General features: G+C 71.5%; 112 protein-coding genes, 2 tRNA genes and 2 pseudogenes (1 of these 116 cut by a window edge). 49 read left to right on the forward strand and 67 right to left on the reverse strand.

All coding sequences use genetic code 11. The annotated features are described in order from the left end of the window. The 8 genes and pseudogenes from AC156L_RS31575 to AC156L_RS31610 all read right to left on the reverse strand — a co-directional run. Positions 1-295 (reverse strand): annotated as a pseudogene (locus AC156L_RS31575) (hypothetical protein); the annotation flags it as partial. A gap of 115 nt (positions 296-410) precedes the next feature. Beyond that, entirely contained in the window at positions 411-1589 is a 1179-nt protein-coding gene (locus tag AC156L_RS31580) for an acyl-CoA dehydrogenase (protein WP_484407549.1), read from the reverse strand. A 100-nt stretch (positions 1590-1689) separates the two neighbouring features. Next, on the reverse strand, positions 1690-2178 hold the full coding sequence (purE, locus tag AC156L_RS31585; protein WP_330879216.1) for a 5-(carboxyamino)imidazole ribonucleotide mutase: 489 nt from the start codon (positions 2176-2178) through the stop codon (positions 1690-1692). Then, on the reverse strand, positions 2175-3374 hold the full coding sequence (locus AC156L_RS31590; RefSeq protein ID WP_330879215.1) for a 5-(carboxyamino)imidazole ribonucleotide synthase: 1200 nt from the start codon (positions 3372-3374) through the stop codon (positions 2175-2177). Before AC156L_RS31590 ends, purE begins: the two co-directional genes overlap by 4 nt. 44 nt (positions 3375-3418) lie before the next feature. Further along, the gene (locus AC156L_RS31595) at positions 3419-4369 is read right to left on the reverse strand and encodes a hypothetical protein (protein WP_330879214.1); all 951 of its coding nucleotides are present in this window, start codon (positions 4367-4369) and stop codon (positions 3419-3421) included. Then, complete coding sequence (locus AC156L_RS31600; RefSeq protein WP_484407551.1) at positions 4366-5223, reverse strand: ABC transporter ATP-binding protein; 858 nt, start codon at positions 5221-5223, stop codon at positions 4366-4368. Before AC156L_RS31600 ends, AC156L_RS31595 begins: the two co-directional genes overlap by 4 nt. Next, positions 5220-5612: a GntR family transcriptional regulator gene (locus AC156L_RS31605; protein ID WP_330879212.1), complete on the reverse strand. Its 393-nt coding sequence runs from the start codon at positions 5610-5612 to the stop codon at positions 5220-5222. The genes AC156L_RS31600 and AC156L_RS31605 overlap by 4 nt, the downstream gene beginning before the upstream one ends. A 184-nt stretch (positions 5613-5796) precedes the next feature. Continuing rightward, the gene (locus AC156L_RS31610; protein ID WP_330879211.1) at positions 5797-6564 is read right to left on the reverse strand and encodes a nucleotidyl cyclase domain-containing protein; all 768 of its coding nucleotides are present in this window, start codon (positions 6562-6564) and stop codon (positions 5797-5799) included. Positions 6565-6712: 148 nt separating this feature from the next. Here AC156L_RS31610 and AC156L_RS31615 point away from each other — a divergent pair, with 148 nt between their 5' ends. The 3 genes from AC156L_RS31615 to AC156L_RS31625 are packed head-to-tail and all read left to right on the forward strand — an operon-like array spanning position 6713 to position 10165. Continuing rightward, positions 6713-8983: a sigma-70 family RNA polymerase sigma factor gene (locus AC156L_RS31615; protein WP_330879210.1), complete on the forward strand. Its 2271-nt coding sequence runs from the start codon at positions 6713-6715 to the stop codon at positions 8981-8983. A gap of 34 nt (positions 8984-9017) precedes the next feature. Then, positions 9018-9575, forward strand: a complete 558-nt coding sequence (locus AC156L_RS31620) for a GtrA family protein (protein WP_330879255.1) — start codon at positions 9018-9020, stop codon at positions 9573-9575. A gap of 35 nt (positions 9576-9610) precedes the next feature. Further along, positions 9611-10165 (forward strand): GtrA family protein, encoded by a 555-nt coding sequence (locus AC156L_RS31625; protein WP_330879209.1) that lies wholly within the window; start codon positions 9611-9613, stop codon positions 10163-10165. Positions 10166-10242: 77 nt separating this feature from the next. On the opposite strand, the gene AC156L_RS31630 is transcribed toward AC156L_RS31625, so the two are convergent. Both AC156L_RS31630 and AC156L_RS31635 read right to left on the reverse strand, forming a co-directional pair. Next, a complete protein-coding gene (locus tag AC156L_RS31630; RefSeq protein ID WP_330879208.1) occupies positions 10243-11517 on the reverse strand; it encodes an ATP-binding protein in 1275 nt (424 codons plus the stop codon). Continuing rightward, on the reverse strand, positions 11517-12191 hold the full coding sequence (locus AC156L_RS31635; protein WP_330879206.1) for a response regulator transcription factor: 675 nt from the start codon (positions 12189-12191) through the stop codon (positions 11517-11519). Before AC156L_RS31635 ends, AC156L_RS31630 begins: the two co-directional genes overlap by 1 nt. A 33-nt stretch (positions 12192-12224) precedes the next feature. On the opposite strand from AC156L_RS31635, the gene hisN reads away from it, so the two are divergent. Continuing rightward, positions 12225-13004 (forward strand): histidinol-phosphatase, encoded by a 780-nt coding sequence (gene hisN, locus AC156L_RS31640; protein WP_414720041.1) that lies wholly within the window; start codon positions 12225-12227, stop codon positions 13002-13004. Here hisN and AC156L_RS31645 read toward each other — a convergent pair. From AC156L_RS31645 to AC156L_RS31660, 4 genes are read right to left on the reverse strand one after another with little or no spacing between them, the layout of a single operon-like run. After that, the gene (locus AC156L_RS31645) at positions 12985-13248 is read right to left on the reverse strand and encodes a hypothetical protein (protein WP_330879204.1); all 264 of its coding nucleotides are present in this window, start codon (positions 13246-13248) and stop codon (positions 12985-12987) included. The genes hisN and AC156L_RS31645 overlap by 20 nt on opposite strands. Further along, positions 13245-15413, reverse strand: coding sequence for a TNT domain-containing protein (locus AC156L_RS31650; RefSeq protein WP_484407552.1), 2169 nt, complete (start codon positions 15411-15413; stop codon positions 13245-13247). The genes AC156L_RS31645 and AC156L_RS31650 overlap by 4 nt, the downstream gene beginning before the upstream one ends. An 11-nt stretch (positions 15414-15424) precedes the next feature. Next, positions 15425-15739: a WXG100 family type VII secretion target gene (locus AC156L_RS31655; protein WP_330879202.1), complete on the reverse strand. Its 315-nt coding sequence runs from the start codon at positions 15737-15739 to the stop codon at positions 15425-15427. Continuing rightward, positions 15736-16191: a YbaB/EbfC family nucleoid-associated protein gene (locus tag AC156L_RS31660; protein WP_330879201.1), complete on the reverse strand. Its 456-nt coding sequence runs from the start codon at positions 16189-16191 to the stop codon at positions 15736-15738. The genes AC156L_RS31655 and AC156L_RS31660 overlap by 4 nt, the downstream gene beginning before the upstream one ends. Before the next feature lie 69 nt (positions 16192-16260). Here AC156L_RS31660 and AC156L_RS31665 point away from each other — a divergent pair, with 69 nt between their 5' ends. Beyond that, positions 16261-16713, forward strand: a complete 453-nt coding sequence (locus AC156L_RS31665) for a MaoC family dehydratase (RefSeq protein ID WP_330879200.1) — start codon at positions 16261-16263, stop codon at positions 16711-16713. Here AC156L_RS31665 and AC156L_RS31670 read toward each other — a convergent pair. The 3 genes from AC156L_RS31670 to AC156L_RS31680 form a co-directional block, all read right to left on the reverse strand. Beyond that, on the reverse strand, positions 16702-17631 hold the full coding sequence (locus tag AC156L_RS31670) for a hydroxymethylglutaryl-CoA lyase (protein ID WP_330879199.1): 930 nt from the start codon (positions 17629-17631) through the stop codon (positions 16702-16704). The two genes, AC156L_RS31665 and AC156L_RS31670, sit on opposite strands and share 12 nt — an antisense overlap. Beyond that, a complete protein-coding gene (locus AC156L_RS31675) occupies positions 17618-18148 on the reverse strand; it encodes a PH domain-containing protein (RefSeq protein ID WP_330879198.1) in 531 nt (176 codons plus the stop codon). Before AC156L_RS31675 ends, AC156L_RS31670 begins: the two co-directional genes overlap by 14 nt. An 85-nt stretch (positions 18149-18233) precedes the next feature. Continuing rightward, entirely contained in the window at positions 18234-19046 is an 813-nt protein-coding gene (locus AC156L_RS31680; RefSeq protein WP_330879197.1) for a biotin--[acetyl-CoA-carboxylase] ligase, read from the reverse strand. A gap of 160 nt (positions 19047-19206) precedes the next feature. On the opposite strand from AC156L_RS31680, the gene AC156L_RS31685 reads away from it, so the two are divergent. Both AC156L_RS31685 and AC156L_RS31690 read left to right on the forward strand, forming a co-directional pair. Beyond that, positions 19207-20838: an acyl-CoA carboxylase subunit beta gene (locus AC156L_RS31685; protein WP_330879196.1), complete on the forward strand. Its 1632-nt coding sequence runs from the start codon at positions 19207-19209 to the stop codon at positions 20836-20838. Between the two features lie 23 nt (positions 20839-20861). Continuing rightward, positions 20862-21050, forward strand: a complete 189-nt coding sequence (locus AC156L_RS31690; protein WP_484407568.1) for an acyl-CoA carboxylase subunit epsilon — start codon at positions 20862-20864, stop codon at positions 21048-21050. Positions 21051-21259: 209 nt separating this feature from the next. Here the strand turns inward: AC156L_RS31690 and AC156L_RS31695 are convergent, their stop codons facing one another. Next, entirely contained in the window at positions 21260-21706 is a 447-nt protein-coding gene (locus AC156L_RS31695) for a hypothetical protein (RefSeq protein WP_330879194.1), read from the reverse strand. A 76-nt stretch (positions 21707-21782) separates the two neighbouring features. On the opposite strand from AC156L_RS31695, the gene AC156L_RS31700 reads away from it, so the two are divergent. The 4 genes from AC156L_RS31700 (at position 21783) to AC156L_RS31715 (ending at position 25984) form a co-directional block, all read left to right on the forward strand. Further along, positions 21783-22385, forward strand: a complete 603-nt coding sequence (locus AC156L_RS31700; RefSeq protein WP_330879193.1) for a helix-turn-helix transcriptional regulator — start codon at positions 21783-21785, stop codon at positions 22383-22385. Then, the gene (locus tag AC156L_RS31705; RefSeq protein WP_330879192.1) at positions 22382-23827 is read left to right on the forward strand and encodes a DHA2 family efflux MFS transporter permease subunit; all 1446 of its coding nucleotides are present in this window, start codon (positions 22382-22384) and stop codon (positions 23825-23827) included. The genes AC156L_RS31700 and AC156L_RS31705 overlap by 4 nt, the downstream gene beginning before the upstream one ends. Positions 23828-23855: 28 nt before the next feature. After that, complete coding sequence (locus tag AC156L_RS31710; protein ID WP_330879191.1) at positions 23856-24473, forward strand: Maf family protein; 618 nt, start codon at positions 23856-23858, stop codon at positions 24471-24473. A 179-nt stretch (positions 24474-24652) separates the two neighbouring features. Then, positions 24653-25984: a dicarboxylate/amino acid:cation symporter gene (locus AC156L_RS31715; RefSeq protein ID WP_330879190.1), complete on the forward strand. Its 1332-nt coding sequence runs from the start codon at positions 24653-24655 to the stop codon at positions 25982-25984. 7 nt (positions 25985-25991) lie between these two features. On the opposite strand, the gene AC156L_RS31720 is transcribed toward AC156L_RS31715, so the two are convergent. Beyond that, positions 25992-26669 (reverse strand): hypothetical protein, encoded by a 678-nt coding sequence (locus tag AC156L_RS31720; RefSeq protein WP_330879189.1) that lies wholly within the window; start codon positions 26667-26669, stop codon positions 25992-25994. 135 nt (positions 26670-26804) lie between these two features. On the opposite strand from AC156L_RS31720, the gene AC156L_RS31725 reads away from it, so the two are divergent. From AC156L_RS31725 to AC156L_RS31760, 8 genes are read left to right on the forward strand one after another with little or no spacing between them, the layout of a single operon-like run. Beyond that, the gene (locus AC156L_RS31725) at positions 26805-28574 is read left to right on the forward strand and encodes an acetyl/propionyl/methylcrotonyl-CoA carboxylase subunit alpha (RefSeq protein ID WP_330879188.1); all 1770 of its coding nucleotides are present in this window, start codon (positions 26805-26807) and stop codon (positions 28572-28574) included. A 10-nt stretch (positions 28575-28584) separates the two neighbouring features. After that, positions 28585-29010 (forward strand): DUF1707 SHOCT-like domain-containing protein, encoded by a 426-nt coding sequence (locus AC156L_RS31730; RefSeq protein WP_330879187.1) that lies wholly within the window; start codon positions 28585-28587, stop codon positions 29008-29010. A 35-nt stretch (positions 29011-29045) separates the two neighbouring features. Continuing rightward, complete coding sequence (locus tag AC156L_RS31735) at positions 29046-29876, forward strand: HAD family hydrolase (protein ID WP_330879186.1); 831 nt, start codon at positions 29046-29048, stop codon at positions 29874-29876. Between the two features lie 9 nt (positions 29877-29885). Then, positions 29886-30431, forward strand: a complete 546-nt coding sequence (locus AC156L_RS31740) for a GNAT family N-acetyltransferase (protein ID WP_330879185.1) — start codon at positions 29886-29888, stop codon at positions 30429-30431. A 50-nt stretch (positions 30432-30481) separates the two neighbouring features. Beyond that, on the forward strand, positions 30482-31081 hold the full coding sequence (locus AC156L_RS31745) for a DUF3558 domain-containing protein (protein ID WP_330879184.1): 600 nt from the start codon (positions 30482-30484) through the stop codon (positions 31079-31081). A gap of 48 nt (positions 31082-31129) precedes the next feature. Further along, complete coding sequence (locus AC156L_RS31750) at positions 31130-31540, forward strand: transcriptional regulator (RefSeq protein ID WP_484407555.1); 411 nt, start codon at positions 31130-31132, stop codon at positions 31538-31540. 43 nt (positions 31541-31583) lie between these two features. Further along, the gene (locus tag AC156L_RS31755; protein WP_330879182.1) at positions 31584-32834 is read left to right on the forward strand and encodes a PPE domain-containing protein; all 1251 of its coding nucleotides are present in this window, start codon (positions 31584-31586) and stop codon (positions 32832-32834) included. Continuing rightward, a complete protein-coding gene (locus AC156L_RS31760) occupies positions 32834-33652 on the forward strand; it encodes an ESX secretion-associated protein EspG (protein WP_330879181.1) in 819 nt (272 codons plus the stop codon). Before AC156L_RS31755 ends, AC156L_RS31760 begins: the two co-directional genes overlap by 1 nt. Positions 33653-34174: 522 nt before the next feature. Here AC156L_RS31760 and AC156L_RS31765 read toward each other — a convergent pair. Next, the gene (locus AC156L_RS31765; RefSeq protein WP_259629769.1) at positions 34175-34624 is read right to left on the reverse strand and encodes a gamma-glutamylcyclotransferase family protein; all 450 of its coding nucleotides are present in this window, start codon (positions 34622-34624) and stop codon (positions 34175-34177) included. Between the two features lie 119 nt (positions 34625-34743). On the opposite strand from AC156L_RS31765, the gene AC156L_RS31770 reads away from it, so the two are divergent. Continuing rightward, on the forward strand, positions 34744-36144 hold the full coding sequence (locus AC156L_RS31770) for an NAD(P)H-quinone dehydrogenase (RefSeq protein ID WP_330879180.1): 1401 nt from the start codon (positions 34744-34746) through the stop codon (positions 36142-36144). Between the two features lie 51 nt (positions 36145-36195). On the opposite strand, the gene glpK is transcribed toward AC156L_RS31770, so the two are convergent. Together glpK and AC156L_RS31780 are read right to left on the reverse strand one after the other, a co-directional pair. Beyond that, complete coding sequence (glpK, locus tag AC156L_RS31775) at positions 36196-37710, reverse strand: glycerol kinase GlpK (RefSeq protein ID WP_330879179.1); 1515 nt, start codon at positions 37708-37710, stop codon at positions 36196-36198. Positions 37711-37729: 19 nt separating this feature from the next. Beyond that, positions 37730-38473 (reverse strand): MIP/aquaporin family protein, encoded by a 744-nt coding sequence (locus AC156L_RS31780; protein WP_330879178.1) that lies wholly within the window; start codon positions 38471-38473, stop codon positions 37730-37732. 360 nt (positions 38474-38833) lie between these two features. Between AC156L_RS31780 and AC156L_RS31785 the strand changes: the two genes are divergently transcribed. Then, a complete protein-coding gene (locus AC156L_RS31785) occupies positions 38834-40531 on the forward strand; it encodes a glycerol-3-phosphate dehydrogenase/oxidase (RefSeq protein WP_330879254.1) in 1698 nt (565 codons plus the stop codon). 7 nt (positions 40532-40538) lie between these two features. After that, the gene (locus AC156L_RS31790) at positions 40539-41399 is read left to right on the forward strand and encodes an alkaline phosphatase D family protein (protein WP_330879177.1); all 861 of its coding nucleotides are present in this window, start codon (positions 40539-40541) and stop codon (positions 41397-41399) included. Between the two features lie 516 nt (positions 41400-41915). Here the strand turns inward: AC156L_RS31790 and AC156L_RS31795 are convergent. The 6 genes from AC156L_RS31795 to AC156L_RS31820 form a co-directional block, all read right to left on the reverse strand. Then, positions 41916-43184 (reverse strand): amidohydrolase, encoded by a 1269-nt coding sequence (locus tag AC156L_RS31795; protein ID WP_330879176.1) that lies wholly within the window; start codon positions 43182-43184, stop codon positions 41916-41918. Beyond that, complete coding sequence (locus tag AC156L_RS31800; RefSeq protein ID WP_330879175.1) at positions 43181-44377, reverse strand: M20 family metallopeptidase; 1197 nt, start codon at positions 44375-44377, stop codon at positions 43181-43183. Before AC156L_RS31800 ends, AC156L_RS31795 begins: the two co-directional genes overlap by 4 nt. A gap of 183 nt (positions 44378-44560) precedes the next feature. Then, the gene (locus AC156L_RS31805; RefSeq protein ID WP_330879174.1) at positions 44561-44845 is read right to left on the reverse strand and encodes a hypothetical protein; all 285 of its coding nucleotides are present in this window, start codon (positions 44843-44845) and stop codon (positions 44561-44563) included. A gap of 401 nt (positions 44846-45246) precedes the next feature. Then, positions 45247-46233 (reverse strand): methylmalonyl Co-A mutase-associated GTPase MeaB, encoded by a 987-nt coding sequence (gene meaB / locus AC156L_RS31810; protein WP_330879173.1) that lies wholly within the window; start codon positions 46231-46233, stop codon positions 45247-45249. After that, positions 46226-48400: a methylmalonyl-CoA mutase gene (gene scpA, locus AC156L_RS31815; protein ID WP_330879172.1), complete on the reverse strand. Its 2175-nt coding sequence runs from the start codon at positions 48398-48400 to the stop codon at positions 46226-46228. The genes meaB and scpA overlap by 8 nt, the downstream gene beginning before the upstream one ends. Further along, entirely contained in the window at positions 48397-50214 is a 1818-nt protein-coding gene (locus tag AC156L_RS31820; RefSeq protein WP_330879253.1) for a methylmalonyl-CoA mutase family protein, read from the reverse strand. The genes scpA and AC156L_RS31820 overlap by 4 nt, the downstream gene beginning before the upstream one ends. A gap of 145 nt (positions 50215-50359) precedes the next feature. Here AC156L_RS31820 and AC156L_RS31825 point away from each other — a divergent pair, with 145 nt between their 5' ends. From AC156L_RS31825 to AC156L_RS31835, 3 genes are read left to right on the forward strand one after another with little or no spacing between them, the layout of a single operon-like run. After that, positions 50360-52066, forward strand: coding sequence for a serine/threonine-protein kinase (locus AC156L_RS31825; RefSeq protein WP_330879171.1), 1707 nt, complete (start codon positions 50360-50362; stop codon positions 52064-52066). 55 nt (positions 52067-52121) lie between these two features. After that, on the forward strand, positions 52122-52901 hold the full coding sequence (locus AC156L_RS31830) for a purine-nucleoside phosphorylase (protein ID WP_330879252.1): 780 nt from the start codon (positions 52122-52124) through the stop codon (positions 52899-52901). Then, complete coding sequence (locus tag AC156L_RS31835; protein ID WP_330879170.1) at positions 52898-54523, forward strand: phospho-sugar mutase; 1626 nt, start codon at positions 52898-52900, stop codon at positions 54521-54523. The genes AC156L_RS31830 and AC156L_RS31835 overlap by 4 nt, the downstream gene beginning before the upstream one ends. Here the strand turns inward: AC156L_RS31835 and AC156L_RS31840 are convergent. After that, positions 54513-54845: a hypothetical protein gene (locus AC156L_RS31840; protein ID WP_330879169.1), complete on the reverse strand. Its 333-nt coding sequence runs from the start codon at positions 54843-54845 to the stop codon at positions 54513-54515. The two genes, AC156L_RS31835 and AC156L_RS31840, sit on opposite strands and share 11 nt — an antisense overlap. 158 nt (positions 54846-55003) lie before the next feature. On the opposite strand from AC156L_RS31840, the gene AC156L_RS31845 reads away from it, so the two are divergent. Further along, entirely contained in the window at positions 55004-55378 is a 375-nt protein-coding gene (locus tag AC156L_RS31845) for a hypothetical protein (RefSeq protein ID WP_330879168.1), read from the forward strand. Positions 55379-55437: 59 nt separating this feature from the next. Continuing rightward, the gene (locus AC156L_RS31850) at positions 55438-55839 is read left to right on the forward strand and encodes a flavodoxin family protein (protein WP_330879251.1); all 402 of its coding nucleotides are present in this window, start codon (positions 55438-55440) and stop codon (positions 55837-55839) included. Between the two features lie 1068 nt (positions 55840-56907). Here the strand turns inward: AC156L_RS31850 and AC156L_RS31855 are convergent. The 7 genes from AC156L_RS31855 to AC156L_RS31885 all read right to left on the reverse strand — a co-directional run bounded on the left by AC156L_RS31855 (position 56908) and on the right by AC156L_RS31885 (position 62415). After that, positions 56908-57567 (reverse strand): pentapeptide repeat-containing protein, encoded by a 660-nt coding sequence (locus AC156L_RS31855; protein ID WP_330879167.1) that lies wholly within the window; start codon positions 57565-57567, stop codon positions 56908-56910. Between the two features lie 616 nt (positions 57568-58183). Beyond that, the gene (locus tag AC156L_RS31860) at positions 58184-59362 is read right to left on the reverse strand and encodes an SGNH/GDSL hydrolase family protein (protein WP_330879166.1); all 1179 of its coding nucleotides are present in this window, start codon (positions 59360-59362) and stop codon (positions 58184-58186) included. Beyond that, positions 59359-60345: an aldo/keto reductase gene (locus tag AC156L_RS31865; protein ID WP_330879165.1), complete on the reverse strand. Its 987-nt coding sequence runs from the start codon at positions 60343-60345 to the stop codon at positions 59359-59361. The genes AC156L_RS31860 and AC156L_RS31865 overlap by 4 nt, the downstream gene beginning before the upstream one ends. A gap of 14 nt (positions 60346-60359) precedes the next feature. Next, positions 60360-61322: an aldo/keto reductase gene (locus AC156L_RS31870; RefSeq protein WP_330879164.1), complete on the reverse strand. Its 963-nt coding sequence runs from the start codon at positions 61320-61322 to the stop codon at positions 60360-60362. A 25-nt stretch (positions 61323-61347) separates the two neighbouring features. Next, a complete protein-coding gene (locus tag AC156L_RS31875; protein ID WP_330879163.1) occupies positions 61348-61737 on the reverse strand; it encodes a MerR family transcriptional regulator in 390 nt (129 codons plus the stop codon). A gap of 47 nt (positions 61738-61784) precedes the next feature. Next, positions 61785-62168, reverse strand: a complete 384-nt coding sequence (locus AC156L_RS31880; RefSeq protein ID WP_330879162.1) for a type II toxin-antitoxin system death-on-curing family toxin — start codon at positions 62166-62168, stop codon at positions 61785-61787. Positions 62169-62208: 40 nt separating this feature from the next. Continuing rightward, entirely contained in the window at positions 62209-62415 is a 207-nt protein-coding gene (locus AC156L_RS31885; RefSeq protein ID WP_259629752.1) for a ribbon-helix-helix domain-containing protein, read from the reverse strand. A gap of 74 nt (positions 62416-62489) precedes the next feature. Here AC156L_RS31885 and AC156L_RS31890 point away from each other — a divergent pair, with 74 nt between their 5' ends. Next, positions 62490-63086, forward strand: a complete 597-nt coding sequence (locus AC156L_RS31890) for a TetR/AcrR family transcriptional regulator (protein WP_330879161.1) — start codon at positions 62490-62492, stop codon at positions 63084-63086. A gap of 67 nt (positions 63087-63153) precedes the next feature. Here the strand turns inward: AC156L_RS31890 and AC156L_RS31895 are convergent, their stop codons facing one another. Together AC156L_RS31895 and upp are read right to left on the reverse strand one after the other, a co-directional pair. Beyond that, positions 63154-64452 (reverse strand): glycoside hydrolase family 18 protein, encoded by a 1299-nt coding sequence (locus tag AC156L_RS31895; RefSeq protein ID WP_330879160.1) that lies wholly within the window; start codon positions 64450-64452, stop codon positions 63154-63156. 117 nt (positions 64453-64569) lie between these two features. Beyond that, a complete protein-coding gene (gene upp / locus AC156L_RS31900) occupies positions 64570-65193 on the reverse strand; it encodes a uracil phosphoribosyltransferase (RefSeq protein ID WP_259629749.1) in 624 nt (207 codons plus the stop codon). A gap of 74 nt (positions 65194-65267) precedes the next feature. Here upp and AC156L_RS31905 point away from each other — a divergent pair, with 74 nt between their 5' ends. The 5 genes from AC156L_RS31905 (at position 65268) to AC156L_RS31925 (ending at position 70423) form a co-directional block, all read left to right on the forward strand. Next, positions 65268-66260: a Gfo/Idh/MocA family protein gene (locus AC156L_RS31905; protein ID WP_330879159.1), complete on the forward strand. Its 993-nt coding sequence runs from the start codon at positions 65268-65270 to the stop codon at positions 66258-66260. A gap of 40 nt (positions 66261-66300) precedes the next feature. Further along, the gene (locus AC156L_RS31910) at positions 66301-66945 is read left to right on the forward strand and encodes a DUF1707 SHOCT-like domain-containing protein (RefSeq protein WP_330879158.1); all 645 of its coding nucleotides are present in this window, start codon (positions 66301-66303) and stop codon (positions 66943-66945) included. A gap of 202 nt (positions 66946-67147) precedes the next feature. Next, positions 67148-68122 (forward strand): deoxyribose-phosphate aldolase, encoded by a 975-nt coding sequence (deoC, locus tag AC156L_RS31915; protein ID WP_330879157.1) that lies wholly within the window; start codon positions 67148-67150, stop codon positions 68120-68122. Between the two features lie 5 nt (positions 68123-68127). Then, a complete protein-coding gene (locus AC156L_RS31920) occupies positions 68128-69564 on the forward strand; it encodes an aldehyde dehydrogenase family protein (RefSeq protein WP_330879155.1) in 1437 nt (478 codons plus the stop codon). Continuing rightward, entirely contained in the window at positions 69557-70423 is an 867-nt protein-coding gene (locus tag AC156L_RS31925; protein ID WP_330879154.1) for an aldehyde dehydrogenase family protein, read from the forward strand. The genes AC156L_RS31920 and AC156L_RS31925 overlap by 8 nt, the downstream gene beginning before the upstream one ends. A 30-nt stretch (positions 70424-70453) precedes the next feature. On the opposite strand, the pseudogene AC156L_RS31930 reads toward AC156L_RS31925, so the two are convergent. The 4 genes and pseudogenes from AC156L_RS31930 to AC156L_RS31945 form a co-directional block, all read right to left on the reverse strand. After that, a pseudogene (locus AC156L_RS31930) lies at positions 70454-70930 on the reverse strand (VanZ family protein); the annotation flags it as partial. 107 nt (positions 70931-71037) lie between these two features. After that, on the reverse strand, positions 71038-71625 hold the full coding sequence (locus tag AC156L_RS31935) for a Fic/DOC family protein (RefSeq protein WP_330879153.1): 588 nt from the start codon (positions 71623-71625) through the stop codon (positions 71038-71040). After that, entirely contained in the window at positions 71622-72212 is a 591-nt protein-coding gene (locus AC156L_RS31940; RefSeq protein WP_330879152.1) for a type II toxin-antitoxin system antitoxin SocA domain-containing protein, read from the reverse strand. The genes AC156L_RS31935 and AC156L_RS31940 overlap by 4 nt, the downstream gene beginning before the upstream one ends. 65 nt (positions 72213-72277) lie before the next feature. Then, positions 72278-72934: an SMI1/KNR4 family protein gene (locus tag AC156L_RS31945; RefSeq protein ID WP_484407558.1), complete on the reverse strand. Its 657-nt coding sequence runs from the start codon at positions 72932-72934 to the stop codon at positions 72278-72280. 90 nt (positions 72935-73024) lie between these two features. On the opposite strand from AC156L_RS31945, the gene AC156L_RS31950 reads away from it, so the two are divergent. Further along, positions 73025-73351 (forward strand): hypothetical protein, encoded by a 327-nt coding sequence (locus tag AC156L_RS31950; RefSeq protein ID WP_330879151.1) that lies wholly within the window; start codon positions 73025-73027, stop codon positions 73349-73351. A 17-nt stretch (positions 73352-73368) separates the two neighbouring features. After that, a complete protein-coding gene (locus tag AC156L_RS31955) occupies positions 73369-74562 on the forward strand; it encodes a C40 family peptidase (protein WP_330879150.1) in 1194 nt (397 codons plus the stop codon). Here AC156L_RS31955 and AC156L_RS31960 read toward each other — a convergent pair whose 3' ends face one another. Beyond that, complete coding sequence (locus AC156L_RS31960; RefSeq protein WP_330879149.1) at positions 74563-74892, reverse strand: YnfA family protein; 330 nt, start codon at positions 74890-74892, stop codon at positions 74563-74565. A gap of 55 nt (positions 74893-74947) precedes the next feature. On the opposite strand from AC156L_RS31960, the gene AC156L_RS31965 reads away from it, so the two are divergent. Genes AC156L_RS31965 through AC156L_RS31975 form a run of 3 tightly spaced genes read left to right on the forward strand, consistent with a single transcriptional unit; the run spans position 74948 to position 77231 of the window. Then, a complete protein-coding gene (locus AC156L_RS31965) occupies positions 74948-75334 on the forward strand; it encodes a hypothetical protein (RefSeq protein WP_330879148.1) in 387 nt (128 codons plus the stop codon). Further along, on the forward strand, positions 75331-75963 hold the full coding sequence (locus tag AC156L_RS31970) for a hypothetical protein (protein WP_330879147.1): 633 nt from the start codon (positions 75331-75333) through the stop codon (positions 75961-75963). Before AC156L_RS31965 ends, AC156L_RS31970 begins: the two co-directional genes overlap by 4 nt. A 56-nt stretch (positions 75964-76019) precedes the next feature. Next, entirely contained in the window at positions 76020-77231 is a 1212-nt protein-coding gene (locus AC156L_RS31975; protein ID WP_330879146.1) for a primosomal protein, read from the forward strand. 47 nt (positions 77232-77278) lie between these two features. Here AC156L_RS31975 and AC156L_RS31980 read toward each other — a convergent pair whose 3' ends face one another. Next, on the reverse strand, positions 77279-78364 hold the full coding sequence (locus AC156L_RS31980; protein WP_330879145.1) for an adenosine deaminase: 1086 nt from the start codon (positions 78362-78364) through the stop codon (positions 77279-77281). A gap of 414 nt (positions 78365-78778) precedes the next feature. Between AC156L_RS31980 and AC156L_RS31985 the strand changes: the two genes are divergently transcribed. Then, a complete protein-coding gene (locus tag AC156L_RS31985) occupies positions 78779-79972 on the forward strand; it encodes a hypothetical protein (protein WP_414720043.1) in 1194 nt (397 codons plus the stop codon). Positions 79973-80507: 535 nt separating this feature from the next. Here the strand turns inward: AC156L_RS31985 and AC156L_RS31990 are convergent. The 7 genes from AC156L_RS31990 to AC156L_RS32020 all read right to left on the reverse strand — a co-directional run bounded on the left by AC156L_RS31990 (position 80508) and on the right by AC156L_RS32020 (position 89110). Continuing rightward, a complete protein-coding gene (locus tag AC156L_RS31990; RefSeq protein WP_330879143.1) occupies positions 80508-82274 on the reverse strand; it encodes a tetratricopeptide repeat protein in 1767 nt (588 codons plus the stop codon). Between the two features lie 2 nt (positions 82275-82276). Then, positions 82277-83551: a thymidine phosphorylase gene (locus AC156L_RS31995; protein ID WP_330879142.1), complete on the reverse strand. Its 1275-nt coding sequence runs from the start codon at positions 83549-83551 to the stop codon at positions 82277-82279. Further along, complete coding sequence (locus tag AC156L_RS32000; RefSeq protein WP_330879141.1) at positions 83548-83937, reverse strand: cytidine deaminase; 390 nt, start codon at positions 83935-83937, stop codon at positions 83548-83550. Before AC156L_RS32000 ends, AC156L_RS31995 begins: the two co-directional genes overlap by 4 nt. Then, complete coding sequence (locus AC156L_RS32005; RefSeq protein WP_330879140.1) at positions 83930-85183, reverse strand: ABC transporter permease; 1254 nt, start codon at positions 85181-85183, stop codon at positions 83930-83932. The genes AC156L_RS32000 and AC156L_RS32005 overlap by 8 nt, the downstream gene beginning before the upstream one ends. Further along, positions 85180-86262: an ABC transporter permease gene (locus tag AC156L_RS32010; RefSeq protein WP_330879139.1), complete on the reverse strand. Its 1083-nt coding sequence runs from the start codon at positions 86260-86262 to the stop codon at positions 85180-85182. Before AC156L_RS32010 ends, AC156L_RS32005 begins: the two co-directional genes overlap by 4 nt. Next, the gene (locus AC156L_RS32015; protein WP_330879138.1) at positions 86262-87887 is read right to left on the reverse strand and encodes an ABC transporter ATP-binding protein; all 1626 of its coding nucleotides are present in this window, start codon (positions 87885-87887) and stop codon (positions 86262-86264) included. Before AC156L_RS32015 ends, AC156L_RS32010 begins: the two co-directional genes overlap by 1 nt. A 77-nt stretch (positions 87888-87964) precedes the next feature. Further along, on the reverse strand, positions 87965-89110 hold the full coding sequence (locus tag AC156L_RS32020) for a BMP family lipoprotein (protein WP_330879249.1): 1146 nt from the start codon (positions 89108-89110) through the stop codon (positions 87965-87967). Between the two features lie 561 nt (positions 89111-89671). On the opposite strand from AC156L_RS32020, the gene sdhC reads away from it, so the two are divergent. The 4 genes from sdhC to AC156L_RS32040 are packed head-to-tail and all read left to right on the forward strand — an operon-like array spanning position 89672 to position 93071. After that, positions 89672-90094: a succinate dehydrogenase, cytochrome b556 subunit gene (gene sdhC / locus AC156L_RS32025; protein ID WP_330879137.1), complete on the forward strand. Its 423-nt coding sequence runs from the start codon at positions 89672-89674 to the stop codon at positions 90092-90094. Then, on the forward strand, positions 90094-90507 hold the full coding sequence (locus AC156L_RS32030) for a succinate dehydrogenase hydrophobic membrane anchor subunit (protein ID WP_330879136.1): 414 nt from the start codon (positions 90094-90096) through the stop codon (positions 90505-90507). Before sdhC ends, AC156L_RS32030 begins: the two co-directional genes overlap by 1 nt. A gap of 21 nt (positions 90508-90528) precedes the next feature. After that, positions 90529-92280: a succinate dehydrogenase flavoprotein subunit gene (gene sdhA, locus AC156L_RS32035; RefSeq protein ID WP_484407561.1), complete on the forward strand. Its 1752-nt coding sequence runs from the start codon at positions 90529-90531 to the stop codon at positions 92278-92280. Then, complete coding sequence (locus AC156L_RS32040; RefSeq protein WP_330879782.1) at positions 92280-93071, forward strand: succinate dehydrogenase iron-sulfur subunit; 792 nt, start codon at positions 92280-92282, stop codon at positions 93069-93071. The genes sdhA and AC156L_RS32040 overlap by 1 nt, the downstream gene beginning before the upstream one ends. Before the next feature lie 167 nt (positions 93072-93238). Here AC156L_RS32040 and AC156L_RS32045 read toward each other — a convergent pair whose 3' ends face one another. Then, the gene (locus tag AC156L_RS32045) at positions 93239-94294 is read right to left on the reverse strand and encodes a response regulator transcription factor (protein ID WP_330879783.1); all 1056 of its coding nucleotides are present in this window, start codon (positions 94292-94294) and stop codon (positions 93239-93241) included. A gap of 128 nt (positions 94295-94422) precedes the next feature. Here AC156L_RS32045 and AC156L_RS32050 point away from each other — a divergent pair, with 128 nt between their 5' ends. Continuing rightward, the gene (locus AC156L_RS32050; RefSeq protein WP_330879784.1) at positions 94423-96015 is read left to right on the forward strand and encodes a discoidin domain-containing protein; all 1593 of its coding nucleotides are present in this window, start codon (positions 94423-94425) and stop codon (positions 96013-96015) included. 81 nt (positions 96016-96096) lie between these two features. On the opposite strand, the gene AC156L_RS32055 is transcribed toward AC156L_RS32050, so the two are convergent. Then, complete coding sequence (locus tag AC156L_RS32055) at positions 96097-97434, reverse strand: D-alanyl-D-alanine carboxypeptidase family protein (protein WP_330879785.1); 1338 nt, start codon at positions 97432-97434, stop codon at positions 96097-96099. A gap of 60 nt (positions 97435-97494) precedes the next feature. Between AC156L_RS32055 and AC156L_RS32060 the strand changes: the two genes are divergently transcribed. Beyond that, the gene (locus tag AC156L_RS32060) at positions 97495-97728 is read left to right on the forward strand and encodes an SCO4848 family membrane protein (protein WP_330879786.1); all 234 of its coding nucleotides are present in this window, start codon (positions 97495-97497) and stop codon (positions 97726-97728) included. Positions 97729-97754: 26 nt separating this feature from the next. Further along, positions 97755-98102 carry a hypothetical protein gene (locus tag AC156L_RS32065; protein ID WP_330879787.1) on the forward strand — a complete coding sequence of 116 codons (348 nt, stop codon included), beginning with the start codon at positions 97755-97757 and terminating at the stop codon, positions 98100-98102. Here the strand turns inward: AC156L_RS32065 and yhjD are convergent. The 10 genes from yhjD to AC156L_RS32115 all read right to left on the reverse strand — a co-directional run bounded on the left by yhjD (position 98071) and on the right by AC156L_RS32115 (position 109267). Continuing rightward, complete coding sequence (gene yhjD, locus AC156L_RS32070; protein WP_330879788.1) at positions 98071-99090, reverse strand: inner membrane protein YhjD; 1020 nt, start codon at positions 99088-99090, stop codon at positions 98071-98073. The genes AC156L_RS32065 and yhjD overlap by 32 nt on opposite strands. A 216-nt stretch (positions 99091-99306) precedes the next feature. Continuing rightward, entirely contained in the window at positions 99307-100329 is a 1023-nt protein-coding gene (gene trpS / locus AC156L_RS32075) for a tryptophan--tRNA ligase (RefSeq protein WP_330879789.1), read from the reverse strand. 21 nt (positions 100330-100350) lie between these two features. Then, positions 100351-100599, reverse strand: a complete 249-nt coding sequence (locus AC156L_RS32080; RefSeq protein ID WP_330879790.1) for a hypothetical protein — start codon at positions 100597-100599, stop codon at positions 100351-100353. Between the two features lie 159 nt (positions 100600-100758). After that, positions 100759-103314, reverse strand: a complete 2556-nt coding sequence (locus AC156L_RS32085) for a bifunctional FO biosynthesis protein CofGH (RefSeq protein ID WP_330879791.1) — start codon at positions 103312-103314, stop codon at positions 100759-100761. A gap of 65 nt (positions 103315-103379) precedes the next feature. Further along, positions 103380-105077, reverse strand: coding sequence for a TIGR03767 family metallophosphoesterase (locus AC156L_RS32090; protein WP_330879792.1), 1698 nt, complete (start codon positions 105075-105077; stop codon positions 103380-103382). Between the two features lie 194 nt (positions 105078-105271). Further along, positions 105272-106066, reverse strand: coding sequence for an exodeoxyribonuclease III (locus AC156L_RS32095; RefSeq protein WP_330879793.1), 795 nt, complete (start codon positions 106064-106066; stop codon positions 105272-105274). Between the two features lie 9 nt (positions 106067-106075). Beyond that, positions 106076-106294, reverse strand: a complete 219-nt coding sequence (locus AC156L_RS32100; RefSeq protein WP_330879794.1) for a hypothetical protein — start codon at positions 106292-106294, stop codon at positions 106076-106078. A 15-nt stretch (positions 106295-106309) separates the two neighbouring features. Next, a complete protein-coding gene (locus tag AC156L_RS32105) occupies positions 106310-106627 on the reverse strand; it encodes an SH3 domain-containing protein (protein ID WP_330879795.1) in 318 nt (105 codons plus the stop codon). A 172-nt stretch (positions 106628-106799) separates the two neighbouring features. Next, the gene (locus AC156L_RS32110) at positions 106800-107876 is read right to left on the reverse strand and encodes an SdrD B-like domain-containing protein (protein ID WP_330879796.1); all 1077 of its coding nucleotides are present in this window, start codon (positions 107874-107876) and stop codon (positions 106800-106802) included. A 167-nt stretch (positions 107877-108043) separates the two neighbouring features. After that, a complete protein-coding gene (locus AC156L_RS32115) occupies positions 108044-109267 on the reverse strand; it encodes an NADP-dependent isocitrate dehydrogenase (RefSeq protein WP_259629317.1) in 1224 nt (407 codons plus the stop codon). A gap of 192 nt (positions 109268-109459) precedes the next feature. Between AC156L_RS32115 and AC156L_RS32120 the strand changes: the two genes are divergently transcribed. Both AC156L_RS32120 and AC156L_RS32125 read left to right on the forward strand, forming a co-directional pair. Beyond that, the gene (locus AC156L_RS32120) at positions 109460-110287 is read left to right on the forward strand and encodes a metal-dependent hydrolase (protein ID WP_330879797.1); all 828 of its coding nucleotides are present in this window, start codon (positions 109460-109462) and stop codon (positions 110285-110287) included. Between the two features lie 98 nt (positions 110288-110385). After that, positions 110386-110892 carry a hypothetical protein gene (locus AC156L_RS32125; protein WP_330879798.1) on the forward strand — a complete coding sequence of 169 codons (507 nt, stop codon included), beginning with the start codon at positions 110386-110388 and terminating at the stop codon, positions 110890-110892. On the opposite strand, the gene AC156L_RS32130 is transcribed toward AC156L_RS32125, so the two are convergent. The 3 genes from AC156L_RS32130 to AC156L_RS32140 form a co-directional block, all read right to left on the reverse strand. Beyond that, positions 110889-111149, reverse strand: a complete 261-nt coding sequence (locus AC156L_RS32130) for a Prokaryotic metallothionein (protein ID WP_330879799.1) — start codon at positions 111147-111149, stop codon at positions 110889-110891. The genes AC156L_RS32125 and AC156L_RS32130 overlap by 4 nt on opposite strands. A gap of 466 nt (positions 111150-111615) precedes the next feature. After that, positions 111616-111690 (reverse strand) — tRNA-OTHER (locus AC156L_RS32135). 5 nt (positions 111691-111695) lie between these two features. Next, positions 111696-111769, reverse strand: a tRNA-Ser gene (locus AC156L_RS32140). A gap of 167 nt (positions 111770-111936) precedes the next feature. Here AC156L_RS32140 and AC156L_RS32145 point away from each other — a divergent pair. Beyond that, on the forward strand, positions 111937-113052 hold the full coding sequence (locus tag AC156L_RS32145; RefSeq protein WP_330879800.1) for a DnaJ domain-containing protein: 1116 nt from the start codon (positions 111937-111939) through the stop codon (positions 113050-113052). Here the strand turns inward: AC156L_RS32145 and AC156L_RS32150 are convergent. Further along, positions 113028-113533, reverse strand: partial view of a DUF2625 family protein gene (locus AC156L_RS32150; RefSeq protein ID WP_330879801.1) — the 3' portion only. It continues 181 nt past the right edge of the window; the window shows 506 of its 687 coding nt (coding positions 182-687); its start codon lies off the right edge, out of view; it ends in the stop codon at positions 113028-113030. The two genes, AC156L_RS32145 and AC156L_RS32150, sit on opposite strands and share 25 nt — an antisense overlap.

Below are 113533 nucleotides of genomic sequence, written 5' to 3' on the forward strand. Positions count from 1 at the left end.
GCATGTCGTCGGGGACGGCATAGGCCTTGAGGCTCTTGAACATCAGGCCGTAGCGGCCCTCGGTCGAGCGCCCGAGCTTCACCGCGATGTCCAGCCCCCGCTGGAACGCGGCGTGGCCAGCGGCGCGGCCCGGCGTGCTCAACGCCACGGTTGCGGCGTTGGCCGGCGCGGCGCCCGTGAACGGGCAGACGCCGCCCATCGCGGCGGCCGCGCCGACTCCGGTGAACCCCCGGAGCACACCTCGACGAGAGACGCGGGCGGACTGCGGGGACGTGGGTTGGCTGTCGACCGTCATGGGAAGCTCCGGGGACCGAGGGGCGGAGGTGCCCGCGCAGCGCTGCACGAGGCGTGACCTGCAGCGACACCCTCGGTGGACCAGGTTGGAAAAACCTTGGACCTGCGGTCGGCCGTCAGAGCTGGGACTGCACGCCGGCGAGGAGCTGACGTGCCATCACGATCCGCTGGACCTGGTTGGTGCCCTCGTAGATCTGGGTGATCTTCGCGTCGCGCATCATCCGCTCGACCGGGAAGTCGCGGGTGTAGCCCGCTCCGCCGAACAGCTGCACGGCGTCGGTCGTGACCTCCATCGCCACGTCCGAGGCGTAGCACTTGGCGGCGGCGGTGATGAAGCCGATGTTGGGTTCGCCCCGCTCGGCCTTGGCTGCGGCGACGTAGACCATGTGGCGCGCGGCCTCGATCTTCATCGCCATGTCGGCCAGCATGAACTGGACGCCCTGGAACTCGGCCACGGCCTTGCCGAACTGCTTGCGGTCCTTGACGTACGCGATGGCGGCTTCGAGCGCGCCCTGCGCGATGCCGACGGCCTGCGCGCCGATGGTCGGGCGGGTGTGGTCGAGGGTGCGGAGGGCGGTCTTCAGGCCGGTGCCGGGTTCGCCGATGATCCGGTCCGCCGGGATGGTGCAGTTCTCGAAGTGGATCTCGCGGGTGGGTGAGCCCTTGATGCCGAGCTTGCGCTCCTTGGAACCGACGACGAAGCCGGGGTCGTCCTTGTGGACGACGAACGCGGAGATGCCGTTGGACTTCTTCTCCGCCTTGGGGTCGGTGACCGCCATGACGGTGTACCAGGTGGACTCGCCCGCGTTGGTGATCCAGCACTTGGTGCCGTTGAGCACCCAGTGGTCGCCGTCCAGGAGGGCGCGGGTGCGCATGGAGGCGGTGTCCGAACCGGCCTCGCGCTCGCTCAGCGCGTAGGACGCCATGGCCTCGCCGGAGGCGATGGTCGGCATGACGAGCTGCTTCAGCTCCTCGGACGCGGACAGCAGGATCGGCATGGTGCCGAGCTTGTTGACCGCCGGGATCAGCGAGGACGACGCGCAGACGCGCGCGACCTCCTCGATGACGATGCAGGTGGCGACGGAGTCGGCGCCCTGGCCCTCGTACGCCTCGGGCACGTGCACGGCGGCGAAACCGGACTTGACCAGCGCGTTGAGCGCCTCGACCGGGAAGCGCTCGTTCTCGTCGACGTCGGCCGCGTGGGGCGCGATCTCCTTGTCGGCGAGCGAGCGGACGGCTTCGCGCAGCGCGTCGTGCTCCTCGGCGAGCTGGTACGTGCCGAAGCTCGGGTCCACTTGTTACCTCCCAGTAGGGCCTACTGGGACGATGTTAGCGCGCGTTCACATCCCCGCGCACGGGTGCCTTTCGACACGCCGGAAGGCACCCGTCCGCCGATCAGAGCGCTTTTTGCAGCGCCGCGTCCTTGTCGAGCACCATCCGCTCCAGGTCCGCCTGGAACGCGGCCACGCGCTCCTGGAGCGCCGGATCGGACGCGGCGAGGATGCGCACGGCCAGCAGACCCGCGTTGCGGGCGCCGCCGACGGCCATCGTGGCGACCGGGATGCCCGCGGGCATCTGCACGATCGACAGCAGCGAGTCCATGCCGTCCAGGTACTTCAGCGGCACGGGCACGCCGATGACCGGCAGCACCGTGGTCGAGGCCACCATGCCGGGCAGGTGGGCCGCGCCGCCCGCTCCCGCGATGATCGCCCTGAGGCCACGGCCTGCGGCCGAGCGCGCGTAGTCGATCATCCGCTGCGGGGTCCGGTGCGCCGACACCACGCTGACCTCGTACGGCACGTCGAACTCGGCGAGCGCCTCGGCGGCGGCCTTCATCACCGGCCAGTCCGAGTCGCTTCCCATGATCACGCCGACCTGCGTCACTGCTGCTGCCCTCCGTGGATGTCGTACCCGTCCAGCCACACGCCGTCGGACAGCCAGTGCGCGGCGAGCTTCGCCCGTTCGCGCACGGCGTCCATGCTGTCCCCGAGCAGCGTCACGTGGCCGATCTTGCGGCCCGGCCGCTCCGCCTTGCCGTACAGGTGCACGTGCGCGTCGGGGAACCGGGCGAACAGGTGGTGCAGCCGCTCGTCGGGGCCCATCTTCGGGGCGTCGGCCGCGCCGAGGACGTTGGCCATCACGACGGCGGGGGCAGCCAGGTCGGTCACGCCGAGGGGGTAGTCCAGGACGGCCCGCAGGTGCTGCTCGAACTGCGAGGTGCGCGACCCCTCGATGGTCCAGTGGCCGGAGTTGTGCGGGCGCATGGCCAGCTCGTTCACCACGACGCCGTCCGCGGTCTCGAACAGCTCCACGGCCAGCAGCCCGACGACGCCCAGCTCGTCGGCCACGCGCAGCGCCAGCTCCTGCGCGGCCTCGGCGACACCGGGGTCGACGGACGGCGCGGGCGCCAGGACCTCGACGCAGATGCCGTCGGACTGCACGGTCTCCACCAGCGGCCACGCGGCGCCCTGGCCGAACGGCGAGCGCGCCACCAGCGCGGCCAGCTCGCGGCGCATCGGCACGCACTGCTCGACCATCAGCGGCGTGCCCGCGGCCAGCAGCTCCTCGACCACGGTCTGCGCGCTGTGCGGCGTGTTCAACATCCACACGCCCTTGCCGTCGTAGCCGCCGCGCACGGCCTTCAGCACGCACGGCCAGCCGTGCTCGGCGCCGAACGCGAGCGCGTCCGCAGGGGCGTCCACCTCGGCGAACGGCGGGACGGGCAGCCCGAGTCCGGAGAGCTTGCGGCGCATCACCAGCTTGTCCTGCGCGTGGATCAGCGCGTCGGGACCGGGGTGCACCTTCACCCCCTCGGCGACCAGCGTCCGCAGGTGCTCGCCGGGCACGTGCTCGTGGTCGAAGGTGACCACCTCGCAGCCCTTGGCGAACGCGCGCAGCGCGTCCAGGTCGGTGTGCGTGCCGAGCACGACGTCTCGTGCGACGAGGGCGGCGGGATCGGAGTCGGAGACGGCGAGCACGCGCAACGACTGGCCGAGCGGGATGGCCGCCTGGTGGGTCATGCGGGCGAGCTGGCCGCCGCCGATCATTCCGACAACGGGAAGGCCGGTACGGGAGTCCACGGGACGGTCACTCTACCTGCACAAACGTGGACTCCCGACACCGGCTACACCCGACGGGCCCGCCCGACCCAGTACCAGGCCAGCGCCAGCAGCCCGGCCGCGAGGACGAGGAAGACCCCCGCCTCGATCCACCGGAACAGGTCGAGCCGGTCCACGGGCTGGAAGTCGGCGTAGTGGCCCGCCACCCCGTTGGCCTTGAGGCAGTCGAGCTGCCCCGCCGATCCCACCCGGTCGCCGCAGCCCCAGGCGTCCTGGTAGTCGATCGGGACGCCGTTCGCGTCGGCGTACCCGCTGTCGACGTACAGCGCGTGGTCGGTCACCTGCGACCTGTGGTCGTCGCTCCACGGCTCGAACGTGCGCACCGGTGGCAGGAAGTGCTCGCGCCCCCACTCCATCACCGCGAGCCGCGCGCCGCCGAACACGACCAGCGCGACCGCCATCGACGGCAGGGTCCGCCGGAGCAGGGTGCCCGTCGCCGCACCGAGGGCGAACCCGAAGAGCGCGTAGGAGACCAGCAGTTGCGGAGCGACCTCGAACCAGGTCGTGAACGGCTGGTAGAGCCGGTCGTCGCTCAGCTCGCGGATCTTGTCGACGAGCTGCACCTCGGCCAGCCAGAGCACCGCGGCGAGGCAGGACGCGACGGCTCCGAGCAGCGCCACCTGACCGGTCAGCCAGCGACCGGGCGGGACGTCCTGCCCCCACGCCACGAGTGCCGTCCTGGCCTCGTGCTCGCGCGCCACCAGCGGTGCCCCCCAGAACACCGCGACGGCCGCCCCGAACAGCAGGTTGACGTCCCTGGGCTCCCAGAGCACCCGGAGGACGAAGCCGGGGAGCGACCCCAGCACCGCGTCCGTCCTCGCCCCCGCGAACGCGATCGTCACCGCGGCGGCGACCACCAGGACCGTCGAGACCAGGACCAGCGCCCGGTGCCTCTGCCACGCCACCCGGAGCAGGTCGCCCGTGGTCACCCTCGGCCTCGTCAGCGTCGTCGTCATGCCGATCCCCCCTTGCGCGTGACCGACAGCTGCGCCAGCACGTAGTCCTCCAACGTCACCGGCCGCACCACCCACGGCGCGGACACCGCGGGCGTGGACGGCGTCTTCACCAGGAACAGCGACTGGCCGTCCAAGTGCCTGTCCCACACCACCTCCCCCTCCACCGGGGGTGCGGCGGCCCTCGGTCCCACCAGCATCACGTGCGACGCGAGCAGCTCGTCCAGGTCGCCGCCGACGAGCAGCTTCCCGTGCGCCAGCAGCAGCAGGTGGTCGGCGACACCGGCCAGCTCGGTGACGATGTGCGTCGACAGGACCACCGTCGTGCCCGACTCGGCGACCTCGCCCAGCAGTTCGCGCATCACCTCGGTGCGCGCCAACGGGTCCAGGTCCGCGAGCGGCTCGTCGAGCAGCAGCAGCGTCGGCCGCGACCCGATCGCCACGGCCAGCGCGACCTGCGTGCGCTGCCCACCGGAGAGCTTCCCGCAGCGGCGGTCCAGCGGAACGCCGAACCGCGTGAGCCACGCCTCCGCCCGCGCCTGGTCCCAGACCAGGTTCAGCCGCGCACCCAGCCGGAGCATCTCCACGGGCGTGAGGTGCTTGTACACCGGCTTCTCCTGCGACACGAACGCCACCCGCTCGTCCGGCCGCAGCGACACCCGCCCCGCGTCCGCCCTCAACAGTCCGGAGAGGACGGTCAGCAGCGTCGTCTTGCCCGCGCCGTTCGCACCCACCAGCGCGGCGACCCTGCCCGCGGGCAGGTCGAAGGTGCAGTCCTCCAGCGCCACCGACCTCCCGTACCTCTTGCCCAGCCCCCGCACGGCGATGCCTGCGGTTCCCACCACGGCGGTCGTCATGGCACCTCGATCCTCTCCCCCTCGGCGAGCACCGACCCGACCAGCGCGTCGATGTCCTCGTTCTCCAGTCCGGCCGCGCGCGCCTCGTCGACCCAGCCGACCAGCCCGGTGCGCAGCCGCTCCATCACCTCGGGACCGACCGATCCCAGGGTGGCCCTCACGAACGTCCCCGAGCCCTGCCTCGCCTCCACCAGGCCCGCTCTCTCCAACTCGCGGTAGGCCTTCAGCACGGTGTTCGCGTTCACCCCGCTGCTCGCGACGACGTCGCGAACCGTCGGAAGCCGGTTCCCCGGCTCCAGCCAGCCGAGCCGCAACGCCTCCCGGACCTGCCGGACGAGCTGGAGGTACGCCGGGAGCCCGCTCGCCTTGTCGATGCGGAACTCGACCACGCCACCCTCCTCGAACAATTGTGTTACTCGACTAAGACACTAGCTAACTGGATCACTTGATCACGTGTCAAGGCCGGCAACGGCGAACGCCCGCCGCTCCGAGGAGCGACGGGCGTCCGGGCGGGGTGGGAGGTGCTGGACAGGGGGTGCAGCACCCGGTGGGTCATCGCCCCCGCGAGCGGTGTCAGCGGGCCAGTGCGGTGATGAGCGCGCACGCGTCCTGGTGGGTCGCGGGGAGGTGTTCCGACCAGACCTTGGCGGGACCGGTGGGTCTCACGTGCGGGTCGACGGCCAGGCGGTCGGCGGCCAGCACGCGCAGGGTGGAGATCCGCTGCGCCAGCGACGCGTCGCGGCGGGTGAGCACGACCGCGACGGACGGGCCGATCGTCGCCAGGGTCTCGCCGCCGTCGAAGACCACCCGCAGCACGTCCGAGAGCAGGGTCATCGCGACCACGCGCGACCAGCCGGTGGCGCGGGTCAGGTCGAGCGCGACCAGCACGAGCGCGTAGCCCTCGTCGGGGGCCACCGGTTCGCGGTACAGCTCACCCAGCCGGGTGCGCAGGTAGCCGCGGGTGGCGAGCCCGGTCAGCGGGTCCTCCGCGCCGCGGTCGACCGCCTCCTCGGTGAGGACGTCGGCCCAGCCCGACGCGGTCAGCCGCAGCATCCGGGCGGGCAGGGCGTCGACGTCCGGGGCGACCATGCCGCCACCGCCGTCGAGGACCGCGTGCAGCGCGGCCAGGTCGAGCAGGGTCTCCCCGAGACCCGCACCGGCCTCGGCGCGGGCCCGCCCGAGCCTGATCAGGGCGTCGTCGGGGTCGATCGTGTCGACCATCGCGGCGCAGACCTCGTCGACCTCCCGCAGCTGCCAGTCGCCGGGGAAGGCCCAGCCCGCCGCGAGGCTGGCCGTGCGCCACCTGGACTTCAAGACGCGTTCCGCCTGTGCGACAGCCACGTGGGTCGTCTCCCCTCCCGGTCGGTTCACTACGACGGGACGCGGCGGGCGGTGCTCCGTGACGGGATTTCACCCAACCAGTCGAGGGCCTTGAGGTGACGCAGCGCTACGTCGTGAGTCACACTGGCCGCTGCGAGGGAGGAAATACGTGGCGACCGTTCCTGCTGACGTCCAGGGACCGAGCGACGCGGAGCTGATCGGCTCCGTGCGCGGCGGGAAGATCGACGCCTACGGCGAGCTGTACGAACGCCACGTTTCGGCGGCCTACAACCTGGCCCGCCAGCTCGCCCGTTCCACGGCCGAGGCGGACGATCTGGTGTCCGAGGCGTTCGCCAAGGTGTTGGACACTCTCCGTGGTGGCCGGGGTCCGGACTCGGCCTTCCGCGCCTACCTCCTGACCGCTCTGCGGCACACCGCCTACGACAAGACCCGCCGCGACAAGAAGGTGGAGCTGTCCGACGACGTCTCCGCCGTGTCCGGGGTGTCGACCGAGGCGGTGAGCGTGCCGTTCAGCGACACCGCCGTGGCGGGCCTGGAGCGGTCGATGGCCGCGCAGGCGTTCGCCAGGCTGCCCGAGCGCTGGCAGACGGTGCTGTGGCACACCGAGATCGAGGGCCAGTCGCCCGCCGACGTCGCCCCGCTCCTCGGGCTGACCGCCAACGGCGTGTCCGCGCTCGCCTACCGCGCCCGCGAGGGCCTGCGCCAGGCCTACCTCCAGGTGCACCTGACCGAGTCCACGTCCGACCGCTGCCGCGCCACCGTGGACAAGCTGGGCGCGTGGACCCGCGGCGGCCTGTCCAAGCGCGAGACCACCCAGGTCGAAGCCCACCTAGACGAGTGCGACCGCTGCCGCGCGCTGGCCGCTGAGCTGGTCGACGTCAACGGCTCGCTGCGCGCGGTCGTCGCGCCGCTGGTCCTCGGCATCGGGTTCACCGGCTACCTGGCCGCGGCCGGAGCGGGCAAGGCCGTCGCCGTGACGGCGGCGGCGGGCGCCGCCGGAGCGGGCGGCGCGGCGGGCGCGCTGGGCTCGCTGCCCCGGCAGCTGTTCGGCGTGGCCGCCTCGGGCGCAGCGCTCGCGGTCGCCGTCGCGATCGGCCTGACGGCCGGTGGCGGCCAGGAACTCCCGGCCGTCGCCGAACCGCCCCCCGTCGTGACCAGCCAGCCCGCGGTGCCGCCCCCGCCCGCGCAGCCGGTCGTGCCACCACCCCCCGCCGTCCCACCACCCGCCCCCGCGCCGCGGCCGGACCCGCCGTCACCGGCTCCGCCCGCCCCCGCCCCCGCCCCGGCTCCCACGCCACCGGCCGAGCCCCCCGCCGAACCGCCGCGGCCGACACCAGCGACCCTCGTGCCGACGGTGCCCAGCGGGTTCACGCTCGTCCCCGGCGAGGCCCCCAAGGCGCTGCCGATCACCATCCGCAACACCGGCGAGTCCGCGTCGGAACCGGCAGGCACCGCGCTGACCCTGCCGCCCGGCGTGCGCTCGGTCGGCCCCGTCGGCTCGTTCGGCGGCGCCCGCCTGCTGGCCCTCGACGGCGTGCCCGAGCAGTCGGTCACCTGCCCCGCGGGCACCGGCGTCGTCGCCTGCGCGACCACGCGGGGCATCGCCCCCGGCGGCACGGCCACGTTCGTCTTCAACCTCCAGGCCGACGGCTCGGGCACCGGTGGCGTGATCACCGGCACGGTCACCGCGGGCGCGACGCTGTCCGTCCAGGTGACGGTCACCGTCGAGGTCCAGCCGGTGCGCGACGACCTCACCCTGACCGTCGGCAAGTGGCACGAGCTGTTCTGGGACCCGCGCCTGGACGTGACGGTGCGCAACACCGGCACGAACGCGGGCCTGATGACGCTCACCCTCACGACCGACGACGACATCGTGCTCGTCGCGCCGCACACGGGCTGCTCGGTCCGGCCGCACCGCGTCGAGTGCCGCGCCGAGCTCCAGCGCGACGGCACCTACCGGATGTCCGCGTGGGCGTTCGGCCTGCCGTTCCGCGGCGGCACCGTGCGCGTCACCGCCACCCTCGGCACGGCGACCAGGACCGTCGACGTGCCGGTCTCGCTGCTCCCCGGCGGCCACCCACCCGTGCACCCACCGCTGGACCCGCCGACCACGCCCCCCACCACCACGACGACGGTCCCACCCACGACCACCACCAGCACCGAGCCCGAGGCCACCACTCCGCCCGCCACCACGGACCCGTCGACGACCCGGCCCGCCGAACCGACGGTCCCGGAGGAGCCCGTCACCACGACGACCCCGCCGCCGGTCACGACCACCGAGCCCCCGCCGACCACGACGCAGCCGCCCACCAGCACACCCCCGCCCACCCCGACGACACCGCCGTGCCACCCCAGGCCCCCGTGGTGGCCGCCTGCGCTGGGCGACCTGCTGCCGGGCTACTGCCAGACCCCTCCGTAGTCAGTCGATCACGCATCCGTAAACTGCCCCGGTGCTGCCAGCCGTACGCCGGGCCTTGGGCCGTCTGCCGGAACCCCTCCGCTTCCTGCTGAACAAGCACCGCGAGCTGATCAGGTTCGCGGTCGTGGGCGGAACAACGTTCCTCGTGGACAACGGCGTCTGGTACGCCCTGAAGCTCACCGTGCTCCAGGAGAAGGTCGTCACGGCCAAGGCCATCGGCATCCTGGTGGCGGTCATCGCGTCGTACGTGCTGAGCCGCGAGTGGTCGTTCCACACCCGCGGGGGTCGCGAACGTCACCACGAGGCAGCCCTGTTCTTCCTCGTGAGCGGCGCCTCGGTGGGGCTGAACCTGCTGCCGCTCTGGATCTCACGCCACCTCCTCGGCCTCCAGCACCCCGCGGTTTCGCTGGTCACCGAGGAGATCGCCGACTTCGCCAGCGGCTCGATCATCGGCATGCTCGTCGCGACCGCGTTCAAGTTCTGGGCCATGAGGAAGTGGGTCTTCCCCCAGGCCGACGCCCGCCCGGATGTCGTCCGAGCGACCAGGCGGCTGCGGGTGGTGACCGGAACCGAGGACCGCGAGGTGGCCTGACCTGCGTCTTAGGCCGATCTCCGTACACTGCTTGGGTGTCCGTAGTCGAAAATGTGGTCCTCCGGTTCCCGGAACCGTTCCGCTCGCTGGCCCTGAAGCACCGCGAACTCCTGAAGTTCGCCGTGGTCGGAGGCACCTGCTTCATCATCGACACGGCCATCTTCATCGGCTTGAAGTCGACCGTCCTCACGGACAAACCGGTCACCGCGAAGATCATCGCCACCCTGGTGGCCACCATCGTGTCGTACGTGCTCAACCGCGAGTGGTCGTTCCGCACCAGGGGTGGCCGCGAACGCCACCACGAGGCCCTGCTGTTCTTCTTGATCAACGGCGTGGGCATCGCCCTGAACTCGCTACCGCTCTACGTCTCGCGCTACCTCTTCGACCTGCAAGAGCCCCACGTGAGCCGCTTGGTGGAAGAAGTCGCCGACTTCGCCAGCGCCCAGATCATCGGCACGCTGATCGCGATGGCCTTCCGCTGGTACGGCTACAAGAAGTGGGTCTTCCCAGAAGCAGACGCCCGCCCCCGCAAGGGCCAGGGAACGCCGGCGGAGATCGCGGAGGACGTGGAGGGCCTGGGCCACAGCTAGGGCTGGGGGTGGGGCTGGGACCGACCGAGCAGGCACGCGCACCCGACCCGCACCCACCGGCGCGAGACCACGACAACTCACCGGGGCGAGTGGTCCGTGCGCCAGGCCACCCCCACCACGTCCTGAGCCTTGGGCACGGGCAGGAACACCGAGAACGTGGCAGGCCGAGCCGTGGACAGCTCCAGCCGCCCGCCGTCCGCGTCCACCAGGGCCCTGGCCAACGACAACCCCACCCCCGTGGACCCGCCCCCGGACACCCCGCGCTCGAAGATGTGCCCGGCCAGCTCGTCCGGCACCCCGGCACCCCCGTCGCTCACCTCCACCACGATCGCCGACTCGTCACTGCGAGCCGACAGCACCACGGACCCCTCCCCGTGCCGCAGGGCGTTGTCCAGCAGCACCCCGATCGCCTCCCGCAGCCGCCCCGGTGTGGCGCGGGCCAGCATCCCCTCCGGCACGCGCACCTTGAGCGCCCGCCCCTCACCCTTCAGCGGCTCCCGCCACTCCTCGGCGATGGCGGTCAGCTCGGCCCGCAGGTCCAACGGCTCCGCGTCCACCGACCGAGCGGCCCGCGCGGCGGCGAGCAGTTCGTCCAGCACCTCGGCCAGCCGTTCGGCCTGCTCCAGCGCCGCCCCGGCCTCGGCGGCCGTCTCCGGCTCGTCGTGGTCGGCCAACGCCTCCAACCGCAGCTGCAACGCCGTCAACCGGCTCCGGAGCTGGTGGGACACGTCGCCGACCAGCTCCCGCTCCCGCTGCACCAGCAGCGCCAACGCCGCCGCGGACGTGTCCAGCGCCTCGGACACCAGGTCCAGCTCGGCGACGCCGTGCCGCCGGTCGTCGTTGCGGAAGTCCCCCGCCCCCAGCCTGGCGGCGCGCGCCGCGACGTGCCCCAGCGGCTGCGACAGCTTCCGCGCGGTGACCGTGGCGACGACGGTCCCGGTCGCGACGGACAGCACGAGCAGCAGCAGCACCGACACCGCGACCTGCGCCTGCTGGGTGCGCATCGGACCGGACGGCATCTCCAGCCGCACGATCCCGCCCTGCGCGATCGGCACCTCCTCCGACAGCACGTCCGAGCCCAGGTCCGGGCCCAGCTCCTGCTCGCCGGAGTTCGAGCGGACGTACAGGTGGGCGCCCTGCGGGATCGCGACCTGCACCGTCTCCAACGAGACGGGCGAGCCCGCGGCGATCTGGTCGTCGAGCGCGGCGGCTATCCGCCGGGCGCTCGCGGCCAGGTCGGAGTGGGCGCCGTCGTCGACGAGCTGCAAGGCCGACCACCCCAACGGGATGCCCAGCACGAACCCGGTGACGGCGACCGCGAGCATGATCGCCCGCATGATCCGGGTGCGCACTAGTCCGCGTTGAACCGGAAGCCGACACCGCGAACGGTCGCGATCCGCTTCTCGACCGACTTCAACGTCCCGTCGCCGAGCTTCCGGCGCAACCACGACATGTGCATGTCCAGCGTCTTGCTGCCCTTCAGCTCAGGGTCGTTCCAGACCTCGGACAGGATCTCGTCGCGGTTCACCACCTGCCCGGACCGCTGCATCAGCACCCGCAGCAGCTCGAACTCCTTGTTGGCCAACTGCACCTCCCGCCCGTCCACGGTCACCCGCCGCGCGGCCAGGTCCATCCGCACGCCGTTGACCTCCAGCGTTCCCGGAGCCCGCCGCCGCAGCAGGGCCCGGATGCGGGCCATCAGCTCGGCCAGCCGGAACGGCTTGGCGACGTAGTCGTCCGCCCCCGCGTCCAGCCCGACGACGAAGTCGACCTCGTCCGACCGGGCCGTCAGCATCAGCACGGGCACGCCGCGCCCGCCGGACCGGAGTCTTCGGCACACCTCCAGACCGTCCATCCCCGGCAGTCCGAGGTCGAGCACCAGCAGGTCGATGCCCCCGGCGACGGCCAGTTCCAGCGCGCTCGGCCCGTCGTTCACGACGTGCACGGCGTAGCCCTCGCGCTGAAGCGCGCGGGACAGTGGATCGGCGATCGCCGGGTCATCCTCGGCCAACAAGACCACGCTCACGAAACCCACCCTAGGCCTGGCACGATGCGGCGTGTGGAGAGCTACGAGAGTGATCTTGATCTTGCCAGGCTGCTGGCCGACGCGGCCGACGTGATCACGACGTCCCGATTCCGCGCGCTGGACCTCGTCGTGGACCGCAAACCGGACCGCACGCCGGTCACGGACGCCGACACGGCCGTCGAGGACGCGGTGCGGGTCCTGCTGGCCGAGCACCGCCCGGACGACGCCGTCGCGGGCGAGGAACGCGGCGGCGAGGTCGGCGCGGGCCGCACCTGGGTGCTCGACCCGATCGACGGCACGAAGAACTTCCTCCGGGGCGTCCCGGCCTGGGCGACCCTGATCGCGCTGGTGGAGGACGGCACGCCCGTCGTCGGCATGATCAGCGCCCCCGCGCTCGGCCGCCGCTGGTGGGCCGCGTCGGGGACGGGCGCGTACTCGTCGGACACGTTCGGCGTGCGGCGCCTCGCGGTGTCCCGCGTGGCCAACCTGGAGGACGCGTACCTGACCACGACGCACTTCGGTTCGTGGGCGGAGCACCACTCGCAGGACGCCTACCTGGCGCTGATGGACGCCACCTGGGAGAACCGGGCGTTCGGCGACTTCTGGTCGCACTGCCTGGTCGCCGAGGGCGCGATGGACATCGCCGCCGAGGCGATCGTGAACCCGTGGGACGTCGCCGCCGCGCAGGTCCTCATCACCGAGGCCGGTGGCCGGTTCAGCGACCTCAAGGGCGTCGAGCGCTACGACCGGGGCAGCGCGCTCTCCACGAACGGGCTGCTGCACGACGAGGCGCTCAGGGTGCTTGGGGGCTGAGCACGCCGACCGCGCCGCGCGCGACCTGCGCCCACACGAGCCTGCCGAACAGGTAGTGGCAGGCCACGTCCTCGCTGCTGAACCGGGCCCAGTCGTACCGGTTGCCCTGCTCCCGCCAGAACACCTCCCAGCCGTCACCCCCGCGGGTGAGGCACCAGGTGTTGTCGGCCTCGGACCCGATCGACACGACCTCGTCGGGCACGCCGACGGAACGCAGCCAGCCTGCCAGCGCCTCGGTGTTCATGTCAGCTCCATGAGGTAGCCCAGCGCGACCAGGTCGGCCACGGGGTAGGTCGTGCGGTAGCGGGTGCCGCCGCCGGGTTGGCCGAACCAGCCGACGGAGATCGTGCGCCACACCGGGACCGGGCGGCTGACGACGTAGCGGCGGTAACCGGCGGCGAGGTCGGTGGGCGGCAGCGACCGGCAGGCGAACCTCGTGCCCGCGGCGGCCAGCACCCGGCCCTCGGGGGTGCCGAAGCGGTCGACCTCGGTGCCGGCGGGCAGCACGTCGGGCCTGCCGGCCTCGTAGCCGCCCTCGGGGAACACCGCGGCGGGTGGCCAGGTGTGCTCCAGCGGGTCGGCGCGGCGGACGAACCGGGCGTCCCACTCCCGTTCGTGCAGGCCTGCCTGGGGGTCGTAGCCGTCGGTCAGGTTCCGCACCAGCGGGTGGTCCGGTGCCAGCGCGCGCGGCACGGGGCGCGGCTGGGAGGCGGAGGCGTCGACCAGGTCGGCGTGCGGGTGGTCCCGCGGCGCGAACCGCAGGCCGTCCACGTGGTCGACCTCGGGTGCGGACGGCTCGACCTGCCTGCTCGGGCGGACGCTGGGCCGCGCGTCCGCACCGCTGGGGAACGCGCGGAAGTAGAAGAACCCGACCAGCGCGCCCACCGGGTCCTCCGGCTTCCTCAGCTCCTTGCCCGTCGCGGCGGGGGAGGACGTCTGCTGCGGCTGAGCGGCGGTCGACTTCTGCTCGGCGACCTTCTGCTCGGCCCGCTGCTGGCTGGTCTGCTCCCCGGCCCGCTGTTCTCCTGACCGGTGCTCCCCGGCCCGGTGCTCCCCGGCCCGCTGCTCCCCTGACCGCTGCTGGCCGGGGTCGGCCGAACGCTGCCCGGTCGCCGGGTCCCCGAGCCGCTGGGACACCGGCGGATCGGTGCGCTGCACGGCACCCACCACCGCCGCTCCCGCCGCCGGGGCGGCGGGAGCGCCCGGAGCCGCGGGCGTGAAACCGGGGGCCTGGGCCGGAGCCTGCGCTGCGGGCGCGGGCGCCTGCTGCGCCGGGGCCTGCGGCTGGGCACCGAGGTCGGCGGGCAGCAGCGGCCGGTCGACCAGGGTCGCCGCGGACTGCGCCACCGTGCTGTCGGTGGCGCTCACCAGCGGCTGGACCGGCGGCACGGCACCGAGGTCGACGGCTGGGGCGGGGGCCACGACGGGAGCACCCGGCGCGGCGACGACGGGAGCGACCCCGGCCACCACGGGCGCGGCGACGGCCGGGACCACCTGTTCCACCGGCGCGACAACCGGCTCGACCACGGCGGGCACGACTCCGGACACGACGCCCGCCACGGGCTCGGTCACACCGGACACCACGTCCGCCACGGGCCCGGTCACGCCGGACACGGGCCCGGTCACGCCGGACACCACGCCCGCCACGGGCTCGGTCACACCCGACACCACACCGGTCACCGGCCCGGTCACGGCGGGCACGACGTCCGCCACCACCGGCAGCGCACCGGTCACCGGCGCCAGCGCACCGGGCACGGCACCCGTCACGGCGGGCACGACACCCGCGACCGGCGCGGCCACGGCCCCGACGGTCCGGTCGACCACGCCGCCGACGGTGTCGAGCAGCCCACCGCCGTGCCCGTGCGAGCCGGGGTTGGCGTTGACCGGCGGGGTGGTCGCGCCGACGTCGACACCGCTGTCCAGCCGCACCGACGCGGCCAGGGTGTTCGCCAGGTTCGCGACGTTCGCCGTCGCACCGGCCAGCGCGGTCTCCAGACCGAGCAGCGCGGTCGGGTGCCCCGCCGCGGCGGCCGACTGGGCGGCGTCGTTGTTCTTGGCCAGGTTGACCAGTTCGCGGACCAGCTCCACCTTGGCGGCGCCGATCTGCTCGGCCCCGTGCTCCAGCCGGTCGGCGGCGGCGTGGCAGCCCTTGGCCGCGGTGTTCAGGTCGCCGTCCGGCGCGACCACGCCGTTCCAGTGCGCGCGGGCCGCGTCGCCGGTCGCTCCGCTGATCCCGGAGAGCGCCTTGGTCGCGGAACCGTCGGATTCGCCCGCCAGGCCGGTGATGCGGTTGCCCGCGTCCCGCCAGGCCGCGGCCGACGCGCGCATCGCGTCCTCGTCGGCCTCCGGCCAGGTGACGCCCGCCTTCGCGGCGACCTCGACGAGTTCCGGTGGAAGTTGGATGCCCATCGTCGCGCCCCTCAGCTCCGGACGTCGCGCAGCGAACCCGCGGCGCCGCCGTCGACCCGGCCGTACGTCTGCGCGGTGGCGGCGAAGCGCTCGCCGACCCCGCCGAACCGGGCGGACAGCCCGGTGACCCCGGCCAGCGCCTCGTCGGCCTTGACCACGTGGCCGCTCGCGAAGCTCCGGCCGATCGCGTCGGACCCCCAGCAGGCGCCGAGCGGGTCGAGCACGCCGGACAGGTCCGAGAGGATCCCGCCCGCGCGCTCGGCGAACCCGGTGAACTCGCCCGCGCCCTCGGTCAGCCGGGCCAGGTCGGCCTCGAAGCCGCTCATCGCGTCCTCCCCAAGTCGTCCATCCAGGTGTCGCGCAGCGCGAAGTCGTCCTCCTCGGGCGCTCGGCGCTTCGGCGGAGGAGGCGGCGGGGCGATCTCCTCGGGGGTGAGGTCCGCGGTGCCGCGCACGAGTGCCGCCGGGTCGGTGTCCGCGGGCAGCACGGGCGCCAGGGTGCGGTAGGTCCGCTCGGCCGCCACCGCCGCGGCGGCCTCGGTGGTGCGGAGGATCAGCTCGGCGAGCTGAGCGGGCCGGTGCGCGCGGTAGGCGTTGTCGGCCAGCACCAGCTCCGTCAGCGTGCCGCCCGTGCCGACGGTCGCGGTGACCGTGCCGTCCGGACTGGTCGCCGACGCCGTGATGCCCGCCAGGTCGCGCTGCACGGACGCCAACTGGTCGCGGCTGCGCCGGTAGTCGGCGAGCAGCTCCTCGACCTGGCCCCGGTGATCTGACGTCACGGCCACCTCCGGTTCACGCGCGTTGGACGTTCGACCACACCGGACGGTTCCCAGTGGTTGTATCTCCCCATGAGCACCACGGCTTTCGAAGACCTGACCCCTGGGAGGACCATCCCGCTCGGCGAGGTCACCGTCGACCGCGATGAGATGCTCGCGTTCGCCGCGCGCTTCGACCCCCAACCGTTCCACCTGGACGAGGAGGCGGGGAAGAGGTCCGTCCTCGGCGGGCTCGCCGCGTCCGGCTGGTTCACCGCGTCGCTGTGGATGCGCCAGTACGTCGACCACCTGCTGGCGGACTCGACGTCGCAGGGCTCGCCCGGTGGGCGCGACCTGCGGTGGCTCGCGCCCGTGTTCGCGGGTGACGTGCTGCGCTGCGAGATGGTGGTCCTCGGCGCGCGCGTGTCCAGGAGCCGCCCCGAGATGGGGTTGGTGGAGATCACCGGCGCGGCCTACCGCGGCGACGACAAGGTCTACGAGCTGACGTTCACCGGCATCTTCGCCACGCGCGCGTCAGCCCCGTAGCGCCCGGACGACCGCGGACGGGCTGGGGCGGCCGAGCTTCCCGGACATCCACTTGCTGGTGTCGGCCAGCTTGTCGAGGTCGACGCCGTGCTGGACGCCGAGACCGTCGAGCATCCAGACGAGGTCCTCGGTGGCCAGGTTGCCGGTCGCGGACTCCGCGTACGGGCAGCCGCCGAGGCCGCCCGCGGACGCGTCGACCGTCGTGACGCCGCACTCCAGGGCCGCGTAGGTGTTGGCGAGCGCCTGGCCGTAGGTGTCGTGGAAGTGCACGGCCAGCGGCTCGACCGAGTCGAACACCGCCAGCAGCGCCTTCACCTGGCCCGGCGTGGCGACGCCGATCGTGTCGCCGAGCGAGAGCTGCGAGCAGCCCATGTCCAGCAGCCGCTTGCCGACGCCCGCGACCTGCTCGCGCGCCACCGGGCCCTCCCACGGGTCGCCGAAGCACATCGACACGTACCCGCGCACGTCGAGGCCCTCGGCGCGGGCACGGGCCACGACCGGCTCGAACATCGTGAACTGCTCGTCCAGCGTGCGGTTGAGGTTGCGGTTGGCGAACGTCTCGGTGGCGCTGGCGAAGATCGCGATGTCCCGCACGCCCGCCGCGAGCGCCCGGTCCAGCCCGCGCTCGTTCGGCACGAGCACCGGGTAGCGGACACCGGGCCGCTGGTCCAGTCCGGCCAGCAGTTCCTCGGCGTCGGCGAGCTGCGGCACCCACTTCGGGTGCACGAAGCTGGTCGCCTCCAGCACCGTCGACCCGGCGTCGGCCATGCGGTCCAGGAATTCGAGCTTCACGTCGACCGGTACGACCGCCGACTCGTTCTGGAGCCCGTCCCGCGCGCCGACCTCCCAGATCGTGATCCTCTCGGGGAGCCCGGCACCCGGCACCACATCGGGCAGGTTCACGTCACGCGCGCCCATCGTCCACCACGCTCCCAGGTCGGTAGTCGTCGTCCGGGTTGTCGTTGATCTCCCGGTACAGCAGGGAGTGCACCCGCTCCACCTTCGGGATGTCGTCGAACTCCAGCGGTTCGTCCGACGCCGACTCGATGATCAGCGTGCCGCAGCCGAGCACCCGGTCCAGCAGGCTGTGCTGGAACCGCACGCTGTTGATCCGCGACAGCGGGATGTCCAGCCCGGTCCGCTTGAGCACGCCCTCGCGGGCCATCACCCGGTCGCTCGTGACGATGAAGTGCGTGGTCCGCCAGCGGACCAGCGGCGCCAACGTCAGCCAGGACACCAGGACCACCCCGACAACCACCAGTGCGATCTGCGCGACCGCCGACCACGACTGGCCCGAGACCAGCGACGCGGTGAAGGCGAAGACCGCCACCACCGCGAGGAGGGAGAACACCGGGAGCAGGAGCATCTTCCAGTGCGGGTGATTGTGGATCACGACGTGCTCAGTGGGGCTGAGCAGGTCGTCGGGGTACGCCACGGCGGTCCTCCGGATGAGCGGCGCTGAACGGTCGAGCCACGGTACCGCCGGGCACCGGGCCCGTTCGGGACCTTCGGCGTGTTCGTCAGACCACGCGGAGGTGAACGACGTCGCCCGCGGAGACCGAGTGGTCGACGCCGTCGTCGGAGCGCACCACGAGCGTGCCGTCCACGGCGACGTCCTGACCGGTCCCGACCAGTTCGGCGCCGCCGCTCAGCTCGACCCGCACCCGCTGCCCGAGCGTCGAGCAGTGCTCGCGGTACCGGTCCAGCAGGCCGGTCGACCTCGGGTCGCCACCCGAGAGGCGCCAGTCGAACTCCAGCTCCGACAGTGCGAGCAGCAGCCGCTCGGCGATGACCGTCCGGTCCAGCTCCGACGCGCCCTCGTCGGCCAGCGACGTCGGCGCGAGCCCGCCGGGACCGGGCACGACGTCGGCGGGCAGCGGAGCCACGTTCAGCCCCACGCCCACGACGACCGCGCCGCCGCTCGCCTCGGCCAGCACCCCGGCGCCCTTGCCGCGCTCGGGCCCGAGCAGCAGGTCGTTGGGCCACTTCAGCGTCGCCGCGACCCCGACGGAGTCCGCGACCCGCACGAGCGCCAGGCCCGCGATCAGCGTCAGCCACGGCAACCGGGCCGGGTCGACCCCGGCGGGCCGGAACAGCGCGCTCACGTACAGCCCGCTGCCGGGCGGCGAGACCCACGACCGGCCGCGCCGACCCTGGCCCGCGGTCTGCTCGTCGGCGATCAGCACCGTGCGGTCGGGCGCGCCCTCGGCGGCGGCCCGCACCAGGTCGGCGTTCGTGGACGGGGTGCTGGGGGTGAAGTCGACCGAGGCGTACGGCCCGACCAGGCGGGACCGCAGCGCGTCGACGTCCAGAGGCGTGCTCACCCGCGTCATCCTAGGAAGACGTCCGCCCCGCCGCCGGTCGGAGCGGGACGTGCGGCGGGGTGGACCGGTCAAGGCTGCAACCTCGACCGCGCTGGAGGTCAAGCTCGTCCCCGTGACGTGAGCTACTGATCAGTACGCGGTCACTCACCTGTGGTTAGGCTGCCTAGCCATGAGCAGCGCCACGGAACCGGTCGGCGACGAGGCCGACGTCCACACCACGGCCGGGAAGCTGGCCGACCTCCGCCGCCGCACCGAGGCGGCGGTGCACGCGGGCTCGGAGCGTGCGGTCGAGAAGCAGCACGCGAAGGGCAAGAAGACCGCCCGCGAGCGCATCGACGCGCTGCTCGACCCCGGCTCGTTCATCGAGCTGGACGAGCTGGCCCGCCACCGCTCGACCAACTTCGGCCTGGAGAAGAACCGCCCGTACGGCGACGGCGTCGTGACCGGCTACGGCACGGTCGACGGCCGCCCGGTGTGCGTGTTCAGCCAGGACGTCACGATCTTCGGCGGCTCGCTCGGCGAGGTCTACGGCGAGAAGATCGTCAAGGTCATGGACCTGGCGCTCAAGACCGGCAGGCCGCTGGTCGGCATCAACGAGGGCGGCGGGGCCCGCATCCAGGAGGGCGTCGTCTCCCTCGGGCTCTACGGCGAGATCTTCCGCCGCAACGTGCAGGCCTCCGGCGTCATCCCGCAGATCTCGCTGATCATGGGCGCGAACGCGGGCGGCCACGTGTACTCCCCCGCCCTGACCGACTTCGTCGTCATGGTCGACCGGACGTCGCACATGTTCATCACCGGTCCGGACGTGATCAAGACCGTCACCGGCGAGGACGTCGGGTTCGAGGAGCTGGGCGGGGGCCGGACGCACAACACCAAGTCCGGCAACGCCCACTACCTGGGCAGCGACGAGGACGACGCCATCGCCTACGTCAAGGAACTGCTGTCCTACCTGCCGTCGAACAACCTCGCGGAGGCGCCGGTCCTCGACGCCCCGCAGGACCTCCTGCACGGCAGCCTGGAGGACTCGGTCACCGACGAGGACCGCGAGCTGGACACCCTCATCCCGGACTCGGCGAACCAGCCGTACGACATGCACGAGGTGCTCACCCGCGTCCTGGACGACGGCGAGTTCCTGGAGGTCCAGCCGCTGTTCGCCCCGAACATCCTGGTCGGGTTCGGGCGGGTGGACGGCCACCCGGTCGGCGTCGTGGCGAACCAGCCGACGCAGTACGCGGGCTGCCTGGACATCGACGCGTCGGAGAAGGCGGCCCGGTTCGTCCGGACGTGCGACGCGTTCAACGTGCCGGTGCTGACGTTCGTGGACGTGCCGGGGTTCCTGCCCGGAACGGACCAGGAGTGGAACGGGATCATCCGGCGCGGGGCGAAGCTGATCTACGCCTACGCGGAGGCGACGGTCCCGCTGGTCACGGTGATCACGCGCAAGGCCTACGGCGGGGCGTACGACGTGATGGGGTCGAAGCACCTCGGCGCGGACGTCAACCTGGCCTGGCCGACGGCGCAGATCGCGGTGATGGGGGCTTCCGGGGCGGCGAACATCGTGCACCGGAAGACGTTGGCGAACGCGGTCAGCTCCGGCGAGGACGTGGACGCGCTGCGGGCGCGGTTGCAGACGGAGTACGAGGACGCGCTGTGCAACCCGTACGTGGCGGCGGAGCGGGGGTACGTGGACTCGGTGATCCCGCCCTCGTACACGCGGGGGTACGTGGCTCGGGCGTTGAACGTGCTGAGGGACAAGAGGGAGAGCATGCCGCCCAAGAAGCACGGGAACATCCCGCTGTGAGCGCCGACCGGGTGGTGCTTCGGGTGGTCCGCGGGGAGCCCGATGCCGAGGAGCTGGCGGCGCTGGTCGCGGTGGTGGCCGGGATGGCCGGGGGTGGGGCTGTGCCGGGGCCGGTCGCCGCTCGGTCCGAGTGGGGGAATCCGGCTCGGTCGGTTCGGGGGGCGTTGAGGCCGGGGGTCGGGGGGTGGCGGGCTTCCGGGTTGCCTCGGTAGGTGCTGACGCCGTGGTGGCTGCCGGTCCCGTCGGATCTGGTGGCTGCCGGTCCCAGCGGGACGGCCAACGTGACTCGGGGCCCCCTCGACTCGACCCTTGATCGGGCTGGAGGGGCGGTCCCGGAAGCCAGCCCGATCACAAGTCCCAAGGGTCGAACCCCTGGGCAGAACCGGCCACCGCTTCAGGGAAAGCGGTGGCTCCCCGTTCGTCAGCAGGTGACGTGGCGGCTGTTCACCTCTACCGGTGTCGCGCCCGAGACCACTACCTCCCTGCACCTGGTTCCCACCGCCGGCACTTCCAGGCGCAGCAGCAGCCACACGGCCAGGCCGTCGTGCCGCGCACGGGTGCGCAGCACTTCCACGTCGGTTGCGGTTACCGATTCCGGGATCTTCTTCAGGTTCCCCTCGTTCGCCGCGCTCGTCCTCGCCGCGCTCGCCACCGAGGTCATCACTCTGCTCTCCGCCTGTTCCGCGGTGTCGGCGAACGGCCAGACCGGGACGCCGTAGGCGATCGGGTCCGCCGAGAGGACCCTGCCCACCACCGCGATGCCCGCCAGCACCGACAGGACCACCACGAGTGTCGCGTGGCGTGAGCCGGTGGGTTGTGGGCGTGCGCTCACCAGTGACCAGTGCTTCACCACGCCCAGCGTGCCCAAGGCCACAGGTCGTGCGCATCGGTAGTTCTACGCGACGTCATATACTCCAGATCGAATAATCAGAACGGAGCACGTGGTGGCCGCCATCCGTCCCCTCGCCATGGTGGTGCTGGAACTCCTCCACGAGGCGCCCATGCACCCCTACGAGATCCAGCAGAAGATCCGCGAACGTCGGCTCGACCGGTTGACCAAGGTCACCGTCGGGTCGCTCTACCACGCCGTGGAGAAGCTCGAACGGGACGGGCTGATCGCCGTGGTGGAGACGAGTCGTGCCGGGAAGCGGCCCGAGCGGACCACGTACCGGTTGACCGACCTCGGACTGGACGCCTTTCGGTCCGAGGTGGTGACGAGCATCTCCGCGGTCGCGGTCGAGCACCCGCGGTTCGCGATGGCCGCCCAGCACCTGCACACGGTGCGTCCCGAAGAGGCGCTCGCGGGGCTGCGGGCGCGGGTGCTGGCGTTGGGCGGGGAGATCGCCGCCGTCGACGCCGCCATCTCGGAGCTGGGGGCGCGGGAGGTCGATCCGCTGTTCTGGATCGACCTGCGGTACAGCCGGGCGATGCGGCAGGCCGAGCTGGACTGGGTGGAACGGCTGATCGAGCAGCTCTCGTCCGACGAGCTGCCATGGCCCGAAGCGGCGCACCGTCGCATCGAAGAGCTTGAGGAGGACCGGCGATGAGCCGGCAAGTGAACCCGTGGGCGGCGCTGTCCGCGCTGTGCCTCGGATTCTTCATGATCCTGCTGGACACGACGATCGTGAACGTGGCGATCCCGTCCATGATCGAGGACCTGGACGCGGGGCTGAACGAGATCATCTGGGTCAACAGCGTCTACCTGCTGACCTACGCCGTCCCGCTGCTGCTGACCGGCAGGCTGGGCGACCGGTTCGGGCCGAAGCGGCTGTTCCTGGTGGGCCTGGTGGTGTTCATCGGGTCTTCGCTGTGGTGCGGGCTGTCCGGGTCGGTCGAGGCGCTGATCGTGGCGCGCGGTGTGCAGGGGCTGGGCGCGGCGATGATGACGCCGCAGACGATGGCGTTCATCACGCACCTGTTCCCGCCCGCCAAGCGCGGTGGGGCGATGGGGCTGTGGGGTGCGGTCGCGGGTGTCGCGACGGTCACCGGGCCGCTGCTGGGCGGTGTGCTGGTCGACCACCTCGGGTGGGAGTGGATCTTCTTCGTGAACGTGCCCGTCGGTGTGGTCGCGCTGGTGCTCACGGCCGTGCTGGTGCCCGACTGGCAGCCCGGCACGAGCCACAGCTTCGACCCGCTGGGCATCCTGCTGTGCTGCGTCGGCCTGACGCTGGTGGTGTTCGGCGTGCAGGAGGGCCAGCAGTACGCGTGGGGCGAGGTGTGGGGGCCGGTCACGATCCCCGAGATCATCTCCGCAGGCGTGGTGCTGCTGATCGGGTTCGTGGTGTGGCAGGCGGTCAACAAGAAGGAGCCGCTGCTGCCGCTGCGGATCTTCGCGAACCGGAACTTCTCGCTGGGCAACGCCGCCAACGTCGTCATCGGCTTCGGCGTCACGGGCCTGTTCCTGCCGCTGATCATCTACATCCAGTCGGTGCTGGGGCTGTCCGCGGTGGAGTCCGGGTTGCTGACGGCGCCGATGTCGCTGCTGTCCGGCACGTTCAGCGCGATCTCCGGCAAGCTGTCGGACCGCCCGTGGGCGCGGTTCCTGCCCGCCACCGGCTTCGCGCTGCTGGCGCTCGGCATCGCGCTGCTGTCGTGGCGGCTGGAGCCGGGCATCGCGAGCTGGGAGCTGATCCCCGAGCTGCTGGTCTGCGGCGCGGGCCTGGGCTTGGTGTTCTCGCCGCTGGCGAACATCTCCACCCGCGGCGTCGACCGGAAGCTGATGGGCGCGGGCTCCGGCATCTTCAACACGTCCCGCCAGATCGGCTCGGTGCTGGGCAGCGCGGCGGTCGGCGTGCTGCTCCAGGCCCGGTTGGACACGCACCTGGCCAGCACGCGCGGCGACTACCCGGCGGCGTTCACCGACGCGGCGGGCGACACGATGTGGATGCTGGTGGCCGTGCTGCTCGTCGGCACCGCCTGCACGCTGGCGATGCGCAGGCCCGCCCCCGTGCAGGCGGCCGAGCCGGTGCTGGTCGAGCGGGCGGGGTGAGCCGGGGAGCCGGCACTAGGCTGATCACGTGCGCCTAGTGCTGGCTTCGGCCTCCCCCGCCCGTCTGTCCGTCCTCCGCGCGGCCGGGGTCGAGCCCGTCGTCCGGGTGTCCGGTGTGGACGAGGACGCGGTGGCCGCCGCGCTGGTCGACCCGAAGCCCGCCGAGGTGGTGACGGCGCTGGCCGTCGCGAAGGCGGAGGCGGTGCTGCCGCTGGTCGCGGCGGAGTTCCCGGACGCCGTGGTGATCGGTTGCGACTCGATGCTGCTGACCGCCGACGGGTCGCTGGAGGGCAAGCCGGGCACGGTCGAGGCGGCCCGCGACCGGTGGCGGCGGATGGCGGGCACGTCCGGCACGCTGCTGACCGGCCACGCCGTGCTGAGGCTGCGGGACGGCGAGGTCGCGGCGCGGGGCGCGGACAGCGAGCCGACGACCGTCCGGTTCGGCCGTCCGGACGAGGCCGACCTGGAGGCGTACCTGGCGACCGGCGAGCCGTTGCAGGTCGCGGGCGCGTTCACGTTGGACGGACTGGGCGGCTGGTTCGTCGACGGCATCGACGGCGACCCGTCGAGCGTGATCGGGATCAGCCTGCCGCTGACCCGCCGCCTGCTCGCCGAGATCGGCGTTCGGGTGTCCGACATGTGGTAGCCCTGGTCACAACCAGCGGTTTTCGGGAAGCTCGACCCACGCTCACGACGTTGGGGGAGCTGAGATGAACGAGTTCTTGACGCGCCGACGGCACATCGACCTTGGTCGCAGGAAGAGCACGGGCTGACCGGGGGGAACGGCCCCGTCACCCCCTTCCCCGCGCACACCTCGGAGCAGTTGTGTCGTTCATCCGCGCGTACACCAGGCCGAAGGTCTTCGGCCTCACCGTCCTCGCCGGGCTCGTGCTCGGCGCCCTCACCGGGTTCCTGGCCAAGCAGACCGGCCAGACGTGGCTCGTGGCCACGTTGACCAAGATCGGCGGGGTCTTCACCGACCTGCTCCAGCTCACGGTCATCCCGCTCGTCTTCACCGCGATCGTCGTCGGCATCACCAGCCTGCGCAGGCTCGGCGGTTCCCGCACCGCGGCCCGCCTCGGCGGCAAGACGCTGCTGTGGTTCGCGATCACGTCCCTCGTCGCGGTGCTCATCGGCCTCGCCATCGGCATCGTCTTCAAGCCCGGCAGCGGTGTGCAGGTCACGCCGTCCGAGTCGGCGCTGAACAAGCTCGCCACCCGCGACACCGGCTCGTGGAGCGCGTTCTTCGACAGCCTGGTGCCGTCGAACCTGTTCAGCGCGTTCACCGAGGGCCGCGTGCTCCAGGTGGTGTTCATCTCGCTGCTGATCGGCTTCGCCGCGTACGCGATCGGCGAGCGCGCCGCCCCGTTCGTCGCGCTGACCCGCTCGGCGTTCGACCTGGTCCAGAAGGTCGTCGGCTGGATCATCCTGCTGGCCCCGCTCGGCGTGTTCGGCCTGATCGGCTCGGCGTTCGCGACCTACGGCAACAGCTTCGTGAAGCCGCTGTTCTCGCTGATCGCCGCGGTCTACGCGGGCGCGCTGCTGGTGCTGTTCGTGGTGTACCCGCTGCTGCTGAAGTTCGTCGGCGGGGTCAGCCCGGTGACGTTCTTCGCCAAGGCGTGGACGGCGATCCAGTTCGCGTTCGTGTCCCGCTCGTCGGGCGCCACGCTGCCGCTGAGCAGGCAGACCGCCGCGAACCTCGGCGTCGACGCCGACTACGCGAGCTTCGCCGTGCCGCTGGGCACGACGACCAAGATGGACGGGTGCGCCGCGGTGTACCCGGCCGTCGCGACGATCTTCATCGCCAACCTGTTCGGCATCCAGCTCGGCGTCGGCCAGTACCTGCTGATCATCGCCGTCGCCGTGTTCGGCGCCATCGCCACGGCGGGCACGACCGGCTGGTTCACCATGCTCACGCTGACCCTCGGCGCGGTGAACCTGCCGCCGGAGGTCATCGCGACCGGTGTCGCCGTGGTCTACGCGATCGACCCGATCCTGGACATGGTCCGCACCGCGACGAACGTGGCCGGGCAGATCACCGTCCCGGTGCTGGTCGCGCGCGGCGAGGGCCTGATCGACGACGAGGTGCTCAACGCCCCGAGCGCCCCGCCGCTGCTCGACGGCCCCGAGCCCGCTCGCGAGCCCGTCCCGGCCTGACCACGGGTCAGGCCACGCACGACCGGAGGTCGGCGGCCGCTGGTGCGACCGTCGGCCATCCGGGCAGGTCTTCGAGGGCGTTCACGGCGGCGGTGCAGCCGAGGAGCGGCTTGCCCGCGGTGAACGAGAACACCTGCGCGTAGGACTTCCCGCAGCCCGTCGGGTCGCACGGGCGCTGCACGGCGACGACGTCGGCGACCCGGTCGCCGTCGGCGTCGTGCAGCGCCAGGTAGCCGCCGGTCGCCAGGTAGCGCGCCTGGGCCCTGGTCCACCCGCCCGCGCGGCCGACCAGCACCTCGCCCAGCAGCTCCTCACCGGCCTTCCCGCGCACGAGGCACACGCTGACCTGGGCGGACACGCACTCCAGCGACTGCGCGTCGATCTGGCCGCCGGACTCCACGACGGTCGACTCGAAGACGGTCGTGCCCGCCGGACCGGTCACCTTGACCCGGCCGCCGCCCTCGCCGACCAGCACCTCCACCACGTCCTCGCCGACGGTCGACGCGTCCACCGGGCGGCACGGGGTCGTGCCGCAGCGCAGGCCCGCGTCGGCCGAGGAGGACTCGTCGGCACGCGGTTCCGGCGCCGACGGGGGCCTCAGCGCGTAGGCCGTCACCAGGCAGCCGACGATGACCAGCACCGCCGCACCGGCCGCGAACAGCACCGTCTTGGGCGCCTCGGTCACGTGTCCCTCCGCGGAGCGTCCGAATGGAGGAGGATTCCCCTGGAAAGTGAGCATGCTCTCGGTCACGAGGTTACTGGTGGGTCACTAAGCTGCTGGTTGTTCCCCGAGTCGTCGTCGCCTGGGAGGTAGGACGTGGTGGCACTGCGCAAGGTCCTCGTCGCGAACCGCGGTGAGATCGCCGTCCGGGTCATCCGCGCGTGCCGAGACGCCGGCCTCTCCAGCGTGGCGGTCTACGCCGACCCGGACCGGGACGCGCCGTTCGCGCGCCTGGCGGACGAGGCGTTCGCCCTCAACGGCGGCACGTCCGGTGAGACGTACCTGTCGGTCGACAAGCTCCTGGACGTCGCCAAGCGGGCCGAGGCCGACGCCGTGCACCCCGGCTACGGGTTCCTCTCGGAGAACGCGGACTTCGCCCAGGCCGTCATCGACGCCGGGCTGACCTGGATCGGGCCGAGCCCGCAGGCCATCCGCGACCTCGGCGACAAGGTGACCGCCCGGCACATCGCGACCCGCGCCGGCGCGCCGCTCGTGCCCGGCACGAACGACCCGGTCGGCGGGCCGGACGAGATCATCGCCTTCGCCGAGCAGCACGGCCTGCCGGTGGCCATCAAGGCCGCGTTCGGCGGCGGCGGGCGCGGCCTGAAGGTCGCCCGCACGATGGAGGAGATCCCCGAGCTGTTCGACAGCGCGGTGCGCGAGGCCGTCTCGGCGTTCGGCCGCGGCGAGTGCTTCGTGGAGCGCTACCTGGACAAGCCTCGCCACGTCGAGGCGCAGGTGCTCGCCGACCAGCACGGCAACGTGGTCGTCGTCGGCACCCGCGACTGCTCGTTGCAGAGGCGGCACCAGAAGCTGGTCGAGGAGGCCCCGGCGCCGTTCCTGACCGACGAGCAGCGCGCGGCGATCCACAGCTCGGCGCGGGCCATCTGCGAGGAAGCGGGCTACTACGGCGCGGGCACGGTCGAGTACCTGGTGGCGCTGGACGGCACGATCTCGTTCCTGGAGGTCAACACGCGCCTCCAGGTCGAGCACCCGGTCAGCGAGGAGACCTCCGGGCTCGACCTCGTGCGCGAGCAGTTCCGGATCGCCGCGGGCGAGGAGCTGCGCTTCACCGAGGACCCGGCGCCGCGCGGGCACTCCATCGAGTTCCGGATCAACGGCGAGGACGCCGGTCGCGGCTTCCTGCCCGCCCCCGGCACGGTGACCCTGTTCAGCGCCCCGTCCGGCCCCGGTGTGCGGGTGGACGCGGGTGTGGAGAGCGGCAGCGTCATCGGCGGGCAGTTCGACTCGCTGCTGGCCAAGCTGATCGTCACGGGCGAGACCCGCGAGCAGGCGATCGAGCGGGCGCGGCGGGCGCTGGACGAGATGGTCGTGGACGGCATGGCGACCGTGCTGCCGTTCCACCGGGTCATCGTGCGCGACCCGGCGTTCACGGCCGAGGACGGCTTCACCGTCCACACGCGCTGGATCGAGACGGAGTTCGACAACCGGATCGAGCCGTTCGCGAACCCCGCCGAGGCGGGCGAGGACGAGCCGCGGCAGACCGTGGTCGTGGAGGTCGGCGGCAGGCGGCTGGAGGTCTCGCTGCCCGGCGACCTCGCGCTCGGCGGGGGCGGCGGCGCGGGCGGTGGCCGGTCGGCCGCGAAGGCCAAGCCCCGCAAGCGCTCCGGCGGTTCGGGCGCGGCGGCGTCCGGTGACGCGGTGGCCGCCCCGATGCAGGGCACGATCGTCAAGGTGGCCGTCGAGGAGGGCCAGGTCGTCGAGGCGGGCGAGCTGATCGTCGTCCTGGAGGCCATGAAGATGGAGAACCCGGTGACGGCCCACAAGGCGGGCACGGTGACCGGTCTCTCGGCCGCGCCCGGCTCCCCCGTCACGCAGGGGACCGTGCTCTGCGAACTGAAGGACTAGGTTCGACGGTGTGAGCGAGTCCGACATCCGCATCGGTGACGCCGAGCGCGAAGAAGCACTCAGGGCGCTCGGCGAGCACATGAGCGCCGGTCGGCTCGAACTGGACGAGTACGGCGACCGCTCCGCGCTCGTCACGACCGCCAAGACCCGCGGTGACCTGCTCGCGCTGTTCGCCGACCTGCCCCTGCCGCACCCGGGGTTCGGGCAGGTCCCGCTCTCGGAGCCGGTGTCGGGGCCGGTGCTCCCCCGGTCGACGGGGTCACCCCTGGGCCACCGGCTGCTGCGCGTCGCCGTGCCGCTGGCGGGGCTGCTCGCCGTCGCCCTGTTCTTCATCGTCCGGAACCCGTTCGTCTTCCTGGTGATCCCCGTGATCGCGGTCCTCGTGGGCAGCGCGCTCGGCGACGACGGCAGGCGCGACCGCGGGCGGCGGCGCTGACCACCCCGACCCTGCTGCTGCTCGACCTCGACGGCGTGCTGCGGCGCTTCCCGCCCGACGCCCCCGTCGAGGACGCCCACGGCCTGCCGCGCGGCGCGCTGGCCCGTGCGGGCTTCGCCCCGGACCTGATCACCCCCGCGCTGGTCGGCGCCGTGCCGGACGAGGTGTGGCGGGCGTCCGTCGTGGACCGCCTCGCCGCACCCGGCGCCGCCGCGGCCGTGGCCGCGTGGTCGCGGCCGGGCGAGGTCGTCACCGAGGCGCTCGCCCTGGTGCGCCGGGCGCGGACGCGCTGCCGCGTGGCGCTGCTGACCAACGCCACCAGCAGGCTGCCGGACGACCTGCGGCTGCTCGGCCTCGACCGCGAGGTGGACGCCGTCGTGTCGTCGGCGCGGATCGGCGTGGCGAAGCCGTCGCCCGAGGCGTTCCGGCGCGCGCTGCGGGTGCTCCAGCACTCGCCGGGCGGCACGGTGTTCTGCGACGACAAGGAGGAGAACGCCGCGGGTGCCCGGTCCATCGGCATCGACGGCGTGCACACCCCCACGACGGCCGCGCTGCGCGAGGCCCTGGTCGCGCGGGGTCTGCTGGACGGCTCGCCCGAGGTCGAACCGAGGGCGGTGGCCGACGAGGTGCTGCTGGTGCTGCCCGAGCGCGAGGCCGCGGAACGGCTCGCCGGGGAGCTGGCCGGGGCGGGCTGGGCGCCCGCCGCCGTGCACCGGGAACTGCTGGCGGGCGAGGACGACGCCGAAGCGGCCGACTGGGTCGTGGAACTCCTGACCGCGCCGGACGGCCGTCCCGCGGGGTCGCGGCGCGACTGGCTCGACGCGCTCGCCGAGGAGCACGACGGCTTCACCAGCGACAACGGTTAGAGTGCCCCCGTGGAGCCGGTCGAGATCAACGCGGGCGAGTACTACCTGCGGCAGCTGCGCGCGGACGACCGGATCGACGACGGCGCGGCGCTGGTGGCGGCGTTCGCCGACCCGGAGATCCGCCGCTGGCAGGGCGGCCTGCTCGTGGCGGACGCGGCGGGCGCGCGGAAGTACGTGGAGTTCCGCGCCTGGCAGTGGGAGAGCGACCAGCGCTACTCGTGGGCGGTGTGCGACCAGCTCCTGGGCCACCCGGTCGGCGAGGTCGCGCTGAAGGACGTCGACCCGCACAACGGGTCGGCCGAGCTGGTCTGCTGGACCGCCGCCGAGCACCGGGGGCGCGGGATCGCCGTGCACGCGGCCACGGCCGTGACCGGGTTCGGCTTCGGCTTCGTCGACCTGCACCGGATCAGCTACCGCCAGGCCGTGGGAAACACTTCATCACAACGGGTGGCCGAGAAGGCGGGTTTCACCCTGGAGGGTCGGCTGCGCGGCGCGCAACTGGTCGACGGGGAGCACCACGACCTCCAGATCTGGTCGAAGCTCGCCACCGACTAGTCACCCCGCAGCAGCGGAACTGTCGTGCCCCGGTACTACGGTAAACGCCCATGCGGCGTCTCCTGCTGATCGCGCTCGCCCTACCTGCACTGATACTCGCCGGCTGCTCGGCGCAGCCCCACCCGACCGCGGACCACGGGTCCTCCTCCGCCACCCCGACCGAACCCGCGACGACGACCACCACCACCGTCTCGCAGCTGCCGAGGCCGAGGGAGGTCAAGCTCGACGGGCTCGACCCGTGCACCGTCCTCAGCGAGGAGCAGCGGGCCCAGCTCAGCCTCGACCACGCGCCCAACGCCTACGTCGACTCCACCTTCGGGGAGTCGAAGGTGTGTTCCTTCCGGAGTGGCATCAGTGGGAACGTGATGCGCCTCGCGCTCGTCACAGTCGAGGGCGTCGGGGTGTGGCTCTCCGAGAACGCGCAGGTGGAGCCGGAGTTCACGACCATCGGCGGGTTCCCGGCGATGATCATCCGAACGCCGGGGATCGAGGACGTGTGCAACGTGGAGGTGGACGTGGCCGAGGGGCAGTTCCTGGACGTGATGTTCCGGGACGGCGGCAACGAGGAGAAGGCCACCCAGGACACGCTCTGCGCGGGCGCCCAGCGCGCCGCGGAGGCCGCGTTGAGCGGTTTGCTCGAACAGCGCTGACCCACTCGGGGGGATGTCGGTTCAGCCCCTCCCTGGTGGTCCACCCGCATGGCTAGAGTGTCGACCGAGAACGACGTTACGCAGGAGGCCGGGATGCCGTCCGAGGTTAGTGGTGCCGACGTCGAGGCGTTCCTGACTACCCACACGCTCACCGTGGAGCCAGGAGCGATCCCCAGTCTCCGCAGCGCCTTCGCGAACGCGCTGACGAAACTGGACCAGCAGATCGAGCTCGCGGTCACCGAGGTCAGGGTCCGCCCCTGGGCAGGCGACGGCGTGAGCGTGGAAGCCGCGGAGAAGTTCAACGAGCGCGCCTTCGAGTCAGGGGACTCGGCGCTGGGCGCGCTGACGAGCTACCAGCGGCAGCTCAAGTCCGCGATGGACGCCCTGGACCTGGTCGAACAGCAGTACCTGGCGATGGACGACGACGCAACCGGCTTGATGAAGCAGAGCGGCTGCTGAGACCGCACGAGAACGGCCGGTCGCGAAGCGAGGGGAAATCTTCATGCCCGACGGACACCGCTGGAACGGTTACAGCCACGAGGAGCTCTACAAGCAGATCAACTCGGGGCCGGGACCGAAGGCGTCGCACGCGTCGATGGAACGCTGGCAGGGCGTTTCGGCAGCCCTCGTGGAGATCAACGACGAGCTGCTCCGAGGCGTCGCGAACTCCGGCGCGACCTGGGAGGGCAAGGCCGCCGACAAGGCGCGCTCAGGCCTGAACCCGCTCGCCGCCTGGGCCGACGACGCCCGCACCGGCGCCGACGTGATGCGCGTCTCCGCCGAGATGCAGGCCGACTTCATCAGCAAGGCCCGCTCCGACATGCCCGCGCCCGTGCCGGTCACGGCCGAGGACCCCGGCAAGCTCCTCAGCGCGCTCACCCACCTCGTCGGAGGTCAGACCGACTACGAGGTGCAGGAGAAGGCGCACAGCGCCGCCGAGCAGCGCGCGCGTGAGGTCATGGCGACCTACGCGTCCAGCACGACCACGAACACCAGCACGCTCGGCCAGTTCCACCAGCCGCCGCAGCTCGTGATCAACGCCTCGCAGTCCTCGCTGGGTGCCACGCACGGCATCAGCGGCACGGGCGGCGAGTACGGCGTGGTCACCGGCCGCGGCGGCGGCGGTTCGCGCGGAGGCCGCGGCCGGGGCGGCGGCCGTCCGGTCCACTCCACCACGGGTCCGGCGGGCAGCGGCACCCGCACGTCGGGCGCGACCACCACGCCCTCGGCCCCCACCACCGGCACCACCCGCACCCCCACCGGCGTCGTCTCGACCGGCGTGGTCGGCGGCCCCGGCCCCGGCGGCGGTGGCGTGATCGGCGGCCGGATCAGCTCCAAGCCGCGCAAGGAGGAGACCAGGTCGGCCTCCGCAGAGGACGCGAACGCGGACCGCGCGGCAGGCCAGGCGGGTGGCGCGGGCAAGCAGTCGGGCGTGACCGTGATCAGCGGCTCCGAGTTCGCACCCGTCGCCACCCCGACCGCCCAGCACGGCGTGGCGGGCGGCGCGGGCGGGGCCGCGGGCGGCGCGGCGGGCTCGACGGCGCCGGACAACGACACCGTGCACCGCAGGTCGACGCCGATGGTGCCCGCGCAGAGCTCGTTCGACCCGTTCGGCAACGTCGGCGCCGCACGAGCCGACGACGAGGAGGACGGCGAGCACAACGCCGCCGACTACCTGCGCGAGACCGACGACATCTACGGGATCGGCGGGATGATCTCGCCACCGGTGATCGGGGAGAACCAGAGCAGTTGATGACGACGTTCGGAGTGGACCTCGGCACGAACGACCTGCGGGAACCGGTCACCATCTCGGCGCTGGAGTTCGACGTGCTCTGGGAGCACCTCCGCCTGGAGATGATGCCGCTCGTGCTGAAGGTGCCGTCACCGGGCAAGACCCACGCCGAACGCGCCGAGCTGGAACGCACGGTGTGGGCGGGCCTGGAGCGCCGGGGCCTCGGCAAACCGGTCTCCCTGGACCCCGCGCTGGAGGACCTGCTGCACCTGCTCAACCGCCCGCAGACCGAAGTGGACGGCCGCCTCTGGCTGGGCCGCAGCGTCCGCGTGCTGGCAGCCGCCAAGGGCCAGGCGGGCGTGCTGGCGGTGCTGGACGGCGACAACCTCACCCTGCGCGCGGCCTCGGGCGAAAGCCTGCCGCGAGAAGCCCTGTCGGTACTGCCACCGGCCCCAGCAGGCCCTGGCCACTCGATCACCCTGCCCAGCGCCGACCTGGACGCGGCAGCGGCGGCGGCGAGCACCCCGGAACAACTGGAAAACGCCCTGAACGCCCGAGGCGTGCGCAGGGACGACGCCCACACGCTCGCCGAGATGATGCGCGAAGCCGGGAACCGAGGCCAGTTCGGCGCGGCGACCAGGGACAAGTGGGGCAAACGCCGAAGGCCGGAACGGGTGGTCGCGTTCTACGACACGCCGGAGGGCAGGTACGTGCAGATGCGCCGAGCCGCCCCCGGCCAGCAACCGTGGAGCACGGTCTCACCGGTAGACCACCGCAGACTGGACCACCACCTGTCAGAACTACAGGCAGAGAGCCGCAACGACCGCGACAGGGGCTGAGGCACGGTTGGCCCTGGGCTTCGCGGGCGGGCCGCCGAGTAGCCGGCGGTGGCAGCGTTGCAGCTCGGACCGGACGAGCCAGTAAGCAGGCCAGCCGGGGCTGGCGGGGCTGGCGGGGCTGGCGGACTAGCCAGGACCAGCGGGACTCACGGGACCGACGGACGAGCCGGGACCTGCGGACCAGCGGGACTCACGGGACTCACGAACTGACTCACGGGACCAGCGGACCAGCGAGCACGTTCCCACCACCACCGACGAACAAGCGGCGGCTCGCCCAGCCCCGTGACCAACAGCAGCTCACCGGCCCCCGGCCCAATCCCACCCCGTGACCGACCGCACCCCACCGGGCCCCCCGGCCCCAACTCCACACCCACCCAAGCTCACAGCCCTTCAAACCCTTCCCCCACCCCAGCCGCCCCGATCTCCCCCACAGTCATGGCTCGTTCCGGTTGTCAAGGCATCTTTCCCGCCTTGACAACCGGAACGAGCCATCGACACGATCGGGAATCGGGGGGGTCGAGCTCAGGACCCGATCCCCCGACAGGGCTTCGTCCGCAGGTCCGACACGTAGTCGTCAGGCGCCCCAGCGGCCTCAGCCGCGTCAGCCACCACCCCGAGGTAGCGCGCCGAGGGCAGCCCCCCTTCGTACGCGTCCAACACGTACAGCCAGGCGACGACCGACCCCTCCAACGTCTGCACCCGCAGCCGGATCTTCTTGTACAGACCCAGCGCCCCCTCCCACCGGTCCAACCGCGACTCGTCCCGCGGTGACACGTCGTAGAGGACGGCGAAGGTCTGGGAGTCGGGGTCCTCGACGATGGTGGCGAGCGCGCCCTCCCAGCCGAGGTCCTCGCCACCGAACGACAGACGCCAACCAGCGAGCCAGCCAGTCCCCGCCATCGGGGAGTAGGGGGCTCGCTCCATCATCTGGTTCGGATCCATGTTCGACCCGTACGCGGCATAGAGCGGCACGACCGACAGCCTAGCGACACGGCGATCACCTTGAGGAACACAAGACCGGACGACACGGACAACGACCCGACCGCGTACGGTTGTGCGCGGCCGTTGCCGCTGTCTGAGGAGGATCTCGCGTGACCCGCATCGTCATCATGGGCGGCGGCCCCGCAGGCTATGAAGCCGCTCTTGTCGCAGCTCAGCACGGGGCCGAAGTCACGGTCGTGGAGAGCGACGGCGTCGGTGGCGCCTGCGTGCTCTACGACTGCGTTCCCTCCAAGACGTTCATCGCCTCCGCGGGCGGTCGCAGCGCCTTCCGCAACGCCGGTGAGCTGGGCATTCACACCGACGACAACGCCGCGGAGGTCGATCTCCCGGTTGTACACGGTCGGGTGAAGGGCCTTGCGCTCGCGCAGTCCGCCGACATCCGGGCGCGGCTCCAGCGCGAGGGTGTCCGGATCGTCAACGGCACGGCGAAGTTCTGCGACGACACGCGCGGGCTGGCGCAGCACCGGGTCGTGGTCGACTCGAACGGCGAGACCGAGACGCTGTCGGCCGACGTGGTGTTGATCGCCACAGGTGCGACCCCGCGCGTGTTGCCCGGCGCCGAGCCGGACGGCAAGCGCGTCCTGGACTGGCGGCAGATCTACGACCTCCCCGAACTCCCCGAGCACCTGGCCGTCATCGGCTCCGGTGTCACGGGTGTCGAGTTCGCCTCCGCCTACACCGAGCTGGGTGTCAAGGTCACGATGGTGTCCAGCCGCGACCGCGTGCTCCCGCACGAGGACGCGGACGCCGCCGCGGTGCTGGAGGACGTGTTCGCCGAGCGCGGCACGACCGTGGTGAAGCACGCGCGGGCGGACAGGGTGGAGAACGTCGGCGACGGCGTCAAGATCCACCTGGAGGACGGCCGCGTGATCGAGGCCAGCCACGCCCTGATGGCGGTCGGCTCGATCCCGAACACCACCGACATCGGCCTGGACAAGATCGGCATCGAGCTGGGTCGCGGCGGCTACATCCCGGTCGACCGGGTGTCGCGCACGAACGTGTCCGGCGTCTACGCGGCGGGCGACTGCACCGGCCTGATGCTGCTCGCGTCGGTCGCGGCCATGCAGGGCCGCATCGCGATGTGGCACGCGCTGGGCGAGGGCGTCAGCCCGATCAAGCTCAAGACGGTCGCGGCGAACGTGTTCACCAACCCGGAGATCGCGAACGTCGGCATCAGCCAGCACGCGATCGACTCCGGCAAGGTCCCGGCCCGCACGATCATGCTCCCCCTGGCGACGAACCCGCGCGCCAAGATGGAGGGCCTGCGCCGCGGCTTCGTGAAGCTGTTCTGCCGCCCGGCGACCGGTGTGGTGATCGGCGGCGTCGTCGTGGCCCCGAACGCGAGCGAGCTGATCCTGCCGATCGCCCTCTCCGTGCAGAACCAGCTCACCGTCGAGGACCTGGCCACCACGTTCTCGGTGTACCCGTCGCTCTCGGGCTCCATCACGGAATCCGGCCGCCAGCTGATGCGGCACGACGACCTGGACTAGGAACGACGAAGAGGGCCCGTCCTCGCTTCGAGGACGGGCCCTCTTCACACATCACTCGTCCTTGTCGACCCAGTCCAGCGTCCGGCTCACGGCCTTCTTCCAGTTCTTGTACTCACTGGCCCGCTGCGACTCGTCCATCGACGGGTCCCACTGCTTGTCCTGCGCCCAGTTCTCGCGGATGTCGTCCTCGCCCTTCCAGAACCCGACCGCGAGCCCGGCCGCGTACGCCGCACCCAGCGCCGTGGTCTCCGCGACGACCGGCCGGATCACCGGCACGCCGAGGATGTCGGCCTGGAACTGCATCAGCAGCTCGTTGACGACCATGCCGCCGTCGACCTTCAACGACGTCAGCTCCACGCCCGAGTCGGCGTTCATGGCGTCGATGACCTCGCGGGACTGGAACGCCGTGGCCTCCAGGACCGCGCGGGCCAGGTGGCCCTTGTTGACGTACCGGGTGAGGCCGACGATCGCGCCGCGCGCGTCGGACCGCCAGTACGGCGCGAACAGGCCCGAGAACGCGGGCACGAAGTACGCGCCGCCGTTGTCCTCGACGGTCCGCGCGTGCTCCTCGATCTCGGCGGCCGAGCCGATCATGCCGAGGTTGTCGCGCAGCCACTGCACCAGCGAGCCGGTGACCGCGATGGAGCCCTCCAGGGCGTACACCGTGGCGTTGTCGCCGATCTTGTAGCAGACCGTGGTCAGCAGGCCGTTGTTGCTGAGCACCTTCTCCGTGCCCGTGTTGAGCAGCACGAAGTTGCCGGTGCCGTAGGTGTTCTTCGCCTCACCGGGCGACAGGCAGGCCTGGCCGAACGTCGCGGCCTGCTGGTCGCCGAGGATGCCCGCGATCGGCAGCCCGGCCAGGGCACCGCGCTCGCGGACCTGCCCGTAGACCTCGGACGACGACTTGATCTCCGGCAGCATCGACACCGGGATCTTCATGTCGGCCGCGATGGACTCGTCCCAGGTCAACGTGTCCAGGTCCATCAGCAGCGTGCGGGAGGCGTTCGTCGGGTCGGTGACGTGCACCCCGCCGTCGGCACCGCCGGTCATGTTCCACAGCACCCACGTGTCCATGTTGCCGAACAGCAGGTCACCGGCTTCGGCCTTGGCGCGGGCGCCGTCGACGTTGTCCAGGATCCAGCGGACCTTCGGGCCGGAGAAGTAGGTCGCCAGCGGCAGACCGGTCTTCTCGCGGTACCGCTCCTGCCCACCGCCCAGGGCCTCCAGCTCCTGGCAGATCTTGTCCGTGCGCGTGTCCTGCCAGACGATCGCGTTGTAGACGGGCTTGCCGGTGGTCCTGTCCCACACCACCGCGGTCTCGCGCTGGTTGGTGATGCCGACCGCGACGATGTCCGCGGTGGTCAGGTCGGCCTTGGCGAGCGCTCCCGCGGCGACCTGGCGGGTGTTCGTCCAGATCTCCTCCGGGTCGTGCTCGACCCAGCCCGCCTTCGGGAAGATCTGCTCGTGCTCCTTCTGGTCGACCGAGACGACCCGACCGGAGTGGTCGAAGATCATGCACCTGGTCGAGGTGGTGCCCTGGTCGATCGCGGCCACGTACTGGGTCATGCGAGGTGTCCTCTCATCTTCAGACCGGGAGTACCAGGTAGAGCAGGGCCGCCAGCGCGCCGCCGACGAGCGGGCCGACGACCGGGATCCAGGAGTAGCCCCAGTCCGGGTCGGCCTTGCCCCTGATGGGCATCAGGAACGCGTAGGCGATGCGGGGCCCCAGGTCGCGGGCCGGGTTGATGGCGTACCCGGTCGGACCGCCGAGCGAGGTGCCGATCACCAGGACGACGAACGCGACACCGGCGTAGCCGAGCGCGGAGTTGCCCAGCTGGGGCAGCCCGCCCTCGGCCATCTTCGCGCCGGGGCTGAGCAGGATCCACGCGACCAGGACGAACGTGCCGATGATCTCCGTCACGAGGTTCCACGGCGTGTTCCGGATCTGCGGCGCGGTGGAGAAGATCCCCAGCGTGCCGCCCGGTTCGTCGTGCGCGTCGAACTGGAGCTTGTAGGTGGCCCAGGTGAGCATGGCGCCGATGACGGCGCCGACCATCTGGCCCGCGAAGTAGAAGGGGACGTCACCCCAGTCGGTCTTGTCGCTGATCGCCAGACCGAGGGTGACCGCCGGGTTGAGGTGCGCGCCGCTCTGGGCGGCGACGCTCGCACCCGTGAAGACGGCGAACGCCCAACCGACGTTGATGAACAGGGTGCCCGCGCCGTTGCCGTTGGTGTTGCGGAGCACGTGGTTTGCGACGACAGCGGTACCGAGCAAGATCAATATCGCGGTGCCGAGGGTTTCCCAGACGAAGATCGAACCTGCACTCACTCGCCAGCCTCCTCGCCGTGTGGCGGACAGGGCGGGGAGGCGCGTCCGAGCTCGGGTTCGGCCGCGCTGCCACCCCGTGGTGCGACCAGACGCTAACCGCAGAACTGAGCGGTTGTCTATGGCCCGGTCGTCAGTTCAGACCGTTCCGTGGCCGTTCTCTCCTGGTCAGCACATCACAAACCGTTAGAGCGCGCCAACGCGAAGCCCACGATCCCCGAATGTCCGTACCTACGGGTAACGTGCGAGTTGTCAACAGCAGGTCAGCGCAGGGAGGCGTCTGTCGTGGCCACGCGCAAGCCCCGAACAGCAGCGGTGCACGAGCAAACCGAGACCGAGGTCGAGGCGGCCGTCACCGGTCGCATGGGGCCTCTGGAACGCGAGGAGTCCTGGCGACGGCTGGAGACCGAGACCTTCGACGTCGTCATCGTCGGCGGCGGTGTGGTCGGGGTCGGCGCGGCGCTGGACGCGGCGACGCGCGGCCTGCGGGTGGCCCTCGTCGAGGCCCGCGACCTGGCCTCCGGCACGTCGAGCCGGTCGAGCAAGCTGTTCCACGGCGGTCTCCGCTACCTCGAACAGCTGGAGTTCGGCCTCGTCCGCGAAGCCCTTCGGGAACGCGAACTGATGCTGAACCGGATCGCCCCCCACCTGGTGAAGCCGGTCTCGTTCCTCTACCCGCTGACCAAGCGGGTCTGGGAGCGGCCGTACACGGCGGCGGGCCTGTTCCTCTACGACTCCATGGGCGGCGGGCGGTCCGTCCCCGGCCAGAAGCACCTGACCAAGGCGGGCGCACTGCGCATGGTGCCCGCGCTGAAGCGGGACGCGCTGATCGGCGGCATCCGCTACTTCGACGCGCAGGCCGACGACGCCCGCCACACCATGATGGTCGGCCGCACCGCCGCGCACTACGGTGCCGTCGTGCGGACGTCCACGCAGGTCGTCGACTTCCTCCGCGAGGCGGACCGGGTGTCGGGCGTGCGGGTCCGCGACGTCGAGGACGGCCGCGAGACCGACGTCCGGGCGCACGCCGTGATCAACGCCACGGGCGTGTGGACCGACGAGCTCCAGCGGCTCTCGGGCAGCAGGGGCCGGTTCCGCGTGCGCGCCAGCAAGGGCGTGCACATCGTGGTCGCGCGCGACCGGATCGTGTCGGAGTCCGGCATGATCCTGCGCACCGAGAAGTCCGTCCTGTTCGTCATCCCGTGGCGCAACCACTGGATCGTCGGCACCACCGACACGGACTGGAACCTCGACCTCGCGCACCCCGCCGCCACCCGCGCGGACATCGACTACATCCTCGAACACGTGAACTCGGTCCTCGCGACCCCGCTGACGCACGACGACATCGAAGGCGTCTACGCCGGTCTCCGGCCGCTGCTCGCGGGTGAGAACGAGTCCACGTCGAAGCTGTCCCGCGAACACGCCGTGGCCCGCGTCTCCCCCGGCCTCGTCGCCATCGCGGGCGGCAAGTACACGACGTACCGGGTGATGGGCGCCGACGCGATCGACGCCGCGTCGGTGGACGTGCCCGGCCGCATCCAACCGTCCATCACGGACAAGGTGCCGCTGGTCGGCGCGGACGGCTACCACGCGCTGGTCAACCAGGCCGACCAGCTGGCCACCCGCTACGGCCTGCACCCGTACCGCGTGCGGCACCTGCTCGACCGCTACGGCTCGCTGGTGCACGAGGTGCTCGGCCTGTCCCGCGACCACCCCGAGCTGCTCAAGCCGATCCCCGGTTCGCCGGACTACCTCCAGGTCGAGGCGTACTACGCCGTGAGCCACGAGGGCGCCCTGCACCTGGAGGACGTGCTCACCCGGCGCACCCGGATCTCGATCGAGTACCCGCACCGCGGTGTGGAGAGCGCCGAGCCGGTCGCCCGGCTCATCGCCGAGGTGCTCGGCTGGGACGAGGAGCGGATCAAGCGGGAGGTCGAGGTCTACAACTCGCGGGTCGAGGCGGAGCGCGAGTCGCAGACCCAGGCCAACGACGAGTCGGCGGACGGCGTCCGCGCGGCGGCTCCGGAAGCCCGTCCGCAGCTGATCGAGCCCGTCTCCTGATCCGCGGATGAGTTCCCCGCACGACTGGCAGGTGTCGTTCGGCCACGGCGTCGCGTCCGGCGACCCGTGGCCGGACGGCGTTCTGCTGTGGACACGGGTGACGACCACCCTGCCCGTCGTGAGCGTCACGTGGGAGCTGTCCCGCACCCTGTCGTTCGAACGCCCCATGACGGCGGGCATGGCGCTGGCGACGGCCGAACGCGACCACACGGTCAAGGTCCCGGTCACCGGCCTGCGCCCGAGGACGGCGTACTACTACCGCTTCCGCATCGGCAACGTCGTCTCGGAAACGGGCCGCACGACCACCGCCCCGCACGACGAGTGCGACATGCTGCGCTTCGGCGTCCTCCGCGGCCAGGCCCACGCCCACCTGGCCCAACGCCCGGACCTGGACGCGGTGCTCCAGGTCGGCTCCCTGCCGACGGACAAGCGGATGCTGGCCAGGCACCTGACCAACCCGGACGTCCGCCGCCTGCACGCCACCCACCCGGTGGTCGTCACGGCCGCCGAACACCTCGACTGGCAACCGGTGCGCGACGGCCGCAGGTTCCGCGGCCTGACGTTCGGCCGCCTGGTGGACGTGATCGTCCTGGACCGGCGCACAGGATCAGACCTGCAACAACGCGAGTGGCTCACCGAGGGCGTCCGCGACAGCGACGCGACCTGGAAGCTGATCGCCGCCCGCGAACTGGACGACAACGCGGTAGCGGAAGTGCTGAAGGAAACAGGCGAACCGAACGTGGTGCTGATCTCCGACGCGGCCTGCGAGGAGGACTCGGGCGCCGTGCTGGAGGTAACACGGGCAGAGGTCCGGGTGAACGGCCCAGCAGGCCGCCCGGTACGCGTAAAACCAGCCTCGACCCACTAACACCAGCACCCACCCAGCACAGCCACCAACGGCAGGGCACCGCGGCCGACCAGCCGGCACCAACTGACCGACAGCCACCGGCAGCCACCAGCAGCACGCCGACCAGCAGCTTGCCTGCCAGCAGCTTGCCTGCCAGCAGCTTGCTAACCGGCAGCCATCAGCCGCTTGCCGACCGGCAGCCTGCCGACCAGCAGCCACCGTCAGCTTGCCCACCGGCAGCCACCGTCAGCCTGCCCACCGGCAGCCACCGTCAGCCTGCCCACCGGCAGCCTGCCCACCCACAGCCACCAGCCGATTGCCCACCCACAGCCACACACCGACCCGCGAAGAGGTCGATTTGACTTGGGGATTTGACCCTTGAAATTGATGATCGGGCAGGCGTTCCACCTGCCCGTCAAGCACGATCAAGGGTCAAATGAGGGGCCCCAAGTCAAATCGACCGCCCCCACGAGCCACTCACCAACCAACCCTCGAAGCCCCACCCAGCAAGCCCACCCACCAAGCCGCGCCAAACCTCTAAGCCAACGCGGCCAAAGCGGTGTGCACCATCACCCGAACCCCCACCAGCAGAGCCCGCTCATCCAGGTCGAACGTGGGCTGGTGCAGATCCCGCTGCTTCCCCACCCCGTCCCACACACCCAACCGGGCGAACGACCCCGGCACGTGCTCCAGGTACCACCCGAAGTCCTCCCCGCCGGACGACTGCTCGGTCCCGGCCAGGGCGTCCTCCCCCAGCGCCGCCTCGATCCCGGCCCGGAACAGCAGCGTCGAGTCGCGATCGTTCACCACGGGCGGCACGCCGCGCCGGTGGTGCAGGTCGAACCCGACCCCGGTCGGCGCGAGCAGTGCTCCCACCAGCTCCTTCACCAGCGGCTCCAGCTCGGCCCAGATCTCCCGGTCGCCGGTCCGCAGGGTCCCCCGCAGCACGCCGTCCTGGGGCACCGCGTTGGCCGCCTCACCGGCGTGCACAGCCCCCCACACCAGCACGGTGCCGGACCGGGGGTCGACCCGCCGCGACAGCAGCGACGGCAGTCCGGTGATCACGGTGCCCAGCGCGTTGACCAGGTCGGCCGTCAGGTGCGGCCGGGACGTGTGCCCGCCGGGCGAGGTCAGCCGCAGCTCCAGCAGGTCGCTGGCCGACGTGATGGCCCCGATCCGGGTGCCGACCCGTCCGACCTCCAGGCGGGGGTCGCAGTGCAGGCCGAAGATCCGCTCCACCCCGTCGAGCCCGCCCGCGGCGAGCACGTCGAGCGCCCCACCGGGCATGACCTCCTCGGCGGGTTGGAACACCAGCCGCACCCGGCCGGGCAGCTCGGTCGCCGACGCCAGGGCCAGCGCCGCGCCGAGCAGCACCGTGGTGTGCGCGTCGTGGCCGCACGCGTGCGAGGCACCGTCCACAGAGGAGGTGAAGGGCAGACCGGTGTTCTCCTGCAACGGGAGCGCGTCCATGTCCGCGCGCAGGGCGACGCACCGGGGTCCGCTGCCGATGTCGCAGACCAGACCGGTGCCGCCGGGCAGGATCCTCGGCTTGAGGCCGACCGAGCGCAGCAGGCGGGCGATGAGTTCGGTGGTGGCGAACTCCTTGCGCGACAGTTCCGGGTTGGCGTGGAGGTGCCTGCGCCAGGCGACGACCTCGGCCGCGTTCGCGGTCAGCCAGTCGTCGAGCCACGAGGGGCCGCGCCCCTCTCCGGGATCGTCCACAGGGGCAATGCTCACCCCCTGCCTGCTCAACAGCACGTCGGACTCCTCCCGTGACAGATCGGTCCGCGAATCGACGACGGTCATGCCGTACCTCCGAGAGCTGCGGCACGTTCGGCAGCGGCGGCGAGGAGTCTCGCGCGCTGGTCCGGGTCCGTGGCCGCGGTGATGGTCGTCCATGCCATGGCCAGCGCACCGTCGAGCACGGCCTGGTCGGCGGAAGCCGACGCGCAGGCGTTCGCGAACTCGATCTGGTGGTTCACCGCGTTTCCGCAGTCGATGGCGATGGTCGGGTGGATAGCGGGCAGCACGCGGGTGACGTTGCCCATGTCGGTGCTGCCGATCTTCTCCCGCCGTTCCCGTTCGGGACTCAGCGGGCGCCTCCCCAGCGCGACGGCGGCCTGCCGGTAGGCGTCCGCCAGCCACGGGTCCGGGGTGAGTTCGGCGTAGATCGGCGAGACCTTGACGACCTCATGGGTGCAGCCGGTGGCTACGGCACCGGCGTGGAAGCAGGCCCCGATGCGGTTCTCGAGGCGTTGCAGTGATTCGAGGTCCTCGGCGCGCAGGTCGAACATGGCCGCCGCCTTGGCGGGCACGATGTTCGGCGCGGTGCCGCCGTCGATGACGATGCCGCTCACCATCTGGCCGGGCTCCAGGTGCTGGCGGGCCAGCCCGATCGCCACCTGGGCGACCGTGACCGCGTCCGCCGCGTTCACCCCGAGGTGCGGGGCCGCGGCGGCGTGCGACGACTTGCCGGTGTAGTGCACCTCGACGTCCGTGATCGCGAGGGAACGGGCCGCGATGGCCTCGTAGGGCATGGGGTGGACCATCATGGACAGTGCGACGTCGTCGAACACGCCGCGCTCCAGCATGAGCACCTTGCCGCCGCCCACCTCCTCGGCGGGCGTGCCGATGACCTTCACCGTGACACCGAGCGCGTCCGCGAGGTCACGCAGGGCGAGCGCGGCGCCCGTGCTCGCGGCGGCGATCACGTTGTGGCCGCAGGCGTGGCCGATACCGGGCAGGGCGTCGTACTCGACGCACAGGCCCAGGACCAGGTCACCGTCCCCGTAGGTGGCGGTGAACGCGGTGTCCAGCCGGGCGACACCCCGCTCGACCTCGAAGCCCTCCCCCTCCAGCAGGGAGGCGACCTTCTCGGCGCTCCGGTGCTCCTGGAAGGCGAGCTCGGGCTCGGCGTGGATGCTGCGCGACAGGTCGACCAGCACCGTCGAGTACCGCTCCACGGATGAGCGTGTGCTGATCTTGAAGTCGGTACCCATTTGCTTCCATCCTGCATCACGTCCCGGCGGGGCGATGTCCCCTTCCGGTGATCAACCGACGGCCGGTCACGACGATGCGCCAAACGGCGGCCGGGGTTCGGCCTGACCGATCACTGCCTCGCGATTCTGACCGGACGACCGTATCCCGGATGCCGTTTCCCAGCAGATGGAACGCTTCGGGACTCAGCCCGCGGACTTCTTGCCCTTCCGCCACTTCGCGTACCGGCGCTTGTTGCGCCAGTAGACGAAGGCGAACAGCAGGACCGCGATGCCGCCGATCCAGAGCTTGTTCTTCGTCTCCGCCTTGATCGACGCGTCCGGTTCCTGCTGCGGGTTGAGCTCCGGACCGCTGTTCGACGGCGTGACGACCTCGGTCGGCTGCGCGGCGACGTGCGCGGCCGGGCTCACCGCCGCACCAGCGGGCGCCACCAGTGTGAACGCACCGACCAGCGCGATGAGGAGAGCCACGCACGCACTGGACACTGATCGCCGCATGGTCACCAGGCTAGTCACCCCACGTCCCCGTTACCACCGTCAGTGGTCGTCCGACCGGGTAAGCAATCACCCCCCGTATCCCTCCCTTCACCTTCTAAGAGCCGCGAGCCCTGGTCTGGGTACACGGTGTTCCCAGTGCACCCGAGCCGAGCCTCCGACGCGGGTGAACGGCACCGACGACTTCGGGGTGCCGGAGCGGGGGCGCGCGACCCGACCGGGGGACGCGCCCCGGGGGTGGGGGCGTTCGCGAGTCCCTCGCCGGTCACCGCGCGCCCCTCGCCGGAGCACCCCCGACGACCCGGCCGGGCCACCAGGGGAACCGGTGCCGGGGTGTCCGGCCACCGGTGGTGGGCGTCTGGCCGTTCGACCGCCGGTCATCGGGTGGTGAACGCTTCGAGGATGCGCCCGGCCGCCAGAGTCGCGGTCAACTCCCCCTCGCGGACCTGGCGTTCGAGTTCGGGTGCCAGCGTGCGGACCTCCGGGTGGGAGCGCAGACTGGACAGGAGCTGGTCGCGGACCATCGCCCAGGTCCAGTCGACCTGCTGGCGCTTGCGCCGCTCGGCGAGCTCGCCCGCCTCGGTGAGCGCGGCCCGGTGCTTCTCGACCTGGTCCCACACGTCGTGCAGGCCGGTCCCGGTCAGCGCGCTGCACGTCAGCACGGGCGGGTGCCAGAGCGCACCCGCCGGGCGCAGCAGCCGCAGCGCGCCCGCCAGCTCCCGCGCGGCCTTCTTCGCCTCCTGCTCGTGCTCGCCGTCGGCCTTGTTGACCGCGATCACGTCGGCCAGCTCCAGCACGCCCTTCTTGATGCCCTGGAGCTGGTCGCCGGTGCGGGCGAGGGTGAGGAACAGCGAGCAGTCCGTCATGTTCGCGACGGCCACTTCGGACTGTCCGACGCCGACGGTCTCGACCAGCACGACGTCGTAGCCCGCGGCCTCGACCAGGACGATGGTCTCCCTGGTGGCCTGGGCGACGCCGCCGAGCGTGCCGGACGTCGGCGACGGCCGGATGTAGGCGGCGGGGTCGACCGCCAGCCTGGCCATGCGGGTCTTGTCGCCGAGGATGCTGCCGCCGGTCCGGGTGGACGACGGGTCGACCGCCAGCACCGCGACGCGGTGCCCGGCCGACGTGAGCGCGGTCCCCAGCGCGTCGATGAACGTCGACTTGCCGACGCCGGGCACGCCGGTGATGCCCACGCGGTGCGCGCCGCCCGCGTGCAGCAGCAGCTCGACCAGCAGCTCCTGCGCCGCCGCGCGGTGGTCGGCCCGCGTGGACTCGACCAGCGTGATCGCGCGGGCCAGCGTGCCGCGGTCACCGGCGAGCACGCCCTTCGCGTACGCGCCGACGTCGACCGCCCTAGGCATGGCCGAGCTGGGCCGACAGCTTGCCCAGCAGGTCGCCCGCCGCGTCCGCGATCACCGTGCCCGGCGGGAAGATGGCCGCCGCGCCCGCCTCGCGGAGCGCGTCGAAGTCCTGCGGCGGGATCACGCCGCCGACCACGATCATGATGTCGTCGCGGCCCAGCTCCGCCAGCTCGTCGCGCAGCGCGGGCACCAGCGTGAGGTGCCCCGCGGCCAGCGACGACACGCCGACGACGTGCACGTCCGCCTCGACGGCCTGCCTGGCGACCTCGCCGGGGGTCTGGAACAGCGGGCCGACGTCGACGTCGAAGCCGAGGTCGGCGAACGCCGTGGCGATCACCTTCTGGCCGCGGTCGTGCCCGTCCTGGCCCATCTTCGCGACCAGGATGCGGGGACGGCGCCCCTCGGCCTCGGCGAACTCCTCGACCACGGCACGAGTGGCGTCCACGTTGGACACTGAGCCCGACTCCTCCCGGTACACCCCGGAGATGGTGCGGATCTGCGCCGAGTGGCGGCCCCAGACCTTGCCGAGCGCCTCGGAGATCTCGCCGACCGTGGCCTTCGCCCGCGCCGCCTCGATCGCCAGCGCGAACAGGTTCCCGTCACCGTCGGCGGCCCTCGTCAGCGCGTCCAGCGCCGACTCGACCGCGCCGGGGTCGCGTTCCTCGCGCAGCCGCCGCAGCTTCTCCAGCTGCTGCGCCCGCACGCCCGCGTTGTCGACCTTGAGCACGTCGATCTTCTCGTCGAACTCGACCTGGTACTTGTTCACGCCGATCACCGGCTGCCGCCCGGAGTCGATCCGCGCCTGGGTGCGGGCGGCGGCCTCCTCGATGCGCAGCTTCGGGATGCCCGCCTCGATCGCCTTCGCCATCCCGCCCGCGGCCTCGACCTCGGTGATGTGGCCCCACGCCCGGTGCGCCAGGTCGTTCGTCAGCCGTTCCACGAACGCGCTGCCGCCCCACGGGTCGATGACCCGCGTGGTGCCGGACTCCTGCTGGAGGAACAGCTGCGTGTTGCGGGCGATCCGCGCGGAGAAGTCCGTCGGCAGGGCCAGGGCCTCGTCCAGCGCGTTGGTGTGGAGCGACTGCGTGTGCCCCTGGGTCGCGGCCATCGCCTCGACGCACGTGCGGGTGACGTTGTTGAACACGTCCTGCGCCGTCAGCGACCACCCGGACGTCTGGCAGTGGGTGCGCAGCGACAGCGACTTCGGCGACTTCGGGTCGAAACCCTTGACCAGCTTGGCCCACAGCAGCCGCGCGGCCCGGAGCTTCGCGACCTCCATGAAGAAGTTCATGCCCACGGCCCAGAAGAACGACAGCCGCGGCGCGAACGCGTCGATGTCCAGACCGGCTTCCCGGCCCGCGCGCAGGTACTCCACGCCGTCGGCGAGCGTGTACGCCAGCTCCAGGTCGGCGGTCGCCCCGGCCTCCTGCATGTGGTAGCCGGAGATGGAGATCGAGTTGTACTTCGGCATCCGCCGCGAGGTGTAGGCGAAGATGTCGGAGATGATCCGCATCGACTTCGCGGGCGGGTAGATGTAGGTGTTGCGGACCATGAACTCCTTGAGGATGTCGTTCTGGATGGTCCCCGCCAGCTGCTCGGGGGCGACACCCTGCTCCTCGGCCGCGACGACGTAGAGCGCCAGGACGGGCAGCACAGCGCCGTTCATGGTCATCGACACGCTCATCTTGTCCAGCGGGATGCCGTCGAAGAGCTGCCGCATGTCGTAGATCGAGTCGATCGCCACGCCCGCCATGCCGACGTCACCGGCCACGCGCGGGTGGTCGGAGTCGTAGCCGCGGTGCGTGGCCAGGTCGAACGCGACCGACAGGCCCTTCTGGCCCGCCGCGAGGTTGCGGCGGTAGAAGGCGTTCGACTCCTCGGCGGTGGAGAAGCCCGCGTACTGCCGGATGGTCCACGGCTGGTTGACGTACATCGTCGGGTACGGCCCGCGCAGGTAGGGCGCGATGCCGGGGTAGGTGGCCAGGAAGTCGAGGCCCTCGGTGTCGGCTGCGGTGTACACCGGCTTCACGCCGATGCCCTCCGGCGTCTCCCACACGAGGGCGTCCGCGCCCTTGCCGGTGGTCTCGTGCAGCTCCCGGAGCCAGTCGTCCGCCGTGGCCTCGGCGGGCTCCCCCAGGGGCACGTCGGCGAAGTTCGGGATCATCACGCCACCTCCAGGGCCGCGAAGGTGTGGTCGAGGACGTCCAGCGCCGGACACCCCGTGTAGACGTACTCGTCGATCCGCGCGTCGGACCTCGTGCCCGCCAGCAGGACCCGTTCGGCGCCCGCCGCGCGCAGCGCCTCCTCGACCGGCGCGGCGAGTTCGCCGTAGCTGGTCTCGCTGCCGCACAGGCACGCGATCCGGGCTCCGCTCTCGCGGAACCCGGCCACCACGTCCTCCACGGTCTTGGTGGGGCCCGCGTTCGGCGTGTCGATCCCGCCCGCCTGGAGCAGGTTCGCCGCGAACGACGCCCGCGCGGTGTGGGCCGCGACGGGGCCGAGCGTGGCGAGGAAGACCGTCGGCCGCGAGCCGTGGGCGGCCAGGTGCGCGTCGGAGCGGTCGCGCAGCGACTCGTACGCCTGCGCGTACCGGACCACCGGCAGGCCGCCGGTCGGCGCGGGCGGGGCGGGTGGCCGTTCCACGGGTTTCTCGGCCAGGTTCGGGAACTCGCTCACGCCGGTGAGGGCGTCGGTGCGGTCGGCCAGGTTCGCCGACCTGGCCTCCCAGGTCGCGGCCAGCCGGTCGGCCACGAGACCGGACCGCAGCGCGGCCACGACCCCACCCGCCCGCTCGACCTCCTGGAACCACGCCCACGCGGCGTGCGCGAGCTCGTCGGTCAGCCGCTCCACGTACCAGGAGCCACCGGCCGGGTCGATCACGCCCGCGAGCCGGGACTCCTCCAGCAGCACGGACTGGGTGTTGCGCGCGATGCGCCGCGCGAAGTCGTCCGGCAGCCCGATCGCGGCGTCGAACGGCAGCACCGTCACCGCGTCCGCCCCGCCGAGCCCGGCGCCGAAGCACGCGGTGGTCGTGCGCAGCATGTTCACCCACGGGTCGCGGCGGGTCATCATCGCCGTGGACGTCACCGCGTGCTGCACCTGCGGCGACACCGCTCCGGCGACCTCCGTGACGCGCGCCCAGAGCCTGCGGGCGGCGCGGAACTTCGCGATGGTGAGGAACTGGTCGGCGCTGGCCGCGTAGCGGAACTCGACCTGCGCCGCGGCGTCCGCGACGGAGAACCCCGAGTCGGTGAGGGCCCGCAGGTAGGCGACGCCCGCGGCGATCGAGGCGCCCAGCTCCTGCGCGTCGGAGCCACCGGCCTCGTGGAACGGCAGGCCGTCCACGACGACCGTGCGCAGTCCGGGGAACAGCGCCCTGGACCGGCCGACGAGGTCGAGCAGCGCGCCGAGGTCGGCGTCCTCGCCCGTGCGGGCCAGCACGCCGATCGGGTCGGCGCCCAGGTTGCCGCGCACCTCGCTCGGCAGCAGCGGACGCTCGTCGAAGACCTCCAGCAGGGCGCGCCCGGCCTCGGTGAACTCCGCGCCGCCGTCGACGACGACGGGCGCGAGGTCGAGGTAGACGTCGGCGAGCACGTCGCCCAGCGCCGTCGCGGGCAGTCCGGCCGAGCCGACCTTGAGCCACAGCGAGCCGACGCCGTTGAGCAGGTCGGCCATCACGGCGTTCTTGGCGACCGCGGGGTCGGGGTGCGCGTGGAGCTGGCGGACCTGCCAGCCGCCGTCGACCGCCCCGTCGGGTCTCCCGCCGCGCACGAACGGCGCGACACCGGGAAAACCACTCGGAGGGGTGACGTCCTCGGCTGTGTACAACGGGGAGATGGAGATGCCGTCGTAGGTCGTCGAGACCAGGGACTCGAACGGGGCCCCCGACTTCTTCAGGACCCCGTCCACCAGTTCTCGCCAGCGTTCCCGGTCAGGAGTCGGGAACTCGGCTGCCAGGGCCAAATCTCCGGACGGTTCCATCATGCTCCGCAGTGTCGCCGACGATGAAGTGGGGCGGCTATGTGAGGTTCACCGCCGTGAACGATGCAGTGAGCATTACACGACCCGGACAGCGCCCGAAGCCCCTAAACACCCCTCAAACCCCCTAGTTGTGGAGAATGGCCGGGTGGAGAACGAGCAGGCCGAACGCTTCATCGGGGAGCGTTACCGACTGCGCCACGTGCTCGGCCGGGGATCCATGGGGGTCGTCTGGGCAGCTCACGACGAGGTCCTGCGCCGCGACGTCGCGGTCAAGGAGGTGCTGCGCCCGCCGGGCACGACCGACGGCGAGGCGGAGGAGCTGCGCGAGCGCACCATGCGCGAGGCCCGGTCGGTGGCCCGCCTGTCGCACCCCAACCTGGTGACGCTCTACGACGTCGTGCAGCTCGACGGCGACCCGTACGTCGTGATGGAGCTGGTGCCGTCCTCCAGCCTCGCCGACCTCATCCGGGTGAAGGGGCCGCTCACCCTCGCGCAGGGCGCCGCCGTGGCCGACGCCGTGGCCGCGGCGCTCGAATCGGCGCACCGGGCGGGCATCACGCACCGCGACGTGAAGCCGGGCAACGTGCTCATCGCCGACGACGGTCGGATCAAGCTCACCGACTTCGGCATCGCCCGCAACGTCGCCGACGCGACCATGACCAGCCGCGGCATCATGCTCGGCACCCCGTCGTTCATCTCGCCGGAGGTCGCGTCCGGCGACGCGCTGACCACCGCCGCCGACCTGTGGAGCCTCGGCGCGACGCTGTGGGCCGCCATGTCCGGCAGGCCGCCCTACGAGGGCACGAACGTGCTGCGCACCATCAACGCGGTCGTGCACGCCGACGTGCCGCCACCCGTGGGCGCGGGCGAGCTGGCCCCGGTGATCGCGGGCCTGATGGTGAAGGACGCCGACCAGCGGATGACGCTCGCCGAGGTGCGCGAGCGGGTCCGCCCGCTGCTGGCCGAACCGGGCGTCGAGCTGTTCCCGGTGGACGGCCCCGACGCCGCCACCACGCCCGTCACGGGCCGCCCCGCCGTCCGGCCGCCGCTGGTCGTGCCCAAGCCCGTCATCCCCGGCGACGCCCCGCTCGCCGCCGACCCCGGCCCGCTGCCGTTCACCCGGTCGACCGCCCCGACCACGGCGTTCGCCGAGCAGCGCGGTCCGGTCGCGACCGCGCTGCTCGTCGTGGCCTCGCTGCTGGTCTTCGCCGTGTCCGGCGTCGGGGGGTTCGCGGTGACCAGGCTCGTCGCGGGCGCCTCGCTGCTGCCGCCGGAGGGGGTGAGCGCGCCGAGCGTGCCCAGCATCGGGTCCACCCTCGAACTCGTGCCGAGGACCGCGTCGGCGGCGTCGGCCAACGGCGACCAGGGCGCGGAGTTCGGCATCAGCGTCGGCGCGGACTGGACGACGTTCGTGGAGCAGCGCACCAACGGCGACCTGCCCGCCAGCACCACCACCCACCTGGTCGCCCCGAACGGCCTGTACGAGGTCGCCGTGCAGCGCTTCGGCGGCTACTACCCGAGGTGGCGGGTCGAGGACTACGTCGCGCTGGTGCGGTCCCGCTGGCCCGAGGGCCGGTACTTCACCGAGGCCCTCACCCCGCTGCCGGACGCGGCGGGCAACGAGCACGACCAGCCCGTCCAGTTCAGCTACCGGACCGTCGAACCCGGCCTGGCGCTCACGAGGTCGCCCGAGCCGCCGGGCGCCGACCTGCGGCGTTCCCGCTTCTCCCGCGTCCTGCCGCGCGGCGGCGACCTGTGGGTGGTCGAGGTGGTGTTCCCCACCGACCAGGAGGAGACCGGCCGGGCGGAGCTGTTCGACACCATCGCGGGCACGTTCTCCGTGGTGGGCTGAGCGCGGTTACGCTCACGCGGTGACCGGGAACAACGACGACAAGACCGCTCCGGACGTGCTGGCCGCCGAGGCCGCGCGGGAGCTGGCGAACCGCACCGGCGTGGAGAAGCACGACGTCGCCGTGGTGCTCGGCTCGGGCTGGCGCCCGGCCGCCGACCTGATCGGCGAGGCCGCCGCGGAGGTGCCGATCGGCGACCTGCCGGGCTTCGACGCGCCGACCGCCGTCGGGCACGGCGGCACGATCCGCTCGGTGCCGGTGGGCGACAAGAACGTGCTGGTCGTGCTGGGCCGCACCCACGGCTACGAGGGCAAGGGCATCGCGAAGGTCGTGCACGGCGTGCGCACCATCGCCGCCGCGGGCGCGCGCACCGTCGTGCTCACCAACGCCGCGGGCGGCCTGCGCCAGGGCATGTCCGTCGGCCAGCCCGTGCTGATCAGCGACCACCTCAACCTGACCGCGTCGTCGCCGCTCGTGGGCGCGCGCTTCGTGGACCTGACCGACCTGTACTCGCCGCGGCTGCGCGCCGTCGCGCGGGAGATCGACCCCTCGCTGGAGGAGGGCGTGTACGCGGGCCTGCCGGGGCCGCACTTCGAGACGCCCGCCGAGATCCGGATGCTCCGCACGATGGGCGCCGACCTGGTCGGCATGTCCACCGTGCTGGAGGCCATCGCGGCCCGCGCCGAGGGCGTGGAGGTGTTCGGCCTGTCCCTGGTGACGAACCTGGCCGCGGGCATCACCGGTGAACCGCTGAACCACCAGGAGGTCCTGGAGGCGGGCGCCGCCGCCGCGTCCCGCATGGGTGAGCTGCTGCGGGAACTGGTGACCAGGGCATGAGCCTGTCCCCGGCCCTGCGCGACGCCGCGTTCCGCTGGATCGCCGACGACCCGGACCCCGCGACCCGCGCCGAGCTGCAAGGTCTGCTGGCCAGGGCGATGGGCGGCGCGCCGGGCGCGGCGGAGGACCTGGCCGACCGCATGGCCGGGCCGCTCACGTTCGGCACGGCGGGCCTGCGCGGCCCGGTCCGGGCGGGCCCGAACGGGATGAACCGCGCGGTCGTCACCCGCACCACGGCGGGCCTCGCGGACTGGCTCCGCGCCAACGGCCACACCGGCACCGTGTTCGTCGGCCGCGACGCCAGGCACGGCTCGGAGGACTTCTGCCGGGCCGCCGCGGGCGTGCTCACCGCGGCGGGCTTCACCGTGCGCGTCCTGCCCGAGCCGCTGCCGACCCCCGTGCTCGCGTTCCTCGTGCGCAGGCACGGCGCCGTGGCCGGGGTGCAGATCACCGCGTCCCACAACCCGCCTGCCGACAACGGCTACAAGCTGTACCTGGCGGGCGGCGGCCAGATCGTGCCGCCTGCCGACCGCGAGATCGAGGCGGCCGTGGCCCGCGTGCCCGCCGCCGTGTCGGTGCCGACGTCGCCGGACTGGCTGCCGGTCACCGACGCCGAGGTCGACGAGTACCTGGAACGCGTCTCGTCACTGCCCCGCGGCACCGCGCGCGACCTGCGCGTGGCGCTGACGCCGATGCACGGCGTCGGCGGCCGGACGGCGGTGGAGGCCCTGCGGCGCGCGGGTTTCACGGACGTGCGCGTCGTGCGGAACCAGGCCGTTCCCGACCCGGACTTCCCGACCGTCGCGTTCCCCAACCCGGAGGAGCCCGGCGCGGCCGACGAACTGCTGGCGCTCGCGGAGGCGGAGAACGCCGACCTCGCCATCGCGCTGGACCCGGACGCCGACCGCTGCGCGCTGGGCGTGCGCGGCCGGGACGGCACGTGGCGGATGCTGCGCGGCGACGAGACGGGCGTGCTGCTCGGTTCGCTGGTGCTGTCCACCCTGGACCGGACGACCCACCCGGACCCGCTGGTGGCGACCACGATCGTGTCGTCGTCGCTGCTGGGCGAGATCGCCAAGGCGCAGGGCGCCAGGTACGTGGAAACGCTGACCGGCTTCAAGTGGCTGGTCCGCGCGGGCGAGGGCCTGGTCTACGCCTACGAGGAGGCCCTCGGCCACTGCGTCGACCCGGAGTACGTCACCGACAAGGACGGCATCTCGGCGGCCGTGCTCGCCTGCGACCTGGCCGCGACGCTGAAGGCGGCGGGCGGATCGCTCCTCGACGCGCTCGACCGGCTGGCCGTCGACCACGGCGTGCACCTCACCGACCAGGTCTCGCTGCGCTTCACCGACCTGTCCGGGATCGGCGCGCTCATGGCCGGGCTCCGCCAGTCCCCGCCCGAGGGCTACGACTACGAGGACCTGCTGCCGGAGGCGGACGTCGTCCGCCTCACGGCGCCGGGCGTGCGGGTGGTCGTGCGACCGTCCGGCACCGAGCCGAAGCTCAAGGCGTACCTGGAGGTCGTGGAGCCGGTCGCGGACGGACTGGCGCCCGCACGCGACCGCGCCCAGGCACGCCTGGCGGAACTCAGGACACGGGTGGAGCGGCTGCTCAGCTGCTGAGGGCGATCAGCAGGCACAGGATCGCGATGGCCAACGAGGCGCCTGCCACCACGTAGGGGCGCCTCGCGGGCGGGCTCACCGGGTTGCGCCTCTCCTCGGTGAACGCCGCGACCGCGATCCGGCCGAGGATGTAGCTCACCGTGCAGAGGAAGACACCGGCGCCCAGGATCATCGTGTTGACGTCCCACGGGCTGTGGTCGAACGTCGGCCACACGCCGACGAACACCAGCGGCAACCCGATCAGACCGAGGCTGACCGACAGGCCACCGCCCCAGGTGATGCGCTTCTCACGACTGCTGGACCGCATGATTGAAGTGTCCATGACCCCCTCCTGTATGTGACTACTAGGACGCGCACGAGCCGAACAGGTTCCACGCGGCGCCGGCTCGATCATCCCCCACGGCCTTCGCGCAGCCCCGCGGGCGTGGTCGCGAATAGCCTGACCGGGCACGTCACCACGAGCCGAAGAGGGCCACCGCGATGGCCAGTCTGCTGATCGTCCACCACACCCCGTCCCCCGCCATGCGGGAGATCTTCGAGGCGGTGCCGGCAGGCGCGACGGACCCGGCACTGGAAGGCGTAGAGGTGGTGCGCGGGGCAGCGCTGGAGGCAACCGCCTCGGACGTCCTGTCAGCGGACGGATGCGTACCGGGAACACCAGCCAACATCGGCTACGTGTCCGGTGGCGACGCGGAGAAACAGCATTCACCGTTCACCCTGGTCACGGCCGCGCCGTCGGCTCACTCCCGCCCCATCCCGCAAAACAAGCGACAGCACGACAGGTGCCCGTCACGGACCCGCCTGCTGACCGGCAGCCGATCGCGTTGCACAACGTCAACGGCTGAGGAAGCCTGACCGGCGTGTCCAAGAGACTGCTGATCGTGCACCACACACCGTCGCCGAACACGCAGGCGATGCTCGAGGCCGTCGTCTCCGGCGCGACAGATCCGGAGATCGAAGGCGTGGAGGTCGTACGACGCCCGGCTCTGTCCGCTTCCGCGTCTGATGCACTCGAAGCGGACGGCTACGTCCTGGGCACGCCCGCCAACCTGGGGATGATGAGCGGCGCGCTGAAGGTGTTCTTCGATCTCGCCTACTACCCGTGCTTGGACGCCACGCGGGGCCGCCCGTTCGGCCTGTACGTCCACGGCAACAACGACACGACCGGAGCGATTCGCGGTATCGAGTCGATCACCACAGGCTTGGCGTGGGAGAAGGTGACCCCGAACGTCAGCGTGACCGGCGAGCCGTCGAAGGACGATCTACGCGCGTGCTGGGAGCTCGGCGCGACGGTCGCCGCACAGCTCATGCCCTGAGCAAACCGTCCAGGAGGTTGAACCGGTCGTCCGTCCGCGCGGACGGCATCCGCGAAGCGAACTCCCGCGCCCGGCTCAGCGTGTCCCCGGCAGCGTCCAGCGCACCGACTCGCGCGTACGTTTCCGCCGGCCGCGAGAGGTAGAGCGCTACCTCTCGCGAGTGCTCCTCCGGGTGGGTGGCGACGGCAGCCGACAGCAACGGTTCGGCATTGCCGGGGTCCCCAGCTCAATCGTGCAACGCCCGGCCATCACGTCGATTTCGGCTCTGTTGAGCCAATGAACCCATTCAGGCTCTTCTGTGCCGCGTGATCGCCGCTCGTGCACGTCGTCCACGGCATCGAGCACGCGGCGCGTTCCGTCGTGGTCCTTCGTCTTGGCGCTCGCCCACGCCACCCGCTCCAACAGCAGCGTCCGAACCACGGGCGTGGCACCACGTGCACCCTTCACCGCGCCAGCAACAGCGCATCACGCGGATCGGCCACGTTCGCGATCTGGTAGCTCAGCGAGGAAAACAGTTGTGCGGCAGGAGAACCATTGCCTGCCTCTGAAGCCGCGGACACTCCACCGAGGCAAAGCCGCTGAGCCTGGTGCTGTTCGATCCTCTGCCGACTGTTGGCTACGAAGGCTCAGCACCCCTGATCTCGCCCGAGCTCGCGGGATTCAACTCGGATCACGGCACATTCTCCAGCGGAAACGTACTGCAAAACACCCTGAACGAGATCATCGAACGACCTGCAACCGAAGACTCCTGGGTCTCCGAGTTCTCCCGGGGAGTCCAGGCTCGCCAGCTCACATGCCCGTACTTCGACCTCTGCGGTGGCGGACATCCGGCCAACCGCTGCTTCGCGCACGGCCGCATGGATAGAACAACCGCCAACTACTGCCGGAACAGCAAGATTTCACCACTGGAGGGAGTGCTACGCCTTGACCAATCACCAGCTACTGGAGGCCAAGGTCCCGGAGTGTCGAACGATGCTCGTGGACCTGCTGACGAAAACCGGTCAGCTACCTACGCGGATCAACGCATTTGACAATGATCCCACATGGGACAACTGGGACAAGAAATAGCTAGCCCGCGACCGTCAGGCCAGCTTCCTTGGCGAACTGAGCACCGAGGAAGCTGGCCTGAAAAGCTTCAATCTTCGCACCTCGCAGGGTCAACAGCCCGCTGACGTCGCTGATCCTGGAGGTCGTGAGGTCACAGCCACTCGCACGGGTGGCCTCAAATTCAACCTGAGACATCTCACATTCATCGAAAACCACATTGGAGAGATCCCCGACGAACACGGCTTCACGAAATGAGCACCGACGGAAGACGACAGCATTCTTGACCTGATCAATCCCGAAGGTCGCGTAGTCGAACCGGCAATCCTCCGCATAGATATCCGAAGCCAGACCCAACGAGACCCGAAGCCCGATCGCCTGACAACGAAGGAAGTCCACCCTCTGCGCGGTCACATCAGCAAGGACCGCATTCGCCAAGTTCACCTCTTCGAACCTGACGTCCGAAAGTTCGAGCGGAGCAAGACGCGATTCCGACAGATCCACATCTGACACGAGCGCAACAGAAACGGACCCCTCCCCCGTTACACCCGACTGATCACCCCGCTGAACCCGAACTGTGTTGAGCTCGAAGTCACCACGGAACGCGGCCACTTCGTCCTCAAGGTCTTCTTCCTCGATCGACGGCCGCCGAATCGTCTTACCCAAAACTTTCAGGAACTCCATGCGGACACAATAGCGCACCCAGCAGGAAGCAAGCCGCACCCCGACCGAAGTCCGACACAAAAAATCCCTCCGCGCGAACAATGTCGCACGGAGGGCTTGGCAACGCCTTCTGAAGCATGTAGATCAGCGGAACGAATTCTCGCGCCCGGCTCACTCGAACAAGGCTGCGCATCGCAACGGTGCCGTCCGCATCGCGCGCCCAGCGCTCACGAGCGGAGTGGAACGTGAACGAGGAACCCGCAAGGACACCTCCCCCGACCAGTTCAGCCACGCACCTCCTGACCACCCCCCACACCACTGCGATGCGACCCAACCCCGTGAGCACACGCCGAGAAGCACGCAAATGATCTCCAACCCCACCTCCCCCACCGCCCCGCGGAGGAGGGACCACCGCGGGATGGTCCTCACGCTCGGCCGGACCCAAGAATCGGACCCTCATCGCGGATGTGGCCGATGTGAGTCGGGCCCCTGGACTTGACCCTTGATCGGACTGAAGAGCAGGTGGCGACAACCTGCCCTATCCACCGGTGCAAGGATCAAATCCCCCGGGTAAGACCGGCCACGGTTGCGCCGTCGGCGTTCCGGCTTCGTGGTGGATGGCTTTTCACGCCCCGCCTCACAACTTGGACAGGTCCACCGCGTTCGCCATCGCCTGGTACCCAGCGTCGTTGGGGTGCAGGTGGTCGCCGCTGTCGTACTCCGCGCGCATGACCAGCGGGTCCGCCGCGTCCCGCATCACGGCGTCGAAGTCCACCACGGCGTCGAACTCCCCCGACGCCCTGATGAACGTGTTCAGCGCCTGCCGGGTGGCCTCCAGCGTCGGGTCGTAGACCTGCCACCCCTTGAACGGCAGCACGGTCCCCCCGACCACCCTGATCCCCCTGGCGTGCGCCTGTCCGATGAACTGCCGGTAGGCCGCGATGATCGCCGTCGGATCCGTCTGGTGCGGTGTCTGCTGGATGTCGTTGATCCCCTCCAGCAGGATCACCGTCCGCGCTCCCGTCACGTCCAGCACGTCCGAGTCGAACCGCGCGAGCGCGTTGATCCCGAACCCGCCGCCGTCGAGCAGCATCCGGTTGCCGGAGATGCCCGAGTTCACCACGCCGAGCCTGCCGCCCAGCCGGTCCGCCAGCAGGTCCGGCCACCGGCGGTTCGCGCCCGACGTGGCTCCCGCCCCGTCGGTGATCGAGTCGCCGAACGCGACCACGGTCCCGCCCGCCCCCGAACCCCGCACGTCCACGCCGCTCACGTAGTGCCAGGCCGACGTGCGCTCGTCGTAGCTGGCGCCGGACGTCTCCAGCGCGACGTCGCCGTCACGGGTGAAGAAGCTCGTCTGGGTCGCCAGCCCGTGGTAGGTCACCGGGCCGGTCGCGACCGGCGTGTACGTGGAGACCAGCAGGTTCCCGTCCCTGGGCACCCGCAACCGCACCTGGTCGCTCAGGACCTCGGCGCCCGCGGGGATGGTGATCGAGTCCGCTCCGCCGAACGTCACGCCGCGCATGGTCCCGTCCACGGCCGCCGGGGAGTCGGAGGCCGCCGCGACGGCGATCGACACGCGGCCCAGCACGGCGGGCCGGGTGCCGAACCGGTTCGACAGGCGGACGCGGACGGCCGAGCCTCCCACGCTCGTGTGCACGACGTTGCGGATCGAGTAGTTGGCGTACCCCTCGCCGACACCCGCGGCGGCGGCGCCGCCCCAGGTGCCCACCCAGCCGTCCGGCGTGACCGGCGAGCGGGCGTCCGACGTGCCCGACAGCACCAGCAGCACGCCGGCGCACAGCGCCACGGCCCTCATCGGTCGATCGTCTTCATGCTGCCTGCCGAGTACCGCTCCCCCGCGACCGCGTCCGCGGGCACGGCGGCCTCGATCGTGGCCAGCTGCTCCGGCGTCAGCGCGAGCGACGCGGCGGCGACGTTCTCCTCCAGGTACTTCCGCCGCTTGGTGCCGGGGATGGGCACGACGTCCTCGCCGCGGTGCTGGACCCACGCCAGGGCGATCTGGCCGGGTGTGGCGTCGTGCTGGGCCGCGACGGCGCGGAGGGAGTCGATGATCGCCTGGTTCTTCGCCAGGTTCTCCTCGGTGAACCTGGGCTGCGCGATCTTGCGGAAGTCGGTGTCCGCGAGGTCGGCCGTCGACCTGATGCTGCCGGTGAGGAAGCCCCGGCCGAGCGGCGAGTACGCGACGATCCCGATGCCCAGCTCACGGGCGACCGGGACGATCTCGGCCTCGATCTCGCGGGACCACAGCGACCACTCGAACTGGAGTGCCGTGATCGGGTGGACGGCGTGCGCGCGGCGGATGTTGTCGACGCTCGCCTCGGACAGGCCGAGGTACCGGACCTTGCCCTGCTCCACCAGCTCGGCCATCGCGCCGACGGTCTCCTCGATCGGCACGGTCTGGTCGACGCGGTGCTGGTAGTACAGGTCGACGTGGTCCACACCGAGGCGCTTCAGGGAGCCCTCGGCGGAGGAGCGGACGTAGGGGGCCTCGCCGCGGATGCGGGCGAGACCGTCGGCGTCGCGTTCGGCGATGCCGAACTTGGTGGCCAGCACCACCTGGTCGCGGCGGTCGGCGACGGCGCGGCCGACCAGTTCCTCGTTGGTGTGCGGGCCGTAGGCGTCGGACGTGTCGAGCAGCGTGATCCCCAGCTCCAGGGCGCGGTGGATCGTGGCGATCGACTCGGCCTCGTCGGAGGTGTCGCCGTAGAAGGCGCTCATGCCCATGCAGCCGAGTCCTTGGGAGCTGACCTGGAGCGGGCCGAGAAAGCGGTTGGTCATCGTCGTCCTCAGGGTCACTTGTCGGTGAGGCGGAGCATGTCGGCCGTGTAGCGGTCTCCCGCGACGGCCGGTACGGCGGCGTCGATGGCGGCGAGATCGGCGGCGGACAGCTCGACGGCGGCCGCGGCGACGTTCTCCTCCAGGTACTTCCTGCGCTTGGTGCCGGGGATCGGCACGACGGTCGCCCCGCGGTGCTGGACCCACGCGAGCGCGAGCTGACCGGCGGTGATGCCGCGGGCGGTGGCCAGTTCCCGCAGAGCGGTCACGATGGCGGTGTTGCGGTCGAAGTTGGTCTGCTCGAAGCGGGGCAGGGCGCGGCGCATGTCGTCGGCGGCCAGGTCGGCCACGGACGTGACGGCGCCGGTCAGGAAGCCGCGGCCGAGCGGCGAGAACGGCACGACGCCGATCCCCAGCTCGAAGCACGTCGGGGCGATCTCGGCCTCGACGTCGCGGGTCCACAGCGACCACTCGCTCTGCAACGCCGAGATCGGGTGCACGGCGTGCGCGCGGCGGATCGTGGCGGCGCTCGCCTCGGACAGGCCGAGGTGGCGGACCTTGCCCTGCTCGACGAGCGACGCCATGGCGCCGACGGTCTCCTCGATCGGGACGGCCGGGTCGACGCGGTGCTGGTAGTACAGGTCGACGTGGTCCACGCCGAGGCGCCGGAGCGAGGCCTCGCAGGCCTGCCGGACGTACTCGGCGTCCCCGCGGACCTGCCCTGGCCCGCCGGTGAAGCCGAACTTGGTGGCGAGCACGACGGAGTCGCGGCGGTCGGCGACGGCGCGGCCGACCAGCTCCTCGTTCGCGCCCGCGCCGTAGACGTCGGCGGTGTCGAGCAGCGTCACGCCGAGTTCCAGCGCGCGGTGGATCGTGGCGACCGACTCGCGCTCGTCGGCGGCGCCGTAGGACTGGCTCATGCCCATGCAGCCGAGCCCCTGCGGGCCGACCTGGAGCGAGCCGAGGAACCTGCTGGTCATCGTGTCCTCCCCCGTTCCCGCATGATCACGCGGTGGCGCCCTGGGCCTGCTCCTCCTCGGCCATGAGGCTGCTGTAGAGATCGATCTTGTAGTCGAGCACGTCGAGGCTCGACTGGAGTTCGGCGATGCGGGCGCGGACGTCGGCCCGGTGGTCCAGCAGGATCTGCTGCCGGGCGCGCCGGGTGACCTCGCCGCGGTGCCGCAGGTGCGCGTACTCGCGCATCAGCTTGATCGGCATGCCCGTGGTGCGGAGCTTGGTCAGGAAGACCAGCCACTCCAGGTCGGCGTCGGAGTAGGTGCGCCGCCCACCCGAGTCGCGGGCGGGCGGGTCGACGAGGCCGATTCGCTCGTAGTAGCGGAGGGTGTCGATCGACAGCCCGCTGTGCGCGGCTGCCTGGGCGATCGAATGAGTCACCCCACGACCGTAGGAGCTGGAGTGCACTCCAGGTCAAGCCCGATCGCTCAGACGGGCTTCGGCAGCGCCCACGCCTCCAGGTGCGCGGCCATGCCGGGGACGTCCGTCTGCTCCCGCCCGAGGGCGCGCACGAGGTCGAGCGCGTCCTCCTCGTCGGCGTCGATCCACCAGCCGTTGATGTCGCAGAAGGCGACGACGGCCACCCAGGCGAGCCGCCAGTTGCCCTCGACGAGGGGTCGGGTGCGGACGATGGAGTCGAGCAGGGACGCGGCCTTCAGCCAGAGGGTGTCGTAGGCCTCCACCCCGAGAACGGTGGCGCGGGGGCGGTGAGCAGCGGAATCGAGCAGGCCGAGATCGCGCACCACGAGATCGCCGCCGGTCACAGCGGTGGCGAGCACCAGCAGGTCACCGGCATCCAGGTAGTTGATCACATTGTCAGTTGATCACAGAGGTACGACACTCCCGCGCGGGTCAGGCGGAACCGAGTCGGTCCAGCAGGCCCCGGTACTTGGGCATCACCCGGCTGAGCACCTCGCCCAGCTGCTCTTCCTTGTGCAGCTGCGCCCACCGGTCGGCTAACGCGAGCCGCACCACGTCTTGTTTGGATCGGCCTTCGGCAGCCGCGAGTTCCGCGAGCCGCCGACTCTCCTCGTCATTGAGACGCAGGGTCATCGCCATTCCCGACACGGTACCAATCTGATACCACAGACACCAGGTTTCGTTTTATAACACTGTTACGATACGATGGGGAGGTGCCTCGACCCAAGACTCACGACGACGCTCTGCGCGTGAAGCTGCTGAACCGCGCGGGCGAACTGCTGTCCAACGAAGGACCCAGTGCGTTGAGCTTGCGCCGGCTGGCCGCGGACGTCAATACCTCGACCACCGCGGTCTACTCGCTCTTCGGCGGCAAGCCCGCGCTACTGGACGCTCTCTACGACGAGGGGTTCCGCCGTTTCGGTGAACGCCTGGCGATGGTCCCCGAGACCGACGACCCCGTGGAAGACCTGATCCAGATCGCTCTGACCTACCGCGAGAGCGCGCTCCAGGACCGCCAGTTCTACGTGGTCATGTTCAGCAAGGTCGTGCCGGACTTCATGCCGACGACCGAGACCTACATCGCCGCTTCCGGCACCTTCGTGCCAGTGGTGAAGACCGTGCAGCGGGCCATCGACAACGGCTCGTTCCTGCCGGACGAGGCTCCCGAGGTCATCGGCCTGGCGCTGTGGAGCATCTGCCACGGCCTGGTCAGCCTGGAGATCTACGGCATCCTGCCGCCCGGCCTGGAGATCGCCCCGGTGTTCGAGCGGACCGTGCGGGCCAGCGCGGACGGTTGGCGCGCGCGCTGATGCGGACGAACGGAGTCCGGGGAGGCGGCCGCCGCGAAACCTCCCCGAACCCCGTCCTGGAACTGCCCTAGTCGGACAGTCCGCTGCGCAGCGCCCTGATCAGTTCGCCGTCGGCGGTGTCGCCGTCGAGCGACCAGATCATCGCGCCGCCAAGACCCCGGTCGGCGATGTACCGACCCTTGCGCTCGATCTCCACGGCGTCGTCCCACGTCCAGAAGGTCGTGCCGTCGAACAGCCAGGCGTGGCCCGCCCTCGTGTCGCGGTGCACCTTGAACCGGGACAACTGGCCCTTCAGGACCTTGTAGTCCTCGAAGCCCGCCTCGTACGTGCCCGGCGCGGGGCCCGTCGCGGCCTGGAAGAGACCGTTGTTCGCGTTGGTCACGCCGGTCCAGCCGCGGCTGTAGAACGGCACGCCCAGCACGACCTTGCTCCTCGGCGCACCGCGCGAGAGGTACGCGTCGACGGTCACCCGGGAGCTGAACCTCGACGCCGAGGGGTCGCCCTTGGGCGTCCTCAGCGACGACTGCTGGTTCGTGATCGGGTCCCACGCGCCGTGGTAGTCGTAGCCCTGGAGGGTCGCGAACGTGAGGTGGCGGAACACCTTGCGGGTCTCGATGCCCCGGTCGAGCTGCACCGGGTCGGCGGGCAGGAACGCGGTCAGGTCGTACTCCTGCCGCGTCGACCGGCCGAGCTGGTCGAGCTGCTTGCGGTACTCCGCGACGAGCGCGGTGAAGTTGACCTTGTCCTCGGGGCGCACGACGTTGCCGGGGTTGCCCTCGCTCGCGGGCCACTCCCAGTCGAGGTCGATCCCGTCGAACACGCCCGCGGCCGCGCCGGGCGCGTCCACCAGGTTCCCCTTGATCCACAGGTCGAGGCAGGACCTCACGTGCGCCGCGCGCGACTCGGGCGTGAGGGCGGCGTTGGAGAAGTACTTCGAGCCGGTCCACCCGCCGAGCGAGATGTTGACCCGGAGCCTCGGGTTCTTCGCCTTGAGCTCCTTGAGCTGGTTGAGGTTGCCCGAGAGCGCCTGACCGGCCACGTCCGCGACGCCGTCGACGCTCTGCTCGGCGGTGAACGGCCGCTGGTAGTCGGCCCACGGGTCGCTGCTGTAGCACTCGCCCGACTCGTCCAGGAACCCGAACGCGTAGTTCAGGTGCGTCAGCCTCTTCGCGGTGCCGTTGGAGACGAGGTCCTTGACCAGGAAGTTCCGGTCGTAGCCGCTCCACTGGGTGTAGTACCCGACGGTCCGCTGCCCGTCCCCGTGACCGTGCCCGTACGACTCGACGTCGGCTCCCGCCTGCGGCGCGAGCGATGCGGAAAGGGCTCCGACCAGCAGGACGGACAGCCCCACTCTCCTACTCGACATGCTGCTCCTAGCGCGGCGGCGGCTGCGGAATGTGGTCCAGACCACGGTAGGACCAAGGTCTAGACCACTGCTACGGCCGTTCGGGTTAATCCGCGCCTGCCGGGACGCCGGGAGCGGTCAGACGGCCCCGTAGAGCCGGTCGCCCGCGTCGCCGAGCCCCGGAACGATGAACCCGGAGTCGTTCAACCGCTCGTCGATGCTCGCCGTGACCAACCGCACCGGCAGCCCCGAGTCCTCCAGGAACTTGACGCCCTCCGGCGCCGCGAGCGCGCAGATCGCCGTCACGTCCGTCGCGCCGCGCCCGGTCAGCAGCTTGATCGTGTACGCCATCGAGCCGCCGGTCGCCAGCATCGGGTCGAGCACCATCACCGGCCGCCCGGCGAGGTCCGTCGGCAGCGACTCCATGTACGGCGTCGGCTGCAACGTCTCCTCGTCGCGCGCCAGCCCCACGAAGCCCATCTGCGCGTCCGGGATCAGCTTGTGCGCCTGGTCGGCCATCCCCAGCCCGGCCCGCAGCACCGGCACGAGCAGCGGCGGGTTCGCCAGCCGGAACCCGGTCGTCCGCGCGACCGGCGTGTGCACCCGCTCCTCGGCCACCGGCGCGTCCCGCATCGCCTCGTAGACGAGCATCACGGTCAGCTCCTGCACCGCCGCCCGGAACGCCGCGTTGTCCGTCCGCGCGTCCCGCATCGTGGTGAGCCGGGCCCTGGCCAGGGGGTGGTCGACAACAAGCACGTCCATGGTGCGCACACTATCCGCCGCGTCCCCGTTCCGGCGCCTGCGGCGACGCCGCGCCCGGCGATAGCCTCTTGCGCATGGCTGACCTCGTTCGGATCGGTGTGCTCGGCGCGGCGTCCATCGCCCCGGCGGCGGTGCTGGCCCCCGCCCGCGCGTCGTCGTCCGCGGTCGTCGTGGCGGTCGCCGCGCGGTCGCGGGAGAAGGCGCGGGCGTTCGCCGACCGGCACGGGATCGGGCGCATCCACGACGACTACCGGGCGCTGCTGGACGACCCCGCCGTGGACGCGGTCTACAACCCGCTGCCCAACGGGCTGCACGGGCGGTGGACGCTGGCGGCGCTGGCCGCCGGGAAGCACGTGCTGTGCGAGAAGCCGTTCGCCGCGAACGCCGCCGAGGCGGCCCAGGTGGCCGAGGCCGCCGAGGCGAGCGGGCTGGTGGTGATGGAGGCGTTCCACCACCGCTACCACCCGCTGGCGCGGCGGATGAGTGCGATCGTGGCGAGCGGTGAGCTGGGCGAGCTGCGGCACGTGGAGGCGCACGTGTGCTTCCCGCTGCCGAAGTTCTCCGACATCCGGTACGACCTCCGGCTGGCGGGCGGGGCGATGATGGACGCCGGGTGCTACTCGGCGAACCTGGTGCGGGTGCTGGGCGGCGGCGAGCCGGAGGTGCGGTCGGCCACCGCGCTGCTGCGCTCGCCGGACGTCGACCGCGCGATGCGGGCCGAAGTCGTTTTCCCTTCGGGGTGCACCGGCACCGTGCACACGTCGCTGTGGTCGGCGGGGGCGCTGCTGCGGCTGTCCGCGAAGGCCGTCGGCTCGGCGGGCGAGATGCGCGTGCTCAACCCGCTGGCCCCGCAGTTCGGGCACCGTCTTTCGGTGCGCGCCAACGGGAACAGCCGGGTGGAGCGGTTCGCCCGGCGCTCCTCCTACGCCTACCAGCTGGACGCGTTCACCGACGCCGTGCTGCACGGCACGCCGTTCCCCACGACGCCCGCGGACGCCGTGGCGAACATGGCGCTGGTCGACGCCGTGTACCGCGCGGCGGGCCTGCCGATCAGGCAGCCCGCGTAACTGCGGACACGAGGCCACCTCGCCTCCTAGACTTGCCCGCGTGAGCGACGAGCTGGTTCCCCACGACCCCACGCGGATGCGCGCGTCCGACGCCGACCGCGAGCGCGTGGCGCAGGTGCTGCACAAGGCCGCCGCCGAGGGCAGGCTCGACCTGCACGAACTGGACGAGCGGCTGGGTGCCACGTACTCGGCGAAGACCTACGGCGAGCTGGTGCCGATCACGGCCGACCTGGGCGTGCCGTCACCCGCGGTGCTGCCCGCCGTGCCGCGGAACGCGGCGGTCGACCGGGTCGGCGGGACGCCGGGGTCGTCGATCTCGTTCGCGTTCTGGTCCGGCTGCGACCGCAAGGGCGACTGGGTCGTCCCCCGCTACCACAACGCCGTGGCGATCATGGGCGGCGTGACGCTCGACCTCACCCTGGCCCGCTTCGCCGAGGCCGAGGTGACGATCAACGTGTTCGCGTTCTGGGGCGGGGTGGACATCATCGTGCCCGAGGAGGTGACGGTGATCGTGAGCGGCATGGGGTTCATGGGCGCGTTCGAGAACCGCACCACGTCCACGCCGTCCGTGCCGGGAGGGCCGGTCGTGCGGATCACCGGACTGGCGCTGATGGCCGGGGTGGACGTGAAGCGGCCGAAGAAGAAAAAGATCAAGAACAAGGACCGGCCGGAACTGGAGTCCTGATCGTCCGGGAGCCTCCGCCCCGACCGCCGGGGCCGGGTCGCGCGCGTCCGGGGCGACCGCGGCGGCCGAAGCCGGGTCCCGTGTTCCGGGTCTCGGCGCGGCTGCCCGCTTCGGAGGCCCGCAGCTGTGGCGTGGATCTCTCCTGACCTGCGCAAACCCGTTCGCTTGGGACGGGCGTGCCAGTCCGCTTAGAGTGGGCCCCATGGCTGCCGCTCCGTCACCATCGCCGTTGGCACCGCTGCCACCGGCCCTTGCCGATGCCGTTCGGGACGACGCTTCGCTGCGTCGGTTCCTGCACGGTCTGCCCGGCGTCGACCAGGTCGGCGTGGAACAACGTGCGGCCGGTCTCGCGACCCGCAGCATCAAGAAGGCCGCGAAGATGTGGGCCATCGACACCGCGATCTCCATGGTGGACCTGACCACGCTCGAAGGCGCGGACACCGCCGGGAAGGTGCGGTCGCTGGCCGCCAAGGCGCGGCGCCCCGACCCGGACCGGCCCGAGGTGCCGAAGGTGGCCGCGGTGTGCGTCTACCCGGACATGGTGGCCACCGCGAAGGCCGGGCTGGAGGGCACCGGGGTGCACGTCGCCAGCGTGGCGACGGCGTTCCCGTCCGGCCGGTCGATCATGGCCGTGAAGCTCGCCGACACGCGGTTCGCCGTCGAGCAGGGCGCTGACGAGATCGACATGGTGATCGACCGCGGCGCGTTCCTGTCCGGCGACTACGGCGCGGTGTTCGACGAGATCCGGCAGGTCAAGGAGGCGTGCGGGTCCGCGCACCTCAAGGTGATCCTGGAGACCGGCGAGCTGGCGACCTACGACAACGTGCGGCGCGCGTCGTGGCTGGCGCTGCTGGCGGGCGGCGACTTCATCAAGACCTCGACCGGCAAGGTGGCGCCCGCGGCGACGCTGCCGGTGACGCACGTGATGCTCCAGGCCGTCCGGGACTGGCGCGAGCAGACCGGGGAGCTGCGCGGCGTGAAGCCCGCGGGCGGGATCCGCAGCACCAAGGACGCGATCAAGTACCTGGTGGCCGTGCACGAGGTCGCGGGACCGGAGTGGCTGACCGCCGACCTGTTCCGCTTCGGCGCCTCGACCCTGCTCAACGACCTGCTGATGCAGCGTCGGACCCAGTTGGACGGCCACTACAGCGGCCCCGACTACGTGACGGTGGACTGAACACGATGAGCCAGCTCTGGGAATACGCCCCCGCCCCCGAATCGCGGGACGTCGCGAACCTCAAGCCCGAGTACAAGATGTTCGTCGACGGCGAGTTCGTCGAAGGCTCCGGCGAGCCGCTGAAGACGATCAACCCCGGCACCGAGGAGGTCCTCGCCGAGGTCAGCACGGCGTCGGCGTCCGATGTGGACACCGCGGTCAAGGCCGCGCGCCGCGCCCACGACCGGGTGTGGAGCACGATGCCCGGTGCCGAGCGGGCCAAGTACATCTACCGCATCGCGCGGCTCGTCCAGGAGCGCTCGCGGGAACTCGCGGTGCTGGAGAGCCTGGACAACGGCAAGCCGATCAAGGAGTCGCGCGACGTCGACGTGCCGACGGCCGCGGCGCACTTCTTCTACCACGCGGGCTGGGCGGACAAGCTCTCCTACGCGGGCTACGGGCCGGACCCGAGGCCCCTCGGCGTCGCGGGCCAGGTGATCCCGTGGAACTTCCCGCTGCTGATGGCGGCGTGGAAGATCGCGCCCGCTCTGGCGACCGGCAACACGGTGGTGCTCAAGCCCGCCGAGACGACGCCGCTGACGGCGCTGGTGCTGGCCGAGATCATCCAGCAGGCCGACCTGCCGCCGGGCGTGGTCAACATCCTGCCGGGCGCCGGTGACACCGGCGCCGCGCTGGTCGGGCACGCCGGCGTGGACAAGGTCGCGTTCACCGGTTCGACCGAGGTCGGCAAGCTGATCCAGCGGCAGCTCGCGGGCACCGGCAAGAAGCTCACCCTCGAACTGGGCGGCAAGGCGGCGAACATCGTGTTCGACGACGCGCCGATCGACCAGGCCGTCGAGGGCATCGTCAACGGCATCTTCTTCAACCAGGGCCACGTCTGCTGCGCGGGTTCCCGGCTGCTGCTCCAGGAGTCGATCGCCGAGGAGTTCCTGGAGAAGCTGCGGATCCGCGTGTCGACGCTGCGCGTCGGCGACCCGCTGGACAAGAACACCGACGTCGGCGCGATCAACTCCCGCGAGCAGCTCACGAGGATCCAGGAGCTGGCCGCGGCGGGCGAGGCCGAGGGCGCCGAGCGCTGGACGAGCGCGTGCCCGTTGCCGGACAAGGGTTTCTACTTCGCGCCCACGGTGTTCTCCGGGGTGTCGCAGGCGATGCGGATCGCCCGCGAGGAGATCTTCGGCCCGGTGCTGTCGGTCCTCACGTTCCGCACGCCGGACGAGGCCGTGGCGAAGGCGAACAACACGCCCTACGGGCTGTCGGCGGGCATCTGGACCGACAAGGGCTCCCGCATCCTGTGGGCGGCGCAGAAGATGCGCGCCGGTGTGGTGTGGGCCAACACGTTCAACCGCTTCGACCCCACCGCCCCGTTCGGCGGCTACCAGGAGTCGGGCTTCGGTCGCGAGGGCGGCCGGGCCGGGCTGGAGGCGTACCTCGATGTCTGAGAACCGCGTGACCGTCGCCAAGACGTACAAGCTCTACATCGGGGGCAAGTTCCCGCGGTCCGAGTCGGCCCGCAGCTACCCCGTGACCGACGCGAAGGGCGCGTTCCTGGCGAACGCCGCCCAGGGCTCCCGCAAGGACGCCCGCGACGCGGTGTCGGCGGCCCGCAAGGCCTTCGCGGGCTGGTCCGGCGCCACGGCGTACAACCGCGGCCAGGTGCTGTACCGCGTCGCCGAGGTGCTCGAAGGCCGTCGCGACCAGTTCGCCACCGAGGTGTCGGCCGCCGAGGGCATCGGCGCGAAGAAGGCGCAGGCCCTGGTGGACGCGGCCATCGACCGCTGGGTCTGGTACGCGGGCTGGACGGACAAGATCGCCGCGGTGCTGGGCAGCTCGAACCCCGTCGCCGGGCCGTACTTCTCGTTCTCCACTCCCGAGCCGACCGGCGTCGTCGCGGTGCTCGCGCCGCAGCGGTCGTCGCTGCTCGGCCTGATCAGCGTGGTGGCCCCGGTGATCGCGTCCGGCAACACGGCCGTCGTGGTGACGAGCGAGGACCGACCGCTGCCCGCGATCACGCTGTCCGAGGTGCTGGCCACCTCCGACGTCCCCGGTGGCGTGGTGAACCTGCTGACCGGCAGGACCGCGGAGATCGCGCCCTGGCTGGCGTCACACGCGGACGTCAACGCGCTCGACCTCACCGGCGCCCCCGACGAGCTCCGCGCCGACCTGGAGCGGTCCGCGGCGGGCACCGTCAAGCGCGTCCTGCGCACCCGCGCGGCCGAGGACTTCACCGGTGAGCCGGGCACCAGCCGCCTGCGGGCGTTCCTGGAGACCAAGACGGTGTGGCACCCGGCGGGCGTGTGACGTGACCACCAGCACCGCGGCCGCCGCGAACCACCCGGCAGCGGCGCCCGCGGTGTTGGTCATCAGGTCGTCCACGTCGAAGATCCGGTGCCCCGCCGTGAGCTGAGCGGTCTCGATCCCCAGCGACACGGCGAAGCCGAGCGCCACCGTCCTCATCGGACCGAGGTGCCACAGCCACCGACCGAGGAACCCCAGCGGTGCGAACAGCAGCACGTTCAGCACCACCTGCTGGAACGTGAGCGTCTCCAGCGCCCGCGACGCGGGCAGCCCGTGCTTCGCCAGCTCAACGCCGATGTCGGCGACCCACTGGAACGGCACCGGCTGGAGCACCTGCTCCGGCGCCGCCCCGCCGATCGGCAGCAGCACCAACCCGACCAGCGTGGTGGAGTACAGCAGCGCGGCACTGGCGGTGACCAGCTGCTTCGGCTTCGCCAGCAGGAGGACCGGCCACAGGGCCGCGAAGCCCACCAGTCCCCACCCGATGGCCACGAGCTGTGCGTTCGTCATGCTTCGACGCTATGAGCCGACCTCGTGCTCGGGCATCGGTCGGAGAGTCCCCGCGGGGGCGTCCCCTCGGCCGTTCGGCCGACCGCGCGCGTACGCCCGCAGGATGATCAGCCGTCAGCACCGGGGACCACGGCGGTCGCGAAGAGCCCGCGCAGCGGGTCCGTCGAGCCGACCATGCTGATCCGGCAGGCCTCGTTGTACTCGGCCGGGTCCAGCAGTCCGAAGTCGACCCGCCGCCCGGCGTGCAGCGCGAGCTGGCGGAAGAACGCCCGCTGCGCGCGACCGTTGCCCTCGCGGAACGGGTGCAGCGCGTTCACCTCGGCGTAGAAGTGCGTGAAGCGGTCCAGGAAGCGCTCCTCGTCCGGGGTGGACAGGAACCGCTCCTCCCGGAGCTGCCCGAACACCTCGCCCGCGTAGGACTCGACGTGCGCCCAGTGCGCGAACGTCGCCGTGCGCGTCAGGTCGACCCGCCGGACCTCCCCCGCCCACGGGTAGACGTCGCCGAACAGGTGGCGGTGGAACGCGCACAGGTGCGCCAGGTCGAACCGGCCGGGCAGCACCACGGCCTTGAGCTGCGCGTCGCGCAGGAACGTCGCTTCGGCCTCGATCTGCCGCAACAGCACGGCGTCGACCACGCCGAGCTTGTTGACGAGCACCTTCGAGCCGGGATCGAGGTAGGGATCCTCGGCGGTCACGATCGGAGCAGCGCCTCGATCCGCCGCGCCACGGCCTCGTCCGCCCCGACCTCGCCGCGCACGACCGCGCGCGCGGCCTCCAGCGCCTCGGTGGACACGCTGAGCCCTTCGAGCCCCACCGACGCCCGCGCTTCCGCCACGGCCGTCTCCGGGTCGCTGGTGAGCCTGCGGAAGTACCGCCGCATCGCCTCGTGCGGGATCGGCGCGCTGCTGGGCTCGGAGTCCGGGAGGGCACCTCGGGCGGAGCGCCACGGCTCCTCCTCGTGCGCCATCTCGCTCAGCTCGTGCCTGCTGAACCCGGCGTACCGCTCGACGACCGACTCCACGACCGCGCGTTCGCCCGCCGCCAGCCGGGACGGGTCGCCCTCGTCCCACGAGTGCACCTCGGTCAGGCCGACGTGCCGCCGGTAGACCTCGGGCACCACGGGACCGCGGCTCCACGCCTCGATCGGCGCGTCGAACAGCGCCGTGCCGCGACCGGCGAGGTGCCACGCCTGGCTGTAGTAGAGGAGCTTCTGGAGCTTCATCGGCGACTCGGGCCCGGTGGCGGCCAGCAGCGCTGCCGCCACGTCGTGGACATCGGCCACGCCACCACCCCCTCAAGCCTCGTGAGCTGCGGTTTCAGCTACCCCGATCCTACCGGACCACGCGCTCAGCCGGTGCGCCAGTCGAGCCTCCCGTCGTGCGTGACGAGCGGTTCGCAGTGGCCGAGCCTGCTGCGCTGCTCCAGCGCCGTCGCCACCTGGTCGAGCATCTCCGTGACGGAGGTCCACTCCGGTTTCACCATCTCGTGGCACTCCCGGTCCCACTCCACGACGCAGCCGGACAGCACACCGGGACGCATGTCGACGGCCAGCGCGTCGCCGCAGCCGTCGAATGCGATCGGTAACCACATCGGGTGAAAACCCGTGGTCGGCGTGCCCGCCTCGGTGTCGAGCCCGGACGGCCAGAACGCCCGTTTCAGCCGCCACGAGCGCAGCGCGTCGGTCGGTCCGATCGGCGTGTAGAACGGCGGGAGGACCTCGGCGAACGCCAGGTTCTCCGTGCCACCGCACACCGACCACCACGTCCGGAGCTCATCCGGTGGAACGAGTCCTGTTTCCTGCGAAAGCGCCTGCACCGCGGCCGGGTCCTCACCATCGCGCAACTCGGAACCGGTTACCGGGGCGTGCTCTCCGAGCCAGTCCACTATCCGCTTCCAGTGCACCAGAACACCCACGTGTCCATGATCAAGGCGAGGCGTCCGGCGTGGTACCGCCCATCGGGGCACGATCGGGGCGTACCGGCTGGTCGAAAGCCCACACGGCACCGCGGCGGATGGTGCACGATTCCCGGAGCAGGGTCGCGGGAACGCCGGGGAGGGCGGGCCCGTCGAACATCGTGGAAAAGGGGTGGGGTCGTGGTGGAGAAGGGTTTCGGCGTCGACACCGACGCACTGGCGTCGTTCGGCACGACCGCGGCGGGACTGGGTGCCGAACTCGGGACCGTGGGCACGTCCACGCTCACCGGCGTCGACTCGCTGCCCGCCGACGCGTTCGGCGCCCTCGGCGGCGAGGTCGGGCTGTCGGCCGCGTTCCAGCAGGCCGCGAAGGCCCAGCTGGACGCCGTCGCCGCGGCGGCGGCCGGCCTGTCGGGCTTCGCCACGGCGGTGTCGAAGGCGGGCACCGCCTACACCGAGCAGCAGGCGCAGGCCGAGGACGACATCAACCACAGCTACCAGGTCTGAGTCAGGAGAACGGGTTCGTGGTCGACGTCGCGGGGTTCATCTCGTCACTGGTCCAGCCGATGCGGGACCACCTCGCCAAGCTGGAGGGCGACACCGGTGGCGCCACGCGCGCCGCGGACGCCTTCGGCAGGGCGAGCACCGCGCTGACCGACATCGACGGTCGGCACACCGGAGCCGCCAACGCGGTGCTCGGCACCTGGTACGGCGACAAGGCGAACACGTTCCAGTCGCGGGTCGCCACGCTGTCCGGCGGCCTCCAGGCGGTGGCGCGCAACAGCACCACCGCGCAGACGGCGGCGACGAGCGCCGTGAGCGCGGTGACGACCGGCCGCACCGCGATCCAGGGCCTGATCGACGAGTTCATCTCCTACGCGACCCCGAGGCTGGCGGCGGCGGTCGGCGCGGGTCTCTTCGGCGGTCCCGGCGCCTCGATCGCCGTGGCGGCCTCGATCGCGAGCGAGGCGCGCGAGTACGAGGGCAGGTCCGCGGGTGAGCTCCAGAAGGTGCGCGACCAGCTGACGGCGGCCGTGGCGCAGCTGAACGGGCTGGAGAAGCCGGACACGGGCGCGTTGAAGGCGCTGGGCGAGCCGATCGGCATCGAGCTGAGCGAGGGCACGACGTCCGCGTCCAGCGCGAGCACCGGCACCGGCGGCGACCCGGCCGCGCCCCCGGCCACGGGGTCGACCGGCGGCGGCGGGTCGGGCGGTGGAGGCACCGGCGGAGGCGGCGGCGGCGGTGGAGGGGGCGGCGGAGGTGGTGGCGGAGGCGGCGGCACCGGTCCTCGGCTGCCGGTCGCGATCCCGCCGCAGCCCGGCTCGGGCGTGGGCGTGAACCTGCCGGACGGCAGCAGCGCCGAGGCGCCGAACGAGCAGGCCGCCGCGGCCGTGCGCAACGCGCTGTCCGCGCTCGGCACGCCGTACGTGTGGGGCGGCGCGAACCCGCCGCAGGGCACGGATTGCAGCGGCCTGACCCAGTGGGCCTACGCGGGCGCCGGCTTCGACCTGCCCCGGCCCGCGTCGTCGCAGGCGATGGGGGCCTCGGTGCCCGCGGACCAGCTCCTGCCCGGCGACCTCGTCGTGTGGAGCGGGCACGTGGCGATGGTGATCGGCAACGGCCAGATCGTGGAGGCGGGCGACCCCGTCCAGGTCGGCAACCTGCGGACCAGCAACAGCGGCATGGAGTTCTACGGCTTCTACCGGCCGACGGCCTGATCAGCGCGGGGCGTACATGATCAGGCCGACGCCGAGCAGGCAGACCAGGGTCCCGGTGACGTCCCAGCGGTCCGGCCGGTAGCCGTCGACGACCGCACCCCAGGCGAGCGACCCGGCCACGAACACCCCGCCGTACGCGGCGAGGATCCGGCCGAAGTGGGCGTCCGGCTGGAGGGTCGCGACGAAGCCGTACAGGCCGAGCGCGACCACCCCGCCGCCGATCCACAGCCAGCCGCGGTGTTCGCGGACGCCCTGCCACACCAGCCAGGCGCCGCCGATCTCCGCGACGGCGGCCAGCGCGAACAGCAGAACCGACCGGAGCACGACCATGCGGCCAACGTAGTGGCCGCCGTTCCGGCACACTGACCGGAAAGGGGGTGGGCACGTGAGTGATCTCGACGACCAGGTCGGCGCGGAGGTCGACCGCGCGAACCGGAGGGTGGTGGAGACCGAGCGGCGGGTCGCCGACCACCTGGCCCGCGGCGGCCCGGTGCTGGGCCGGGCGACCTCGGCGGACGGGACCGTCACCGTCGTCACGCCGCCCGGCGCGGCACCCTCCGAGATCAACCTGGAGCCCGGCGCGCTGCGCATGGGCCCGGACGCGCTGGCCGACGAGATCGTCCGCGTCGCCGCGCGCGCCGCCCGTGACGCGGGTGCCCGCCTGCACCGCTCGCTGGGCCGCGTCGTCGACCCCGGCACCGCGAACGGCCTCGCCGAACTCGGCTTCGAGCCGGGGGCCGAGGAACCCGCCCCCGAGCGGTGGTCCCGGTGAACGAGGTCGACGGCGCCGAGCAGCGCAGGCAGGCGGCGGAGCGGTTGACCGAGGTGCTGGCGAACTCCACGGGAACGGCCGAGCACCCGAGCCGCATGGCGGTCGCGACGGCGACGGCGACCGGTGTGCTGACGTGGCTGCGGCTGCACCCCCACGCGCTCGGGCACGGCCCTCGGGCCGTCGGGCAGCTCGTGGTCGAGACCGCGAGGCTGGCCACCGACGCCGCGGTGCAGCGCGGGTACAACGAGCTGGCGAAGTCGTTGGGCGACAGCATGGCCATCGCCGTCGAGGGCTTCGCCGGACCGCCGCCGTTCCGCACGGCGGCCGACGCCGCGGGCCGGGCCCCGTACACCGACGCCCCTCCTCCCTCGCGGCACCGGGAACCCGCCGCCCCGCGCCCCGCGGAGCAGTTCCGCGAGCGCGGCGGCGTGCGGCAGGTGTTCCAGCCCGCCGAGCAGCCGCCGTACGGCGGCACGATCGAGGCGCCCACCGAGGCGCCTCCCGCTCGGCCGTTCGCACCAACCCCGCCTCCACCCGCGCGGGCCGGCCGCACGCCCCGCCCGCCGGTGGACGACGATGAGGACGCGTACTTCGCGGATCCGTTCGGCACCGGCGGTTTCGGCCGTTGATCCACCCCGTAGGCTTTGCCGCGCATCCGCACGGCATGGTGTGACCTGGAGGTCTGATGGCGCAGGACATCGTCCCTATCGAACTGGGGCTGACCCAGGGGGACCTGGTCACGCTGTGGGCTCCCCGCTGGCGTGAAGAGGGTGAGGAGTGGGAGGCCTTCCTCGGCCACGAGGAGGACCTGTACGCGTTCCCCGACGCCGCCCACCTCGCGGCGTTCGTCCGCAAGGTCGAGGAGCACGACCTGGCCGACCACCCGGCGTGGCACTCGGTGCCCGCGCTGTCGGTCGGCGACCTCTCGCCGGACGAGAACCACCAGTTCGACCTCGTCGGCGTGCCCGAGCTGGTCGCGGACGACCCCGACACGTGGGTGATCGGCGAGCTGGCCGACGTCATCGCGATCGTGCGCTCGCTCGCGGACGTGTGCGACCTGGAGAAGGTGCACGAGGTGCTGGACTCGGCGGAGGGCTTCTCGCTCCTGCCGCAGGGCACGCTGCCGTTCAGCGGCCGCGAGGGCACCGCGCTGTGGACCGAGCTGTCCGAGGTCATCGCCGAGAAGTGGGACGACGTCCTCGACGCCATCGACAGCGTCGTGACGACGCCGGACGTGGACGAGAACGTCCTCGCGGGCGCGCAGAAGGAACTCGCGATCCTCCAGGAGGCGCAGGCCGCCGCGGAGGCCGAGGACGACGACGCCGACGAGGACGAAGAGGCCGAGCCGACGGGCTTCTGGGCCGAGGTCGGCATCGACCCGATCAAGGTCATCACCGGCCAGGGCGAGTACTACACTCTGCGCTGCTACCTCGACGACCAGCCGGTGTTCCTGGGCCGCAAGGGCCGCATCGACGCGTTCACGTCGCCGCGCGCGCTGTCCCGCTTCCTGGTCGAGGCCGAGGACAACGACCTGGCCGAGGTGTCGACCTTCCAGGAGATCGTCGTCAAGGCGACCGGCGGCGACCTGGAGGTCGACGTCGACCCGGACAACGTCTACGTGCTGACCGGCCTGGACGAGGACATCGCCGACGGCCCGGACGCGGTCGACCCGACGCAGCTCGACCTCGCGGTGGAGCTGTTCGAGGACGCCGCCGAGTGGGCGCACGACGACAGCGTGAAGGTCGCGCTGAACAAGTCCGAGAGCCTCGGCTGGCTGGTGTCCTACGTGCTCAAGCCCGACCCCACGCGGCTCGCGCCCAGCGCGCCGTTCGAGGCCGAGGTCACGGCGTGGCGCACGCTGTCCGCCGCGTTCGAGGACCGGCTGAACATCCACTAGGCCCGCCGCGGCAGGGCCCCCGCCGCGGCGGGGGCCCTGTCGCGTCGTCAGGCCTTGAGGGCCGCGTAACCGGGGACGATCACGTCGTCGATGATCGCGTTGCGCTCGGCGAACGGGATGAACGCGGACTTCATCGCGTTGATCGCGAACGTCTCCAGGTCGGCCCAGCCGTAGCCGAACGCCTCGACCAGCGCGGCGTTCTCGCCGGACGCGGAGCACTGGCTCATCAGCCGGTTGTCGGTGTTGACGGTGACCCGCAGGCCCGCCTTGTACAGCTTGTCGAACGGGTGCTCGGCGTGCGTCTTCGCGATGCCGGTGTGCAGGTTCGACGTGGGGGCGACCTCCAGCGCGATGCGCCGGTCGCGGACGTAGCTCGCGACCCGGCCCAGCTCGGCGTGCTCGCCGTCGAACTCGATGTCCTCGACGATCCGGACGCCGTGGCCGAGGCGCTCGGCGCCGCAGATCTGCACGGCCTCCCACACGGACTCGACGCCCGCCGCCTCGCCCGCGTGGATGGTGAAGTGGGCGTTCTCCTTGCGGAGGTACTCGAACGCCTCCAGGCCGCGGGTGGGCTCGAAGCCCGCCTCGGGACCCGCGATGTCGAAGCCGACGACACCGGCGTCGCGGTACTTCACGGCCAGCTCGGCGTAGGGCAGCCAGCCGTCGTTCTGGCGCATGGCGCACAGCAGCGTTCCGACGCGGATCTGCTTCCCGGCCGCGGCGGCGGTGCGCTCGCCCTGGCGGAAGCCCTCCTGGATGGCCTCCACGATCTGCTCCAGGCGCATCCCGCGCTCGGTGAACAGCTCGGGGGCGTAGCGGACCTCGGCGTAGACCACGCCGTCGGCGGCCAGGTCCTCGGCGGCCTCCGCGGCGACGCGCACCAGCGCGGCCTCGTCCTGCATGACGCCGCAGGTGTGGGCGAAGCCCTCCAGGTAGCGGACGAGGGAGCCCGAGTCCGCGTTCTCGCGGAACCAGTCGCCGAGCTGTGCGGCGTCGGTGGTGGGCAGTCCGGGGTGGCCGGACGCCTCGGCGAGTTCGATCACCGTCTGGGGACGGAGGCCACCGTCCAGGTGGTCGTGCAGCAGCACCTTCGGCGCGCTGCGGATGGCCTCCAGGGCAAGGGGAGTCGACATGGCCGACACGTTATACCTGGCGACACGCCGTGGGATCAGCACGGCAAACGATCTTGGAAGCCCTATGATCAACAATCGCGTTACCTTGATCGCCTGAAACAACCCGGTCGTGTGCCGGCAAGACGTTGCGCACTCGTGATGCGCTACGGACCGCGATCGCGAATTGGGCTTTAGTCACTCACACGGTCGCGATTCACGCGCAGGAGTAGTCTGGCTCCATTCAGTTACCACCGAGTAGCCTCCGGTTCGTTAACTCTAATGGAGCAGTCACTCCGCGAAACCGGGCGATCCGAGCCGGGGGGTGCTACAAACTCGGGCCCCAACCTGGATAGGCTCCCGGAAGTCTCCCCCTCCCCTGGACGAAGGCATTCAGCCGTGACCGAGAACACCAGCTCCACGATGTCCTTCGACCGGATGCGCAACATGCTCACGCGCGCCGCGGAGATCCGTGAGAGCGAGCAGCAGCAGATCTTCGATGCTCTGGACGAGATCCACGCGCGGATGTCTCCGCTCGAGTCGCTGGGTTCCGTTCGCAAGCGCCTGTCCGAGCTGCCCGACCGGACCGAGGTCAGCGTGCTGGCCGAGCGCCTGGACGAGGCGCTGTCCAAGCTGGAGGCGCAGGACACCGCCGTCCAGGGCATCAGCCGGGCCGTCGACGGGCTCGTCGACAAGCTCGCCAAGCCGTTCGCGCAGCTCGACGGCCGTCTCGACGGCGTCGCGGGCCGCTTCGAGGGCGTGGCGGGCCGGATGGACGGGCTCGAGGACAAGCTCGCGCACATCCACAAGCGCATCGACGACCTCGACGGCCACCTCGACAAGCAGGACGGGAAGGCCGAGCAGCTCCCCTCGCTCGTCACCGGTCCGCTGCGCGAGCGCATCGAGACCCTCGAAGCGTCCCTGCGCGGCCGTCTGGACGAGGTCGACGAGGGCGTGCACGAGCACCTCGACGGCACCCGCGAAGGCCTCCAGAAGTCGCTCACGGACTCCGCCAACGCCCTGCACGGGCGCCTGGACGAGACCCGCGACAACCTCAACTCCACGCGCGACGGCCTGCACTCGTCCCTCACCGAGACCCGCGACTCGCTGCACTCGTCCCTCTCGGACACCCGCAGCACGGTCAACGGCAAGCTGGACGAGGCCCGCGAGGCGCTGCACACCGCCCTGGAGGAGACCCGCGACCAGGTCGACGCGACCGACCGCCTCGAAGCGCTCGCGCAGCGCCTGGAGCAGGTCACCTCGCGCCTCGACACCATGACCAACCGCCTCGACGCGGTCGAGGACGACTTCACCGCGCGCCTCGGCGAGCTGTCCGGCGTGGTCGAGCAGGGCCTGGTCAAGGTCGAGGGCTCCGTGGCGGCCCGTCCGGACGTCGAGTCGCTGACGTCGCTGGTGCGCAAGAGCAACCAGGAGTCGGAGCTGCGGATCGGCGGCCAGCTGGACGAGGCCATGGCCACGTTCGCCGAGCTGATCCTCGGCGGCGGCTCGCCCACCCCGCCCCCGCCGCCCACCGCACTGCCCAGGCCGCAGCGCCGGACCCGCAAGAACGGTCCGAAGCCCCCCGGCAAGGAGCACATGGACGACGACGAGATGGCCGCCGAAGGCGCCTGACCGCCACGCCGAAGGCCCGACTCCCGCACCGGGGGTCGGGCCTTTCGCTTGCCGCGGAGCCGATTCCAGGGCTGGGTGACGCACGCCACCGCATTCGGAACGTCACAGCTCCAACGGCAACCACCCGCCCGCGCTCCGGCTTGGGAACGCAGGACCCGGCCGGCGATCAGATCCCCTCGCCGCTCCAGGGCTCAACCGCCCGCCCGCGCTCCGGCTTGGGAACGACAGGACCCGGTCGGGGACCAGATCCCCCTCCCCGCTCCAGCACTCCACGACGGCCCCGCGCTCCAGCACAACCGCCCGTCCCGCTCGACCGAAGGCCACGTTCCGCCTCAAGGCTCCGCGACAACCCCGGCCCCGGCTCCGGCCGAACCGCCCGCCCGGAGCGGAGACCTCATCCCGTCCAGGACTCCGCGGCAACCCGACCGCCCAACCAGGGAGCAGGCCAGTCCCGCCCCACGACCTCCACGGTCACCCCGGCCCGGAGCGCGGGGCCGCCGTCGAGCCCAGCCGCCCAGCCGGGAAGCGGCTCGGATCAGGACTCCAGGGCCGCCTTCGCCCAGGCCACCAGTTCGGGGTTGGCGCTGGTCGCCGCCGTGCGGTAGACCTCCTGCGCCGCCGCCCGGTCCCCCTGCGCCTCCAGGGTCTTGGCCAGCCCGCGCAGCGCCATGGGCGTGGTGGCCGGGTCGTCCAGGGCCGCCACCTGCCGGAAGAGGGCCGCGGCCTCCGCGTGCTGGTTCCTGACCAGGTGCACCTCGGCCAACCCGACGCGGGCCCGTGGACCGCGTTCCAGCGGCCTCGTGCTCGCCGCCGCCGCGAAGGCCGCCTCCGCCTCGTCCACGGCGCCCCGCTTCAGGTGCAGGAAGCCGAGGTTCACGCCCGCCAGGTATGCGTAGAGCGGGTCCTCCGTGGCCACCGCCTGCTGGTAGGCGCGTTCCGCTCCGGCGGCGTCGTCCTGGTCCGCCATGGTGATGGCCAGCGAGAACGCCGCGGCGGGCAGCGACTCCGGGTGCTCCATCGCCTTGCGGAAGCCGTCGCGGGCCACGTCGCGGCGGCCCGCGGTGTAGGCCGCCGCGGCCAGGCCGTAGGCGTCGGCGGGCGAGGTGATCGCCAGCAGGTCCGGGGCGGTGTCCTCCGGCAGGGGCGTGCCCGCCTCGGCGGTGACGACGTAGTCGAGCGGTTCGAAGCCGCCGGTGACCCTGCGGAGCAGCGCCACCTGGGAGGCGATGGGGGTCGTCGCCCACGACAGGCCCGCCGCGAAGACGTCCTCCGTGGGGTCCACGCCCACGGTGATGCGTTCGAGGTACTTCGGGAACAGCCGGACCAGCTCCGGTTCGGTGACGGGCCGTCCGAGGCCGACCCTGCGGGCGTCGACGGCCGCTCGGGCGATGGCCTGGCCCGCCGGGCTGTCGCGCCTGCCCGCGCGGAGCTTGCGGACCAGTTCCTCACCGCCCACCAGGACCTCGCCGATGCCGGACGTGGTCGTGAAGCCCGGCTCGTCGGGGTAGTCGTCGCGCGCCGCCGCCAGCTCGGCCGCCGTCAGCTCGAACGGGAGGTCCACGACCGTCGCCCTCGCCAGCGCCGAGCGGGCCGCCGCGCCCACGTCCGAACCGGTGCGCAGGGCCGCCTCGTGGCGGGACGTGGTGATGGTGCCGACCAGGACGGCCCTGGTGGCCCAGAAGTCCAGGACGGCGGTGGTGAGCAGGTCGAGGTCGGTGGTGGTGAGGTCGTCCAGCAGGACGACCGCGTCCTCCAGCGGCAGCGGGGGTTCCAGCCTGGACAGCTCGGCGACGGCCCTGGTGTCGCGGGGCAGCACCACGTCGGCGTCCGGGTGGGTGTGGCGCAGCGCCTCGGCCAGGGTGCGGGACTTGCCCGCCTTCGAGTCGCCGCGCAGGAGCACGAAGCGGCGCGAGCCCAGCGCGTAGCGGAGCGGGCGGTCCGCCGTGCGGGGGACGTACGGGTTGGCGCCGTCCGTGTGCCTCGTCCTGGTGGCACCGCAGTCCACATCGGACAGGGCGCGGGCCTTGGGCAGCGGCCACTGGCGCAGCAGCGGGCTCACCGCCGCGCGCCACTCGCGGTCGCCCTTCGCCCTCTTCTCCTGCAACTCCGCCCGCTTGCCGAGCAGGGCGGCCAGCAGGCCGACCACCATCAGCACCAGGGCGAAGGGGAGGGCGGCGGTCGGCAGGGTGACGGCCTTGTCGACCGCCGCGTACACGGCCAGCGCCGCGCCGACGACCAGTGCGACGCAGCCGCACAGGAAGGCCGTGCGGGCGCGGCGCAGTTCGGTGCTCAGGGGAACCACGGTCAGCCTCGAATGGTGTCTATCACCAGCGGTCCGTGGGTGGTGGCGGTGTCGGTCACCGCGTAGCCGCCGGTCAGCGCCTCCAGAGCGTAGGGCACGGCGTCCGGGGTGTCGGTGCGCAGTTCCAGCAGCGGCTGCCCGCGCTCCACGCGGTCACCGGGTTTGGCCAGGCAGAGCACGCCCGCGCCCGCCTGCACCGGGTCCTCCTTGCGCGCCCGGCCCGCTCCCAGCCGCCACGCGGCGACCCCGACGGCGTAGGCGTCCAAAGTGGACAGAACGCCGTCCTCGGGGGAGGTGACCACGTGCTTGTGCGCGCCGACCGGCAGCGGGGCGTCGGGGTCGCCGCCCTGGGCCCGGATCATCCGCTCCCACGTCTCGTACGCCCGACCGGAGGCCAGGACCTCGGCCGGGTCGACCGAGATCCCCGCCAGCGACAGCATCTCCCCGGCCAGCGCCACGGTCAGCTCGACCACGTCGGCCGGTCCGCCGCCCCGCAGCACCTCCACCGACTCGGCGACCTCGACGGCGTTGCCGACCGCGACGCCCAGCGGCACGGACATGTCCGTGAGCAGGGCGCTGATCCTCAGCCCGTGGTCGACGCCGATGGACACCAGCGCGTCGGCCAGCGCCCTGGCCTGCGGCAGGGTCTTCATGAACGCGCCGGAGCCGACCTTCACGTCCAGCACCAGCGCCTCGGCGCCCTCGGCGATCTTCTTGCTCATGATCGAGCTGGCGATGAGCGGGATGGCCTCGACCGTGGCCGTCACGTCGCGCAGCGCGTACAGCTTGCGGTCCGCGGGGGCCAGGCCCTCGGTGGCCGCGCAGACCACCGCGCCGGTGGACGAGAGCTGGGCTGCGATCTCGTCCAGCGAGAGCTGGGCGCGCCAGCCGGGGATGGACTCCAGCTTGTCCAGCGTGCCGCCGGTGTGGCCGAGGCCCCGGCCCGAGAGCTGGGGCACGGCCGCGCCGCACGCGGCGACCAGCGGCGCGAGCGGCAGGGTGATCTTGTCGCCGACGCCGCCGGTCGAGTGCTTGTCCACGGTGGGGCGGTCCACGTCGAGCGAGAGCCGGTCGCCGGACAGGACCATCGCCCTGGTCCAGCGGGCCGTCTCGGACGACTCCATGCCGTTGAGGAAGATCGCCATGGCCAGCGCGGACATCTGCTCGTCCGCGACGTCGCCCCTGGTGTAGGCGGCGACGACCCAGTCGATCTGCTCGTCGGTGAGCCGGTGCCCGTCGCGCTTGGCCCGGATCACGTCGACCGCGCTGAAGCTCATGGCAGGTCCTCCGGTCCGAACGCGTCGGGCAGCACGTCGCTCATCGGCAGCACGCCGCGCGGGGTGTCCACGAGGCACGAGGCACCGCCCAGCTCGAACAGCACCTGGCGGCAGCGACCGCACGGCATCAGCAGGTCGCCCGCGCCGCTGCGGCACGCCACGGCCACGAAGCGGCCGCCGCCGGTCAGCCGGAGCTGACCGGCCATCGTGCACTCGGCGCACAGCCCGACGCCGTACGCCGCGTTCTCCACGTTGCAGCCCACCACGATCCGGCCGTCGTCGCACAGCGCGGCCGAGCCGACCTGGAGCCCGGAGTACGGGCAGTAGGCGTTCTGGGCGGCCTCCACCGCCCGTTCCCGCAGCAGGGCCCAGTCGACCTCAGCCACGGCGGTACACCACGCCGTCCGCCGCGGGCATCCTCAGCCGTTGCGACGCGACGGCCAGCACGACCAGTGTGACCAGGTGCGGGGCGTACGCGGTGAGCTCGCTCGGGACCTCGTCGACGCTGTAGTACACGCCGTAGAGCAGGCCCGCGGCGACGATGCCCGCCGCCGCGGCGAACCAGCGGCGGCGGACGAGCTGCCAGACCACGATGACCGCGAGCAGCAGCACCGCGCCGTAGACGAGCGCGAGGAACGTCTTGCCGCCGCTGCGCAGCTGGAGGCCGTCGGCGTAGCCGAACAGGGCCGCGCCGCCGAGCAGGCCACCGGGACGCCAGTTGCCGAAGATCATCGCCGCGAGGCCGATGAACCCGCGGCCGTTGGTCTGGCCCTCCAGGTAGCCGGGGTTGCCGGGGTTCAGCACGAGCGCCGCGCCGCCGATGCCCGCGAGGGCGCCGGACATGACCACGGCCGCGTACTTGTACAGGTAGACGTTGACGCCCAGCGACTCCGCGGCCGTCGGGTTCTCGCCGCACGACCGCAGCCGCAGGCCGAACCGCGTGCGCCACAGGACCAGGTAGCTGCCGATCACGAACAGGACCGCCAGCATCGTCAGCGGGGAGACGCCGGTGATCAGGCCGCGCAGGATGCCCGCGACGTCGGAGATGGCCACCCGCTGCTCGTCCTCCAGCGTCTTGAGCCAGTCGGACAGGCCCCCCGCCGAGTACGTGTCGAACTTCGGCACCGCCGGGGACTCGCGCGGGTTGTTCGAGATCGGGAAGAAGATCAGCGTGGACAGGTACTTCGTCAGTCCCGCGCCGAGCAGGTTGATCGCCACACCGGAGACGATGTGGTTGACGCCGAACGTCACGGTGGCGATGGCGTGCAGCAGGCCGCCCAGCGCGCCGAACACGGCGGCGGCGGCGAGCGCGGCCCACGGGCCCCACTGGTAGCCGGCCCACGCCGCGCCCCAGGTACCCATGATCATCATGCCTTCGAGGCCGATGTTGACCACGCCCGCGCGTTCCGCCCACAGGCCGCCGAGACCCGCGAGCAGGATCGGCAGCGCCAGCCGGACGGCGGTCTGGATGGTGCCGGACGACGTCAGCTGCGGCACGCCGGTCAGGTACGAGGTGGTGGACAGCAGCGCGATGGCGCCCGCCATCGCGATCATGCCCGTCGCCCAGCCGGGCAGCGCCTTCTTGCGCTGCGGCGGGATGGACGTCAGCGGTGCGTCGGTCAACGCGGTCATGCCGCACCTCCCACGGGCTCGGCGGTGCCGAGCTGTCGGCCGACGCGCCGCTGTTCGGCGGCCAGCTCGTAGCGGCGGACGACCTCGTAGGCGACCACGACGGACAGCACGATCGCACCCTGCATGATCGTCACGATCTCCCTCGGCACGCCCACGTTGTCCAACGCGAGGCCCGACTTGTCCAGGAACGCCCACAGCAGCGCGCCGAACGCGATGCCTCCGGGGTGGTTGCGGCCGAGCAGCGCGACGGCGATGCCGGAGAAACCGATGCCCGCGGGGAAGTTCAGGTTGTACGTGTGGTCGCGGCCGAGGATCTCGGGCATCGAGACCAGACCCGCGATGGCACCGGAGAGCAGCATCGCGACCAGGATCATCTTCTTCGCGCTGACACCGCCCGCGGCGGCGGCCGTGGACGACTCGCCGGACGCCCGCAGCTCGAAGCCGAAGCGGGTGCGGTTCATCATCACCCAGTAGCCGATGCCCAGCGCCGCGGCCAGGAACACCAGGCCGAAGATCGTGCCGGAGCCGCCGAGCGAGATGCCGGGCACCCAGCCGGACGACGCGATCTCGGGCGTGCGGATGTTGTTGCCCCGCAGCTCGCCGAACACGTCGTCGCGGATCAGGTACGCCGCCAGGCCGAGCGCCAGCCCGTTCATCATGATCGTGGAGATGACCTCGTTGACGCCGCGCGTCACCTTGAGGATCGCCGGGATCGCGGCCCACGCCGCACCCGCGACGGCGGCGACCAGGATGATCGCCAGCGCGTGGATGCCGGGCGGCAGCGCCACCGAGCCGCCGAACACGGCCGCGACGACCGCCGCGACCCGGTACTGGCCCTCGACGCCGATGTTGAACAGGTTCATCTGGAAGCCGATCGCGACGGCGAGCGCCGCGATGTAGTACGTGCCCGTGCTGTTGATGATGTCGACCGCGGTCGACCCCTGGCCGACCTGCGTCACCATCGCGCCGAACGCCTTCAGGGGGTTCGCCCCCGAGACGAGCAGCGCGATTCCGCACAGCAGAGCGGAGAACAGGATCGCCAGCGCAGGCGGAAGCAGATTGCCGCGCACCTTGCCCATCAGCGCTCGCCTTCCTCGACTGAGTCGTCAACGGCAAGTTCCGCCACCGCGTCGCTGGTGCTGCCCGCACCGGTCATCGCGCTGCCCAGGTCTTCCGGTGTGACGGTGTTCGGGTCCGCGTCGGCGACGAGCCTGCCGCGCAGCATGACCTTGATGGTGTCCGACAGGCCGATCAGCTCGTCCAGGTCGGCGGAGATGAGCAGCACGGCGAGGCCCGCGGCCCGCGCGCGCTTGATCTCGTCCCAGATCAGCGCCTGCGCGCCGACGTCGACGCCGCGGGTCGGGTGCGACGCGATGAGCAGCACGGGGTCGCCGGACAGCTCGCGGCCGACGACCAGCTTCTGCTGGTTGCCGCCGGACAGCGCGGCGGCGGCCACGTCGATGCCCGGCGTGCGGACGTCGAACTCGTCCACGATGCGCTGGGTGTCCTCCTTGGCGCCCGCGATGTCGAGCCAGGCGCCCCGCGCGGTGGGCTTGCGGGTCTGGTAGCCCAGGATCCTGTTGGCCCACAGCGGTTGCGTGAGCAGCAGGCCCTGGCGGTGGCGGTCCTCGGGGATGTACCCGATGCCCGCCTCGCGCCGGGCGAGCGTGCCCAGCCTGGTGAGGTCGCGCGACGCGCCCCCGGCGTCGACGAGGGCCACGTGGCCCGACGACGCCCGGCGCATCCCCATGATCGTCTCGACCAGCTCGGTCTGGCCGTTGCCCTCGACGCCCGCGATGCCGACGACCTCGCCGGAGCGGACCACGAGGTCGATGCCGTCGAGCACCGGCCGGGTGCCCTCCTGCGCCACCAGCGCGAGGCCCTCGACGCGGAGCACCTCGCGGTCGGTGACCGTGGACTCCCTGGTCTCCGGGCTGGGCAGCTCGCTGCCGACCATCATCTCCGCGAGCTGCCGGGAGCTGACCGCCTTGGGGTCGGCGGTGCCGACCGTCGTGCCGCGGCGGATGACCGTCACGGAGTCGGCGATGGCGCGCACCTCGTCCAGCTTGTGCGAGATGAAGAGGAACGTGAAGCCGCGCTCCTGCATGCTCCGCAGGGTCGCGAAGAGCTCGTCCACCTCCTGCGGCACGAGCACCGCGGTCGGCTCGTCCAGGATGATCACCTTGGCACCGCGGTAGAGCACCTTGAGGATCTCCACGCGCTGCCGGTCCGCGACGCCGAGCCTCTCCACCAGCACGCCGGGGTCGACGTTCAGGCCCGTGTCGCCCGCGAGTTCGAGGATCCGCTTGCGCGCCCTGCCGCCGATGCCGTGCAGCGCCTCGGCGCCGAGCACGACGTTCTCCTGGACGGTCAGGTTGTCGGCCAGCATGAAGTGCTGGTGCACCATGCCGATCCCGACCTTGATCGCGTCGGCCGGGGTGCGGAAGTGGACGCGCTCGCCCGCCACGTCGATGGTGCCCTCGTCGGGGTGCTGCATCCCGTAGAGGATCTTCATCAGGGTGGACTTGCCCGCGCCGTTCTCACCGCACAGGGCGTGGACTTCGCCGACTCGGACGCTCAGGTGGACGTCGCTGTTGGCGACGACGCCGGGGAAGCGCTTGGTGATGCCGGACAGCACGACGGCGGGCGGGCCTTCGGGATCCCCGATGGCCGCCGGCAGGTCGGCGGAGGTGGAACCGCTCATCGTTGAAAACTCCCACTACGACGTGCAAGGCCCCACGAGACGTGCTCGCGGGGCCCAGCACGACCGGCAGTCTGACGTCAGCTGCTCGGCTTGTCCGAGACGGTGATCTTGCCTTCGATGATCTGGGCCTTGTAGCCCTCGAGGACCGCCGCCAGGTCGGCGTCGATCTTGCCACCCGACGTGGCGTAGCCGACGCCGTCCACCTTCAGGTCGAAGACCTTCGGCAGGCTCGCCAGGTCGTTCTTCGCGACGGCCTTGACGAAGTCGAAGACCGCGACGTCGACGCGCTTGAGCATGGACGAGACGATCACGTCCTTGGACTCGGCGACCGTGGCCTGGTTGTACTGGTCGGAGTCGACGCCGATGGCCTTGGCGCCGCCCGCCTTGGCAGCGGCGAAGACGCCCTTGCCGGAGGCACCGGAGGCGTGGTAGAGCACGTCGGCGCCCGCTTCGATCTGGCCCTGCGCGACGACCTGGCCCTTGGTCGGGTCCTGGAACCCGGTGAAGTCACCGGCCGGGGTCAGGTACTTCTGCTCGATCTTGATGTCCGGGGCCGCCTTCTTGGCGCCCTGCACGTAGCCCGCCTCGAACTTCTGGATCAGCGGGATGCTGACGCCGCCGACGAAGCCGATGTGGCAGCCCTTGCTCTGGTACGCGGCGATGACGCCCGCGAGGAAGGAGCCCTGCTCCTCGGCGAACACCAGGCCGGTGACGTTCGGCGCGCCCTCGACGACGCCGTCCACGATGCCGAACTTGACGTTCGGGAACTCGGGGGCGACGACCTTCAGCGACTCGGCGTAGGCGAAGCCCACGGCGACGATCGGGCTGAAGCCGTCCGTCGCGAGCTGGCGCAGACGGGTCTGCTTCGCGTCCTCGGCCTCGTTGGGGGCCGCGGTCAGCTCCTTGACGTTCTCGGCCTTGAGGCCCAGCTCCGCCTTGGCCTTGTCCAGACCGGCGGCGGCGGAGTCGTTGAACGACGCGTCGCCGCGGCCACCGATGTCGTAGGCCAGGCCGACCTTGAGCGCGCTGCCGTCCACCTTGGCGGAGTCGGCGGCGGCGCTGCTGCTCGCGGCGGCCGCCGGGGGCTTCTCGGCCAGCTTGCAGCCGCTGGTGGCGGTTCCGCTGGAACCCCCGCTGCTGGTGGTGCTGCCAGAGTCCTTGGCACACGCTGCCATCGACATGACGCTGGTCAGCGCGATCGCGGCAACCGCGATGCCCCGCATTCGACGACGCACGGCTCGTCTCCCTCCCTGCTCAACCGAGCAGACACTCCCGACAACAACGCCGTCGGGTCTTCCGAGTGGCGAACCGTACCCCCTGGTAACGACCTCAGGACGCACGCGGGCTCGCACGTGACCTAATCGTTGATGCGATCGACATCGTTCGCCACTCGACGTAACCCGGCGGTCTCCGGGTGTGGCCAGGGAGCACGGGGAACGGCGGTCCCGGCCCCCTCCCGGAGGTCAACTGTGGAAATCCGCCACCGAAGCGGTCCGTGCGGGATCCCGCACGGACCGGGCGGGCCCGCGGCGTGCGGTCGCGGCCCCGCGGGCACCGTGCGCCGCACCCGGTTCCGAGGACCGCTCGGATTCCCGATCGCGAACGCCGGGAGCGTGCGGATCGATCCAGGTCACCCAGAAGAACGACCGCGTGTTCCATCGATCACAGAGCGGGTGCGGCCGTTGGGTCCGTTCGTGTTCACAGGTCTAGCATCGGATGGTCAAGGTCTTTCTCAATAGTTGAGCTCACAGACCAACCACCACTGACGTTGGAGGCCGTTGCGCATGGCCAGTACCACCGCGACTGAGCGGGAGGGCACCTCCCGAGGGGGCGGCACGCTGTACCGCGGCGATCTGGGCATGTGGTCATGGGTCGCCCACCGCATCACCGGTGTCCTCACCTTCTTCTTCCTGTTCGCGCACGTCATCGACACCGCGCTCGTCCGCGTGTCGCCGCAGACGTACGACGCGGTGATCGAGGTGTACAAGAACCCGGTCGTCAACGTGATGGAGATCGGCCTCGTCGGCGCCGTGCTCTACCACGCGCTCAACGGCATCCGCATCATGCTGGTCGACTTCTGGGAGAAGGGTCCGCGCTTCCAGCGCGGCATGCTCTGGGCCACCCTCGGCATCTGGGTCGTCGTCATGGTGCCCGGCGCCTACTTCATGATCGAGCGGACGCTGTCCGACCTGTTCGGGGGCAACTGATGTCGAACGCACTCGACCTGGCCAAGCCGCGCGCGCCGCGCAGGCCCGCCGCCCGCCGCAGCAACTTCGAGCTCTACAGCTGGCTGTTCATGCGCATCTCGGGCATGGCGCTCGTGGTGCTGGTCCTCGGGCACCTGTTCATCATGAACGTCCTCGACGGCGGCGTGCACCGCATCAACTTCGGCTTCGTCGCGGGCCGCTGGGCGTCCCCGTTCTGGCAGTTCTGGGACCTGTCGATGCTCTGGCTCGCGCAGATCCACGGCGGCAACGGCCTCCGCACGGTGATCAACGACTACGCCCGCAAGGACGCCACCCGGTTCTGGCTGAAGATCCTGCTCTACGTCTCGATGGTGTTGATCATCTCCCTCGGCACGTTCGTGATCTTCACCTTCGACCCGAACATCACCGACTGACGCGCTGCGGGAGAACGTGAAATGCAGTTCCACAAGTACGACGTAGTGATCATCGGTGCGGGCGGCGCGGGTATGCGCGCCGCCATCGAGTCCGGCCAGCGCGCCCGCACCGCGGTGCTGACGAAGCTGTACCCGACCAGGTCGCACACCGGCGCGGCGCAGGGCGGCATGTGCGCCGCCCTCGCGAACGTCGAGGAGGACAACTGGGAGTGGCACACCTTCGACACGATCAAGGGCGGTGACTACCTGGTCGACCAGGACGCCGCCGAGATCATGGCGAAGGAGGCCATCGACGCGGTCCTCGACCTGGAGAAGATGGGCCTGCCGTTCAACCGGACGCCCGAGGGCAAGATCGACCAGCGGCGCTTCGGCGGGCACACCCGCAACCACGGCGAGGCCGCCGTCCGCCGGGCCTGCTACGCGGCCGACCGCACCGGCCACATGATCCTCCAGACGCTCTACCAGAACTGCGTCAAGCACGGTATCGAGTTCTTCAACGAGTTCTACGTGCTCGACATCTGCATGACCGAGACGGCCGACGGCCCGGTGTGCACCGGCGCGGTCGCCTACGAGCTCGCGACCGGCGAGATCCACGTGTTCCAGGCCAAGTCCGTGGTCTTCGCGACCGGCGGCTTCGGCAAGGTCTTCAAGACCACGTCGAACGCGCACACCCTGACCGGCGACGGCATGGGCATCGTGTTCCGCAAGGGCCTGCCGCTGGAGGACATGGAGTTCTACCAGTTCCACCCGACCGGCCTCGCGGGCCTGGGCATCCTCCTCACCGAGGGCGCCCGCGGCGAGGGCGCGATCCTGCGCAACGCCGACGGCGAGCGGTTCATGGAGCGGTACGCGCCGACCATCAAGGACCTCGCGCCGCGCGACATCGTCGCCCGCTCGATGGCGCTGGAGGTGCTGGAGGGCCGCGGCGCGGGTCCGAACAAGGACTACGTGCTGCTGGACTGCACCCACCTCGGCGCCGAGGTGCTGGAGACGAAGCTCCCGGACATCACCGAGTTCGCCCGCACCTACCTCGCGGTCGACCCGGTGACCGAGCCGGTCCCGGTGTACCCGACGGCGCACTACGCCATGGGCGGCATCCCGACCAACGTCCACGGCGAGGTGCTGCGGGACAACGACCACGTCGTCCCCGGCCTGTACGCGGCGGGCGAGTGCGCGTGCGTCTCGGTGCACGGCGCCAACCGCCTCGGCACGAACTCGCTGCTGGACATCAACGTGTTCGGCCGCCGCGCGGGCATAGCCGCCGCCGAGTACGCGCTGGCGCACGAGCAGCTCGACCTGCCGGAGAACCCGGCCGCCGCCGTCGAGGCGCAGGTCGCGCTGGTGCTGTCCGAGCACGGCCACGAGCGCGTCGCGGACATCCGCATCGCGCTCCAGGCCACGATGGACGCCAACGCGTCGGTGTACCGCACCGAGGACACGTTGAAGCAGGCCCTGCACGACGTGCAGGCGCTCAAGGAGCGCTACGCGCGGATCACCGTGCAGGACAAGGGCAAGCGCTTCAACACGGACCTGCTCGAAGCGGTCGAGCTGGGCTTCCTGCTGGAGCTGGCCGAGGTGCTGGTCGTGGGCGCGCTGGCGCGCAAGGAGTCGCGGGGCGGTCACGCCCGCGAGGACTACCCCACCCGCGACGACACGAACTTCATGCGCCACAGCATGTACTACAAGCAGGGCGAGGCGCTCAGCGCCGACATCAGGCTTGACTACAAGCCCGTGACCTTTACCCGGTACCAGCCGATGGAGCGCAAGTACTGATGACCGCCTCTACTGCTGAACAGACGTCCGCTTCGGGTTCCAAGGGGTCCGAGCCGCCGGTGCCCGAGGGCGCGATCACCGTCACGCTGAAGATCCGGCGCTTCAACACGGAGTTCGACGACGAGCCGCGCTGGGACTCCTTCGAGATCCCGGCCCTCCCGTCGGACCGCGTGCTGAACCTGCTGCACTACGTGAAGTGGTACCTGGACGGCACGCTGACGTTCCGCCGGTCGTGCGCGCACGGCATCTGCGGCTCGGACGCGATGCGGATCAACGGCGTGAACCGCCTGGCGTGCAAGGTGCTGCTGAAGGACCTGCTGTCCGCGGGCGGCAAGCCGACCACGATCACCGTCGAGCCCATCAAGGGTCTGCCGGTCCACAAGGACCTGCTGGTCGACATGGAGCCGTTCTTCGAGGCGTTCCGCGCCGTGCAGCCGTACCTGATCAACTACTCCCCCGAGCCCACGCGGGAGCGGTTGCAGTCGGCGGCGGACCGCGAGCGGTTCGACGACACCACCAAGTGCATCCTGTGCGCCTGCTGCACCACGTCGTGCCCGGTCTACTGGTCGGACGGCTCGTACTTCGGGCCCGCCGCGATCGTGAACGCGCACCGGTTCATCTTCGACAGCCGTGACGAGGGCGCCGAGGAGCGGCTGGACATCCTCAGCGACAAGGAGGGCGTGTGGCGCTGCCGCACGACCTTCAACTGCACCGACGCGTGCCCGCGCGGCATCCAGGTGACGAAGGCGATCCAAGAGGTGAAGCGCGCGCTGCTGTTCAAGCGCGTCTGATCCCCTGCTGCGGCGAAGCCCCCGTCCGGACTCCGGGTGGGGGCTTCGCCGTGTCGCCGGGGGCGTACCGGACACCCCCCAGAAAGTTGGGATATCGACCCTCGCGAGCCCCTCGTTAAGTTGAGTCGAACTCACATAACGGCTCTTCTCGGGGGCAGGACATGCGGTTATCGGTTCTCGGCGAAGTTCGCCACGATCAGGTGGGCGACGAGTTCGCGGCGGCTGCGCGTGCCGGTCTTGGCGAAGATGGACTTCAGGTGGTCCTGCACGGTCACCTGCGCCATGCCCAGCAGCCGGGCGATCTGGGCGGTGGTGCGCCCGCGCACCGCGTGCAGCGCCACCTCCTGCTCCCTGGTGGTCAGCCCGTAGGACACCAGCGCCACCGGGACCAGTTCGGCGGGCGTGGCCTCGGTGACGACCACCGCGACCGGACCGTCCGCGCGCCGCTCCAGCAACGAGGCCTGCGCCACCAGCCAGGTCCCCTCGCGGGTGCGCACCCTGGTCCTGGCGGGCAGCCCCCGGCGGGCGCGGTGCGCGACCACGAGGAACGGCGCGGGCGCACCGCGCACCGTCGCGCCAGCGGTCAGGTCGGCGATCACCGCCTCGGCCCCCTCGTCCGCGGCCACCAGCGCGTTGTCCGGTCCCAGCACCGCCACCGCGGGCAGTGCGACGAGCCGCGGGTCGAGCCGTTCGTCCGGCACGTGCAGGTCGCGCAGCGCCACCCCGATGCGCCGGGCGACGACGCGGGCCAGCCGCAGCTCGTCCGGCCGGAAGTGACCGCGCCCCTCGTCCCGCATGAACGCCGCGCAGCCCCACAACCCGCCCTGCGCGTCGAAGTTGGCCCGCAGCTCGTCGCCGTAGCCCAGTGGCCGCAGCTGTTCCCGGTACCGGGCGCTGACCTGCGGCCTGCCGCCGGTGGCCCGGCTGATCGTGTCCGCGAGCTCGCCGGACCCGCGGATCTTGTCGAACGTCGTCACGTCGTCGAACGTGGTCGCCAACTCGATGGCCAGCGCGAACCCGCGCAGGTCCAGCTCGTCGGACTGCACCGTGCTCACCAGCCCGGTGACCGGGTCGTTGAGGTGCCAGCACACCGCGTCGAACCCGAGTGCCGCGGTGAGCACGCGCCCGCTCTCCCGGAACAGGTCCTCGGCGGGTGGCCCGGAGCGGAGCACCTCGTCCAGCTCGCCCAACGTCCTGCGCTCCACGTCCCGCCGCGCGACCACGCCTGAAGCGTACTGACCGCGCACCTCTCCGCGACAGCGGAACCCCTTGCCCGGAGCGCGATCCCGCGTTCCGCCGGCGCTTGCCGCCCCTGCGCGGAAAGCGCTTGCTCCTCCTGTGAAGGGAACCGATGAACCAGTCATCCCGCACGTCCGGCCGAAGAGGGGTCGCCGCGCTGCTCGGCGCGCTGCTCCTCTGCTCCACCGCCACCGGCCAGGCGGCCGCCGCCGCACCGGAGAAGGACTCCACCACCGCGTCCACCCCGGCGGCCACCGCCGTCGGCCCCACCGGCGACGACGTCCTGATCTCGCAGCGGATGCAGGCGCTCGTCGCACCGGTGCTCGGGATCGCGGCCGACAGCCAGGTCCGGTCGCTGGTGCGCACCATCGCCGCCAGGCAGACCGACGGCGACACCGACGCCCTGCTGCTGACCGTCTGGCAGGAGGCGGAGGAGTCCGGGATCGTCAACACCTCCGACCCGAAGTGGATCGCGTTCAAGAACGCGCTCCCGTCGTTGGGGATCATCAACGGCTACACCTACTTCCCGCAGGTCTACATCCCCAACCTGGACGAGGGCCTGCCGACCAGCAGCACGGTCGTGGTCGCCGTGGCGCCCGCCGACGAGAGCGCGGAGAGCGCGGCGGGCTACGTGCTCAACGCCTCCGGGCAGGTGGTGAACACGACGGCACCGGTCACCGAGGCGGTCGCGGCCGCGCAGGAGGTGTGGGTGCTGTCGGCCGACGAGCCCGACCCCGGCAGCGGCGGCGCCAGCGGCGTGCCCGTGCTGCACGCCGAACCGGCCGACGAGGTGTTCGGGGCGGCGGTGACGTGCAACCCGACCGGCCTGCGCAACAACAAGGGCCAGGAGTACCTCCAGCGGTGGCGGCTGAAGGACAAGAGGTCGTTCGGCGGCCTCTTCGAGGGCAAGCGCGAGATGCGCGCGCTGGTGATCACCTCGGCCGGGGCGACCATGCGCACGATCGTGTTCCCCAGCGTCAAGAAGAAGAACATCGAGTCCTGGCAGAACTCGGACCTGTTCGTGACGACGTGGGACCGGGCGCTGTGGGGCGACGTGCTGGCCTACCAGTGGTACGAGGAGGACGGCGGACCGGAGATCACCGTCGGGGTGAAGATCCCGATCTACGGGGTGGAGCTCGGCGTCAACGTCAAGTGGGCGGCGCGGGACGACAACGCGGGCAACACCGTGGTCGTGTTCGAGGAACCCACCAGCACGCCGTACAGCACCGGCTCCGTCGAGATGAACGTGTGCGGCCAGGGTGGCGAGGGCGGGACGGGCAACGACAACCTCGCCTGCGGGTCCACGGCCTCCGCTTCCAGCACGTACACCGGGTACTCGGCGTCCAGGGTGAACGACTGCAAGCGCGACACCACCCTCGGCGCGCCGCACAGCTGGTCCAACGCCGCGGGCACCTACCCGCCCAGCAACCCCGAGTGGGTGCAGGTCGACTTCGGGGTCACCAAGACCGTGCGGCGAGCCGTCGTCCACACGACCGCGAGCTACCCGATCCGGGACTTCGACGTCCAGGTGTGGAACGGGGTCACGTACCTGACGGTGGCCTCGGTCCGGGGCAACACCAGCCCCAGCGCCACGGTGACGTTCGCCGACCGCTCCACCCGGCTGGTCCGGGTGCTGGCGCACAGCGGGCCCACCCACCAACCGGGGTTCGCGCGGGTGAACGAACTGGAGGTCTACGCGACCTGAGCACCGCACCGACCTGACCGGAGGGAGGAGAAGCCCCCACCCCGATCGGGGTGAGGGCTTCTCCTCCCTCCGGAACGCCTCTCACAAGCCGAGTTGCGCCAGCTTCGCCTCCTGCTCGGCGGCGCGGCGGGCGCGGGCGGCCTTCGCGCGCCGGGTCCTGAGGTACATCAGCAGGCCCAGCACGACACCCAGCGCCGCGACGCCGGTGATGGGCAGGCCGACGTTGCCGAACGCGGCCTCCATCGGGGTCTTGCCCGCCGTCAGCCTGTTCCCAGCGCTGCTGTTGCCCTTCGGGGCGCCGGGGGCGGCACTGGTCTCGGTCGGCTTGGGCTCGGTGGTCTTCTTCTTCGGCTGGGGCGCGCCGTCGACCAGCTTGCCGACACCCTCCGAACCCTGGAGCTCGAAGCCGTGGTCGAGCAGCGCCGCAGCCTGGTCGACGATCGGCACCGGTTCCTGCGTGCCGCGCAGCAGCGCGACGACGAGCCGCTTGCCACCGCGTTCGGCCGCGCCCACGTAGGTGTTCAGGGCGTCGTCGGTGAACCCGGCCCGGCCGCCCAGCGCGCCCTCGTAGTTGCCCAGCAGGAGGTTGTCGTTGACGACCTGGATCGTGCCCCGGCCGCTGCGGGCGGGGAAGCTGATCTGCGGGGTGCTGATCGCCTTGGCGAACTCGGGGTACTTCATGGCCGCGCGGAAGATCACCGCCACGTCGTAGGCCGACGTGCTCGTGCCGGGGGCGTCCAGGCCGGACGGGGTGATCGCCCGCGTGTCCAGGGCACCCAGCTCGGCGGCGAGGGCGGTCATCTTGCGGACCGCGCTGGGCACGCCGCCCAGCCGTCGCGCGAGCGTGTGCGCCACGTCGTTGCCCGACATCATCAGCAGCGCCTGCATGAGCTGCTCGACGGTGTACTCACCGCCGTCGCGCAGCCCCACGCACGTGCACTCCTGGTCCACGTCCTCCTGCGTCGCCACGACCGTCGTGTCCAGCGGCAGTTCCTTGGCCACCACCATGGCCAGCAGCACCTTCATCACCGAGGCGGGCCGCTGCCTGCCGTGCGGGTCCTTCGCGGCGAGCACCACGCCGCTGTCCATGTCCGCCAGCACCCAGCCCGCCGCCGTCACCTGGTCCGGCGCGGGCTTCGCGTTCGGCGACTGCACCAGGCCGCACTCCGCCATGCGCTCGCCGCCCACGGGCGTCTCCGGGACCGGGAGCGGGCTCGGCGGCTTCGTGCCGTCCGGCACCTGCTCCGACGTGTCCACCGGCGGCGGAGGACTCAAGCGGTTCTCGCAGTTCGCGGGCTGGGCCACCCGCACGGGCGCGGGCTGCGCGGTGCCGACCGGCGCGCCCAGTGCGGCGCCGGCGATCAGCGTGCAAGCGGACAGGAGAAGGGCGAGGGCGGGCCGTCGAACGGTGGAAGGCACCCGACCAGGCTATCCACCCCCGTCGAGTGACGTGCACCCACCACGTCCGATACTCGTCGGGTGAAGCTCTCCCGGTGGATGTCCGCGTTCCTGGTCGCCTTCGGGGTGTGGTCGTGGGTGATCTGGCCTACCTTCCTGCGCAACATCTGGAAGGACCCGCGCTCCTGGGCCGACGGCGCGACCGCGTTCTTCACCGTGCACCTCGTGCTGGTCGTGGCGTCGTTGACGTTCGGGACCGTGATCGGGGTGCTCGGGGTGCGGGGCCTGCTGGCCCTGCGCGCCCCGCGTTCCTGACCCACCACGACTTGGAGGCTCGTCCCGTGGAATTCGTGCGGCTGCTGCTGGTGTTCCTGCACCTGCTCGGCATGGGGATGCTCGTCGCGATGTTCTTCCTCCAGATGCGCGCGGGAGCGGGTGCGCCGCTCAACAAGGGCTGGCTGCACGGCGCCGGGCTGCAACTGCTGACCGGTCTGGCGCTCGTCGGCCTGGCTCCGGTGACGGACCAGGACTACGACCACGTCAAGATCGGCGTGAAGCTGCTGGTGCTCGTGGCGATCGGCGTGCTCGCCCTCGTCTTCGCGCGCAAGCCCGCGGCACCGGCCTGGCTGCCGCGGGCCCTCGCGGGCCTGGTCGTGCTCAACGTGGGCGTCGCGGTCTTCTGGACCTGAGGGTCAACCCGGCCAGCAGACCCGCACCGACGAGGCTCGCGGCGGTGCGGGTGCTGGGACGGCTGGTGACCATGATCGTCGGCCGGATGACGGCGGGCGGCGGCGCCGCGACGGGCTCGTCCGGGAGGTTGTCCTTCGCCGTGGCCGTCCACGCGGTGATGAACAGCAGGAACTGCGCGACCAGGTTCGCGAAGACCAGGATGCCGATGACCGGTCCGAACGCGGCACCGGCCGGGGAACTCGTGACGCTCGACAGGTAGATCGTGGCCACCTGCTTGAGGACCTCGAACCCGATGGACGCGGCCAGCGCGCCCTTGACGGCGCTGCGCCAGGTGACCGGGTCCCTGGGGAGCTTCGCCAGCACCCAGAGGAAGACGAGCCAGTTGGCCGCCAGCGCGAGCACGATGGTGCCCACCTTCAGCATGAACTCGGCCCAGCCGACCCCGTCCAGGCCGACGAGGCGCAGGAGCAGGTTCGCGAACCCGGAGCCCGCGGCGGTGAGGCCGAAGGAGACGACCAGGGCGGCTCCGAGGCCGATGAGGGCCAGGAAGTCCTTCAGGTAGGTCTTCAGGAACGGCAGGTCGGCCTTCGGGTGGCCCCACTGGGCCGTCAGGGCGTCCCGGAGGTTGCCCATCCAGCCGAGCCCGGAGTAGGCCGCGCCCAGCAGGCCGAACACGCCCACGGTGCCCTTGGACTCGATCGCCTGCTCGACGATGTCGTTGAGCGTCTCCCCCAGGGTGCCGGGCACGGCGTCCTGTATGCCCACCCGCAGCTCGTCGAGCAGGGCCGGTTGCGAGGAGAGGACGAAACCGGCGACCGCGAAGGCGATCATGAGGATCGGGACCAGTGAGAGGACGCTGAAGTACGTCACCGCGGCGGCGTAGTGCGAGCCGTAACTCTCGGTGTACCTCTGCGCGGCTCGCATGATGTGGTCCAGCCACGCGTGCTGACGTCGGAGCTTGTCTAGCTTGGATTCGCTTTCCGCCACGGGGTGACGTTACCCAGAGCTACCTTGACCTGCACGTTGGTGCCGTGCGTCCGGCCGTCCCGCCGGTTGGTCCTGGGGTCGGGGTCCGTGCGCCCAGGGGTGGCCGGGTGTTCGGCCGATGCGACTCGGGGACCCCTCATCCGAGCCTTGGACCGGGCCGAAGGGGCAAATCCAGGGCCCCGAGTCACACCGACCGCACCCACCCGACCAAGACCACTACGCGGGCGCCAGGAAACCGATCCGCTCATAGGCCCGAGCCAAGGTCACCGACGCGACCTCCCTGGCCCGCTCAGCCCCACGGGCCAGCACCTTGTCCAACTCGGCCGGGTCGTCCAGGTACGACCGCACCCGAGCCTGGAACGGCGTCGCGAAGTCCACGAACACCTCACCGAGGTCCTTCTTCAGGTCCCCGTACCCCTTGCCCTCGTACGCGGCTTCCAGCTCGGCCACGGCCCGGCCGGTCAGCGCCGAGTAGATCGTCAGCAGGTTGCTCACACCCGGCTTGGCCGCCGCGTCGAACACGACCTCGCGACCGGTGTCCGTGACCGCCGAGCGGATCTTCTTGGCGGACCTCTTCGGGTCCTCCAGCAGCTCGACCACACCGCCCGGCACCGACTTGCTCATCTTCGCCGTCGGTTCCTGGAGGTCGAAGATCTTGGCCGTGTCCTTGACGATGTAGACCTCGGGGACGCGGAACGTCTTGCCGTAGCGCTTGTTGAAGCGCTGGGCGAGGTCGCGGGTGAGCTCCAGGTGCTGGCGCTGGTCCTCGCCGACGGGCACGTGGTGCGCCTGATACAGCAGGATGTCCGCCGCCTGGAGGATCGGGTAGGTGAACAGGCCCACGCCCACGTGGTCGGCGGTCTGCCTGGCCGACTTGTCCTTGAACTGGGTCATGCGGCCCGCCTCGCCGAAACCGGTGAGGCACTGCATGACCCAGCCCAGCTGGGCGTGCTCGGGGACGTGGCTCTGCACGAACAGCGCGCTGCGGTCCGGGTCGATGCCCAGGGCGAGCAGCTGCGCCGCCGAGACCCTGGTGTTCTGCCTGAGCGTCTTGGGGTCCTGCTCGACCGTGATGGCGTGCAGGTCGACGACGCAGTAGAACGCGTCGTGCGTGTCCTGGAGGGCCACCCACTGCCGGATCGCGCCGAGGTAGTTGCCCAGGTGGAACGAGCCCGCCGTCGGCTGGATGCCGGACAGGACTCGGGGACGGCTGGTGGGGGCTGCGCTCTCGGTCGACACGGGACTGATTGTGCCGGGTGCTCAGGCCTGGGTGGTGGCCGGTGCTGGTGTCGGGGCGTCCGGAGCGGGCGGCGCGACCACGCGCTGGTTCTGCTCGGAGACGACCACGCCCTTGCGGCGGCGCAGGAAACCGGTCACCAGACCGATGACGCCCACCGCGACCGCGCCGACACCGACGGGGCCCGCGAGGGCGCTGTCGAACGCCGTCCGCGCCACCGTGCCGTCAGCGGCCAGGGCGACCCCCGGCAGCAGGACGGACGTGCTGGACACGACCACCAGACTCAAAGCCGCACTGCGACCGCGCACTGCCGAGCCTCCTCAGAAGACAGCCGTCACCGTTTCGGGTGAACTCTGTGGCCTGGATGTCGCGACTGCACCGAAGCTGTGCGATTGTCTTCGGCCACTCCGGTGAACGCGACCGGCCGAAGATTAGCGGTCGACCGGTGCGCGCTCCACGAGTGGGGTCTTCCTCACAGTGTCGATTCGACCATATGTCGTAGTCCGCTGTCGCGCCGGGCGGCCCGCGAGGGCCGCCGTGGCCTCCAGCTGGTGGGCCGTGCGGGCGGACCCGTGCTCCGAGCCCGCCATGCGGCTGATGGTCTCCTCCATGAGCGTTCCGCCCAGGTCGTTGGCCCCGCCGCGGAGCACCTCGGAGGTGCCCTCGTCGCCGAGCTTCACCCACGAGACCTGCACGTTGTCGACGCGACCGTGCAGCGCGAGGCGGGCGAACGCGTGCACGGCGCGGTTGTCGCGGCGGGTCGGGCCGGGGCGGGCGACACCCGCGAGGTAGATGGGGGCGTTGCGGTGCACGAAGGGCAGGCCGACGAACTCGGTGAGGCCGCCCGTGCGGTCCTGGAGGGCCGCGAGGGTGCGGAAGTGGCCGAGCCAGTGGCCGGGGTGGTCCACGTGGCCGTACATCATCGTGGACGACGAGCGGATGCCCACCTCGTGCGCCGTGGCGACGACCTCCAGCCACGTGGCGGTCGGCAGCTTGCCCTTGGTGAGGACCCAGCGGACGTCGTCGTCGAGGATCTCGGCGGCCGTGCCGGGGATCGTGTCGAGGCCGGCGTCCTTCAGCTCCTGGAGCCACTCGCGGACGCTCACGCCCGCCTTGGCGGCGGCGCTGACGATCTCCATCGGGCTGAACGCGTGGACGTGCATCCCCGGCAGCCGCTCCTTGATCGCCCGCACGACGTCGGCGTAGTACGTGACCGGCAGCTTCGGGTCGATGCCGCCCTGCATGCAGACCTCGGTGGCGCCCGCGTCCCACGCCTCCTGCGCGCGGTCCACGACCTCGTCGGTGGACAGCCGGAACGCGTCCGCGTCGCGCTCGCGCTGCGCGAAGGCGCAGAAGCGGCAGCCGACGTAGCAGACGTTCGAGAAGTTGATGTTGCGGTTGACCACGTAGGTGACGTCGTCGCCGACCACGCTCGCGCGCAGCTCGTCGGCGAGGCGGGTCATGGTCTCCAGCGCGTCGCCGTCGGCCGTCAGCAGAGCCATGGCGGCGTCGGTGTCGTCCAGGATGCCCGCCGGGTCGTCCGCGGCGAGGCTCAGAGCCCTGCCGACGTCCTCGGGGAGCCGGGAGATCGCCTTGGGCACCGTGAGCGAGGACCAGTCGCCGTAGACGGTCTCGAAGTCGCCCCTGCGGTCCTCGGTGCGGCCCTCGGTGTCGATCGACGTGTTGAGGTCGGCGCGGCCGTAGGTGTCGACGCCGCCGTCCGGCTCCTGCCACTCGCGTCCGACGACCTCCGCGGAAGCGTTTGCGAGCCCGTCGGCCTGCGCCAACGCGGCGACGTGCCCGGTGAGCCTGCTGTCGATCCACTGGCCGGCCATCGCCCGCACGTACCGCGGGTAGACGTTGAGGCGCTCGCGGAGGTCGTAGCCCGCCGCCGCGGTCCGCTCGGCCAGCTCGTCGATGTGCGGCCAGGGGCGTTCGGGGTTCACGTGGTCCGGGGTGATCGGCGAGACGCCTCCCCAGTCGTCGACGCCCGCGCGCAGCATCATCGGGAACTCGTCGCCGACGAGGTTCGGCGGCGCCTGCACGCTCGTGGTCGACGGCATGAGCAGCCGGGCCACCGAGATGGTCGCGGCCAGCTCGTGCAGGTCGGCGTCGGGCATGCCGCGCATCGCCGTGTCCGGCTTGGCGCGGAAGTTCTGGATGATCACTTCCTGGATGTGCCCGTACTGCTGGGCGATCCCCCGGATCGCCATCAGCGACTCGGCACGCTCCGTGATCGTCTCGCCGATGCCGATCAGGATGCCGGTGGTGAACGGGACGTTCACCCGGCCCGCGTCGGTCAGCACCCGCAGGCGGACCGCGGGCTCCTTGTCCGGGCTGCCGTGGTGCGGCCCGCCCTTCTCGCTCCACAGCCGCGTGGCCGTGGTCTCCAGCATCATCCCCATGCTGGACGCGACGGGCTTGAGCCGCTGCAACTCCTCCCAGCTCAGCACGCCGGGGTTGAGGTGCGGCAGCAGGCCGGTCTCCTCCAGCACCGCGATGGCGCACGCCCGCACGTAGTCGAGCGTCGACGAGTACCCGCGCGCCTCCAGCCACTCCCCGGCGGCGGGCCAGCGGTCCTCCGGCCGGTCACCGAGGGTGAACAGCGCTTCCTTGCACCCGGCGGCCGCGCCCTTGCGGGCGATCTCCAGGACCTCGTCGCGCTCCAGGAACGCGGCGGGCAGCTTGTGCGGCGCGGTCGCGAACGTGCAGTAGTGGCACCGGTCGCGGCACAGCCTGGTCAGCGGGATGAACACCGACCTGCTGTAGGTCACGACGCCCTCGCGGCCCTCCGCTCGCAGGTGCGCGTCCCGCACCCGCCCGGCGGCGCCGAACAGCGCTTCGAGGTCGTCGCCGCGCGCGTGCAGCAGCACGGCGGCCTCGGTCACGTCGAGGGCGACCCCGTCGTTGGCCCGCCGGAGCGCCCGCCGCATCGCACTGGCGCTCGGCACGGGCTCGGGTGCGTTGAGGGAGATGTCCACTGCCACGTCAACGACCCTAGGCGGTGGAAATTCCTTCCCGTGCGCCGAGTGAGATGCCGCACTCGCGCCCATCAGCGCGTGGCCAGCAGCAACTCCGTGTTCCGGTCGGCCGGGGTGCCGACCTTGGCCGGGTTCGCGTGGCGGTCGTTGAAGGCGAACTCCCGGCCCAGCGAGGCGAGCCCGGTCGCGGAGAAGTCGTCGTAGCCCGTCTCGTACGGCGCGTCGACCTCGACCAGCGTGGTGAACAGCGACAGCGTGCCGTCCCCGTTGTCGGCGATCTCGATCACGCGCGCGTGCTGCGGGTAGTCGACGTGCGCGGCCGTGTTGATCTCCCAGAACGCCCGTTCGGGCGTGGCGTGGCCGTGGGCGGTGATGGCGTTGGTGTGCGTGTGGCCGTTGACCCACGCCACCACGTTCGGGAAGCGCTGGAGCAGCGAGACGAGCGCGTCGCCGTTCAGCCGGAGGTCGAGCGGCCTGCGGCGGTCCGGCAGCGGGTTCGTCATCGTCGTGCTGGTGTGGTGGCTGAAGACCACGAAGCGCTCGTCGGTCACCGACCGCCGCACCAGTCGGCCGAACGGGTCGTAGTAGCGGGAGCTGCCGCGCTCCAGCACGTTCTCCAGCCACCGGTACTGGTGCAGCCCGATCGAGCCCTCGGAGAAGCCGCCCAGGGTCGTGGTGTCGAGGCTGACGCCCGTGACGCCCGGTGCGATCCGGAACGTGTAGAACACGTCGACGCCGTCGGCGTTGTCCGGCGTGAAGCCGTGCCCGACCGGACCGGGTCCGGTGTTGCGCGGGTCGAGGTGCGCGCGCACGAACTCGGCCGTGCTGAACGGCTTCCGGCGCGCGTCGGGCGTGACGGTGCGGACGAGGCCGCGGTTCGAGGCGAGCACCGCCGCGGCGTCGAGCACGTGCGCCGGATCGGTCATCGCACGGGCGACGGCGGCGTTCCCGGCGTCGTCGAACCCCATGATCTTGGTGCTGCCGGTGTAGAGCCCGTCGACGACCGGCAGGCCGTCCGGGAGCGTGCCGACCACGCTGTCGTCGTGGTTGCCGAACGTCGAGTACCACGGGACGTTCAGGCCCCGGCTGGTGATGGGCCGGACGGCCGCGTCCAACAACCCCGGCACCGTCGGGAAGCCCAGCGCCTTGTAGTCGTCCACGAACGACGAGTCGGGCTGCCAGTACGTCCGGCTGCCCGAGTTCTGCACGCCCTCGTACCGCGTCGGGTCACCGGTGTTCGGCGTGAGCGTCCCGCCGTTCAGCGTCGTCAGGTACCAGTCCAGCTCGACCTGCTCGTGGTTGTCGGTGTTGTCGCCGGTCGTCACCACGAAGTCGATCGGCCGCCCGGTGAACGGCCCACCGCGCAGCCCGTTGACCCGGTCGACCAGTGCCGCCGAGGTGTGCTGCGCGAACAGCTCCTGCGCCCGGTGCGCGCCCGCGCCGATCAGCGGGTGCGTGTACTCGAACCGCGCGGGGCTCTGCGCGTCCACCAGGTGCATGTCGGTGAACTGCACGAAGCACGCCAACGCGGTCCGCCGCTCCGCCCGCGCCGGGTTGGCCGTAGCCAGGTCGGGCCGCACGACGACCGGCCACCCCGGCCCGGCGGCCAACCGCCGGTACCCCGAGGCGCCCACGGGCGTGGCCGCGGTCTCCAACGTCGTACCCGCCACGACGGCCCACGCGGGTGGTGCGACACCCAGACCCCACAGCGCTCCGGCACCCACGACCCCGGTGGCCCGGAAGAAGTCCCGACGACTCAGCGACCCCATTGGCGCTCCCCTCTCGACCTGGGAGAACCGTTCCACGGGAGTTGCCCGCGAGTCACCAGCTCCGGGTGAACGTCGCCCGAACGTCCCCGAGTCGGTCGTCTTACCGCGACGTCAGGTCGGATCGGGTGGTCCGTCGGGCGAGAAGCTCCGCCACCTCCTGAGCAGCTCGTGCCAGGGGCGGTCGGATCCGCGGATCAGTCCTCGTACCGCACGGTCACCGGTGCGTGGTCCGACCAGCGCTCGGCGTAGGTCGCCGCCCGCTCCACGACCGCCGACACGGCCCGCTCGGCCAGCCCCTCCGTGCTCACCTGGTAGTCGATCCGCCACCCGGAATCGGCGTCGAACGCCTTCCCGCGGTACGACCACCACGTGTACGGCCCGGTGACGTCGGGGTGGAGCTTGCGCACCACGTCGACGTAACCGGAGTCGAAGACGCGGTCCATCCAGGCGCGTTCCCCCGGCAGGAAGCCGGAGGACTTCTGGTTGGTCTTCCAGTTCTTCAGGTCGGCCTCGCGGTGGGCGATGTTCCAGTCGCCGCACACGACGACCTCGCGCCCGCTCGCGGCGGACTTCTCGCGCAGCTCGACGAGGTACGGGAGGAACTCGGCGGTGAACCGCTCCTTCTCGTCCTGCCTCGGCGTGCCGACGTCACCGCTGGGCAGGTAGAGGCTGGCCACGACGACGCCGGGCAGCTCCACCTCGACGTACCGGCCGCTCGCCTCGAACTCCGGCGCGCCGAAGCCGATCCGCACGGCGTCGGGCGCGACGCGGCTCAGCAGCGAGACGCCGCTGCGGCCCTTGACCTCGGAGTGGGCGTGCACGACGTGCCAGCCGTCCGGCTCGCGCACCTCGTCGTCGAGCTGCCCCGGCTCGGCCCGCACCTCCTGGAGGCACACGACGTCGGCCTCGGTCGCGTCGAGCCACTCCAGGTAGCCCTTCTTGGCGGCGGCACGCAGGCCGTTCACGTTCACGGTCGACACGGTCAGCACGCGAGGAGCCTATCCACGGGCCGCGGTGCGGAAGCCGTACGGGTAGCGCGCCCGGCAGCCGGTGCAGTGCGCGACCAGCCCGAGCATGCCGACCAGCACGCTCGACTGCTCCGCGGGCACGGCCTCGATCGGCTCCCCGTAGGCCTCGGTGACCAGTCCGGGCCACTCCGGGTCGCACGCGCACGTCATCAACTCGGCGTCACCGCCGCGGAACCACCGGGAGAACATGGACACATCAGACCATCAGGTCACCGAGCACTCGCTGTCGGAGGTCGGTGCGACGAACTCCTCGTTCACCCAGCGCCCGGTGTCGAGCATCCGGTAGCCGTTCTCGACCTTGCGCTCGGCCCGCGTCACCGCGTCGCGCTGCAACGTCGACAGGATGGGCTGCGTGTCGGCGGGCCCGGACCGCACGTTGAGCACGTCCGCCGTCACGGTCATCCGGCACACGGTCGAGGCGTCGGCCGCTCCCATCGGCTTCCCGCCGCTGGCGGCGTACATCAACCCCGCACCGGCCAGCACGCCGATCACGATCATGCCCCGCACCGGAATCCCGAACATCACTCGCCTCCCCGATCAGCTTCCCACCAGCAGGTATAGCTACTGGGAGGCCGGTGTGGACGGTTCGACGGGACAACCACCCCGCAGGCCCACCCAACGGGTGAGGCGGTCACCGAGCGGTGAAGGCCCGACCACCCGGTCGGGCCTTCACCTGCGTCCCGGTGCCGGCCCCCTACGGGGCGGGCAGGAGCCCGGTGTACCAACCGGCGCGGCAGTGGGTGGCGCAGGTGCCGATGGTGAACTCCGCGTGGCCGTGCTCGAACCGCCACGGCCCGTGCGGCTCCAGGTCGTACGGACCCGCCGGGAGGTTGGTGAACTCCAGCCTGCCGTCGGCGTCGGTGGTCGTCGTGGCGACGACCTGGTCGGCGATCCGGTCGATCGCGGCGACCTCGACACCGGCCACGAACTCGTCGGCGTCGGCGACCGAGTCGCCGTCCTCGTCGTGGTACAGGCGGCCCCAGGTGTCGCCGGGCCCGGCGCCCGGCACCCGCGCCTCGGCGCGGACGGCCGGGTAGCCTGCGGGGTCCTCGCCGGGGCCGAAGTCGCACACCGCGGAGACCGCCGCGAAGCCCGCCGCCTTCGCGGGCACGACACCGGTGAGCGTGAACGTCCGCGACGCACCCGCGGCCAGCGTGACGCCCTCCGCGTCCCAGGCCAGGTCGCCGAGCGCCATGTCGACGACGTGCGGTCCCTCGCCACCGCTGCGGTCGCAGCCCGCCTTGACGCCGCTGATGGCCGCACCGCCCCTGTTGGCCAGCACCAGCGTCATCTCGGCGGTCTGCCCCACCGCGTAGGTGTCCTCGGTGAAGGCGATGGACGCCGTGAGCTGGTCGCTGAGCGGGCGGACCGCCCGGTACTCCAGGTACTCGTCGCCGTCGACGTCGACGTACCGGGAGGGCGGCAGGACCCAGCCGTCCGGCGCCTGGTGCGCGAACACCCCGTAGGTGCGCGCGGGGAGGTCGCCGACCGTGAACCGGCCGTCCGCCCCGGTGCGGGCCCGCACCACCCCCGTGCCCGCGCTGATGTTCACGTCGACGCCCGCGAGCCCCTCGCCCGCGTCCGCCGCGCCGTCGCCGTTGGCGTCGCCGTAGATGAGGCCGCTGATCGACCCTGGCGCGTCGACCGGGGCGGACCGGTCGACCGGACCCGTGGTTCCCGGTCCTCCGGCGTGGGCGGTGGCGCTCAGCGTTCCGCTGAGCGCGAGAGCTGCTGCGAGCGCGACGAATCTGCGCGCGAGATACGCGGACATGATGGTGTTCCCCCCGGACGAGGCCCCACGACGTGGAGCAGGACAGGCCCCCCTGACCTGTCCAGGACCATAGCGGTCCGGCCCACCCGCCCACCGGGCTTTCACCGATCCCGCACGACGGAGGGCCCGACCGGAACCGGTCGGGCCCTCCGCCTCACGAGATCAGATCAGAAGGAGGCCATCTTCTTCTGGAGGTTCTCGTCCAGCGTCGCGAGGAAGTCCTCGGTCGTCTGCCACTCCTGGTCCTTGCCCACGAGCGCGGCGAGGTCCTTGGTCATCTTGCCGCTCTCGACGGTCTCGATGACGACCTGCTCCAGGGTCTCCGCGAACTTGGTGACCTCGGGGGTGCCGTCGAGCTTGCCGCGGTGCTTCAGGCCACCGGTCCACGCGTAGATCGACGCGATCGGGTTCGTGGAGGTGGGCTTGCCCGCCTGGTGCTGGCGGTAGTGCCGCGTCACGGTGCCGTGCGCCGCCTCGGCCTCGACGGTCTTGCCGTCCGGGGTCATCAGGACGGAGGTCATGAGGCCCAGCGAGCCGAAGCCCTGCGCGACGGTGTCGGACTGGACGTCGCCGTCGTAGTTCTTGCACGCCCAGACGTAGCCGCCCTCCCACTTCATCGCGGCGGCGACCATGTCGTCGATCAGGCGGTGCTCGTAGGTGAGGCCCTTGGCGTCGAACTCCGCCTTGAACTCCTCGTCGAAGATCTTCTGGAAGATGTCCTTGAAGGCGCCGTCGTACGCCTTGAGGATGGTGTTCTTGGTCGACATGTAGACCGGGTAGTTGCGCTGCAAGCCGTAGGAGAACGAGGCGCGCGCGAAGTCCTCGATGGACTTGTTGAAGTTGTACATGCCCATCGCGACGCCGCCGTCGGCCGGGTACTCGGCGACCACGTGCTCGATCGGCTCGGAGCCGTCCTCGGGCTGGAACGTGATGGTCAGCTTGCCCGCGCCGGGGACCTTGAAGTTGGTCGCCTTGTACTGGTCGCCGTGGGCGTGGCGGCCGATGATGATCGGCTTGGTCCAGCCCGGCACCAGGCGGGGGATGTTCGAGATGATGATCGGCTCGCGGAAGACGACGCCGCCGAGGATGTTGCGGATCGTGCCGTTGGGCGAGACCCACATCTTCTTCAGGCCGAACTCCTCGACCCGCGCCTCGTCGGGCGTGATGGTCGCGCACTTGACGCCGACGCCGTGCTTCTTGATGGCGTTGGCGGCGTCGATCGTGACCTGGTCGTCGGTCGCGTCCCGGTGCTCGATGCCCAGGTCGTAGTACTCGAGGTTGACGTCCAGGTACGGGTGGATCAGCTTGTCCTTGATGAACTGCCAGATGATCCGGGTCATCTCGTCGCCGTCGAGTTCGACGACGGTGCCCTGCACCTTGATCTTGCCCATGTTCTCGGACTGCTCCCTTCGAGTTCCTACTCGCGACCCGCGCAAGCGGTACAAGCGTACTGCTAAAGCCTGATGGCCGTCGGTCGACCGTGACGTAAACGACGCCGCGACTTCACCGAGCCTGCCATGAGCCCCCGGAACGCGCGGAACTGACCGGTAGGTTCCGGTGATCACCTACGCTTCCCCGAACGAGTGATCTTGGGGGGGAAGCAGTTGTCCACGGGACCAACGCACGCCATGAGCGGACTGCTGGCGTGGGCCGCCGTCACGGCGTTCGCCGCCGAGCACCCGATCGGCCAGCTGGAGCCGCGGAGCTGGGCCGTCGGCGCCGTGCTGGCGACCGGGGCCGCCCTGCTGCCCGACCTGGACCACCCCGGCTCGACCGTGTCGCGCACCTTCGGACCGCTCACCCAGGGCATCTCCGGCGGGGTGAGCGCGGTCAGCGCGTTCGTCTACCGGACCACCCGCACCAAGCGCGACTCGAAGCGCGAGGGCGGCCACCGCGGGCTCACGCACACGCTGGTGTTCGCGCTGTTCGCCGCCGTCGGCACCACCGCGATCGTGCAGACCAGCGAGAAGTGGGTGCTGCCGCTGCTGATGTTCGTCTTCGCGGGCCTGGCCGTGCGCGGGATCATGAACGACTGGTGCCCCAAGCAGGACGCCCTGCTGATCACCGGCGCGTCGGCGGCGATCACCTGGATCTGCCTGTCGTGGACCGCGCAGACGTCCGCGAGCGCGGCGGCGTGCGGGCTGGCCGTCGGCATCGGCTGCGTCGCGCACTACCTCGGCGACGCGATCACCGAGCAGGGCTGCCCGATCCTGTGGCCGATCCCGCTGGGCGGCAAGACGTGGTTCGCCGTGGCCCCGCCCAAGGTCATGCGGATGAAGACCGGCGGCAAGGTCGAGATGGCCGTCGTCGGACCGATCATCACCGTGCTGTCGGTGTGGCTCTCGGCCGCCGCGCTCCAGAACGCGGGCGTGCTGCCGTTCCTCGGCGGGTTCGACCTGCTGCCGGTCTGACCGGCGGGGTTGTTCACCGACCAGCCATTCGGCGGCTACCGGCGCATCACCCGATCGGACTAGCCTCCACGCGCAGGACCAACGCCGAGGAGGCGCCGGTGCAGGGCAGCACCTGGCTGGGGCTGGACGCGGACCACCGCACCCCGGACGACGTCGACACGACCGCGCTCCACCTGCACGCCGCCCTGCTGCACACCGCCAGGGTGGTGTGCGCGCACGAGGTCGACGGGCACCACGCGATGTCGTTCCGGCTGGCCGAGCAGCCGTCGGAGAACACCATCTCCACGCTGGTCGAACGCGGCTACGGGGTGGCCGTGCACAACGGTTCCCTGCAACGGCTCGAAGGCCCGGAAGCGCTGCGGCGCGGGGCGCTGCGCGCCGCGCTCGCCCACCGCGACCGGGTCGAGGGCCGCGCGCTGCGGTTCCCCGGCCAGAGCGCGCTGCGCGGCAGGCACGGGGTGTCGGACGTGCTCGCGTTCAGCGCCATCGACGAGGTCCTGCCGCACGGCGTCAAGAGCGTCGACGCGCGCGGCGACCTCCGGCCGTCGTTCGAGCACGGGAGGCTGGTGCTGCGCTGCGCACCGGAACGCGGCCGGGGCGCCTAGCCGGGATGGGCGCCGACGGTGTCGCGGATCTGCGCGCCGAGGCCGCTCGCACCCTCGCGGGCGCAGTGGGCGCAGCAGAAGAACCGGCCCTCCACCTCGACGCCGTGGCCGAGGATGCGGCAGTCGCAGTGCTCGCACCGGGGCGCGAGGCGCTGGACCGCGCACTCGAAGCTGTCGAACGTGTGCACACCACCGCTCACCGTGCGCACCTCGAAGGCCATCCAGTAGTCGTTTCCGCACACGTCGCAGGTCGCCATGACGCGGAAGCCTGGGGCAGGTCCCACCCGCCCGCAACTTTTCGCCGCGCGACGGGCACGGCGAGCGCGCTGACCACCGACCGCTGCAGGGCGGGCCGGTGGCCAGCGCCTCCGATCAGCCGACGCCGTCCTGCACGACGGTGATCAGTTCACCGTTGGTCGCGCCTCCCGCGGGCTCCGGGGAGAACGCGCCACCGAGGTTCGGTCGGCCGACCGGGCGGCGGCGGGCATCCGGTCGGTGTCGAGGTGTTCGGAGCGTGATCGTTCGAGCACACCAAAGTTAAGTGGACTAGACCACTGAGTCAATGGCTCGCGCGTGTTTGGCCGAACTTCACCCCGCCCCGGCGGACGGGTCGGTCGGCGGGGGCCGGGGCCAGGAAGCCCTGGGGCTGAGGGGGTTCCACTCCGGGTGGACTCGACGCGCCCTCGACCGCGCGCGCCGACGGCAGGCGGAAGGGCGGACCAACGGACCAGGCCGGACTCGAACCGGCGTGCTCCCGCTCTGAGTGAGAGGGCGCGACAACCACTGCGCTACAGGTCCCCGTGTGAGCCGGGCCGGATTCGAACCGGCGTCCTCCCCACGTTCTGTGGAGCGCGACAACCACTGCGCTACCGGACTCGTGGTCCAGCTTAGTGGCTCCGCGTGGAGGTGGTGCCAGATCAAACCCAAAGGAGCAACGGGGGCGCGGCGGGGCGGCCGTCGACCGGTCGGGTGATCAACTCACGACGGGTCTGTTCGGCTGGTTCGGCCGCACGCAATAAGGTCTGCTCCGCGGGGTCACTGATGATGGGCGGTTTCGTGCACGCGGTCGACTACTACGAGGTGCTTGGCGTCGGGCGCAGCGCGTCCACCAGGGAGATCAAGTCCGCTTACCGGGCCCTCGCCAAGGTCGTCCACCCCGACGCGGGTGGCAGCGGGGACGGCTTCCGGACGCTCCAGGAGGCCTACGAGACGCTCCAGGACCCGGTGCGGCGGTTCCACTACGACCGCGCGGGCGCGACGACCACCGTCGCCACCAGGGCGGCGTCCCGGCACCGGCGGTCCGCGAAGCTGCGGGTGTTCGGCGACGACCCGACCTTCGTGCCGCCGCGGCCGAGGGTCGACCTCGGCGACCTCCCCTGGTGGCACCTGGTCGACCTGACGCAGCGCGTCCGGTACGTGCCGACGAGCGGCCCCGGCCACGCGCCCGCGCTGGCGGCGATCACGGGCTGGCTGCTGCTGTTCCTGGCCGTGGCGGTGTTCGGGTTCTCGCTGCTGCTGCTCGCGGTGTGGCTGCCGCTGGTGGCGGCCGCGGCCTCGGCGGCGTTCAAGCTGGTCCGCAAGCACCTGCGCACGGCGCGGGAGGACCGGGCGTTCGCCGGGCGGTTCGACACCGGCATCGTCTACGGCCAACCGGACGAGCGGCTCTGCGAGCGGTACAGCGCCGACGTGCTCGGCGAGTACCTGACCAGGCTGCCCGGCGCGCGGATCTTCCACGGCCTGTCGTGGCCGGGGTCGGTGTTCGCCGACGTCGACCACGCCGTGCTGTGCGGGAAGCGGCTCGTGCTGGTCGAGTCGAAGTCCTGGTTACCCGGCCACTACGGCGCGGACGACGACGGCACGCTGTGGCGCAACGGCCACGTGTTCCGCGGCGGCGGCACGATGCTGCCCGAGGGCCTGGCGGCCTACCGGCGAGCGCTGCCGGACGTCGAGGTGCGCGGCGCGCTGCTGCTCTACCCGAGCCGCGCCGGGGAGATCACCACGGACGAGGACGAGAACCAGGAGGTCGTGCCGATGACGCCCGACCAGTTCGTGGAGGTCTTCGGCGAGTGGTTCGCCGAAGACCCCGCGACCGTCGACCGCGAGGCGCTCCGGGTGCTGCTGAACCAGGTGGTCGCTCAGGCCCGCGCGGCGGGCGCCTGAGCGACGAGGTCGTCCGGCCCCTTGCCCGCGAGCTGGCGCGCGGTGTCCACGTACAGGTCGAGCAGCAGGCTCATGTCCACGATCTTGCGGCGCACCTGGTCGGCCTTGGTGCCCTCCTTGGTGAACGGCGGCGGGAAGAGCGTGATGCCCTCCCACGGTGCCGCGCGCGCCGCCTCGGAACGCCAGTCGGGCCAGTAGCAGTCGGCGTAGAACTTGGTCAGCGCGCCGCCGAGGAACCACTCCAGCATCCCGCTGTAGGTCGAGTCGATGCTCTCCCACTCCAGCGTGTCCGGGGCCCAGTACCAGAGGCCGCCCGGCGGACCGTCCAGCGCGGTGCCGTTGAGCGCGAAGCGGCCGCCGAGCAGGTCGTAGCCGACCGTCATCTTGCCCACCTCCTCGTACTCGCCGAGGGCGGGCAGTGCTCCGCCGCCGCCGAGCAGGCGGACCCAGTTGTCGATGACGAGGCCACCGGTGTGCAGGG

Source organism: Umezawaea sp., from assembly GCF_057122925.1.

Excerpts from the sequence above, each read along its gene's own strand:
- AC156L_RS31595 (WP_330879214.1), bottom strand. The coding sequence starts at position 4,369 with ATGACGACGACGCTGACGAGGCCGAGGGTGACCACGGGCGACCTGCTC.
- AC156L_RS31600 (WP_484407551.1), bottom strand. The coding sequence starts at position 5,223 with ATGACGACCGCCGTGGTGGGAACCGCAGGCATCGCCGTGCGGGGGCTG.
- AC156L_RS31645 (WP_330879204.1), bottom strand. The coding sequence starts at position 13,248 with ATGAACACCGAGGCGCTGGCAGGCTGGCTGCGTTCCGTCGGCGTGCCC.
- AC156L_RS31650 (WP_484407552.1), bottom strand. The coding sequence starts at position 15,413 with ATGGGCATCCAACTTCCACCGGAACTCGTCGAGGTCGCCGCGAAGGCG.
- AC156L_RS31655 (WP_330879202.1), bottom strand. The coding sequence starts at position 15,739 with ATGAGCGGCTTCGAGGCCGACCTGGCCCGGCTGACCGAGGGCGCGGGC.
- AC156L_RS31665 (WP_330879200.1), top strand. The coding sequence starts at position 16,261 with ATGAGCACCACGGCTTTCGAAGACCTGACCCCTGGGAGGACCATCCCG.
- AC156L_RS31670 (WP_330879199.1), bottom strand. The coding sequence starts at position 17,631 with ATGGGCGCGCGTGACGTGAACCTGCCCGATGTGGTGCCGGGTGCCGGG.
- AC156L_RS31680 (WP_330879197.1), bottom strand. The coding sequence starts at position 19,046 with ATGACGCGGGTGAGCACGCCTCTGGACGTCGACGCGCTGCGGTCCCGC.
- AC156L_RS31685 (WP_330879196.1), top strand. The coding sequence starts at position 19,207 with ATGAGCAGCGCCACGGAACCGGTCGGCGACGAGGCCGACGTCCACACC.
- AC156L_RS31705 (WP_330879192.1), top strand. The coding sequence starts at position 22,382 with ATGAGCCGGCAAGTGAACCCGTGGGCGGCGCTGTCCGCGCTGTGCCTC.
- AC156L_RS31745 (WP_330879184.1), top strand. The coding sequence starts at position 30,482 with ATGCGGCGTCTCCTGCTGATCGCGCTCGCCCTACCTGCACTGATACTC.
- AC156L_RS31750 (WP_484407555.1), top strand. The coding sequence starts at position 31,130 with ATGGCTAGAGTGTCGACCGAGAACGACGTTACGCAGGAGGCCGGGATG.
- AC156L_RS31755 (WP_330879182.1), top strand. The coding sequence starts at position 31,584 with ATGCCCGACGGACACCGCTGGAACGGTTACAGCCACGAGGAGCTCTAC.
- AC156L_RS31760 (WP_330879181.1), top strand. The coding sequence starts at position 32,834 with ATGACGACGTTCGGAGTGGACCTCGGCACGAACGACCTGCGGGAACCG.
- glpK (WP_330879179.1), bottom strand. The coding sequence starts at position 37,710 with ATGACCCAGTACGTGGCCGCGATCGACCAGGGCACCACCTCGACCAGG.
- AC156L_RS31785 (WP_330879254.1), top strand. The coding sequence starts at position 38,834 with ATGGGGCCTCTGGAACGCGAGGAGTCCTGGCGACGGCTGGAGACCGAG.
- AC156L_RS31790 (WP_330879177.1), top strand. The coding sequence starts at position 40,539 with ATGAGTTCCCCGCACGACTGGCAGGTGTCGTTCGGCCACGGCGTCGCG.
- AC156L_RS31795 (WP_330879176.1), bottom strand. The coding sequence starts at position 43,184 with ATGACCGTCGTCGATTCGCGGACCGATCTGTCACGGGAGGAGTCCGAC.
- AC156L_RS31800 (WP_330879175.1), bottom strand. The coding sequence starts at position 44,377 with ATGGGTACCGACTTCAAGATCAGCACACGCTCATCCGTGGAGCGGTAC.
- meaB (WP_330879173.1), bottom strand. The coding sequence starts at position 46,233 with ATGCCTAGGGCGGTCGACGTCGGCGCGTACGCGAAGGGCGTGCTCGCC.
- AC156L_RS31820 (WP_330879253.1), bottom strand. The coding sequence starts at position 50,214 with ATGGAACCGTCCGGAGATTTGGCCCTGGCAGCCGAGTTCCCGACTCCT.
- AC156L_RS31835 (WP_330879170.1), top strand. The coding sequence starts at position 52,898 with ATGAGCCTGTCCCCGGCCCTGCGCGACGCCGCGTTCCGCTGGATCGCC.
- AC156L_RS31840 (WP_330879169.1), bottom strand. The coding sequence starts at position 54,845 with ATGGACACTTCAATCATGCGGTCCAGCAGTCGTGAGAAGCGCATCACC.
- AC156L_RS31845 (WP_330879168.1), top strand. The coding sequence starts at position 55,004 with ATGGCCAGTCTGCTGATCGTCCACCACACCCCGTCCCCCGCCATGCGG.
- AC156L_RS31850 (WP_330879251.1), top strand. The coding sequence starts at position 55,438 with ATGCTCGAGGCCGTCGTCTCCGGCGCGACAGATCCGGAGATCGAAGGC.
- AC156L_RS31855 (WP_330879167.1), bottom strand. The coding sequence starts at position 57,567 with ATGGAGTTCCTGAAAGTTTTGGGTAAGACGATTCGGCGGCCGTCGATC.
- AC156L_RS31860 (WP_330879166.1), bottom strand. The coding sequence starts at position 59,362 with ATGAGGGCCGTGGCGCTGTGCGCCGGCGTGCTGCTGGTGCTGTCGGGC.
- AC156L_RS31865 (WP_330879165.1), bottom strand. The coding sequence starts at position 60,345 with ATGACCAACCGCTTTCTCGGCCCGCTCCAGGTCAGCTCCCAAGGACTC.
- AC156L_RS31870 (WP_330879164.1), bottom strand. The coding sequence starts at position 61,322 with ATGACCAGCAGGTTCCTCGGCTCGCTCCAGGTCGGCCCGCAGGGGCTC.
- AC156L_RS31885 (WP_259629752.1), bottom strand. The coding sequence starts at position 62,415 with ATGGCGATGACCCTGCGTCTCAATGACGAGGAGAGTCGGCGGCTCGCG.
- AC156L_RS31895 (WP_330879160.1), bottom strand. The coding sequence starts at position 64,452 with ATGTCGAGTAGGAGAGTGGGGCTGTCCGTCCTGCTGGTCGGAGCCCTT.
- upp (WP_259629749.1), bottom strand. The coding sequence starts at position 65,193 with ATGGACGTGCTTGTTGTCGACCACCCCCTGGCCAGGGCCCGGCTCACC.
- AC156L_RS31905 (WP_330879159.1), top strand. The coding sequence starts at position 65,268 with ATGGCTGACCTCGTTCGGATCGGTGTGCTCGGCGCGGCGTCCATCGCC.
- deoC (WP_330879157.1), top strand. The coding sequence starts at position 67,148 with ATGGCTGCCGCTCCGTCACCATCGCCGTTGGCACCGCTGCCACCGGCC.
- AC156L_RS31920 (WP_330879155.1), top strand. The coding sequence starts at position 68,128 with ATGAGCCAGCTCTGGGAATACGCCCCCGCCCCCGAATCGCGGGACGTC.
- AC156L_RS31925 (WP_330879154.1), top strand. The coding sequence starts at position 69,557 with ATGTCTGAGAACCGCGTGACCGTCGCCAAGACGTACAAGCTCTACATC.
- AC156L_RS31960 (WP_330879149.1), bottom strand. The coding sequence starts at position 74,892 with ATGGTCGTGCTCCGGTCGGTTCTGCTGTTCGCGCTGGCCGCCGTCGCG.
- AC156L_RS31975 (WP_330879146.1), top strand. The coding sequence starts at position 76,020 with ATGGCGCAGGACATCGTCCCTATCGAACTGGGGCTGACCCAGGGGGAC.
- AC156L_RS31980 (WP_330879145.1), bottom strand. The coding sequence starts at position 78,364 with ATGTCGACTCCCCTTGCCCTGGAGGCCATCCGCAGCGCGCCGAAGGTG.
- AC156L_RS31985 (WP_414720043.1), top strand. The coding sequence starts at position 78,779 with ATGCGCAACATGCTCACGCGCGCCGCGGAGATCCGTGAGAGCGAGCAG.
- AC156L_RS31995 (WP_330879142.1), bottom strand. The coding sequence starts at position 83,551 with ATGAGCTTCAGCGCGGTCGACGTGATCCGGGCCAAGCGCGACGGGCAC.
- AC156L_RS32005 (WP_330879140.1), bottom strand. The coding sequence starts at position 85,183 with ATGACCGCGTTGACCGACGCACCGCTGACGTCCATCCCGCCGCAGCGC.
- AC156L_RS32010 (WP_330879139.1), bottom strand. The coding sequence starts at position 86,262 with ATGGGCAAGGTGCGCGGCAATCTGCTTCCGCCTGCGCTGGCGATCCTG.
- AC156L_RS32015 (WP_330879138.1), bottom strand. The coding sequence starts at position 87,887 with ATGAGCGGTTCCACCTCCGCCGACCTGCCGGCGGCCATCGGGGATCCC.
- AC156L_RS32020 (WP_330879249.1), bottom strand. The coding sequence starts at position 89,110 with ATGCGGGGCATCGCGGTTGCCGCGATCGCGCTGACCAGCGTCATGTCG.
- sdhC (WP_330879137.1), top strand. The coding sequence starts at position 89,672 with ATGGCCAGTACCACCGCGACTGAGCGGGAGGGCACCTCCCGAGGGGGC.
- AC156L_RS32030 (WP_330879136.1), top strand. The coding sequence starts at position 90,094 with ATGTCGAACGCACTCGACCTGGCCAAGCCGCGCGCGCCGCGCAGGCCC.
- sdhA (WP_484407561.1), top strand. The coding sequence starts at position 90,529 with ATGCAGTTCCACAAGTACGACGTAGTGATCATCGGTGCGGGCGGCGCG.
- AC156L_RS32040 (WP_330879782.1), top strand. The coding sequence starts at position 92,280 with ATGACCGCCTCTACTGCTGAACAGACGTCCGCTTCGGGTTCCAAGGGG.
- AC156L_RS32050 (WP_330879784.1), top strand. The coding sequence starts at position 94,423 with ATGAACCAGTCATCCCGCACGTCCGGCCGAAGAGGGGTCGCCGCGCTG.
- AC156L_RS32090 (WP_330879792.1), bottom strand. The coding sequence starts at position 105,077 with ATGGGGTCGCTGAGTCGTCGGGACTTCTTCCGGGCCACCGGGGTCGTG.
- AC156L_RS32100 (WP_330879794.1), bottom strand. The coding sequence starts at position 106,294 with ATGTTCTCCCGGTGGTTCCGCGGCGGTGACGCCGAGTTGATGACGTGC.
- AC156L_RS32105 (WP_330879795.1), bottom strand. The coding sequence starts at position 106,627 with ATGTTCGGGATTCCGGTGCGGGGCATGATCGTGATCGGCGTGCTGGCC.
- AC156L_RS32110 (WP_330879796.1), bottom strand. The coding sequence starts at position 107,876 with ATGTCCGCGTATCTCGCGCGCAGATTCGTCGCGCTCGCAGCAGCTCTC.
- AC156L_RS32115 (WP_259629317.1), bottom strand. The coding sequence starts at position 109,267 with ATGGGCAAGATCAAGGTGCAGGGCACCGTCGTCGAACTCGACGGCGAC.
- AC156L_RS32130 (WP_330879799.1), bottom strand. The coding sequence starts at position 111,149 with ATGGCGACCTGCGACGTGTGCGGAAACGACTACTGGATGGCCTTCGAG.
- AC156L_RS32145 (WP_330879800.1), top strand. The coding sequence starts at position 111,937 with ATGGGCGGTTTCGTGCACGCGGTCGACTACTACGAGGTGCTTGGCGTC.